The 104,711-nt window shown below is 65.8% G+C and carries 100 protein-coding genes and 1 tRNA gene (1 of these 101 only partly in view); 63 read left to right on the plus strand and 38 right to left on the minus strand.

Features of this window, described 5'->3' with window-relative positions; all coding sequences use genetic code 11:
* From G6N77_RS03810 to secG, 5 genes are all read left to right on the plus strand, one after another.
* Nucleotides 1-537, plus strand: partial view of a superoxide dismutase gene (locus G6N77_RS03810; protein ID WP_165180687.1) — the 3' portion only. It extends 87 nt beyond the left edge of the window; only the last 537 of its 624 coding nucleotides appear in the window; the start codon falls outside the window, past its left edge; its stop codon occupies nucleotides 535-537.
* A 219-nt stretch (nucleotides 538-756) separates the two neighbouring features.
* A complete protein-coding gene (gap, locus tag G6N77_RS03815; protein ID WP_165180688.1) occupies nucleotides 757-1,764 on the plus strand; it encodes a type I glyceraldehyde-3-phosphate dehydrogenase in 1,008 nt (335 codons plus the stop codon).
* 22 nt (nucleotides 1,765-1,786) lie between these two features.
* On the plus strand, nucleotides 1,787-3,025 hold the full coding sequence (locus G6N77_RS03820) for a phosphoglycerate kinase (protein WP_165180689.1): 1,239 nt from the start codon (nucleotides 1,787-1,789) through the stop codon (nucleotides 3,023-3,025).
* A 97-nt stretch (nucleotides 3,026-3,122) separates the two neighbouring features.
* Complete coding sequence (gene tpiA / locus G6N77_RS03825; protein WP_165180690.1) at nucleotides 3,123-3,938, plus strand: triose-phosphate isomerase; 816 nt, start codon at nucleotides 3,123-3,125, stop codon at nucleotides 3,936-3,938.
* Between the two features lie 35 nt (nucleotides 3,939-3,973).
* Nucleotides 3,974-4,219, plus strand: coding sequence for a preprotein translocase subunit SecG (gene secG, locus G6N77_RS03830; protein WP_165180691.1), 246 nt, complete (start codon nucleotides 3,974-3,976; stop codon nucleotides 4,217-4,219).
* Between the two features lie 84 nt (nucleotides 4,220-4,303).
* On the opposite strand, the gene pgl is transcribed toward secG, so the two are convergent.
* From pgl to tkt, 6 genes are read right to left on the minus strand one after another with little or no spacing between them, the layout of a single operon-like run.
* Nucleotides 4,304-5,110, minus strand: a complete 807-nt coding sequence (gene pgl / locus G6N77_RS03835; RefSeq protein ID WP_165180692.1) for a 6-phosphogluconolactonase — start codon at nucleotides 5,108-5,110, stop codon at nucleotides 4,304-4,306.
* On the minus strand, nucleotides 5,107-6,048 hold the full coding sequence (locus G6N77_RS03840; RefSeq protein ID WP_165180693.1) for a glucose-6-phosphate dehydrogenase assembly protein OpcA: 942 nt from the start codon (nucleotides 6,046-6,048) through the stop codon (nucleotides 5,107-5,109). Before G6N77_RS03840 ends, pgl begins: the two co-directional genes overlap by 4 nt.
* A complete protein-coding gene (zwf, locus tag G6N77_RS03845; protein ID WP_165180694.1) occupies nucleotides 6,045-7,589 on the minus strand; it encodes a glucose-6-phosphate dehydrogenase in 1,545 nt (514 codons plus the stop codon). Before zwf ends, G6N77_RS03840 begins: the two co-directional genes overlap by 4 nt.
* 16 nt (nucleotides 7,590-7,605) lie before the next feature.
* A complete protein-coding gene (locus G6N77_RS03850) occupies nucleotides 7,606-9,243 on the minus strand; it encodes a glucose-6-phosphate isomerase (protein ID WP_165180695.1) in 1,638 nt (545 codons plus the stop codon).
* Between the two features lie 2 nt (nucleotides 9,244-9,245).
* Nucleotides 9,246-10,361, minus strand: coding sequence for a transaldolase (tal, locus tag G6N77_RS03855; protein WP_165180696.1), 1,116 nt, complete (start codon nucleotides 10,359-10,361; stop codon nucleotides 9,246-9,248).
* Nucleotides 10,362-10,410: 49 nt separating this feature from the next.
* Nucleotides 10,411-12,537 (minus strand): transketolase, encoded by a 2,127-nt coding sequence (gene tkt / locus G6N77_RS03860; protein WP_306986602.1) that lies wholly within the window; start codon nucleotides 12,535-12,537, stop codon nucleotides 10,411-10,413.
* 371 nt (nucleotides 12,538-12,908) lie between these two features.
* Here tkt and G6N77_RS03865 point away from each other — a divergent pair, with 371 nt between their 5' ends.
* Nucleotides 12,909-13,886, plus strand: a complete 978-nt coding sequence (locus G6N77_RS03865; protein ID WP_370875250.1) for a heme o synthase — start codon at nucleotides 12,909-12,911, stop codon at nucleotides 13,884-13,886.
* 81 nt (nucleotides 13,887-13,967) lie between these two features.
* Here the strand turns inward: G6N77_RS03865 and G6N77_RS03870 are convergent, their stop codons facing one another.
* The 3 genes from G6N77_RS03870 to G6N77_RS03880 are packed head-to-tail and all read right to left on the minus strand — an operon-like array spanning nucleotide 13,968 to nucleotide 16,632.
* Nucleotides 13,968-14,882, minus strand: coding sequence for a COX15/CtaA family protein (locus tag G6N77_RS03870; protein ID WP_165180787.1), 915 nt, complete (start codon nucleotides 14,880-14,882; stop codon nucleotides 13,968-13,970).
* A 41-nt stretch (nucleotides 14,883-14,923) separates the two neighbouring features.
* Complete coding sequence (locus G6N77_RS03875) at nucleotides 14,924-15,694, minus strand: ABC transporter permease (protein ID WP_165180697.1); 771 nt, start codon at nucleotides 15,692-15,694, stop codon at nucleotides 14,924-14,926.
* Nucleotides 15,691-16,632, minus strand: a complete 942-nt coding sequence (locus G6N77_RS03880) for an ABC transporter ATP-binding protein (RefSeq protein WP_165180788.1) — start codon at nucleotides 16,630-16,632, stop codon at nucleotides 15,691-15,693. Before G6N77_RS03880 ends, G6N77_RS03875 begins: the two co-directional genes overlap by 4 nt.
* A 259-nt stretch (nucleotides 16,633-16,891) precedes the next feature.
* On the opposite strand from G6N77_RS03880, the gene G6N77_RS03885 reads away from it, so the two are divergent.
* Genes G6N77_RS03885 through G6N77_RS03910 form a run of 6 tightly spaced genes read left to right on the plus strand, consistent with a single transcriptional unit; the run spans nucleotide 16,892 to nucleotide 22,021 of the window.
* Entirely contained in the window at nucleotides 16,892-17,662 is a 771-nt protein-coding gene (locus G6N77_RS03885) for a helix-turn-helix transcriptional regulator (RefSeq protein ID WP_165180698.1), read from the plus strand.
* Nucleotides 17,662-19,137: a Fe-S cluster assembly protein SufB gene (gene sufB, locus G6N77_RS03890; protein ID WP_165180699.1), complete on the plus strand. Its 1,476-nt coding sequence runs from the start codon at nucleotides 17,662-17,664 to the stop codon at nucleotides 19,135-19,137. The genes G6N77_RS03885 and sufB overlap by 1 nt, the downstream gene beginning before the upstream one ends.
* Nucleotides 19,138-20,457, plus strand: coding sequence for a Fe-S cluster assembly protein SufD (gene sufD, locus G6N77_RS03895; protein WP_165180700.1), 1,320 nt, complete (start codon nucleotides 19,138-19,140; stop codon nucleotides 20,455-20,457).
* Nucleotides 20,457-20,816: a non-heme iron oxygenase ferredoxin subunit gene (locus G6N77_RS03900; protein ID WP_165180701.1), complete on the plus strand. Its 360-nt coding sequence runs from the start codon at nucleotides 20,457-20,459 to the stop codon at nucleotides 20,814-20,816. Before sufD ends, G6N77_RS03900 begins: the two co-directional genes overlap by 1 nt.
* 48 nt (nucleotides 20,817-20,864) lie before the next feature.
* A complete protein-coding gene (sufC, locus tag G6N77_RS03905; protein WP_165180702.1) occupies nucleotides 20,865-21,632 on the plus strand; it encodes a Fe-S cluster assembly ATPase SufC in 768 nt (255 codons plus the stop codon).
* A gap of 38 nt (nucleotides 21,633-21,670) precedes the next feature.
* Nucleotides 21,671-22,021, plus strand: coding sequence for a metal-sulfur cluster assembly factor (locus G6N77_RS03910; RefSeq protein ID WP_165180703.1), 351 nt, complete (start codon nucleotides 21,671-21,673; stop codon nucleotides 22,019-22,021).
* Nucleotides 22,022-22,094: 73 nt separating this feature from the next.
* Here G6N77_RS03910 and ypfJ read toward each other — a convergent pair whose 3' ends face one another.
* Nucleotides 22,095-23,000, minus strand: a complete 906-nt coding sequence (gene ypfJ / locus G6N77_RS03915; protein WP_165180704.1) for a KPN_02809 family neutral zinc metallopeptidase — start codon at nucleotides 22,998-23,000, stop codon at nucleotides 22,095-22,097.
* 53 nt (nucleotides 23,001-23,053) lie between these two features.
* Here ypfJ and G6N77_RS03920 point away from each other — a divergent pair, with 53 nt between their 5' ends.
* On the plus strand, nucleotides 23,054-24,445 hold the full coding sequence (locus G6N77_RS03920) for a class I adenylate-forming enzyme family protein (RefSeq protein WP_240901664.1): 1,392 nt from the start codon (nucleotides 23,054-23,056) through the stop codon (nucleotides 24,443-24,445).
* Complete coding sequence (locus tag G6N77_RS03925; RefSeq protein WP_165180705.1) at nucleotides 24,426-25,628, plus strand: thiolase family protein; 1,203 nt, start codon at nucleotides 24,426-24,428, stop codon at nucleotides 25,626-25,628. Before G6N77_RS03920 ends, G6N77_RS03925 begins: the two co-directional genes overlap by 20 nt.
* Before the next feature lie 177 nt (nucleotides 25,629-25,805).
* Here G6N77_RS03925 and G6N77_RS03930 read toward each other — a convergent pair whose 3' ends face one another.
* Genes G6N77_RS03930 through G6N77_RS03940 form a run of 3 tightly spaced genes read right to left on the minus strand, consistent with a single transcriptional unit; the run spans nucleotide 25,806 to nucleotide 27,842 of the window.
* Complete coding sequence (locus G6N77_RS03930; protein ID WP_165180706.1) at nucleotides 25,806-26,459, minus strand: energy-coupling factor transporter transmembrane component T family protein; 654 nt, start codon at nucleotides 26,457-26,459, stop codon at nucleotides 25,806-25,808.
* On the minus strand, nucleotides 26,459-27,160 hold the full coding sequence (locus tag G6N77_RS03935) for an energy-coupling factor ABC transporter ATP-binding protein (protein ID WP_165180707.1): 702 nt from the start codon (nucleotides 27,158-27,160) through the stop codon (nucleotides 26,459-26,461). The genes G6N77_RS03930 and G6N77_RS03935 overlap by 1 nt, the downstream gene beginning before the upstream one ends.
* Nucleotides 27,161-27,200: 40 nt before the next feature.
* A complete protein-coding gene (locus tag G6N77_RS03940) occupies nucleotides 27,201-27,842 on the minus strand; it encodes a biotin transporter BioY (RefSeq protein ID WP_165180708.1) in 642 nt (213 codons plus the stop codon).
* A gap of 145 nt (nucleotides 27,843-27,987) precedes the next feature.
* Between G6N77_RS03940 and G6N77_RS03945 the strand changes: the two genes are divergently transcribed.
* Nucleotides 27,988-29,586 (plus strand): ABC-F family ATP-binding cassette domain-containing protein, encoded by a 1,599-nt coding sequence (locus G6N77_RS03945; protein WP_165180709.1) that lies wholly within the window; start codon nucleotides 27,988-27,990, stop codon nucleotides 29,584-29,586.
* Between the two features lie 27 nt (nucleotides 29,587-29,613).
* On the opposite strand, the gene G6N77_RS03950 is transcribed toward G6N77_RS03945, so the two are convergent.
* The 4 genes from G6N77_RS03950 to G6N77_RS03965 all read right to left on the minus strand — a co-directional run bounded on the left by G6N77_RS03950 (nucleotide 29,614) and on the right by G6N77_RS03965 (nucleotide 31,796).
* A complete protein-coding gene (locus G6N77_RS03950) occupies nucleotides 29,614-30,081 on the minus strand; it encodes a YbaK/EbsC family protein (protein WP_165180790.1) in 468 nt (155 codons plus the stop codon).
* Nucleotides 30,082-30,213: 132 nt separating this feature from the next.
* Complete coding sequence (locus G6N77_RS03955) at nucleotides 30,214-31,107, minus strand: SURF1 family cytochrome oxidase biogenesis protein (RefSeq protein ID WP_165180710.1); 894 nt, start codon at nucleotides 31,105-31,107, stop codon at nucleotides 30,214-30,216.
* Nucleotides 31,108-31,110: 3 nt separating this feature from the next.
* Nucleotides 31,111-31,374 carry a hypothetical protein gene (locus G6N77_RS03960; protein WP_165180711.1) on the minus strand — a complete coding sequence of 88 codons (264 nt, stop codon included), beginning with the start codon at nucleotides 31,372-31,374 and terminating at the stop codon, nucleotides 31,111-31,113.
* Nucleotides 31,371-31,796 (minus strand): DUF3099 domain-containing protein, encoded by a 426-nt coding sequence (locus G6N77_RS03965; protein WP_165180791.1) that lies wholly within the window; start codon nucleotides 31,794-31,796, stop codon nucleotides 31,371-31,373. Before G6N77_RS03965 ends, G6N77_RS03960 begins: the two co-directional genes overlap by 4 nt.
* 139 nt (nucleotides 31,797-31,935) lie before the next feature.
* Here G6N77_RS03965 and G6N77_RS03970 point away from each other — a divergent pair, with 139 nt between their 5' ends.
* Both G6N77_RS03970 and G6N77_RS03975 read left to right on the plus strand, forming a co-directional pair.
* Entirely contained in the window at nucleotides 31,936-32,670 is a 735-nt protein-coding gene (locus tag G6N77_RS03970; protein ID WP_165180712.1) for a beta-ketoacyl-ACP reductase, read from the plus strand.
* Nucleotides 32,671-32,711: 41 nt separating this feature from the next.
* Nucleotides 32,712-33,452 (plus strand): SDR family oxidoreductase, encoded by a 741-nt coding sequence (locus G6N77_RS03975; RefSeq protein WP_165180713.1) that lies wholly within the window; start codon nucleotides 32,712-32,714, stop codon nucleotides 33,450-33,452.
* 235 nt (nucleotides 33,453-33,687) lie between these two features.
* Here G6N77_RS03975 and serB read toward each other — a convergent pair whose 3' ends face one another.
* Nucleotides 33,688-34,593 carry a phosphoserine phosphatase SerB gene (gene serB / locus G6N77_RS03980; RefSeq protein WP_165180714.1) on the minus strand — a complete coding sequence of 302 codons (906 nt, stop codon included), beginning with the start codon at nucleotides 34,591-34,593 and terminating at the stop codon, nucleotides 33,688-33,690.
* Nucleotides 34,594-34,671: 78 nt separating this feature from the next.
* On the opposite strand from serB, the gene G6N77_RS03985 reads away from it, so the two are divergent.
* The 6 genes from G6N77_RS03985 (at nucleotide 34,672) to G6N77_RS04010 (ending at nucleotide 39,460) form a co-directional block, all read left to right on the plus strand.
* Complete coding sequence (locus tag G6N77_RS03985; protein ID WP_165180715.1) at nucleotides 34,672-35,463, plus strand: ABC transporter ATP-binding protein; 792 nt, start codon at nucleotides 34,672-34,674, stop codon at nucleotides 35,461-35,463.
* A 22-nt stretch (nucleotides 35,464-35,485) separates the two neighbouring features.
* Nucleotides 35,486-36,298, plus strand: a complete 813-nt coding sequence (locus G6N77_RS03990; RefSeq protein ID WP_165180716.1) for a TrmH family RNA methyltransferase — start codon at nucleotides 35,486-35,488, stop codon at nucleotides 36,296-36,298.
* A 30-nt stretch (nucleotides 36,299-36,328) separates the two neighbouring features.
* Nucleotides 36,329-36,823 carry a peroxiredoxin gene (locus tag G6N77_RS03995; RefSeq protein WP_165180717.1) on the plus strand — a complete coding sequence of 165 codons (495 nt, stop codon included), beginning with the start codon at nucleotides 36,329-36,331 and terminating at the stop codon, nucleotides 36,821-36,823.
* A 75-nt stretch (nucleotides 36,824-36,898) separates the two neighbouring features.
* Nucleotides 36,899-37,153, plus strand: a complete 255-nt coding sequence (locus G6N77_RS04000; RefSeq protein ID WP_165180718.1) for a type B 50S ribosomal protein L31 — start codon at nucleotides 36,899-36,901, stop codon at nucleotides 37,151-37,153.
* Nucleotides 37,154-37,280: 127 nt separating this feature from the next.
* Nucleotides 37,281-38,342, plus strand: a complete 1,062-nt coding sequence (locus G6N77_RS04005; protein ID WP_165180719.1) for a lipoate-protein ligase LplAB — start codon at nucleotides 37,281-37,283, stop codon at nucleotides 38,340-38,342.
* Nucleotides 38,339-39,460 (plus strand): tellurite resistance/C4-dicarboxylate transporter family protein, encoded by a 1,122-nt coding sequence (locus tag G6N77_RS04010; protein WP_306987501.1) that lies wholly within the window; start codon nucleotides 38,339-38,341, stop codon nucleotides 39,458-39,460. Before G6N77_RS04005 ends, G6N77_RS04010 begins: the two co-directional genes overlap by 4 nt.
* A gap of 39 nt (nucleotides 39,461-39,499) precedes the next feature.
* Here the strand turns inward: G6N77_RS04010 and pepN are convergent, their stop codons facing one another.
* The 4 genes from pepN to glgC form a co-directional block, all read right to left on the minus strand.
* Complete coding sequence (gene pepN / locus G6N77_RS04015; protein WP_165180721.1) at nucleotides 39,500-42,139, minus strand: aminopeptidase N; 2,640 nt, start codon at nucleotides 42,137-42,139, stop codon at nucleotides 39,500-39,502.
* Between the two features lie 74 nt (nucleotides 42,140-42,213).
* Nucleotides 42,214-43,269 carry a YeiH family protein gene (locus tag G6N77_RS04020; protein WP_165180722.1) on the minus strand — a complete coding sequence of 352 codons (1,056 nt, stop codon included), beginning with the start codon at nucleotides 43,267-43,269 and terminating at the stop codon, nucleotides 42,214-42,216.
* Nucleotides 43,263-44,702: an SDR family NAD(P)-dependent oxidoreductase gene (locus tag G6N77_RS04025; protein ID WP_165180723.1), complete on the minus strand. Its 1,440-nt coding sequence runs from the start codon at nucleotides 44,700-44,702 to the stop codon at nucleotides 43,263-43,265. The genes G6N77_RS04020 and G6N77_RS04025 overlap by 7 nt, the downstream gene beginning before the upstream one ends.
* Nucleotides 44,699-46,129 (minus strand): glucose-1-phosphate adenylyltransferase, encoded by a 1,431-nt coding sequence (gene glgC / locus G6N77_RS04030; RefSeq protein ID WP_165180724.1) that lies wholly within the window; start codon nucleotides 46,127-46,129, stop codon nucleotides 44,699-44,701. The genes G6N77_RS04025 and glgC overlap by 4 nt, the downstream gene beginning before the upstream one ends.
* A 104-nt stretch (nucleotides 46,130-46,233) precedes the next feature.
* Between glgC and glgA the strand changes: the two genes are divergently transcribed.
* The 3 genes from glgA to G6N77_RS19750 all read left to right on the plus strand — a co-directional run bounded on the left by glgA (nucleotide 46,234) and on the right by G6N77_RS19750 (nucleotide 49,243).
* Nucleotides 46,234-47,433 (plus strand): glycogen synthase, encoded by a 1,200-nt coding sequence (glgA, locus tag G6N77_RS04035; protein ID WP_165180725.1) that lies wholly within the window; start codon nucleotides 46,234-46,236, stop codon nucleotides 47,431-47,433.
* A 182-nt stretch (nucleotides 47,434-47,615) separates the two neighbouring features.
* Complete coding sequence (locus G6N77_RS04040; protein ID WP_165180726.1) at nucleotides 47,616-48,353, plus strand: DUF6318 family protein; 738 nt, start codon at nucleotides 47,616-47,618, stop codon at nucleotides 48,351-48,353.
* A 254-nt stretch (nucleotides 48,354-48,607) separates the two neighbouring features.
* Nucleotides 48,608-49,243: a PKD domain-containing protein gene (locus G6N77_RS19750; RefSeq protein WP_240901665.1), complete on the plus strand. Its 636-nt coding sequence runs from the start codon at nucleotides 48,608-48,610 to the stop codon at nucleotides 49,241-49,243.
* A 195-nt stretch (nucleotides 49,244-49,438) separates the two neighbouring features.
* Here the strand turns inward: G6N77_RS19750 and G6N77_RS04050 are convergent, their stop codons facing one another.
* The gene (locus G6N77_RS04050) at nucleotides 49,439-51,514 is read right to left on the minus strand and encodes an acyl-CoA dehydrogenase family protein (protein ID WP_165180727.1); all 2,076 of its coding nucleotides are present in this window, start codon (nucleotides 51,512-51,514) and stop codon (nucleotides 49,439-49,441) included.
* Between the two features lie 51 nt (nucleotides 51,515-51,565).
* Nucleotides 51,566-52,276: a TetR/AcrR family transcriptional regulator gene (locus tag G6N77_RS04055; protein ID WP_262453777.1), complete on the minus strand. Its 711-nt coding sequence runs from the start codon at nucleotides 52,274-52,276 to the stop codon at nucleotides 51,566-51,568.
* A 64-nt stretch (nucleotides 52,277-52,340) separates the two neighbouring features.
* Here G6N77_RS04055 and G6N77_RS04060 point away from each other — a divergent pair, with 64 nt between their 5' ends.
* Genes G6N77_RS04060 through G6N77_RS04075 form a run of 4 tightly spaced genes read left to right on the plus strand, consistent with a single transcriptional unit; the run spans nucleotide 52,341 to nucleotide 56,689 of the window.
* Nucleotides 52,341-53,663: an acetyl-CoA C-acetyltransferase gene (locus G6N77_RS04060; RefSeq protein WP_165180729.1), complete on the plus strand. Its 1,323-nt coding sequence runs from the start codon at nucleotides 52,341-52,343 to the stop codon at nucleotides 53,661-53,663.
* Nucleotides 53,664-53,689: 26 nt separating this feature from the next.
* Nucleotides 53,690-55,072: a 3-oxoacyl-ACP reductase gene (locus tag G6N77_RS04065; protein ID WP_165180730.1), complete on the plus strand. Its 1,383-nt coding sequence runs from the start codon at nucleotides 53,690-53,692 to the stop codon at nucleotides 55,070-55,072.
* Nucleotides 55,073-55,074: 2 nt separating this feature from the next.
* The gene (locus G6N77_RS04070) at nucleotides 55,075-56,058 is read left to right on the plus strand and encodes a MaoC family dehydratase (protein ID WP_165180731.1); all 984 of its coding nucleotides are present in this window, start codon (nucleotides 55,075-55,077) and stop codon (nucleotides 56,056-56,058) included.
* Nucleotides 56,059-56,107: 49 nt separating this feature from the next.
* On the plus strand, nucleotides 56,108-56,689 hold the full coding sequence (locus tag G6N77_RS04075) for a COG4315 family predicted lipoprotein (RefSeq protein ID WP_165180732.1): 582 nt from the start codon (nucleotides 56,108-56,110) through the stop codon (nucleotides 56,687-56,689).
* A 15-nt stretch (nucleotides 56,690-56,704) separates the two neighbouring features.
* Here the strand turns inward: G6N77_RS04075 and G6N77_RS04080 are convergent, their stop codons facing one another.
* Complete coding sequence (locus tag G6N77_RS04080; protein ID WP_165180733.1) at nucleotides 56,705-57,439, minus strand: anti-sigma factor family protein; 735 nt, start codon at nucleotides 57,437-57,439, stop codon at nucleotides 56,705-56,707.
* Nucleotides 57,436-57,966 (minus strand): sigma-70 family RNA polymerase sigma factor, encoded by a 531-nt coding sequence (locus tag G6N77_RS04085; RefSeq protein WP_165180734.1) that lies wholly within the window; start codon nucleotides 57,964-57,966, stop codon nucleotides 57,436-57,438. The genes G6N77_RS04080 and G6N77_RS04085 overlap by 4 nt, the downstream gene beginning before the upstream one ends.
* A gap of 188 nt (nucleotides 57,967-58,154) precedes the next feature.
* Here G6N77_RS04085 and G6N77_RS04090 point away from each other — a divergent pair, with 188 nt between their 5' ends.
* Entirely contained in the window at nucleotides 58,155-58,640 is a 486-nt protein-coding gene (locus G6N77_RS04090) for a hypothetical protein (RefSeq protein WP_165180735.1), read from the plus strand.
* Nucleotides 58,641-58,712: 72 nt separating this feature from the next.
* Here G6N77_RS04090 and G6N77_RS04095 read toward each other — a convergent pair.
* Nucleotides 58,713-58,795: transfer RNA gene (locus G6N77_RS04095), tRNA-Leu, on the minus strand.
* A gap of 193 nt (nucleotides 58,796-58,988) precedes the next feature.
* Between G6N77_RS04095 and G6N77_RS04100 the strand changes: the two genes are divergently transcribed.
* Both G6N77_RS04100 and G6N77_RS04105 read left to right on the plus strand, forming a co-directional pair.
* On the plus strand, nucleotides 58,989-60,293 hold the full coding sequence (locus G6N77_RS04100) for a M20/M25/M40 family metallo-hydrolase (RefSeq protein ID WP_165180736.1): 1,305 nt from the start codon (nucleotides 58,989-58,991) through the stop codon (nucleotides 60,291-60,293).
* Nucleotides 60,294-60,302: 9 nt separating this feature from the next.
* Complete coding sequence (locus G6N77_RS04105) at nucleotides 60,303-61,457, plus strand: acyl-CoA dehydrogenase family protein (protein WP_165180737.1); 1,155 nt, start codon at nucleotides 60,303-60,305, stop codon at nucleotides 61,455-61,457.
* Here the strand turns inward: G6N77_RS04105 and G6N77_RS04110 are convergent.
* The gene (locus tag G6N77_RS04110) at nucleotides 61,454-61,693 is read right to left on the minus strand and encodes a DUF5703 family protein (RefSeq protein ID WP_165180738.1); all 240 of its coding nucleotides are present in this window, start codon (nucleotides 61,691-61,693) and stop codon (nucleotides 61,454-61,456) included. The genes G6N77_RS04105 and G6N77_RS04110 overlap by 4 nt on opposite strands.
* Nucleotides 61,694-61,804: 111 nt before the next feature.
* Here G6N77_RS04110 and G6N77_RS04115 point away from each other — a divergent pair, with 111 nt between their 5' ends.
* Entirely contained in the window at nucleotides 61,805-62,077 is a 273-nt protein-coding gene (locus G6N77_RS04115) for a hypothetical protein (RefSeq protein ID WP_165180739.1), read from the plus strand.
* Nucleotides 62,078-62,128: 51 nt separating this feature from the next.
* Here the strand turns inward: G6N77_RS04115 and G6N77_RS04120 are convergent, their stop codons facing one another.
* On the minus strand, nucleotides 62,129-63,061 hold the full coding sequence (locus tag G6N77_RS04120) for an aldo/keto reductase (RefSeq protein ID WP_165180740.1): 933 nt from the start codon (nucleotides 63,059-63,061) through the stop codon (nucleotides 62,129-62,131).
* An 85-nt stretch (nucleotides 63,062-63,146) separates the two neighbouring features.
* Between G6N77_RS04120 and G6N77_RS04125 the strand changes: the two genes are divergently transcribed.
* Complete coding sequence (locus G6N77_RS04125) at nucleotides 63,147-63,983, plus strand: undecaprenyl-diphosphate phosphatase (RefSeq protein ID WP_165180741.1); 837 nt, start codon at nucleotides 63,147-63,149, stop codon at nucleotides 63,981-63,983.
* 82 nt (nucleotides 63,984-64,065) lie between these two features.
* On the plus strand, nucleotides 64,066-65,361 hold the full coding sequence (mshC, locus tag G6N77_RS04130) for a cysteine--1-D-myo-inosityl 2-amino-2-deoxy-alpha-D-glucopyranoside ligase (protein ID WP_165180742.1): 1,296 nt from the start codon (nucleotides 64,066-64,068) through the stop codon (nucleotides 65,359-65,361).
* Nucleotides 65,362-65,384: 23 nt separating this feature from the next.
* Here the strand turns inward: mshC and G6N77_RS04135 are convergent, their stop codons facing one another.
* Nucleotides 65,385-66,275 (minus strand): PAC2 family protein, encoded by an 891-nt coding sequence (locus G6N77_RS04135; RefSeq protein ID WP_165180743.1) that lies wholly within the window; start codon nucleotides 66,273-66,275, stop codon nucleotides 65,385-65,387.
* A 105-nt stretch (nucleotides 66,276-66,380) separates the two neighbouring features.
* On the opposite strand from G6N77_RS04135, the gene G6N77_RS04140 reads away from it, so the two are divergent.
* From G6N77_RS04140 to G6N77_RS04225, 18 genes are all read left to right on the plus strand, one after another.
* Nucleotides 66,381-67,130 (plus strand): HAD family hydrolase, encoded by a 750-nt coding sequence (locus G6N77_RS04140; protein ID WP_165180744.1) that lies wholly within the window; start codon nucleotides 66,381-66,383, stop codon nucleotides 67,128-67,130.
* On the plus strand, nucleotides 67,127-68,275 hold the full coding sequence (locus tag G6N77_RS04145) for a site-2 protease family protein (RefSeq protein ID WP_165180745.1): 1,149 nt from the start codon (nucleotides 67,127-67,129) through the stop codon (nucleotides 68,273-68,275). The genes G6N77_RS04140 and G6N77_RS04145 overlap by 4 nt, the downstream gene beginning before the upstream one ends.
* A gap of 88 nt (nucleotides 68,276-68,363) precedes the next feature.
* On the plus strand, nucleotides 68,364-69,440 hold the full coding sequence (locus G6N77_RS04150) for a tRNA (adenine-N1)-methyltransferase (protein WP_165180746.1): 1,077 nt from the start codon (nucleotides 68,364-68,366) through the stop codon (nucleotides 69,438-69,440).
* A gap of 104 nt (nucleotides 69,441-69,544) precedes the next feature.
* Nucleotides 69,545-71,398: a proteasome ATPase gene (arc, locus tag G6N77_RS04155; protein ID WP_165180747.1), complete on the plus strand. Its 1,854-nt coding sequence runs from the start codon at nucleotides 69,545-69,547 to the stop codon at nucleotides 71,396-71,398.
* A gap of 14 nt (nucleotides 71,399-71,412) precedes the next feature.
* A complete protein-coding gene (dop, locus tag G6N77_RS04160) occupies nucleotides 71,413-72,990 on the plus strand; it encodes a depupylase/deamidase Dop (protein ID WP_165180793.1) in 1,578 nt (525 codons plus the stop codon).
* A 92-nt stretch (nucleotides 72,991-73,082) separates the two neighbouring features.
* Nucleotides 73,083-73,289 (plus strand): ubiquitin-like protein Pup, encoded by a 207-nt coding sequence (locus tag G6N77_RS04165; RefSeq protein ID WP_165180748.1) that lies wholly within the window; start codon nucleotides 73,083-73,085, stop codon nucleotides 73,287-73,289.
* A gap of 6 nt (nucleotides 73,290-73,295) precedes the next feature.
* Nucleotides 73,296-74,117: a proteasome subunit beta gene (prcB, locus tag G6N77_RS04170; protein ID WP_165180749.1), complete on the plus strand. Its 822-nt coding sequence runs from the start codon at nucleotides 73,296-73,298 to the stop codon at nucleotides 74,115-74,117.
* A 1-nt stretch (nucleotide 74,118) separates the two neighbouring features.
* Nucleotides 74,119-74,856: a proteasome subunit alpha gene (gene prcA / locus G6N77_RS04175; RefSeq protein WP_165180750.1), complete on the plus strand. Its 738-nt coding sequence runs from the start codon at nucleotides 74,119-74,121 to the stop codon at nucleotides 74,854-74,856.
* A 2-nt stretch (nucleotides 74,857-74,858) separates the two neighbouring features.
* Complete coding sequence (gene pafA / locus G6N77_RS04180; RefSeq protein WP_165180751.1) at nucleotides 74,859-76,232, plus strand: Pup--protein ligase; 1,374 nt, start codon at nucleotides 74,859-74,861, stop codon at nucleotides 76,230-76,232.
* Between the two features lie 113 nt (nucleotides 76,233-76,345).
* The gene (locus G6N77_RS20275; RefSeq protein ID WP_165180752.1) at nucleotides 76,346-77,323 is read left to right on the plus strand and encodes an FKBP-type peptidyl-prolyl cis-trans isomerase; all 978 of its coding nucleotides are present in this window, start codon (nucleotides 76,346-76,348) and stop codon (nucleotides 77,321-77,323) included.
* Nucleotides 77,324-77,349: 26 nt separating this feature from the next.
* Entirely contained in the window at nucleotides 77,350-77,745 is a 396-nt protein-coding gene (locus G6N77_RS04190) for an FKBP-type peptidyl-prolyl cis-trans isomerase (RefSeq protein ID WP_165180753.1), read from the plus strand.
* Nucleotides 77,746-77,850: 105 nt separating this feature from the next.
* Nucleotides 77,851-79,971: a helix-turn-helix transcriptional regulator gene (locus tag G6N77_RS04195; RefSeq protein WP_165180754.1), complete on the plus strand. Its 2,121-nt coding sequence runs from the start codon at nucleotides 77,851-77,853 to the stop codon at nucleotides 79,969-79,971.
* Nucleotides 79,972-79,980: 9 nt separating this feature from the next.
* On the plus strand, nucleotides 79,981-80,352 hold the full coding sequence (locus G6N77_RS04200; RefSeq protein WP_165180755.1) for a hypothetical protein: 372 nt from the start codon (nucleotides 79,981-79,983) through the stop codon (nucleotides 80,350-80,352).
* 23 nt (nucleotides 80,353-80,375) lie between these two features.
* A complete protein-coding gene (tatA, locus tag G6N77_RS04205; RefSeq protein ID WP_165180756.1) occupies nucleotides 80,376-80,660 on the plus strand; it encodes a Sec-independent protein translocase subunit TatA in 285 nt (94 codons plus the stop codon).
* 59 nt (nucleotides 80,661-80,719) lie between these two features.
* The gene (gene tatC, locus G6N77_RS04210) at nucleotides 80,720-81,514 is read left to right on the plus strand and encodes a twin-arginine translocase subunit TatC (RefSeq protein WP_165180757.1); all 795 of its coding nucleotides are present in this window, start codon (nucleotides 80,720-80,722) and stop codon (nucleotides 81,512-81,514) included.
* Nucleotides 81,515-81,579: 65 nt separating this feature from the next.
* Nucleotides 81,580-84,456, plus strand: a complete 2,877-nt coding sequence (locus tag G6N77_RS04215) for a DEAD/DEAH box helicase (RefSeq protein WP_165180758.1) — start codon at nucleotides 81,580-81,582, stop codon at nucleotides 84,454-84,456.
* 84 nt (nucleotides 84,457-84,540) lie between these two features.
* The gene (locus G6N77_RS04220; protein ID WP_165180759.1) at nucleotides 84,541-86,166 is read left to right on the plus strand and encodes an amidohydrolase; all 1,626 of its coding nucleotides are present in this window, start codon (nucleotides 84,541-84,543) and stop codon (nucleotides 86,164-86,166) included.
* A gap of 503 nt (nucleotides 86,167-86,669) precedes the next feature.
* Nucleotides 86,670-87,398, plus strand: a complete 729-nt coding sequence (locus tag G6N77_RS04225; protein ID WP_165180760.1) for a polyprenol monophosphomannose synthase — start codon at nucleotides 86,670-86,672, stop codon at nucleotides 87,396-87,398.
* Nucleotides 87,399-87,506: 108 nt separating this feature from the next.
* Here G6N77_RS04225 and G6N77_RS04230 read toward each other — a convergent pair whose 3' ends face one another.
* From G6N77_RS04230 to yczR, 4 genes are all read right to left on the minus strand, one after another.
* The gene (locus G6N77_RS04230) at nucleotides 87,507-87,848 is read right to left on the minus strand and encodes an RNA polymerase-binding protein RbpA (protein WP_165180761.1); all 342 of its coding nucleotides are present in this window, start codon (nucleotides 87,846-87,848) and stop codon (nucleotides 87,507-87,509) included.
* A gap of 292 nt (nucleotides 87,849-88,140) precedes the next feature.
* Nucleotides 88,141-89,076, minus strand: coding sequence for an SPFH domain-containing protein (locus G6N77_RS04235; protein ID WP_165180762.1), 936 nt, complete (start codon nucleotides 89,074-89,076; stop codon nucleotides 88,141-88,143).
* A gap of 90 nt (nucleotides 89,077-89,166) precedes the next feature.
* Nucleotides 89,167-89,652, minus strand: coding sequence for an NfeD family protein (locus G6N77_RS04240; protein ID WP_165180763.1), 486 nt, complete (start codon nucleotides 89,650-89,652; stop codon nucleotides 89,167-89,169).
* A gap of 62 nt (nucleotides 89,653-89,714) precedes the next feature.
* Nucleotides 89,715-91,124, minus strand: coding sequence for a MocR-like transcription factor YczR (gene yczR / locus G6N77_RS04245; RefSeq protein WP_165180764.1), 1,410 nt, complete (start codon nucleotides 91,122-91,124; stop codon nucleotides 89,715-89,717).
* A 59-nt stretch (nucleotides 91,125-91,183) separates the two neighbouring features.
* On the opposite strand from yczR, the gene yczE reads away from it, so the two are divergent.
* Nucleotides 91,184-91,846 (plus strand): membrane protein YczE, encoded by a 663-nt coding sequence (gene yczE / locus G6N77_RS04250; RefSeq protein ID WP_205677972.1) that lies wholly within the window; start codon nucleotides 91,184-91,186, stop codon nucleotides 91,844-91,846.
* 74 nt (nucleotides 91,847-91,920) lie between these two features.
* Here yczE and G6N77_RS04255 read toward each other — a convergent pair whose 3' ends face one another.
* Both G6N77_RS04255 and G6N77_RS04260 read right to left on the minus strand, forming a co-directional pair.
* Entirely contained in the window at nucleotides 91,921-92,805 is an 885-nt protein-coding gene (locus G6N77_RS04255; protein ID WP_165180765.1) for a putative RNA methyltransferase, read from the minus strand.
* A 31-nt stretch (nucleotides 92,806-92,836) separates the two neighbouring features.
* Nucleotides 92,837-93,490 (minus strand): peptide deformylase, encoded by a 654-nt coding sequence (locus tag G6N77_RS04260; RefSeq protein WP_370875200.1) that lies wholly within the window; start codon nucleotides 93,488-93,490, stop codon nucleotides 92,837-92,839.
* A gap of 216 nt (nucleotides 93,491-93,706) precedes the next feature.
* Here G6N77_RS04260 and acnA point away from each other — a divergent pair, with 216 nt between their 5' ends.
* The 5 genes from acnA (at nucleotide 93,707) to G6N77_RS04285 (ending at nucleotide 99,032) form a co-directional block, all read left to right on the plus strand.
* Nucleotides 93,707-96,517, plus strand: a complete 2,811-nt coding sequence (gene acnA / locus G6N77_RS04265) for an aconitate hydratase (protein ID WP_165180767.1) — start codon at nucleotides 93,707-93,709, stop codon at nucleotides 96,515-96,517.
* 115 nt (nucleotides 96,518-96,632) lie between these two features.
* Entirely contained in the window at nucleotides 96,633-97,175 is a 543-nt protein-coding gene (locus G6N77_RS04270; RefSeq protein WP_165180768.1) for a GNAT family N-acetyltransferase, read from the plus strand.
* A gap of 132 nt (nucleotides 97,176-97,307) precedes the next feature.
* Nucleotides 97,308-98,042, plus strand: coding sequence for an aminoglycoside phosphotransferase family protein (locus G6N77_RS04275; RefSeq protein ID WP_165180769.1), 735 nt, complete (start codon nucleotides 97,308-97,310; stop codon nucleotides 98,040-98,042).
* Nucleotides 98,039-98,473 (plus strand): GNAT family N-acetyltransferase, encoded by a 435-nt coding sequence (locus G6N77_RS04280; protein ID WP_165180770.1) that lies wholly within the window; start codon nucleotides 98,039-98,041, stop codon nucleotides 98,471-98,473. The genes G6N77_RS04275 and G6N77_RS04280 overlap by 4 nt, the downstream gene beginning before the upstream one ends.
* A 16-nt stretch (nucleotides 98,474-98,489) precedes the next feature.
* Nucleotides 98,490-99,032, plus strand: coding sequence for a GNAT family N-acetyltransferase (locus tag G6N77_RS04285; protein WP_306986629.1), 543 nt, complete (start codon nucleotides 98,490-98,492; stop codon nucleotides 99,030-99,032).
* Here the strand turns inward: G6N77_RS04285 and G6N77_RS04290 are convergent.
* Complete coding sequence (locus G6N77_RS04290; protein ID WP_165180771.1) at nucleotides 98,998-99,612, minus strand: class I SAM-dependent methyltransferase; 615 nt, start codon at nucleotides 99,610-99,612, stop codon at nucleotides 98,998-99,000. The two genes, G6N77_RS04285 and G6N77_RS04290, sit on opposite strands and share 35 nt — an antisense overlap.
* A gap of 112 nt (nucleotides 99,613-99,724) precedes the next feature.
* On the opposite strand from G6N77_RS04290, the gene G6N77_RS04295 reads away from it, so the two are divergent.
* The 3 genes from G6N77_RS04295 to G6N77_RS04310 all read left to right on the plus strand — a co-directional run bounded on the left by G6N77_RS04295 (nucleotide 99,725) and on the right by G6N77_RS04310 (nucleotide 103,500).
* Nucleotides 99,725-100,081, plus strand: coding sequence for a VOC family protein (locus G6N77_RS04295; RefSeq protein ID WP_165180772.1), 357 nt, complete (start codon nucleotides 99,725-99,727; stop codon nucleotides 100,079-100,081).
* 68 nt (nucleotides 100,082-100,149) lie between these two features.
* Entirely contained in the window at nucleotides 100,150-102,540 is a 2,391-nt protein-coding gene (locus G6N77_RS04300) for an ATP-binding cassette domain-containing protein (RefSeq protein WP_165180773.1), read from the plus strand.
* 702 nt (nucleotides 102,541-103,242) lie between these two features.
* On the plus strand, nucleotides 103,243-103,500 hold the full coding sequence (locus G6N77_RS04310; RefSeq protein WP_165180774.1) for a Txe/YoeB family addiction module toxin: 258 nt from the start codon (nucleotides 103,243-103,245) through the stop codon (nucleotides 103,498-103,500).
* A gap of 105 nt (nucleotides 103,501-103,605) precedes the next feature.
* Here the strand turns inward: G6N77_RS04310 and G6N77_RS04315 are convergent, their stop codons facing one another.
* Entirely contained in the window at nucleotides 103,606-104,187 is a 582-nt protein-coding gene (locus G6N77_RS04315) for a GNAT family N-acetyltransferase (RefSeq protein WP_165180775.1), read from the minus strand.
* Nucleotides 104,188-104,711 lie beyond the last annotated feature (524 nt).

Below are 104,711 nucleotides of genomic sequence, written 5' to 3' on the forward strand. Positions count from 1 at the left end.
AGCAAGCACCACGCGGCATACGTTGCCGGCGCCAACACCGCGCTGGACCAGCTGGCCGAAGCCCGTGACACCAACAACTTCGCCAATGTTGCCAAGTACTCCAAGGACCTGGCCTTCAACCTTGGCGGGCACACCAACCACTCCATTTTCTGGAACAACCTTTCCCCCGAAGGCGGGGACAAGCCCGAGGGCGAGCTGGCCGCAGCCATCGATGACGCCTTCGGCTCCTTCGACAACTTCCGCGCACACTTCACCGCGGCCGCCCTTGGCATCCAGGGCTCCGGCTGGGCACTGCTCTCCTTTGAAGGCCTGGGCGGCAACATCGTCATCGAACAGCTCTTCGACCAGCAGGGCAACGTTCCCGTGGCCACGACCCCGCTGCTCATGCTCGACATGTGGGAGCACGCCTTCTACCTCGACTACGTCAACGTCAAGGCAGACTACGTCAAGGCCTTCTGGAACATCGTGAACTGGGCCGACGTCGCCAAGCGCTTCGAGGCCGCCCGCAAGGGTGCCACGGCCCTGATCCTGCCGTAAGGTTCCACCCGGTCCACACAAAATTGTGACCAAAATATGGACGCCCGCCCCGTCAAATTTCCGGGGCGGGCCCCATGGAACGTAATATAGGTCACGGCGGCTGCTTGTGCAGCCCGCCGCGAAGAATCTCTGCCCAACGTCGTGCGGGAAAGCAAAGGGTTGCAGGTAACACCTCAACCGGACTACGCGTGTCCGCATGGGCACAAAGGAGAGAACTAAGTGACTACTCGCATTGGAATCAACGGGTTCGGCCGCATTGGCCGCAACTACTTCCGCGCCGCGCTGGCACAGGCCGCCGACCTTGAGATTGTTGCCGTGAACGACCTCACCAGCCCCGAAGCGCTGGCACACCTCCTCAAGTACGACTCCGTCAACGGCCGCCTGCCCGTCGCAGTGGATGTTGTGGACGGCCACCTGGTGGTGGACGGAAAGACCATCACCGTCCTGGCCGAACGCGATCCTGCCAACCTGCCGTGGGGCGAGCTCGGCGTTGACATCGTCATCGAATCCACGGGCTTCTTCACCAAGGCCTCCGACGCCCAGAAGCACATTGACGCCGGCGCCAAGAAGGTCCTCATTTCCGCCCCCGCCTCCGACGAGGACATCACCATCGTCCTGGGCGTCAACGACGGGCTGTACGACCCGGCAGCTCACCACATCATTTCCAACGCCTCCTGCACCACCAACTGCCTCGGCCCCTTGGCCAAGGTGCTCAACGACAGCTTTGGCCTGGAACGCGGCCTCATGACCACCGTCCACGCCTACACGGCAGACCAGAACCTCCAGGACGGCCCCCACAAGGACCTGCGCCGCGCCCGCGCCGCAGCCGTCAACATGATCCCCACCTCCACCGGAGCCGCCAAGGCCATCGGCCTGGTCCTGCCGGAGCTCAAGGGAAAGCTGGACGGCTACGCCATCCGCGTACCCGTGCCCACAGGCTCCGCCACGGACCTGACGGCCACGGTCAGCCGCGAGGTCACCGTCGAGGAAGTCAACGCCGCCTACAAGGCCGCCGCGGCCGAAGGCAGCCTCGCCGGCTACCTCACGTACACGGAAGACCCGATCGTCTCCTCCGACATTGTCGGGGACCCGGCGTCGTCCATCTTTGACTCCGGCCTGACCAAGGTCATCGGCAACCAGGTCAAGGTTGTCTCCTGGTACGACAACGAGTGGGGCTACTCCAACCGCCTGGTCGACCTGACCGAACTCGTTGCATCCAAGCTCTAAGGCAAGGTAAGGCAAAGCACGCATGGCACTTCACGCCCTCAGCGAACTCATCGATGAAGGTGTCCGCGGGCGGCACGTTCTCATCCGTAGTGATTTGAACGTGCCGCTCGACGGCGCTTCAGTGAGTGACGACGGCCGCATCAAGGCCTCCCTGCCCGTGATCCGGGCCCTGGCCGCCGCCGGCGCCAAGGTCCTGGTCTGCGCCCACCTGGGCCGGCCCAAGGGCAGCCCCGAGGCCAAGTATTCACTGGCACCGGCCGTGGCACGCCTGGCGGAACTGGCACCGGAGCTCAACGCAACATTGGCCGCGGACACCACCGGACCGGCCGCCCAGGCCGCCGCCGCAGCCCTGGCCGACGGCTCCGTGCTGGTCCTGGAAAACGTGCGCTTCGATGCGCGCGAAACATCCAAGGACGACGCCGACCGTGCAGCTTTCGCGGCCGAGCTCGCTTCCCTCACGGGGGGGACGGGCGCGTACGTGGATGACGCCTTTGGTGCCGTGCACCGCAAGCACGCGAGTGTCTACGACATCGCCAAGGTGCTGCCGTCCTTCCAGGGTGACCTGGTGGCGCGGGAGCTGGAGGTCCTGACGAAGCTCACCACGGACACGGTGCGCCCCTATGTGGTGGTGCTGGGGGGCTCGAAGGTCTCCGACAAGCTGTCTGTCATTGACAACCTGCTGGGCAAGGCGGACACCATCCTGGTGGGTGGCGGCATGCTGTTCACCTTCCTGGCCGCCCAGGGCCACGCGGTGGGTGCCTCCCTGCTGGAGACCGAGCAAATCCCCGTGGTGCAGGACTACCTCAAGCGGGCCGAGGCGGCAGGGACCATGTTTGTGCTGCCCACCGACATTGTGGTTGCTGCCGGCTTCTCTGCGGACGCCGCCCATGAAACCGTGCCGGCTGACGCCATTGAATCCTCCAGCTTCGGCGCCGGCGGCCTGGGCCTGGACATTGGCCCGGTCTCCGCGGCTGCCTTTGCGGACGCCATGTCAACGGCGAAGACGGTGTTTTGGAACGGCCCCATGGGCGTGTTTGAATTCCAGGCCTTTGCCGAAGGCACCAGGGCCGTTGCGGCTGCCCTGGCGGACAACTCCGCCCGCGGCGGATTCACCGTGGTGGGCGGCGGCGACTCCGCCGCCGCTGTTCGCACCCTTGGCTTTGCCGATGACGCGTTCGGCCACATCTCCACCGGCGGCGGCGCCAGCCTGGAATTCCTGGAAGGCAAGGAACTGCCCGGACTGGCGGCACTGGAGCGCTGATTGACCGGGGCGGCGGCAGGATTCCTGCCGCCGCCCCGTTGCGCCCCGGCGCACCCCATGATTTCTATTTAGAGCACTGTCAAGGAACGAGAGAGCGATGACGACTTCGACCAACGGGAAATTTGACCGCACGCCGCTGATTGCCGGCAACTGGAAGATGAACATGGACCATGTTCAAGGCATCACCCTCCTGCAAAAGCTGGCCTGGACGCTGTCCGATGCCCGCCATGACTTTGCCCGGGTTGAAGTGTCAGTGTTCCCGCCGTTCACCGACCTCCGCGGCGTCCAGACACTCGTCCAGGGCGACAAGCTCAAGCTGAGCTACGGGGCCCAGGACCTTTCCGACCAGGACGCCGGCGCCTACACCGGCGACATTTCCGGCGCGTTCCTGAACAAGCTGGGCTGCACCTACGTGCTGGTGGGCCACAGCGAACGACGCGCCATCCACCAGGAGAGTGACGAGGTGCTCAATGCCAAGGTCAAGGCTGCCTTCCGCCACGCACTCACCCCCGTGCTGTGCGCCGGAGAGGGCCTGGAAATCCGCCAGGCAGGCACACACGTGGAGCACACCCTGGCCCAGCTGCGCGCCGACGTTGCCGGCCTCACCGCCGAACAGGCAGCCCAGCTGGTGGTTGCCTACGAGCCCATCTGGGCCATCGGAACGGGCGAGGTTGCAGGGCCCGGCGACGCCCAGGAGATGTGCGCCGCCATCCGTGCCGAACTGGCTGTCCTGTTCGACGCCGAGACGGCCGCCAAGACGCGCCTGCTGTACGGCGGCTCGGTCAAGGCTTCCAACGTGGCCGCGATCATGGCCGGGCGTGACGTGGACGGTGTCCTGGTGGGCGGTGCCAGCCTCGACGCGGGTGAATTCGCCAACATTGCCCGTTTTGAAAGCCACCTCGTCACCAACTAGGATTAGACCACCTCAACCGCGCTGAAAGGCTACCAGTGGAAGCACTACAAATTGCCCTGCAGATCCTGCTGGGTATCACCAGCTTGCTGCTGACCCTCCTGATCCTGCTCCACAAGGGCCGTGGCGGCGGGTTGTCAGACATGTTTGGTGGCGGCATGAGCTCGAACCTCGGTTCCTCCGGCGTGGCCGAACGGAACCTCAACCGCTTCACCGTGGTCCTTGGCATCGTCTGGGGAGTGGTCATCATCGGCCTCGGCCTGATGATGTCCTACGGCGCCTAGCAGCCGCATAAGCCAAAAAAGGTCCCGTCCGGAATATTCCGGACGGGACCTTTTGCTGTGCTGTTCAAGCCCGCCGGGAGCTCGTCACCTGTCCCGGCGCATGAGCTGCCCGGGCACCTTGGCCGAGGCATCCTGGTCCAGCAGCCAGAGGGTCTTCGTGACGCCCCGGGCGCCGGACGCCGGAACCTGCACGGGGTTGGCCCCTGCCAGGCCCAGGCCCACGGCGGCGGCCTTGTCGGCACCGGCAGCCACGATCCAGATCTCCTGGGCGGTGTTGATGGCTTCCAGCGTCAATGACACGCGCGACGGCGGCGGCTTGGGGGAGTTGCTGACGCCCACCACGGGCACGCCGTGCGATCGGATACCGGCCATTTCCGGGAAGAGGGAGGCGATGTGTGCGTCCGGGCCCAGGCCCAGCAGCAGCACGTCGAAGCGGGGCACGGTGGGCGCCTGCTCCGAGGTGGCGTCGTCGTCGTTCTCCCATTCCAGCCGGGCAGCCGCTTCCAGCTGGGCCGTGTAGTCGGCGGCGGCGGCATCCAGGCCGTCCACCTCGTCCGACGCGGCCATCGTGTGCACCCGGGCGGGGTCGGTGCCGATGTGGTCCAGGAGCACCTCCCGGGCCTGGCGGGCGTTGCGGTCGGGGGAGTCCGCCGGCACAAACCTGTCGTCGCCGAACCAGAAGTTGACCTTGGCCCAGTCGACGGCCAGCCGGGCAGGCGACTCGGCCACGGCCTTGAGGGTGGCAATGCCCACGCTGCCGCCGGTCAGCACCACAGTGGCCTCGCCTCGTTCGCCCTGGACGTCCAGGAGGCGGGTGATGAGCCGCGCTGCCGTGGTGGCGGCCAGCACGTCAAAGGACGGGTGCAGGGTGATGCGAACGTTGCGGCTCATGCCGTCACAACCTTTTCTTCGGCAAGCAGTTTCTTTACCCCCAGCGTAACCACTTCGCCAAAGACCTCGTCGGGATCCAGGCGCCTTAGCTCTTCGGCCAGGCAGTCCTGGAGGGAGCGGCGGGGCAGGGAGATTTGCTGTTGCGGCTGGCCTGGCTGGGTCAGGATGGCCTCGAGGGTGCCGGGGCGGTGGAGCTCGACATTCCCTGTGGCCCGCTTCATGATGACGCGGCGGATCCCGGTGCCCCTGGGGTCTTCCGCAACCGTGATGGGAACGCCCAGGGCGCGGTGCAGCCACGCGGCCAGCAGCAGGGTGCTGGGGGAGTCGCTGGCCCCTTCCACGTGCAGGGCCGTGACAGGGCCGGCCGAATCCTCCTGGTCGAGGACGGCGGCCAGCTGGATGCGCCAGTTGGTCAGGCGGGTCCAGGCCAGGTCGGTGTCCCCGGCCCGGTAGGTTTCGGCGATGTGCTTCAACGCCTCGCGGGGGTCCGCCTGGTTGGCCGAGTCCGTGATGCGGCGGTGGGCAATGCGTCCCACGGGGCTTTCGCTGGCGGACTCCGGCGCCCCATTGGGCCACCAGGCCACGATGGGCGCATCGGGGAGCAGCAGTGCCGAGACGAGCGATTCACTTTCCGGGGCAAGTTCGCCGTAGCCGCGCAGCACGATGACTTCCGAGGCTCCGGCGTCGCCGCCCACCCGGATCTCCCCGTCCAGGCGGGTGGGCTCGTCGGGGGAGCCCGCGGCGAGCACGATGATGCGGCACGGGTGTTCGCGGCTGGCCAGGTTGGCTGCCGTGATGGCGTCCTCTTCGAGGCCGTTTTGGGTGATGACCACCAGGGTCAGCACGCGGCCCAGGGTGACAACGCCGCCCTGTTCGCGCATCTTGACGATCTGCTTGGTGATGTTGGAGGTGGTGGTGTCTGGCAGGTCAACTATCATGGCCGGCGCCACGTCCTTCCGTCTCGCTTTAACAGGTCATCGGCCGACGACGGCCCCCAGCTGCCTGGCTCGTAGCTTTCCGGCTGCACGCCTTCGGCCGCCCAGAATTCCTCGAACGGGTCCAGGATCTTCCAGGACAGCTCCACTTCCTGGTGGCGGGGGAACAGGGGCGGCTCGCCGAGCAGCACGTCCAGGATGAGGCGCTCGTAGGCTTCTGGGCTGGACTCCGTGAAGGCATGGCCGTAGCCAAAGTCCATGGTGACGTCGCGGACCTCCATCTGCGTGCCGGGCACCTTGGATCCGAAGCGGATGGTGACGCCCTCATCAGGCTGGACGCGGATGACCACGGCGTTTTGCCCGAAGTCGTCGGCGGCGTGGTCGGTGAACAGCAGGTTGGGTGCCCGCTTGAACACGACGGCGATCTCGGTCACCCGGCGGCCCAGCCGCTTGCCCGTGCGCAGGTAGAACGGCACGCCGGACCACCGGCGGGTGTTGATGTCCAGGCGGATGGCGGCAAAGGTTTCGGTGGTGGAATCGGCGGGGATGCCTTCCTCGTCCAGGTAGCCCAGCACCTCCTCGCCGCCCTGCCAGCCGCCGGCAAACTGGCCGCGGGCCGAATGGGTGGACAGGTCGGCCGGCAGCTTGACGGCGGCCAGCACCTTTTCCTTCTCGGCCCGCAGGTCCTCGGCGTTGAAGGAGATGGGCTCCTCCATGGCCGTCAGGGCCAGCAGCTGCAGCAGGTGGTTTTGGATCACGTCGCGGGCCGCGCCCACGCCGTCGTAGTAGCCCGCGCGTCCGCCCGTGCCAATGTCCTCGGCCATCGTGATCTGCACGTGGTCCACGTAGTTGGCGTTCCACAGGGGCTCAAAAAATTGGTTGGCAAAGCGCAGCGCCAGGATGTTCTGGACCGTTTCCTTGCCCAGGTAGTGGTCAATGCGGAAGACGGAATCCGCCGGAAAGACTGACTCCACAATGTCATTGAGGGCCCTGGCGGATTCCAGGTCGTGGCCGAACGGCTTTTCAATGACCACCCGGCGCCAGAAGTCGCCGGCCGTCTGGGCCAGGCCGTGGCTGGACAGCTGGCGGCAGACCAGTTCAAACGCCTTCGGCGGGATGGACAGGTAGAACGCGTGGTTGCCCTGCGTGCCGCGCTGTTCGTCAAGGTCCGCGAGGGTGTCCTTGAGCCGCTCAAAGGCCGCGTCGTCATCAAATTCGCCCGGGACAAAGCGGATGCCCAGGCTCAGCTGCGACCAGACGGTTTCATCAAACGGGGTGCGGCAGTGTGCCTGGACGGACGCCTTGACCTCTGCGGCGAACTCCGCATCGCTCCAGCTGCGCCGGGCAAAGCCCACCAGCGCGAAACTGGGCGGCAGCAGCCCCCGGTTGGCAAGGTCGTACACGGCCGGCATGAGCTTCTTGCGGGCCAGGTCGCCGGTGACTCCAAAGAGCACCAGCGACGACGGACCCGCCACGCGGGACAGCCGGCGGTCGCGGCTGTCCCGGAGCGGGTTTGCATGGTGTGTTGCTGCATTCGTTGGCATGTGGAAAGTGTTTGCCCTATGCGTCGGTGCGGCGGCCGGCAAGCGCGGCCACCACAGTCTTGAGTTGTTCAACGCCCGTTGCGACGTCCGTCAGGTGCAGCCGCAGCACGGGCCGGCCATGGTCGGCCAGCACCTGGGCGTCGCCCGCAGCCTGGGCGGAAATCAGCTCCCCAAACGTAAACGGACGGTCCGGAATTGCCAAATCCTCGGCGGCGGCGCCGGTCACCTGGAGGAACACGCCAATGGCGGGTCCGCCCTTGTGGAACTGCCCGGTCGAGTGCAGGAAGCGCGGGCCCCAGCCGAAGGTGACGGGACGGCCGGTGGCGGCTGCCAGCTCGTCGCGCACGCCGGCCAGCGGGGCGTTGGCCAGCCGGTCGAGGTAGGCCTGCACGCTCAGGTAGCCGTTGGCAGGCAACGTCCCCAAAAGTGCGTCCAGCGCTTCCCCGGCGGTCGACGCCCCGGCCAGCCAGCCGGCGTCGTCGTTTGCCGTGCGGACCTCAATGGCGCCGTCGGTGAAGAGGGCCGGTGTCGGGGCCGGTGTGGCGTCCAACAGCCCGCGGGCGGCCACCTTGGCGGCCTCCACGTCCGGCTGGTCAAAGGGGTTGATGCCCAGGAGGCGGCCCGCAACGGCCACGGCAAATTCCCACACCATCATCTGTGCGCCCAGGTCCCCGGCAATGCTGACTTCATTCGCCCGAAGTTCGACGTCGGCGTCCCCGGCCACCAGCCGCACCACCAACACGTCCGCGGCACCTCCCGTGACTTCGGGGGAGCCGGGGTCGGCCACCACCGGCAGCACGCCGGTGCCGAGCTTGCCCGTGGATTCGGCGATGAGCTGTTCGGCCCAGTCGGCGAAGCCCACAATGCCGGAGCCCTCATCGACGATCACGATCTTGTCCCGCAGCGGCGAGGTGCCGCCGAGGGCTGCACCAAGGCGCAGGCCGATGTTGCCGGTGTCGTCGTCACGCAGCATCTCGGCGGCTTCCTCGGCAGAGTCCAGGAGGGCCTGGGCGTCCACGCCGGCCAGGCCGGAGGGCACCAGCCCGAATGCCGTCAGTCCGGAATAGCGCCCGCCCACGTTCGGGTCCGCGTTGAACACCTTTCGGTAGCCGGCCTCGCGCGCCGACTTGTCCAGGGGCGAGCCGGGATCGGTGACAATGACGATTCTCGACTTGGCGTCGATTCCGGCAGCCGTGAACTCCTGCTCGAAGATGCGCCGCTGGGAATCGGTCTCCAGGGTGGAGCCGGACTTGGAGGAGACCACAATGGCCGTCCGGGCCAGGCGGTCCGCCACGGCGGCACGGACCTGGCCAGGCTCCGTGCTGTCCAGCACGGTCAGCTCCACGCCGGCCGTGGCCGTGATGACTTCCGGCGCCAGGGACGAGCCGCCCATGCCGCACAGCACGATGTGGCTGATGCCTTCGGCCTCGAAGGCGCTGCGCAATGCCACAATGTCGGCCACGAGGGGGGCGGACACCTGGGGTGTTTCGACCCAGCCCAGGCGGATGGCGGACTCGGATTCCGCGTCGGGGCCCCACAGGGTGGCGTCCTTGGCGAAGATCTTCGAGGCGACCTGGTCGGCGACCAGCGCCGGCAGGTGGGTTGCGCCGGCGGCCTCTGCGGCCCCTGAGGCGGAAAATGCAAGGCTGGTCATGGTTATGCTTCCTTTCCGGCGGCGTCGAGGGCGTCCTGGACGTGGTTGAGCAGGTCCTTCCAGCTGGCCACGAACTTCTCCAGGCCTTCGGTTTCCAGCAGGCCGACCACGTCGTTGTAGGAGATGCCCAGGCCCTCAAGCTCGTTCAGGAGGGCGTTGGATTCCTCGTAGCTGCCGGTGACGGTGTCGCCCGTGACCACGCCGTGGTCGAAGGTCGCGTCAAGGGTCTTTTCCGGCATGGTGTTCACCACGTCCTTGGCCACCAGGCCCGTGACGTACAGGGTGTCCGGGTAGGCCGGGTCCTTGACTCCCGTGGAGGCCCAGAGGGGGCGCTGGGGGAGGGCCCCGGCGTCGGCCAGCAGCGCCCAGCGCTCCGAGGAGAAGACTTCCTCGAAGATCTGGTAGGCCAGGCGGGCGTTGGCCAGGCCGGCCTTGCCCTTCAGGCCCAGGGCCTGCTCGGTGCCGATGGCCACCAGGCGCTTGTCGATCTCGGTGTCCACGCGGGAGACGAAGAAGGACGCCACGGAGTGGATGTCCGCCAGGTTGTGGCCGTTGGCCTTGGCTTTTTCCAGCCCGGACAGGAAGGCGTTGACCACGGCGCGGTAGCGCTCCAGTGAGAAGATCAGCGTGACGTTGACGCTGATGCCCTCGGCAAGGGTGGCCGTGATGGCTTCCAGGCCCTCCACCGTGGCGGGAATCTTGATGTAGACGTTCTTCTTGTTGACCTTGGCGTACAGGCGCTTGGCCTCGGCGATGGTCCCCTCGGTGTCCCACGCCTTGCGGGGGTCCACCTCGATGGACACGCGCCCGTCAACGCCCTTGGTGGCCTCCGCCACGGCGGCGAAGACGTCGCAGCCGTCGGCTACATCCGCCGTCGTCATTTCAAAGACGGCCTCCTCGGACTGGACGCCCTGGGCGGAGAATGCCTTGAGCTCAGCCTTGTAGGCGTCGCTCTTGGTGATGGCTGCCTCGAAGATGCTGGGGTTGGTGGTCACGCCAACCACGTTCTTCTCGGCGATGAGCTGCTTCAGGCTGCCTGTCACCAGGCGGGTGCGGGACAGGTCATCCATCCAAATGGACACGCCGGCGGCGGAAAGGTCTGCGGTGGGTGTAGTCATGTCTTTGCTTCTTCCTAAAAGTGAACTGAAGGTGAAGGGTGCGGGGCTGTCAGGCGGAGGCTGCAGCGATGGATTCCGTGGCGGCGGCCGTCACGGTTTCGGTGGTGATGCCAAACTCCTGGAACAGGCGCTTGTAGTCGGCCGAGGCGCCAAAGTGCTCCAGGGAGATGGAGCGGCCGGCGTCGCCCACAAATTCCCGCCAGCCCAGGGCCAGTCCGGCCTCGACGGAGACGCGGGCCTTGACGGCCGCGGGCAGCACGGCCTCACGGTACTCGGGTGATTGTGCGTGGAACCACTCAACGCAGGGCATAGACACCACGCGGGCTGCGACACCGCTGGCAGCTAGGGCCTCCCGCGCGTCAACGGCCAGCTGCACTTCGGAGCCCGTGGCGATCAGGATCACGTCGGGGGTGACGGCGGCGCCGTCGCGGACGGCCTCGGCCAGGACGTACCCGCCCTTGGCGACTCCCGCCGTCGAGCCGAACTCGGTGGCCGTGGCCTCCCCGGCGCCGCGGGCGTAGGTGGGGATGTTTTGGCGGGTCAGCACAATCCCGGCCGGGTGGTCGGTGGTTTCCAGGATCTTGGCCCAGGCCGCGGCGACTTCATTGGCGTCGCCGGGTCGGACCACGTCCAGGCCGGGAATGGCGCGCAGGGTGGCGAGCTGTTCCACGGGCTGGTGGGTGGGGCCGTCCTCGCCCAGGCCGATGGAGTCGTGAGTCCACACGTAAATGGACGGGACGCCCATCAGGGCGGAGAGACGGATGGCGGGGCGCTGGTAGTCGCTGAAGATCAGGAACGTGCCGGAGAACGCACGGGTGGGGCCGCCCAGGTGGATGCCGTTGACGATGGAGGCGGCGGCGTGCTCGCGGATGCCGAAGTGCAGCACGCGGCCGTAGGGGCCGCCGGACCAAGTGTCGGTCTGCTTGTCCGTGGGGACAAACGAGCCCACCCCTTCAATGGTGGTGTTGTTGGAACCGGCCAGGTCGCAGGAGCCGCCCCACAGCTCGGGAAGCACCCCGCCGATGCCGTTGAGGACCTTGCCGGATGCCACACGGGTGGAGACGTCCTTGCCGGCCTCAAACGAGGGAAGGTTTGCCTCCCACCCTGCCGGCAGCTCCTTCTTTTCAATGCGTTCCAGCAGGGCGGCGTTTTCGGGGTTGGCCGCCTTCCAGGCCTCGAAGCCGGCGTTCCATTCCTCGTGGGCCGCGGCGCCGCGGGCCTCCACCTGGCGGGCGTGGGCCAGGATGGCCGGATCCACGTCGAAGCTCTTCTCCGGGTCAAAGCCCAGTTCGGCCTTCAGCGCGGCCACTTCGGCCGCACCCAGTGCCGAGCCGTGGATGGCGCCCGTGTTCTGCTTCTTCGGCGACGGGTAGCCGATGATGGTGCGCAGCAGGATGATGGAGGGCTTGCTGGTTTCAGCCTTGGCCGTCTCCAGGGCGGCGTGGAGTTCGGCCACGTCCTCCACGTACTCGCCGGTCTTGGTCCAGTCGACGCGCTGCACGTGCCAGCCGTAGGCCTCGTAGCGCTTGAGGACGTCTTCGGAGTAGGCGATGTTGGTGTCGTCTTCAATGGAGATGTGGTTGGAATCGTAGATGACCACCATGTTGCCCAGTTCCTGGTGGCCTGCCAGCGAGGATGCCTCGCTGGTCACGCCTTCCTGGAGGTCGCCGTCGGAGGCAATGACCCACACGGTGTGGTCAAAGGGGCTGGTGCCGGGGGCGGCATCGGGGTCCATGAGCCCGCGCATGCGCCGCTGTGAGTAGGCGAAGCCGACGGCGGAGGCCAGGCCCTGGCCCAGCGGTCCGGTGGTGATTTCCACGCCCCTGGTGTGCTTGTACTCGGGGTGGCCGGGGGTCAGCGAGCCCCAGGTGCGCAACGCCTCCAGGTCTGTGAGCTCCAGGCCGTAGCCGGAGAGGAACAGTTGGATGTAAAGCGTCAGGGACGAGTGGCCGGGGGAGAGGATGAAGCGGTCGCGGCCAATCCAGTCGGGGTTCGCCGGATCAATGCGCATGACCTTTTGGAACAGCAGGTAGGCGGCCGGTGCCAGCGACATCGCGGTTCCGGGGTGGCCGTTGCCCACCTTTTCGACGGCGTCTGCGGCCAGGACACGTACCGTGTCCACGGCGCGCACGTCGTCAGCGGTCCAGGAAAATGATGCCGAATCCAGATGTGACACTTATAGGTCCCTCTCGTTGAGTGCAGGCACGAAGCACGTGCACGGCACGCGCACGGCCGGGCCAGGGACAAGTCCGTGGCTCCGCTGCCCTGCGCTGCTTCGCGTTGAAACTTATGATCTTGCTTCAGCTTAGTGCCACTGGTGCCGGTGGTGGCTAACCGCCGCCCGGGCATGAGATTCACAAAGGGACGGGGTGGCGGGCAAGTGATCAGATTTGCCGCAACTTGCCACAATTGCTTGACTTATTCACGTTCATGTCTTTTCACCCGCGGCCAGCTATGATATTTAGAGGTTTTGCCGCCCGGCTGCCGCCACCCGTGGTGGTGTGATCCGCGGCCGGGCCGCTGCTGTGAACCAACGATTAGAACATGGTGACATTACACGTGAGTGCAACGCATATCCCGATCGCCGGAACATCCCCCGAGGCACCAATGCGTGTGGGGATTTCTGCCAAGGCCAAGGGATACCTGGCCCTGACCAAGCCCCGGGTGGTGGAGCTGCTGCTGGTGACCACCCTGCCCACCATGTTCTTCGCGCAGGGCTATTCCGGCAGGGGAGGCGTCCCCAGCCTGTGGCTCATGGTGGCCACCATGGTCGGCGGCGCCCTGGCAGCCGGCGCGTCCGGTGCCTTCAACTGCTACATTGACCGCGACATTGACAAGATCATGCACCGGACGTCGAAGCGCCCCCTGGTGACCGGCGTCATCACCCCGCGCGAGGCACTCGTCTTTTCGTGGGTGCTCACAGTCCTGGCCGTTGCCCTGCTGTGGAGCATCAACCCGCTGACCGGGCTGCTCGGCGTCGGGGCAATCTTCCTGTACGTGGTGGTCTACTCGCTGATCCTCAAGCGCCGCACCACGCAAAACATCGTCTGGGGCGGGGCTGCAGGATGCATGCCGGTGCTCATCGCCTGGTCCGCCGTGACCAATTCGGTCCAGTGGCCGGCAGTGATCCTGTTCATGATCATCTTCCTGTGGACCCCGCCTCACTACTGGCCCCTGTCCATGCGCTACGGCGACGACTACAACGCCGTCAACGTCCCCATGCTCGGCGCCGTGGCCGGCTCGCGGACCGTGGCCGTGCAGGTGGTCCTGTACACGTGGGCCATGGTGGCGTGCTCGCTGCTCATGATTCCCCTGGGCGGCGCGGGCATTGTCTACACCGTGGTGGCCATTGGCGCCGGCGGCTGGTTCCTGTTCGAGGCCCACACGCTTTACAGCAATGCCAAGAAGGACCTTGTCACCAAGAAGAACGCCATGAAGGTGTTCCACGCGTCCATTTCCTACCTGACACTGGTGTTCCTCTCCCTGGCGGTGGATCCGTTTGTGGGCCAGGCCCTGATGCGCTGACCACGCAGACAAAGGAACGACGCCGGCGGCGCACCTTCCCTGTGAAGGTGCGCCGCCGTCGTCGTTCCTGTTGGCCTGGTGTCAGGAAGCGCGGACCTGGTCCCTGCCGCGGCGAAGGGCGAGGTCGACAATGTTGGTGCCGGTTGCCAGGAGCAGTGAGGAGCCCACCATGTGCAGGCCTACCAGCAGTGACGGGACGCCGGTGAAGTACTGCCAGTAGCCAATGGCCCCCTGGTAGACAACGGAGACAATGAGGAGCACCGCAGCGCTGCGCAGGAGACCGGGCGTGCGCCACAGCAGGACCAGCAGAATCACGGAAACTGCCACCAGCAGGTACACCGGCAGCACGTGGATGCGCGTGACCAGGTAGCCGTCAAGGCCCATGCGCGGTGAGGTGGAGTCGCCGGAGTGCGGGCCGGAACCCGTGACCAGGGTTCCCAGCACCACGGCCAGGTAGGTGCACACGGCCGCCACGGCGCTCAATTGGCGAATGGTCTGGCGGGGCCGCACGGCCGTGGCCGGCGCCGTGGCGCCGGTACGCCCGTAGGCCCTGTTGACCAGTAGCATGCTAAAGACCACCAGGGCGGCGGAGACCAGGAAATGCAGGCTGACCACGTACGGGTTCAGCCCGGTCAGCACGGTGATGCCGCCAATCACCGCCTGGGCGGGAATGCTGGCCAGGAGGGAGAACGTGAGCCAAAAGAGGTCCTTGCGCTCCTTCCGGAGGTTCCAGAGCATCACCAGCAGGGCCAGTGCGACGGCGGCCAGGGCAAACGTCAGTGTCCGGTTGGTGAACTCGATGACGCCGTGAATGCCCATGGCGGGGGTGTTGGTGAGGGAGCCGGGCGTGCATTGGGGCCAGGTGGGGCACCCCAGGCCTGAGCCCGTCAGGCGGACCACGCCGCCGGAGACAATGAGGACTCCCTGGCCGATCAGCAGGCCCACGGACAGGCGGCGGATGGCCGGCGTGACCGAGGTGGGCAGCTTGTCCGCCATGGATTTCAGGGTGGTTTTTTGACTCACTTCATTCACGTCTTTCAGTTCCATTTGAACCATTTGATGGCCGCCACCGAGCCGGCAGCGGTCCAGGCAAGCAGGATGACCAAGGCAAAAATATCGAGCCGGCCATCGATCAGCGACGCCCGCATCAGAGTGCCCAGCGCACCCGAGGGCAGCCAGTCGACAATCCCGGCCATGGTGTCGGAGAATTTGGCGGCCGGCAGCACAATGCCGCCCATGGCGGCCAGCAGGATCCAGCCCAGGTTGGTGATGGCCAGCGTCGCCTCCGGGCGGACGGTGCCGGCAATGAGCAGGCCCAGGGCCGTAAAGGCGGCGGCACCCAGGACCAGCAGCGGGATCCCCAGCAGCACCCCGCCCGGGGAGGGGCGCCAGCCCATGAACGCGGCGACGGTGGAAATAATGGCCACCTGGATGGCCAGCGCCACCAGCACGGCAATCACCTTGCCCGCGATGAGGCCGCCCTTGCCCAGGGGAGTGGTGGACAGGAAGCGCAGCACCCCGTACCGGCGGTCGAAGCCGGTGGCAATGCCCTGGCCGGTGAACGCCGTCGACAGTGCACACAGGGCCAGGATGCCCGGGGTTGCCATGTCAACCCGGGAGTGGCCCATGCCGTCAAGGATGGGCGTCACGGCCAGCGCGATCAGCCCCAGCAGCGGCATGACAATCATGAGCACCAGCTGTTCGCCGTTGCGCAGCATGGTCGCGGCCTCATACCTGCCGTGGTTGAGGACGCGCCTGGCCAGGGATGCGGCACCGGCGGGCGGAACGTCGGTGAAGAGGCTGCTCATGGGGTCTCCGTTTCGGCTGCAGGGACTTGCGCCTGGTGCGGGGCTGGGACTGGCGTTTTCGGGGCGGGTTCGAAGGATGCCGCGATGGCCAGGAACACGTCCTCGAGCGACTGGGAGGCAAGGTGGACCGACGTCGGCATGAGGGACAAGGACGCGCACCATTGCCCAAAGCGCCCCAGGTCCCCGGGTTCGAGGGAACCGAGGATCCGGTAGCTGCCCGGGCGGGTTTCCTCACAGGCCAGGCCGGGGCGGTGCAGCGCCGTCGTGTCCAGCCCGGGCGGGGCGTCGAAGGTCATGGTGCGCTGCGTCTGAGCGGCCGTGGAGGCGTTCAGCAAGTCCGGCACCGTGCCCTCGGTGACCGACTCCCCGTGGTTGACGATGTACACGTAGTCGGCCAGGCGCTGGGCGTCATCCAGAAGGTGCGTGGTCAGGACAATGGCCTTGCCGGCGTCGCGCAGTTCACGGATCAGCTCGAAGACCATGATGCGCGACTGCGGGTCCAGGCCTGCGCTGGGCTCGTCCAGGAAAAGGACTTCAGGGTTTCCCAGGAGGCTGGCGGCCAGGGCCACGCGCTGCTTTTGCCCCCCGGACAGCCGGCGGATGTTGGTGCTGGAAAATTCAGCGATGCCAAGCCGGTCAACCAGGGCGTCGACGCTCAGCGGGTTCCTGTAGAGCCCGGCAACGTGTCGCAGCAGGGCCACGGGGCGGGCCGCCGGCGGAAGCCCCCCATCCTGCAACATGACACCCACGCGTGAGCGGAGTTCGGCGTCGGCCGTTTCAGGGTCCTGCCCCAGGAGGGAAACGGTGCCGCCGTTGCGTCGCTGTAATCCCTGCGCGCACTCGATGGTGGTGGTCTTGCCGGCACCGTTGGCGCCCAGCAGCGCGGTGACCTGGCCAAAATGTGCCGTGAGGCTGATGTTGGAGACAATCCGCTTCATCCGGCCGTCAAGCGCCGGTACGGGACCAACATCCTTGACGAGCCCGGAAATGACCAGGGCGGCGTCCAGGGAGGGGGAGGGAGACAATGTCACGCCCACTATTCTACGTTACGTAGTATGAGGGAATGCATGGCCCGGCGCCCGGCCGCCGGCCCCCGCCGCGTGGGTAGGCTCACCTTACTGGTACGGACGGCCGAATTACGACATACTTGTGTTGTTTATTGTTGTGGTTTTTATCCATGTGGCGGAGGTGTCGAGCATGACGCAAGTCGAACTGGGGCACGTTGCCGGCCTGGAACCGGATGAACGCACCCGCGACCGGGTCCTGACAGCGGTTTTGGAGCACGGGCCCGTCAGCGCGGCGCAAATGGGGAAGATGCTCAGCCTTACCCCGGCAGCGGTCCGCCGGCACCTGGACACGCTGTCCAAACAGGGCGTCATTGAAGTCAAGCTCATCAGCAATGCCACCAGCGGGGCCGGCCGCCCCGCACGCCGCTATGTGGTGTCCAAGCAGGGGCAGGCTGAAATCGGCGACGACTACCTGGAAATAGCCCGCCTGGCACTGGCCGAGATTGCCGGCAGCCACGGTGAACAAGGCGTGGTGGATTTTGCCGAACGCCGCTTTGCCAAGATGGAGGCCAAGTACCAGCCCCTGGTGGACGCCGCCGGCCCCGACGTGGCCGCCCGTTCCCGGGCCCTCGCCGCAGCCTTGAACGAGGACCGCTTTGTGGCCACGTCCAACTCGCTGAACCCGCATTCGGCCATGGCTGCCGAGCAGCTGTGCCAGGGTCACTGCCCCATCCAGGCGCTGGCCACCACCTTTCCCCAATTTTGCGACGCCGAGACTGAAGTTTTTTCCCGCCTCCTGGGCGTCGACGTCCGCAGGCTCTCCACCATGGCAAGTGGCGGGCACGTGTGCACCACCCATGTACCAACGGGCCGGGCGGTGGTCCGCAAGCGCGTCAGCGTTCCTGCGGCCATGGCGCGCCCGTCGCAGAATATTTCCAACCATCAGCAAGAAAGGCCGTGATGACGGATCAATTAGCGCAGGACGTACGCGCGAATGGTGCGGTCGAAGACTCCACCAACCACGACATCCTCGAAAGAAACCCGGAGCTGGAGGGACTGGGCAACTACGCCTTTGGCTGGTCGGACAAAAACGAGGCCAGCGCCAACGCCCGGCGCGGCATCAATGAAGAGGTGGTCCGCGACATCTCCGCCAAGAAGGGCGAGCCCCAGTGGATGCTGGACATGCGCCTCAAGGGCCTGAAGTACTTTGACCGCAAGCCCATGCCCACCTGGGGTGCAGACCTCTCCGGCATCGATTTTGACAACATCAAGTACTTTGTCCGGTCCACGGAGGAGCAGGCGCAGACGTGGGAGGACCTCCCCGAAGACATCCGCAACACCTACGAGCGGATCGGCATCCCCGAGGCCGAGCGCAGCCGCCTGGTGGGCGGCGTCACGGCCCAGTACGAATCCGAGGTGGTGTACCACCAGATCCGCGAGGACCTGGAAGCACAGGGCGTCATCTTCACCGACACCGACACGGGCCTGCGCGAACACCCGGAAATCTTCCAGGAATACTTCGGCACCATGATCCCCGTCGGCGACAACAAGTTCGCCTCGCTGAACACGGCAGCCTGGTCCGGCGGGTCCTTCGTCTACGTGCCCCCGGGCGTCCACGTGGAGATTCCGCTGCAGGCCTACTTCCGGATCAACACCGAAAACATGGGCCAGTTTGAGCGCACGCTCATCATCGCCGACGAAGGCAGCTACGTCCACTACATTGAAGGCTGCACGGCCCCGATCTACACCTCGGACTCGCTGCACTCCGCCGTCGTCGAAATTGTGGTGAAGAAGAACGCCCGCGTCCGCTACACCACCATCCAGAACTGGTCCAACAACGTGTACAACCTGGTGACCAAGCGCGCCATTGCACACGAGGGCGCCACCATGGAATGGGTGGACGGCAACATCGGCTCCAAGGTCACCATGAAGTACCCGGCCGTCTACCTCGTGGGCGAGCACGCCAAGGGCGAGACCCTCTCCGTTGCCTTTGCCGGCGAGGGCCAGCACCAGGACACCGGGTCCAAGATGGTCCACATCGCACCGAACACGCAGTCTTCGATCATCTCCAAGTCGGTTGCGCGCGGCGGCGGCCGGTCGGCCTACCGCGGCCTGGTCCAGATCCGTGAAGGCGCCAACCACTCCGCCAACACCGTGCGCTGTGACGCACTGCTGGTTGACAACATCTCGCGTTCCGACACGTACCCGTACGTTGACGTCCGCGAAGACGATGTCTCCATGGGTCACGAGGCAACGGTGTCCAAGGTCAGCGCAGAGCAGCTGTTCTACCTGCAGTCCCGCGGCATGCCCGAGGACGAGGCCATGGCCATGATCGTGCGCGGCTTCATCGAGCCCATCGCGAAGGAACTGCCCATGGAATATGCGCTTGAACTGAACCGCCTGATCGAACTGCAGATGGAAGGGGCCGTCGGCTAAATGACCGAGCTCACCGAAGAAAAAGTAATGGACGCCCCGGACGGACAGGTCTGGTCGCAGGGCTTCATCAAGGGCATGACGGAGGAAGGCGAGCAGCTTTCCGAGATCAACCCTGCCTCAGGTCCCCTGGGAGGCTCAGCTGCCAACGCGCATTCGCACGGCGACAGCCACGGCGGCGGCGTCGGCATCCCCGACAGCTCACGTGCCGGCCGCCTCACCTCCTACAAGCTGGCCGACTTCCCCCTGATCACCGGCCGCGAGGAGGACTGGCGCTTCACCCCGCTCAAGCGCCTCCGCGGCCTGGACCGTGTGGGTGTCAAGGGCCAGGGGCTCGACGGCGACGCACCTGCTGTCGAGGTCACCAAGCCCGACGCCGTCACGGTGGAGACCGTGGGCCGCGACGACGCCCGCATCGGCACCGCGGGAATTCCCGAGGACCGTGTGGCTGCCGCCGCCTGGGAGAACTTTAAGGAGGCGACAGTCGTCACCCTGCCCGCCGAATACCAGGGCACCGTGGAGGACGTCACCACGCTGACGCTGACCGGCGCCGGCGTGACCCCGGCCGCCGCACACATCTTCGTCCACGCCAAGAAGTTCGCCTCCGGCGTGGTGGTCCTGGACCACCGTGGCACCGCGGTCCTGAGCGAGAACGTCGAAATCCTGGTCGAGGACGGTGCCAACCTCACCGTTGTCAGCATCCAGGACTGGAATGACGACACCGTCCACGCCAGCGCGCAGCACATCAAGGTGGGCCGCGACGCAAAGGTCAAGCACGTGGTCATCAACCTCGGCGGCAGCCTGCTCCGGACCACGCCGTCGGCCCGCTACGCCGGCACCGGCAGCGAAGTGGAAATGTACGGCCTGTACTTCGCCGACGCCGGGCAGCACCTGGAACAGCGCCTGTTCGTGGACCACTCCACCAACAACTGCAAGTCACGGGTCACCTACAAGGGCGCACTGCAGGGCGAGGGTGCGCACGCGGTCTGGATCGGTGACGTGCTGATCCGCAAGGAAGCCGAGGGCACCGACACCTACGAGATGAACCGGAACCTGATCCTGACCCAGGGTGCCCGCGCCGACTCCGTGCCGAACCTGGAAATTGAAACGGGCCTCATCGAGGGCGCCGGACACGCAAGTGCCACCGGACGCTTTGACGACGAGCAGCTGTTCTACCTGCAGGCCCGCGGCATCCCGGAAGATGTGGCCCGCCGACTGGTGGTGCGCGGCTTCCTCAACGAGGTCATCCAGCACATCAAGGTTCCCGCCCTTGAGGAGCGCATGCGCGATGCCGTGGAACGGGAATTGGCGGCAACGGCGTAATGAGCGATTCCTCCACGCCCGCCGGCGTCGTCGTCTGCCAGGACAGCGACGTTGAGGTAAAGTCTTCCCTCCTGGTGGAGGTGGATGACTTTCCCATTGCCATTGTCAGGGACTCGTACGGCGTATTGCACGCAATCGGCGACACGTGCTCCCATGCGGAAATCTCATTGAGCGAGGGCGACGTGGAGGACGGCACCATCGAATGCTGGGCGCACGGCAGTTCCTTTGACCTGAAAACAGGTGAACCGCTGACGCTGCCCGCCTTCGAGCCCGTGCCCGTCTTCAACCTGGAAGTCCACGACGGCGATGTTTATGTCGACGTCACCAACATTCTTAACGGCGTCAGCATCGACAACTAACGCCCTTCCCGCGCACCACACACCAATATTCTTAGGAGAAATTAGAGTATGTCTACTCTGGAAATCAAGGACCTGCACGTCAGCATCGTCACTGAGCAGGGCGTCAAGCCGATCCTCAAGGGCGTCAGCCTGACCATCAAAACCGGTGAGACCCACGCCATCATGGGACCCAACGGCTCCGGCAAGTCCACCCTGGCATCCACCATTGCCGGCCACCCGCGTTACACCGTGGACAGCGGTTCCATCACGCTCGACGGCGAAGACGTCCTCGCGATGACCGTGGACCAGCGCGCCCGCGCCGGGCTGTTCCTGGCCATGCAGTACCCCGTGGAAATCCCGGGCGTCACCATGACGAACTTCCTCCGCACGGCCAAGACGGCCATCGACGGCGAAGCACCCAAGCTGCGCACCTGGACCAAGGACGTCAAGGCGGCCATGTCCCAGCTGCGCATCGAGCCCGAATTCGCCGAGCGCAACGTCAATGAAGGCTTCTCCGGTGGTGAAAAGAAGCGCCACGAGATCCTCCAGCTTGAACTGCTCAAGCCCAAGTTCGCTGTTCTCGACGAGACCGATTCCGGCCTTGACGTCGATGCGCTGAAGGTTGTCTCCGAGGGTGTCAACCGTGCCATTGAGACCGGCGGCCTCGGCACCATCCTCATCACCCACTACACGCGGATCCTGCGTTACATCAAGCCTGACTTTGTCCACGTGTTTGTTGATGGCAACATCGCCGAGCAGGGCGGCCCGGAACTGGCCGACCGACTCGAAGAAGAAGGCTACGACCGCTACCTGGCGCAAGCCCCGGCCACGGCCTAGCCACCGCACTTTTCAGAAGGAAAAGCGAAGAAGGAATCATGACTGACATCAGCGAAACAAGTGCCCCCGTGGCAACTGCGCAGACTGACCTCGAGGACGTCGAGGAAGCGCTCAAGGACGTCATTGACCCCGAACTGGGTGTCAACGTCGTCGACCTCGGGCTCCTTTATGGCCTGCGCTACGGCGACGACGGCGCCCTGCTGCTGGACATGACGCTGACCACAGCGGCCTGCCCTCTCCAGGACGTCATTGAAGAGCAGGTCGAAAACTGCCTTGGCCCCATCGTGGACGAATGGCGGATCAACTGGGTGTGGATGCCGCCGTGGGGTCCCGAGCAGATCACCGACGACGGCCGCGACCAAATGCGGGCCCTCGGCTTCAACATTTAGTTCGCAACACAGGGAACCGCCGTCGGGCCTGGCATATCCAGGCTCGACGGCGGTTCCTGCGTTTTTGCTGTGGCTACACCTTGGGCACGGAGAACGTGTCGCAGCTGGCCAGGTCCCCGCTCTGGTAGCCGGTGGACAGCCAGTGCTGGCGCTGGGCACTGGAACCGTGTGTCCACGTTTCGGGGTTGCTGTGCCCCGTGGCCGCCTGCTGGATCCTGTCGTCGCCCACGGAGGATGCAGCGGAGAGGGCGTCGTTGAGGTCCTGCTGCTTGAGCGGGCGCAGGAACGGCGAGCTGCTGCCGGGAGCCGGCTGGGTGGAGGCGTGGCGCATCCAGATTCCGGCATAGCAGTCCGCCTGCAGCTCGGTGCGCACTGACGCCGACTGGGCGCCGCGCGGATCCTGCTGGGCTTTGCCAATGGTGCCAAGGAGGTCCTGGACGTGGTGGCCGAATTCATGGGCCACCACATACTCCTGGGCCAGCGGCCCGCCGGAGGAACCAAACTGTGTCTCCAGCTGGGAAAAGAACGCAGGGTCAAAGTAGGCCTTGTTGTCCCCGGGGCAGTAGAACGGCCCAACGTCGGTGCTGGCCGGGCCGCAGGCCGTACTCACGCTGGAGCTGAAGATGACCGTCTTGGGCACCGTGTACTTGACCTTGTACGGGGCCAGGTAGGCGGGCCAAAAGGTGTTGAGGGAATTGGCCGTGCCGAGGATCCGGCAGTCCAGCCGGGCATTCGCATCGGCGCCGCTGACACAGGAACTGATGGCCGATCCGGCCGTCTGTTCAACGGCAGGGGGCTGGCCGGTGTCGCCCACCATGCCTGCCAGCAGATCGGGATTGATGCCGAGCAGGGCTCCGATGAGCACCACCAGGCCGCCGCCCAGGCCCAGCCCCATCTTGCCGCCGCGGCCCATTCCCCCTCCGCCCCGGCGGTCCTCCACCTGCGACGGGTCCAATCGTGCGCCTTCGTTGAAAGTCATGGCTTTACAGTAGCCGCCCGGCCAAGGGGCTCCAAGGACATTCGTCCCTTACGATGAAAGCAATGCCATTCATCGACAGGGTCCACCAGTGGGCCGCCACACAACCGGGCCGTGCCGCCGTCGTCACCGGGACGGACACCCTCAGCTATGCCCAGCTCGGCGCCGCCGCTGCTGCTGCAGCACAGGGCCGGTGCTCCGCCACGGGCGGCCGACTCGCCGTGGTGGACCTGCCCACGGGAACGGCACTTGCCGGCCAGTTTTGCGCCGCAGTGGCTGCATCGGCTGTGGCCGCCGTCCTCGATTCCGGCTGGCCGGCCGAACTGCGCCAATCCATCACCCACCATGCCAGAAGCTGGGCCGGTTCGGCTGACATTCCGGCGTCCACTTTCCTGCTGGGCCTTTCCTCCGGGACCAGCGGCGTCCCCAAGGCATTCATGCGGTCGCGGGAGTCCTGGCGGGCGTCGTTTCTTGCCAGCACGCAGTACTTCGGCGTCGGCCAAGAAGACGTGACGCTGGCGCCCGGCCCCCTGGCCGCCAGCATGAACCTCTATGCCCTGGGCGAGTGCCTGTTTAGCGGGTCCACGTTTGTGGCACTGCCGGGCTTCACCCCGGACGCGGCACTCGCTTCCATCAGGGACCGCGCCGTGACCCGGCTGGTGCTGGTCCCCACCGTTTTGGGACTGATCGCCGCCCGCGGGCTGGCCACCGGGCAGGGCCCCTCGGGTGTGACTTCCATAGTGTGCGCCGGCTCCGCGCTGCCCCCCGGGCTGCTCGCCCTGGCCCGGCGCTGGGCCCCCCGAGCCCGCATTTACCAGTATTACGGTGCATCCGAACTGGGATTTGTGGCCGCCTCTGAAATTCTTGGCGGCAGGGGGACGGGCCCGGTCGGCACAGCATTTCCCGGCGTGGAACTGGCTGTTCTGGACGCCGCCGGCCGAAAGCTGCCCACAGGCGAAGTGGGAGACATCAGCGTACGCAGCCCCTATGTTTGTGACGGCTACGCCTGGGGCGACGACGGACTGGCCCTCGCCACCGTCAACGGCTGGCACACCGTCAGGGACCAAGGCTGGCTCGACAGCGACGGGGCGCTCCACGTGGCGGGCCGGGCGTCGGAGATGATCGTCACCAGCGGTGCCAACGTCTATCCGCAGCAGGTGGAGCAGTCACTCACAGGGGACGGCTTGGAGGGCGCAGTGGTGGTCACGGGCCTTGCCGACCCCGTTCGCGGCCAGCGTGTGGTGGCCGGCCTGCTGGGCCCGCCGGAGGAATTGGCTGCGCTCCTGGCCGCCTGCCGGAAGCGCTCCGCCGCCCTGCCGTCCCAGCAGCGTCCCAGCCGGTACTACGCCCTTGCGGCGAACCCGGCCACCGGCGCCGGAAAGGTCAGCCGGGCCCTGCTGGCCGAATGGATTGTGAAAGGTGACGCCCGTGCACAGCGGATTCAGTAACGTGACGGACCCGGACAGGACCGCCGTCGTCCTTGCCGCCAAGCGCCTTCCCACGGCCAAGGCGGGCGGTGCGTACCGCCACATTCCGGCGCACGATCTTGCCGCGCCGGTGATGCGCGCGGCCGTCGCTGCAGCCGGCATCGACCCGGGTGCCCTCAACGACGTGATCCTCGGAAACGCAACGGGCGGCGGCGGCAATGTGGCCCGCCTCGCCGCCCTGACGGCCGGTTTCCCCGACGTGGTGCCGGGCCTGACCGTGGACAGGCAGTGCGCCTCGGGGCTGGAAGCCATTGTCCTGGCCTGCCGCCTGGTCCAGTCGGGTGCGGGCCAGGCATACCTGGCCGGCGGGGTGGAAAGCATCAGCACGGCCCCTGCCCGGGCAAATCGCCGCCCGGACGGGACCCTGGACTTCATTGCACGCGCCCAGTTCGCGCCCCTCGACACGATAAACGGCGGCGGGGGAGACCCCGATGCCGGAGTGGCAGCCGAGAACGTCGCCACCGCCTACGGCATCACGCGCGAACGGCAGGACGCCTACGCCCTGCAAAGCCACCGGCGTGCCGTCGCAGCCGCTGCGGCAGGGGAATTCGACGCCGAACTGCTCCCCCTGACCGGCCTGGCCGCCGACCAGGGCCCGAGGCCGAAACTGACGGAGAAGCTGCTGGCCAGATTTCCCGCCGCCTTCGTGGACGGCGGCACGGTGACGGCCGGCAATTCCTGCCCCTACAGCGACGGCGCGGCCGCCGTCGTCGTCACCAGTGTCACGCTGGCGCGGAGCCTTGCCGCCCGCCCCAGCCACGGCCTCACTTTCGTCGACGCCGCAACGGCAGGCAATGAGCCGGCACTCATGGGCGTGGGCGCGGCCCACTCCACAAGCATCCTCATGCAGCGGACGGGGCTCGACGCCGGGGCCCTTGGCCGGGGTCTGGTTGAGTTCAACGAGGCGTTCGCCTCACAAGTGCTGGCCGTGGCCGATCTGCTGGGCTTGGACCCGGACAGCCTGAACCGCGACGGCGGCGCACTGGCCCTCGGCCACCCCTATGGCGCATCCGGTGCCGTCCTGGTGGTGCGGCTGCTGGCCCAGGCTGCCGCCCGCGGCATTGAGGGACTCGACGCCGTCGCCATGATCAGCGCCGCAGGGGGAATGGGCGTGTCGGCCCAGTTCCGCTGGCAGTCCCTCTAACCCGTCACCCCTCCACCGCCACACCCCGCCTCGTTGAGGTTGGAGATCACCACCTGCCGTACCGTTGAGGTTCGAGATCACCACCTATGGAATGCCTCGGAGCGGTGGTTATCTCCAACCTCGACGGGGGGGCGGGGCGGTTCTCGGACACGCGGCAGGAGCCTGTTCAGCTTTTGCTTACTGCTCGCCGGGGAGTTCGGGATCGCCGAGGCCGCGTGCCGCCAGGGCCTCGCCCGTGGCCCGGGCATAACCCACCGTGGCAATGACCACGGGCAGCGAGCGGGCCATGAGGTTTCGCTCCAGCCCGCGGGCACGGGCGGCGTCGCGCACGTCGCTGAATGCGCCAATCACGAAGGGAATGCTCCGGAGCATCAGGGCCACGGTCAGGGAAAAGCGCTCCGGGTCGGCACCAAAGCGTTCCAGCGGGCGGACCACGGCGCCCAGGCCATCCAGCAATTCGTCCACCGGTGTGGTGGCCGTCAAGATGTTGGAGGCAAGCACCGTGGCCACGATGGCCGCCACCACCTGCCAGGCCGTGGCCGGCCCGTGCTGCCACCATTGATAGGCCGCAATGAGAACCAGGAAGACCACCATGATTCGAACCGCGCGCCACAACCGGCCCCACGGCAACCCCGCGACGCCGTGCGCGGCTATCGCGGCGATAAGCACCGCCGTCGTAATAATGACACCCAACGTCACGGAAATGGCCGGGGATGCCAGGCACAGGACCGCCACGGCCAGCAACAGCACAGCCTTGCGCCACAGTGCCATGCGATGGAACGGCGAGTTCCCGGCGATGTAGCTGGCCACCAGGTGGGCATGGCCGCGCATCAGCCCACCGACTCCCGGTACCAGTCCACCGCGGCAGAGGCCGGGCCGTCGAAGGCAATGCGGGCGTCGTCAATCACCAGGCCCCGTTCGCACGCGGCCGCCAGGTCAAGGTCGTGCGTGGACATGACCACTTGCTGCGGCAGCCCGGCCAGCCGTTCATGCAGCAGCTTGGTATTGCGCAGGTCCAACAGCGTTGACGGCTCGTCGAGGACCAGGATGGACGGGTCCACGGCGAGCACGGCCGCCAGGGCGGTCAGCTGCCGCTCCCCGCCGGAAAGTTCATAGACACTGCTCTCGGCCAGGTGCGACAGACCATAGGCCGCCAGGATCGATTCGGCCCGGTCCCGGCGTTCCCTCTTGGAGAGCTTGAGCCGGCGGAGGGACAGTTCCACATCCTCCAAGGGGGTTGGCATGACCAGCTGCGACAAGGGGTCCGTGAAGACGAAGCCCACGCTGCGGCGCACGGCCGCCCCGTGGGTGCGCGTGTCCAGCCCGTTGACGCGCACGGTGCCGGCGGACGGAAGGACCAGGCCGTTGAGGAGACGGAGCATGGTGGACTTGCCCGAGCCGTTGGCCCCGATGACGGCGATCCGCTGCTCGTTGAGGGTCACGGACAGGGGGCGCAGGATGGTTTTAGCGGTCCCTGTTCCGTCCACCGGGGGAATTTCGACGCCGGCGGACTCGAGGACGATTGAATTCACGCCGCGCCCGCCTGGGCCGGCCACATGCAAAACGGGGATTTCACCGGCGGCGGCGCACCAACAGGTCCGGGAATGCGCGGTGCAGGCTCAAGGCAATGGCCACGGCCACCACATTCTTGATGATGTCCCCCGGAAGGTAGATCAGGTCTGCCCCCACTGCAGCGGGCAGTGCCATGCCCTTGAGCACAAAACCAATGATGCCGAAGGCGTGGATCACCACCGTGCCGGCCATGGCCGCGGCGAAGAGGGCGGCCGCCTTGTGCCGCCGTCGTACGGCCCAGATGGCAACCAGGCCGGTCAGGGCGGCGCCGAAGGCGAAGCCCACAATGTAGCCGGCCGACGGGCTGGCCAGGACGGCCGGACCGGCGCGGAAGCCGCTAAAGATGGGCAGGCCCACCAACCCCAACAGGACATAGAGGGCGACGGCAGCCGTGCCGCGCCCCACGCCCAGCACCAGCCCGCACAGCACCACCACCAGGGTCTGCAGCGTAATGGCCACCCCCAGCGGCCCGACGTTGATGCCGGGGACGGCAATCGAGGCGGCCAGCAGCGCGGCAAACACGGCGATCAGGGAGATGTCCATGGCACCCCAGCGGCGGCGCAACGCTGCAACGGGAGCCGCGGGGGCGGGGGCCGTGACGGGGGCGCCCTTGTGGCCCTGCGACTGTGATGATCGATTCATTCTGGTTACTTTCAGGTGGTGTGGGGCTTTGGTTGTGGTGGAACCTCGGTAGACTGGACAGGTTGTTCAACGTCAATCCATCCCCACAGGGGGAACGGCGGAGCGTTTCGCGGCACATATCCAACTTATGTGAAAGGTTACTACGTTGATTACGGTCCAAGACCTTGAGTTACGTGCCGGGGCACGGTTGCTCATGGACGAAGTGTCATTTCGGATCGACAAGGGTGACAAGATCGGGCTGGTGGGCCGCAACGGCGCCGGCAAGACAACATTGACTCGCGTCCTGGCGGGGGAGGGCCTGCCCGCAGGCGGCACTGTCACCCGTTCGGGGGACATTGGCTACCTCCCGCAGGATCCCCGCACCCCCGACATGGAACAGCTGGCACGCGACCGGATCCTGGCCGCCCGGGACCTGGACAAGGTCATCACCAAGCTCCGCGCCGCCGAGGCCGACATGGCGAGCGAGAACAATTCCGTCCGCGACAAGGCGATGCGCCGCTACGACAAGCTCGAGAACGAGTTCCTCGCAGGCGGCGGCTACGCGGCCGAGGCGGAGGCGGCGGCCATCTCCTCAAACCTGGCCCTCCCCGAGCGGATCCTCAACCAGCCCCTCAAGACGCTTTCCGGCGGACAGCGCCGCCGTGTGGAACTGGCCCGCATCCTGTTCTCCGGCGCCAAAACCATGCTCCTGGACGAACCAACCAACCACCTGGATGCCGATTCCATCGCGTGGCTGCGTGACTTCCTGAAGAACCACCAGGGCGGGCTGATTGTGATCAGCCACGACACCAGCCTGCTCGAGGCCACAGTGAACAAGGTGTTTCACCTGGACGCGAACCGGGCCACGATCGACCAGTACAACCTCGGGTGGAAGAAGTACCTGGCGCAGCGCGAAACGGACGAACGCGCCCGCCGCCGGGAACGTGCCAATGCCGAAAAGAAGGCCGGGGTCCTCATGGACCAGGCCAACAAGATGCGGGCCAAGGCCACCAAGGCCGTTGCGGCTCAAAACATGGCCAAGCGTGCCGAGCGCCTGCTGGCGGGACTGGAAGATGTCCGCGCGCAGGACCGGGTTGCCGCGCTGCGCTTCCCCGACCCCTCGCCGTGCGGAAAAACCCCGCTCATGGCGGAGGGCCTGAGCAAGTCTTACGGTTCGCTGGAGATCTTCACTGATGTCTCCCTGGCCATCGACCGGGGCTCCAAGGTGGTCATCCTTGGCCTCAACGGCGCCGGCAAGACCACCCTGCTGCGGATGCTGGCCGGCGTGTCCAAGCCGGATACCGGAACGATCACCCCCGGCCATGGACTGAAGATCGGCTACTACGCCCAGGAGCACGACACGCTGGACGTGACGCGCACGGTCCTGGAAAACATGCGGTCCTCCGCGGGCGACATGAACGACGCCGAGGTGCGCGGCATCCTGGGGTCCTTCCTGTTTTCCGGCGACGACGTGAACAAGCCTGCGGGAGTGCTCTCCGGCGGTGAAAAGACCCGCCTGGCGCTGGCGACCATCGTGGCATCTTCCGCCAACGTCCTGTTGCTGGATGAGCCCACCAACAACCTGGACCCGGCCAGCCGCGCTGAAATCCTGGGTGCGCTGAAGAACTACACCGGCGCCGTGGTGCTGGTCAGCCACGACGAGGGGGCGGTGGCTGCTCTGGACCCTGACCGCGTGGTGCTGCTGCCCGACGGCGACGAGGACCTCTGGAGCCAGGACTACCTGGACCTGATCACCCTGGCCTGACAACGGCGCCGGGAACCCCTGCGGCGGTCAGCGGACCGCGGCCGGCTCGGCACCGGTTACCCGGGCCAGCTCGGCGTAGCTCAGTGACAGCATGGCGCGGTGGCTGCCGGCACCCGCCCAGAGCACTGGGTACCGGGCCAGCTCAGTGTCGAGAATGGTGCGCAGGGGAACCGGGTGTCCCAGCGGCGCCACGCCGCCCACGGGCTGGCCCGCGTGCTGCAGGACAAATTCCGGGGTGGCCCGCTTGATCTTGGGCAGCCCGAGTTCACGGGCCACCAGCTTCACGTCCACCTTTGCCGCGCCGCTGGCCAGAATCAGCAGGGGCTCGCCGCCGCACTCAAAAATGAGGCTGTTGGCAATGGCGCCCACCTCGCAACCCAGCACCGCCGCCGCCGTCGCTGCCGTGGCCACACTGTCGTCAACCACGATGACGGTGTCCGGCAGGCCGGCAGCCAGCAGGGCATCCCGTACGTGTTCGACGACGGCGTCCCTCACCTCGGGTGCCGGGGCACCGCCCCCGCTGCCGGGTCCATTGCTGGTGATTTCGGTGCTGTTAATGCCGGTGTTGTTCAGATCTGCGCTCACAGGCCACAGTCTACGGCGGAATCAACCACACACCCTGCCGGCTTAGTATCCCTGCGAGTCCAGGAGCGCGTCCTCTTCCTCCTCGGCCGTGGCCCGGGCACCGGGTTTGCGGACCTTCTTGACCGGGCGCGGATGGAAGGCCGAACCCCGGCCGTAGAGTTCCTCCACGGGGACGCCGGACTCGGCAGCCTCCTGGGCGTCGAAGTCATCGTTGCGGCGCTGCAGGCGCGCCGCATAGCCGAATCCGACAAAAGCCAGCACGCCGAAGCAGATCCACTGGAGTGCGTAGCTCAGGTGTGATCCTTCGTCGATGGACGGTGCCGGGAAGCCCACCGGGTTGCTTGACGCTGCAGGGGATTCCGAGGCCAGCTGTACATACGCGCCGGTCTTGATGGGGTAGGACAATTCCTTGGCGTAGGCGGCCAGGTCGATGGAGGCGATCTGGCCGGCGGGGGCCCCGCGGTCCACCTGCGGCTCCGGCGGCCTGATCCTGGCCACCACGGTGACGGTGCCGGACACCGGCTGCGGCACTACATCGGGGTACCCGGCCTCCTTGTTGCCAATGGGCAGCCAGCCGCGGTCCACGATGACGGTGTCGCCGGTTTCCAGTTTCAGCGGGACCAGCACCTCATATCCCGGGGAGCCGTTGAGGGGGCGATTTCGCACCACCCGCTGGTCTGCCGTGACGTAACTGCCCTTAAGGGTGACCTGGGTCCATTCCTTGGCGGGATTCAGCTGGTCAAAGTCCGTCGCCACGGCTGCATAGTCAACCGGAGTGGCGGAATAGTTCGCCGTGATCTTGGCAATGTTTGCCACCACCTCGTTGCGCCGGTTCATTTGCCAGTTCCCCAGGGCCACGCAGGCTATGGCAAAAACCAGGGCAAGGACAAAATAGCCTGCCCATTTGCTGGAAAACAGGAATCTGTAGGTCTTCATGAATCAGGCGGGCCCCTCGGGTGTCAGCGGCCGCGTTTCCTTCCACAGGGAACGGCCCTTCAAGTAATCTTCCAGCCACGCAGCATGATCGTCGCAGCCCAGCCAGATCTTACGCCGCTCCGGTGTGTGGATCTTGGGATTGTTCCACAGCAGCTGGGTGGTGGCCGGCTTGCGGCAGCCCTTGCGGGAGCAAATGGCCTCGGCAGCACCCCGTTCCGCGGGCGTGTCCGGCTGTCCGTCCGGGGAGAGCATGTCAAGAATGTTCATTGTTGGCCTTCCTCACCATTGTTCCTCGGGGGCTCCGGAACGTCCTCCGGCACCACCTCACCGCGGATGACTTCATCCGCCGCGGCGCTGCTGTCGTCGGGGGCAGTCAGTTCCATCGGCGGGACATGGTCCACCAGGGCCGTGGCCTCCATGTGTGAGGTGTCCGCACCGCCGTTGGCGATGACCACCGCAACCCACGGGAGCAGCACCGCGCCCACCACGGGAACCAGCTTGAACCAGCCGTCAAACACAAAAATCAAGGCTATGCAGACCATGCGGATCCCCATGGCCGTGGCGTATTTCACGAGGCGTCCGTGCATTTCAATGCTGTGTGCCTCGGCGGCATTCGTAATGGAAGGTACCTCGGGGGAACCTGTGGCCCGGCGGTATCGTTTCCGCCGACCGGCACCGGATGCCGGCATTGCTGTCTGGTCTCTCATCACACTCCAAAGTACGTCCCCATTCTCCCACCGCGCGGGAATACCTCCAAAAGCGCAAGTGTGTGCACCCCTGCCTTTCACCGTAGGATTCAATGCGAGCACCACGAGAAAAGAGGATTACATGAGTGCACCCGAGACTGCACCCGCACAGGGCCGCAGCGTGCTGGTTACCGGTGGAAACCGCGGCATCGGCCTGGCCATCGCCCAGGCTTTTTTGGCCAATGGGGACAAGGTTGCCGTCACGTTCCGCAGCCCGTCCGAGCTTCCCGAAGGAATCCTCGGCGTCCAGGCCGACGTCACCGACTCCGCCTCCGTTGATGCAGCGTTCAGCGAAGTGGAGGCCGCCCACGGCCCCGTTGAGGTGTTGGTGGCCAATGCCGGCATCACCAAGGACACGCTGCTGCTGCGCATGAGCGAGGACGACTTCACATCCGTGGTGGACACCAACCTGACCGGCGCATTCCGTGTCATCAAGCGTGCATCCAAGGGCATGATCCGTTTGCGCAAGGGCCGTGTGGTGCTCATTTCCTCCGTGGTTGGCCTCTACGGCTCCGCCGGGCAGGTCAACTACGCCGCCTCCAAGGCAGGCCTGGTGGGCATTGCCCGCTCCCTGACCCGCGAGCTGGGCTCCCGAAACATCACAGCCAATGTCGTGGCTCCCGGATTTATCAGCACCGACATGACTGCTGCACTGCCGGAAGAGACGCAAAAGCAGTACCTCGCCAGCATCCCGGCTGCCCGCTTTGCCTCCGCCGAGGAAGTGGCCAACGTGGTCCGCTGGGTCTCCAGTGACGAGGCCGCCTACATTTCGGGCGCCGTGATCCCTGTTGACGGCGGACTTGGCATGGGCCACTAGGCCCCTCCACACCAACCTTATTGACGAACAAAGGACGTTTCATGGGAAAGCTTGACGGAAAAACAGCGATTGTTACGGGCTCTTCGCGCGGCGTGGGCGCCGATGTGGCCAAATTCCTGGCCGCCGAAGGCGCGGCAGTCGTGGTCAACTACCGGCAGAAGGCGCCGCGGGCCAACAAAGTGGTGGCCCAGATTGCTGAAGCCGGCGGGCGCGCTGTCGCCGTCGGCGCTGATCTCACCACACAGGACGGCGTGCAGGCCCTGGTTAGCGCAGCCATGGAGAACTTTGGCTCCCTGGACCTGGTGGTGCTCAACGCCTCCGGTGGCATGGAAAGCGGCATGGCCGAAAACTACGCCCTCCAGCTCAACCGGGACGCCCAGGTCAACCTGCTCAACGCAGCACTGCCCGTCATGACGCCCGGGTCCCGCGTGGTCTTCGTCACCAGCCACCAGGCACACTTCATTGAAACCGTGCCCACCATGCCCGAATACGAACCCGTTGCCAAGAGCAAGCGCGCGGGCGAGGACGCCCTTCGCGCCCTCATCCCCAACCTTGCAGCCGAGGACATCTCGCTTGTGGTGGTCTCCGGCGACATGATCGAGGGCACCGTCACGGCAACCCTGCTGGACCGCGCCAACCCTGGCGCCATCGAGGCCCGCCGCGCCGAGGCCGGCAAGCTTTACACCGTGGCCGAATTCGCCGCTGAAATCGCCAAAATGGCCACCGCCGACGTCGAAACCGGCCACACTGAATACGTGGGCGGCGCCGACTACTTCAAGTAGGCCGGCGCAAGCTTACGGGCGGAGCCCCCGCAAGCAGGCGGAGCCGGTATTTTTTGTAGGCGACGTAAAAGGAGACCGTAAGGCCGCCCGCGGCCGTCGGTCGGATAGTCGCCGGAAAAATGCCGGGCCGCCTGCGACGGTCACCCAGCCCGCCGGCTCCGCCACCTCGTGGTTTGGTCGCCGGCTCCGCCTCCTCGTGGTTTGGTCGCCGGCGCCGCCACCTCGGGGGCCTTGGCTACTCGCAGGGGATGCCGGCGAGGGCCAGGGCCACATCCAGGTTGGGCAGGTTGATCTGTGCGTCCGCGGCGGCCCGGACGGCTGGTTTGGCGTTAAAGGCCACGCCGAGCGCCGCCGCGGCCATCATGTCGAGGTCGTTGGCGCCGTCGCCGATCGCCATGCTGGCGTCGAGGCCAATCCCGGCCTCGGCGCTCCACGCGCGCAGCGACACTGCCTTGGCCGCCCTGTCCACCACGGGGCCGGACACCTTGCCGGTGAGCCTGCCGTCAATGATTTCCAATTCGTTGGCGAGGTAAAAATCGAGGCCAAGGTGCGCTGCCAGGGGCGCCAGGATCTGCGAAAAGCCGCCTGACACGGCGGCAACGGTGTGCCCTGCGGCCTTGGCAGCCGCCACCAGGCGTTCCGCCCCGACCGACAGCTGGATCTTGGCGCCGACGTCGGCCAGCACTGACTCCGGCAGGCCCGCCAGCGTTGCCAAGCGGTGGTGCAGGCTCTGGGCGAAGTCCAGCTCACCGCGCATGGCAGCTGCGGTCACCTTCGCAACCTCGGCCTCCGTGCCTGCGTGCGAGGCCAGCAGCTCAATGACCTCCTGCCGGATTAGGGTGGAATCCACATCCATGATGATGAACTTGCGCCCGGCACCCCTCAGCGACTCGGGTACGACGGCGGTGTCCACGCCGGTAACCGGGGCAGCAGCAATGGCGGTGCGCAATTCCCGGACGGCTTGGTCCGCGGCGTCAAGGGGAGAGCGGAGCGAAAACACGGCCACATCAAAGCCCGGGTGCTTTTCCAGCGACTCCTGTTCAATGTGGCTGCCGTTGGCCGCAATCAGGCGGCGGAGCTGGTCGAGGGAGTCCGTGGGCAGCGAACGGCCATAACTGACTGCGGTAAGTGTGGAGGGCATGGTTCGATTCTAGCGTTCGATCAGCCCCGGCCCGTGGTTCGCCGGGGAGGCCCGCGGTTTCTAGTAGGCTCATTGTTCATGAGTGAAGTTTTGGGTTTGGCCGGTGTCAGCGTGGTCCGCGGCACCAGGACATTGTTGGATTCCATTGACTGGCGCGTGGCCGAAGGGGAGCGCTGGGTGGTGCTGGGACCCAACGGCGCCGGCAAGAGCACCCTCCTTCAAATCGCGGGTGCGAGGATGCACCCCACCCGCGGGGTGGCGGGCATCCTGGACGAGGTCCTCGGCGCCGTCGATGTCTTTGAACTCCGCCCGCGGATTGGCCTGGCCTCCTCCGCCCTGGCCAACCAGATTCCGGAGCACGAAAAGGTTCTCAACGTGGTGGTGACGGCCGCCTACGGCGTCACCGGCCGCTGGCGCGAGGCTTACGAGCGCGACGACGAACGGCGCGCCTTCCGCCTGCTCGAGGACTGGGGCATGTCCACCTTCCTGAACCGCCCCTTCGCGTCACTGAGCGAGGGGGAGCGGAAGCGTGTGCAGATTGCCCGGGCACTCATGAGCGATCCTGAACTCCTCCTGCTCGACGAGCCGGGCGCAGGCCTGGACCTCGCCGGGCGCGAGGACCTGGTGCAGCGCCTGAGCCAGTTGGCTGCGGACCCGCTTGCGCCGTCCACCGTACTGGTCACGCACCACCTTGAAGAGGTTCCCCCGGGCTTCACCCACGCACTTCTGCTGCGCGACGGCGGCGTGGTGGTACAGGGCCCCATCGGCGACGTGCTGACGGAGGAAAACCTCAGCGCCACGTTCGGGCTGCCGCTGAGTGTCACCACCAACGGCGGCCGCTTCGCCGCCACGGCGCGCCACCAGCCGTGAACCGTTCGGCGGCGCGCAAGGCATGATCATCCAGCTTACCGACCCGGCGGATCCGCGGGTCAGTGACTACACATCCCTGACGGATGTGCAGCTGCGCAAGCTGCGCGAACCCGATGAAGGCATGTACATTGCCGAGAGTTCGCGCGTGCTCCGAAGGGCGCTCGACGCCGGTCACCAGCCACGGTCGTTCTTCATGGCCGAAAAGTGGCTGCCGGAGCTCTCCGACGTCATCGCAGCCCACCCCGAGGTTCCGGTTTTTGTCGGCACCGCGCAAATGCTTGAGGACATCACCGGCTTCCACCTGCACCGCGGTGCCATGGCGGCCATGCACCGCCCGGCCCCGGCGAACATCCCGGCACTGCTGGCCGGCGCGCGCCGGGTGGCCGTGCTGGAGGACATCGTTGACCACACCAATATCGGCGCCATTTTCCGTTCCGCCGCCGCGCTGGGGGTCGACGCCGTCCTGGTCAGCCCCCGCTGCGGCGACCCCCTGTACCGCCGCAGCATCCGGGTCAGCATGGGCACCGTTTTCCAGGTTCCCTGGGCTCGCCTGCCCGAGTGGCCGGAGGGCATGTCACTGTTGCGCGAGGCCGGATTTACGACGGCGGCGCTTGCGCTGGAGCCTGACTCGCTCACCATCAGGGAACTTGCCAGCCGCCAGTACGGCAGGCTGGCACTGATCCTTGGCACTGAAGGGGACGGCCTTAGCCACGCCACGCTGGCCCAGGCCGACCACTCCGTGATGATCCCCATGTACGCCGGGGTAGACTCCCTCAACGTTGCATCCGCCAGCGCTGTCGCCTTCTTTGCCACCCAGCCGGGTGCCGCGGGGTAGCACCCGACGAACCGCAGGTAGGCTGAAACCATGAAAATTGGTGACGTCGCGGCCGACTTTGAATTGCCTGACCAGCACGGAATTCCGCGCAGGCTCTCCGAACTCTCTGCCGGCGGGCTGCTGGTGCTCTTCTTTTACCCGCGCGCCGGGAGCGGCGGCTGCACCAGGGAAGCCTGCCACTTCCGCGACCTGGAGCGGGATTTTGCCAGGGTAGGGGCAGCCGTTGCGGGCATCAGCAACGACGCCCCTGCCAAGCAGCGCGAATTCGCCACGGAAAACCACTTCAGCTATCCGCTGCTCAGCGACGCCGCAGGCGAGGTGGCGGACCAGTTTGGCGTCCGGCGTCGTTTGTTGGCGCGAAACCTGCCCACCAAACGGACCACCTTCGTCCTTGACGCGCAGCTGACCGTCAAGTTCGCGGTGTCCAGCGAAACCGACATGTTCGTGCATGCGGACCAGGCGCTGGCTGCCATCCGGTCGTGGAATCCGCCGCCCAGCTTGGAGAATGGGCCCGGGGACCGGTAAAGTGTGTAGCTGGCCCCCGGGCCATAACATTCATCAGTCTGGCAAAAACCAGGCGATTACCTTTTGAGGCTGACAGTGAAGCAGAATACCCACCCCAAGTACGAAGCAATCGTTTTCAACGACCTGGCTTCGGGCACCCAGTTCCTGACGCGTTCCACCGCAACGTCGAGCAAGACCATCGAATGGGAAGATGGCAACACCTACCCCGTCATCGACGTTGAAATCTCCTCGGAGTCGCACCCGTTCTACACGGGCAAGCAGCGCATCATGGACAGCGCCGGCCGCGTGGAGCGCTTCAACGCCCGCTTCGCCAACTTCGGCAAGAAGTAAGCCTTCCTCACCGAAGCACAGCATGGCAGGCACGTTCCTGCAGGGCCCGCACCGGATGGTGCGGGCCCTTTTGCGCTGTTGTGCCCCTGTTTTGCACTCGCGCCCCATTAGTTGGGAAACTAAGGCCATGGCTCCTGAACTGCATGGCGAATACAAGGTCCACGGCGGCAAGCTGGTGGTGGTCGATCTGGACGTGGCGGCCGGGTTGCTGGCGAATGTCTCGGTCAGCGGCGACTTCTTCCTGGAACCCGACGAGGCCCTCGATGACATCAACGCGGCCCTGTCGGGACTACCCGCCGACCTCCCCGCCACAGCGCTGGCCGAGGCCATCACGGCGGCGCTGCCGGCCGGCGTCGTGCTCTTTGGCTTTTCCGCCCAGGCTGTCTCAGTGGCTGTCCGGCGGGCGCTGGCGAAGGCCAGCAGCTGGCTGGACCACGACTGGGACATCATTGCCCCGACCGTGCTGCCCACGGCCGTCAACGTGGCCCTTGACGAAGTCCTCACGAGGGAGGTGGGCGCCGGGCGGCGCAACCCCACCCTGCGCTTTTGGGACTGGAACGAACCCTCCGTGGTGATTGGCAGTTTCCAGTCGGTCCGCAACGAACTGGACCCGGGGGGCGTCGGAAAGTACGGGATCAACGTGGTGCGGCGGATCAGTGGCGGCGGCGCCATGTTCATGGAGGCGGGCAACTGCATCACCTACTCCCTGTACCTGCCGCAGAGCCTGGTGGACGGACTCAGCTTTGAGGATTCCTACAAGTTCCTGGATGCGTGGGTCATGGCCGCGCTGGAGTCGGTCGGCATCACGGCGTACTACGTGCCGCTGAACGACATTGCCACGGACCAGGGCAAAATTGGCGGGGCCGCGCAAAAGCGGCTAGGCAACGGCGCCATGGTGCACCATGTCACCATGAGCTATGACATTGACGCGGACAAGATGGTGGAAGTGCTGCGGATCGGCAAGGAAAAACTCTCCGACAAGGGAACCCGCTCCGCCAAGAAACGCGTGGACCCGCTGCGGCGCCAGACCGGCCTGCCTCGTGCCGAGATTGTTGCCCGCATGATGGAGACGTTCCGGGAGCGCTACAACGCCCAGGCGTCCGTGCTCACGCCCGCCGAGCTGGAGGAGGCGAAACGGCTGGTGGACAGCAAGTTTGGCACCGACGCGTGGCTGAACAGGATCCCGTGACGGGCCCGGAGGCAGGTGCTCTACCGCATCATCCGGGGCCGTCCCGCGCGCCGTCTGCCAGGACGCTGCTGCGGCATTGGCTACGGCACCAGCCACCGGCGGCGTTTGCCTTTGTCATGGCCACCGGAATTGTCGCCCAGGCGCTCAGTGACGCAGGGTGGGTGCCGCTTTCCCGTGCCCTGCTGTGGCTGGCGGCCGCCGCCCTGGCGGTGCTGGCAGTGGGGCTGGTGGGCCGGCTCGCCACCAACCGGGCAGGGGCTGTGGCGGACTTCCGCGACCCGCACGTGGGCTTTGGCTACCTCACCATGGTGGCGGCCTGCAATGTGGTCGGCACCGGTTTCCACGCAACCCTGCCGGGCGTGACCTGGGCGCTGGCACTGGCCAGCATCCCCCTGTGGCTGTTCCTCGCCTATGGCATCCCGTTGTCCATGATGCTGCGGACCGAGATGGGGGAGGGCGGGGGCGGTGCGGGGCTGCTGCCACGGCTGCTGCCCGTGGACGGCACATGGTTCCTGTGGGTCGTGGCCACGCAGTCGCTTTCCGTTGTCGCGGCCACCCTGGCCGTGGACAACTCCTCGATCCGGCTGCTCAGCGACGCCGCCGTCGCCTTTTGGGGCATCGGCATCATGCTTTACCTGACGCTGACCACCCTGGTGATGCTGCGTCTGCTCACGGGCGGCGAGAACCACGGCGGCATTGTGCCGGCCAACTGGATCTTCATGGGCGCCACGGCCATTTCTGTCCTGGCCGGCTCCATGATTCTCAACCTGCCCGCGGGCGTGCCCGTGCTTGACCTGGCCGCAGCCACGGTGGGGGGCATCAGCTACCTGCTGTGGGCCTTCGGGCTGTGGTGGGTTCCCCTGCTGGTCGCATTTGGCATATGGCGCCACCTGGTTCGGCGGGAGCCCCTGCAGTATGTCACGGCGCTGTGGTCGATCGTCTTCCCGCTGGGCATGTTCTCCGTGGCCACGTTCCACTTTGGCCACGAAAACCGCATGCCCCTGGTGGCCACGCTGGGTCAGTGGGCCGACTGGATTGCCGTGGCGGCCTGGACGCTGGCCGCCCTGGGAATGGCCGTGGCCGGCATCCGCTTCATCCGCAGGGGCGCACTGCCGTAGCGCCGTATTCGGCCGGCATTGCCCCCGGCTGCCGGGCCCCTATTCGGAAACCGCCTGGGCCGACAACGCACGGACCAGGTGGTCGCGCTGCTCCACCACCAGCCGGCGCAGGCCGGTTGCCGCATCGCCATTGGCGGCCAGCCACAGGTCGGTGCGGGCCACCACGGGATGGTCCGTGGGGGCCGTGCCCGGCGCGAGGTCCTGGTGGGCGGGGAACAGCCCGCGCACCAGCCGCCCGGCAATTTCTATGCTGCGTTCCGCCCAGAACCCGTTGAGCGCGGCAAAGTACGGTTCAATGTAGGGCTGAAGCAGGCTGTGCCCGCCCACCATGAAGCCCTCCAGCGTGGCGCTGAGCAGTTCGTTGGTCAGTTCACTGCCGTCCACTGCACTGCGCCACGCCTCGGCCTTGACGGCGGCGTCGGGGAAGCTGGCCCAGGCCGTCAGCCGGCCCACGCGCGTCTCGGCGGTGGTTTCCTTGGCCAGCTCGGCGTCCAGCTGGCCGGTGGTGGCCTGCCCGCGGGCCGCGAGGGCCTGCCACAGCAGCCAGCGCAGTTCGCTGTCCACGTTGAGCCCTGTCGGCACCTTCACCCCGTCCAGCAGCTCGCGGATTCTCCCGGTGGCGGCATCGGCACCGCGCCCCAGCGCGGCCAGGGTGCGGGCCCACACCAGTTGCTCGTCGCCGCCGGCCTCCGCCGCTTCCAGGTGATGGACGACGACGGCCAGCAGCCCCGCGCGGGCCTCGCCGCGGGTGCCCGGCTGGCAGTAGTTGGCCACAGCAAACCGGGCGTTGTCCACCAGCGACTGCAGAAGCGAAATGTCCGGCTCTCCCGCCGCATGCCGGCTGACCGCGTCCACGTAGCTCCGGGCAGGCACCAGCCCGTCCCGGACGGCGTTCCACAGGGATGACCAGACCAGGCTGCGGGCCAGGGGATCCGCCACGGCACCGAGGGATTCCAGGGCTGTGGCATGGGATGCTGGGTCGAGTCGCACCTTGGCGTAGCTGAGGTCCTGGTCGTTGACCACCAGCAGGGCGGGCGCGGGGAAGCCGGAAAGTTCAGGCACTTCCGTCTCCGGGCCGGCCACGTCGATCGTCACCGAGTGGGTCCGGGCCAGCCGGCCGTCGTCGTCCCAGCCAAACAGCCCCACCGCGAGCCGGTGCGTTCGAAGCGCCGGAAGGCCCGTCACCGGGTCCGTGGCTTCCTGTTCCACCACCACGGAGCTGATCTTGCCGTCGGCAAGCTCAATGCGAGGCGTCAGGGTGGAGATGCCGGCGGTTTGCAACCAGTCGCCGGCCCAGGTGGACAGGTCACGCCCGGATGCCGCTCCGAGGGGGGCCAGGAGGTCCTTCAATGAGGTGTTGCCGTACTCGTGGGCGCTGAAATACCCGCGGGAGCCTTCCATGAACGCTTCCCGCCCCACGTAGGCCACGAGCTGCTTGAGCACCGAGGCACCCTTGGCATAGGTGATGCCGTCGAAGTTTTGCTTGGCCGCCTCGAGGTGGGGGATGTCGGCCACTATGGGGTGGGTCGTGGGGAGCTGGTCCTGGACATAGGCCCACGCCTTGCGGCGGCTGGCGAACATGGTCCAGGACTTCTCGCCCCAGGGGGTTGCCTCCGCCACGGCCAGGTGCCCCATGAAATCGGCAAAGGATTCCTTGAGCCAGAGATCGTCCCACCAGCTCATGGTCACCAGGTCCCCGAACCACATGTGTGCCATTTCGTGCATGATGGTGTTGGCCCGCTGCTGGTACTGCGTGTCCGTGGCGCGGGAGGTGTGGATGTAGGACTCCGTGAAGGTGACCAGGCCCGGGTTTTCCATGGCGCCAAGGTTGTATTCGGGCACAAAGGCCTGGTCATACTTCCCAAACGGGTAGGGGTAGTCAAAGGCCTCGTTGAAGAATTGCAGCCCGGCCTTCGTCACGGCAAAGATCGGGTCCGTGTCAAAATTGGCCGCCAGCGAGTTGCGGCAATAGGCCGTCAAGGGGATTTCCAGTTCGCTGCCGGCGTGGGCGCTCTCGGGCCCGAAGACCATGCTGAACTGGTCGGAAACCTTGAAGTACGGCCCGGCCAGGATGGTGGTGATGTAGGTGGAAATGGGGAGCGTGGGGGCAAAGTCCCAGGTCCCTGTTACTGTAGTGCCGCCGTCGTCCATGGCCGTGTCCGCGTAGCCGGTGACGGACTGGTTGGAGGCCACCTCCCAGTGCGCCGGGGCCGTGACGTGGAAGGTGAAGGGGGCCTTCAGATCGGGCTGCTCAAAGTTGGCGAAAACGCGGCGGGCATCCGCCGGCTCATACTGCGTGTAGGTGTAGACCAGGCCGTCGGCGGGATCCTCGAAGCGGTGCAGGCCCTCGCCTGAGCGGGAATACGCTGCGGTTGCCGTGACAGTCACTTCATTGTCCAGGGCCAGGCCCGGGAGGTGGATCCGGGCTCCGTCCACAGCCTTGTCCAGCTCCAGGGACAGCCCGTTCAGGACCACGGATTCAACGCCCAGGCCGATGAAGTCAAGGAAGGTTTCGGCGCCGGCCCGCGCCGCGCTGAAGGCGATGGTGCTCCTGGTCCGAAAGCCCGGCTCGGCAAGGCGTGTCGCGTTGCCGATGTCCACGCAGACATCATAGTGGTGGACGGTCAGAAGGGCTTTGCGCGTGGCTGCCTCGGCACGGCTTAGATTTGAATTCAACACCGTTTCATTCAACCACGCCTCCGGCGGGACGCCGGGCCGGCGCCGGCCCGGCGCCGGCCCGCAGGCTGCCCCGCCTACGCCCCCATGAGGTGGACGGCGCCAAAGGCAAGTGCAGCTATCAGCGCCCAGGAGCAGAGCGCCATGACGGTGGCCCGGGCTCCCGTGTGCAGCAGCTGGCGAACCCGCACGGATGCCCCCAGCCCGAACAGGGCCGCACCGAGGGCCACGTCCTGCGCAACGGAGCCGGCCTCAATGGCAGCGTGGGGCAACAGCCCGGTGGTGCGCAGCACGATCATCGCCAAGAACCCGATCACGAACAGCGGAACCACGGGTGGGAAGCGCGGCCTTTCGGCGCCGTCGTCCGGGGCGCCCGCGGCCAGCGCAAGGCGGGTGTGCCGGCGTCGTTCCAGGCCGCCCACCACACCGACAATTGGCGCCAGCAGCACCACGCGGGTCAGCTTGACCACGATGGCGGCGCTCAAGGCCACCGTCCCCGCCGTCTGTGCCGTGGCAACCACCTGGCCGACGTCGTGCACGCCGGCGCCCACCCACTGGCCGAACTGGAGCGCGGTCAGGCCCAGCGGGTGCATGAGCAGTGGCAGCACGCCGATGGCCAGCGTGCCACACAGCGTGACAAGGGCCACGGGCAGCACGGTGTCGCTGTGTTTGGTCCCCTTGACTGCGGCCATGGCGCCAATGGCGGACGCCCCGCAGATGGAGAAGCCCGTGGCAATCAGGAGCGGGGTGTCGCCGTCGAGCCTGAACAGCTTGCCCAGCGCGAAGGTGCCGGCGAAGCTCAGGAGCACCACGCCCACAATCAGCGCCACGCTCACCCAGCCCAGCGCCGCAATGTCCCCGAGGCTGAGCTTGAGCCCCAGAAAAATGATCCCAACGCGCATGAGGTGCTTGCCGGCGAAGTTCAGCCCCTTCCTCAGGGGCCCCTCGCACAGCGATGCGGTCCCCGGCAGGTTGACCGCGGCAATTCCCAGCACGACGGCGATGGTCATGGCCGGCAGCATCGGCACCACCTGGTGGACTGCCAAGGCGACGCCGACGGCAGCCAGTGCCGCCGCCAGGCCTGGAAGCAGCCGGGCTGTGTTTGCCCGCCAGCCGTCCGCGGCTGTTACCACGGGCTCTGCCGATAGTCCTTGAGGAAGACCCCAAACTGGTCTTCGCCGGATTCTCCCATGACGATGGGATCGTAGACCCGGGCGGCGCCATCCACCAGGTCAAGGGGGGCGTGGAAGCCCTCCTCGGCGAGGCGCACCTTGGTGTAGTGGGGGCGCTCGTCAGTGATCCACCCGGTGTCGACGGCCGTCATGAGTATGCCGTCGGCGTCAAACATTTCCTGGGCGCTGGTGCGGGTGAGCATGTTAAGGGCCGCCTTGGCCATGTTGGTGTGGGGGTGGCCGGGCCCCTTGTAGGCGCGGGAGAACTGGCCCTCCATGGCGGAAACGTTCACGATGTATTTGCGGCGGGCGGGGGAGGCTGCCATGGCCGGGCGGAGGCGCGAGACCAGCAGGAACGGGGCCGTGACGTTGCACAGCTGGACCTCGAGCATTTCCAGCGGATCAACCTGGTCCACCACCTGGGTCCAGCTGTTGATTGCGGCCACGTCGGGGACCAGGCCGCCGGCGTCGATGGCTGTGCCGGCTGCAACCCGTTCAAGCGACGCCGATCCCATGGACAGGGCGAGGGCGGCAATTTCGTCCCCTCCCATCCGGGGCAGCTCGGACATTTGGCTGGCCAGGGCCAGGGGGTGCTTGTCGTGGGCGTGGCCAAAGGTGACCAGCTCCGGCATGGGGGTGTCCGTGGGCAGCGGCTCCAGCTCGGCGTCGACCAGTGGCTTGTAGGCGTTGCCGGAGCGCCTGACGGTTTGCGCGGCGTTGTTGATGATGATGTCCAGCGGCCCTGCCTCGGCCAGGGAATCCGTCAGTGCCATGACCTGGGAGGGGTCCCTGAGGTCAATGCCCACTATGCGCAGGCGGTGGAGCCATTCTGCGCTGTCTTCCATGGCAGCGTAGCGGCGGGCCGCGTCCTTCGGGAAGCGGGTGGTGATGGTGGTGTGCGCCCCGTCGCGGAGCAGCCGCAGGGCAATGTACATGCCAATTTTGGCCCGGCCCCCCGTCAGCAGGGCGCGCTTGCCGCTGAGGTCGGTCCGCGCGTCGCGCTTGGAGTGGTTAAAGGCGGCACAGTCAGGGCAGAGCTGGTGGTAAAAGGCGTCAACCTCTGTGTAGTGCTGCTTGCAGATGTAGCAGGGGCGGGAACGCAGAAGCGTCCCCGCCGTCCCGCCTGTTGCCGAGGGCTTGAGTTTATTGCCCCGGGTTTCATCATCAATTCGGTCCGGTGCTGCCGTGGCCGTTTTGGCAATTACCGCCCGGTCCGCATCATTGACGGCATCCCTTTTAACATTTCTGCGATATCGCTTGACAGCCTTGAACATTTTTCCCGTGGCACGGCGAATACGTATATAGTCCGGATTTTCTTCGTCGTAAACATGAATATTCTCCAAAACCTTGATGCAATTTTGGATTTCCTCGGGTGTCAGTTCAGCGGCAGTCACTCCGCAATTTTAGCCGGTTCACCGCCAGATTCCGATTCAGCCGCTTCCAGCTGGTTGCCGGCCACCTTGTCCATGGTTGCCTCGAGGGCGGCGTCGTCGCGGATCGCCAGCTTCAGTGCCGCCGGAAGCTCGGCGGCCGCCGCCTTGGCCAGCGCCAGTTCGGCAGCGTCCGGCGGGGAGACCACCTGCCCCTTGGACAACACCGTCAGCCCGGATTCGGTGATGGTGAATCCGCGTGCGCGGTCCAGCTCATGGTCCACGCCGATGGTGGCGCCTGCCGGGATCTTCACGTTCTTGTCAATGATGGCCCGGCGCACCACAGCCCCGCGGCCCACCATGACCTTGTCCATGAGCACGGAGTCCTGGACGCGGGCTCCGGTGCCCACGAACACGTCGTTGGAGAGGACTGAATTTTCCACGACTCCTCCGGACACCACCACGCCGGGGGCCACGATTGAATCCAGCGCGGTGCCGATGGAGTTGTGCTCGCCATGGACGAACTTTGCCGGCGGCGACACGGTGTTCCGGGTGAAGATGGGCCAGGCCCGGTTGTACAGGTTGAATATGGGCAGCGGCGAGATCAGGTCCATGTGGGCCTCGTAGTAGGAGTCGATGGTGCCCACATCACGCCAGTAGTTGCGGTCCCGGTCGGTTGCATCCGGGATGTCGTTGGTGCTGAAGTCGTAGACGAATGCCTCGTCGCGATCCACGAAGTAGGGGATGATGTCCCCGCCCATGTCGTTCTTGGTGTCTGCCTTCGCGGCGTCCTGTTCGAGGGCCTCCACCAGGGCATCGGTGTCAAACACGTAGTTACCCATCGATGCCAGGAACTGGTCCGGCGCCTCGGGGAGTCCGGGCGTGGATTCCGGCTTTTCCACGAAGGCGGAGATCTTGTGTGCCCCGACCACGCCGGTGTCGAAGGAGGTGTCCACTTCGATGACGCCGAACTGGTTGGCCATTTCAAGGGGCTGGCGCACGGCTGCCACGGTGGCGCGGGCCCCGGACTTGATGTGGTTTTGCACCATCTGTTCAAAGTCCATCCGGTACACGTGGTCGGCCCCGACCACCACCACAATGTCCGGCTCCGCATCCCCGATGAGGTTCATCGACTGGTAGATGGCATTGGCACTGCCCAGGAACCAGCTCTTGCCGCGCCGCTGCTGTGCCGGCACGGACGCCACATAATTGCCCAATTGCGTGGACATGCGCCACGTTTCGGAGATGTGGCGGTCCAGGCTGTGCGACTTATATTGCGTCAACACCACAATTCTGAAGTACCCGGAATTAGCAAGATTTGACAAGGCGAAATCGACCAGCCGGAATCCCGCAAAGGGGACTGCAGGCTTGGCGCGGTCTGCTGTCAAGGGCATCAACCTCTTGCCCTCACCGCCCGCCAAAACTATCGCCAGAACTTTCTTGACCGACATGTGACAACCTCCGACAGCTTGAATGTTGCAAGGAAATGCGCCCCGTGGACGGGTGGAACACCTTCACACTAGAACAACGTCTCCGAAGACACTACATTGGGAGGGTGCGTATCGATATTGTGACAAAAGAATTTCCCCCGGAGATTTACGGCGGCGCCGGAGTCCACGTAGCCGAGCTCAGCCGCGTGCTGGCGTCAAAGGTTGAGCTGCGGGTCCATGCCTTCGGCGCGGACCGCCCGGCAGACTTCCATGGCGCCACGGTTTCCTCGTATGGAAACCTGCCTCAGCTGGCCTCCGCCAACCCCGCAATGCAGACGTTGGGGGTGGATCTGCAGATCGTCCCCGACATTGCCGGTGCCGATCTGGTGCACTCACACACCTGGTACGCGAACATGGCTGGCCACCTGGCTTCGCTGCTTCATGGCATCCCGCACGTGCTCAGCGCCCACAGCCTGGAGCCGTTGCGCCCGTGGAAGGCGGAGCAGCTTGGCGGAGGCTACGCGTTGTCGTCCTGGGTGGAGAAGACCGCCTATGAGGCGGCCGCCGCGATCATTGCCGTGTCCGACGGCATGCGCCAGGACATCCTGCGCAGCTATCCGGACGTGGACCCGGACAAGGTCAAGGTCATCCACAATGGCATCGACGTCGCCGCCTGGCAGCGCGATGAGAAGGACGACGTCGTCCGTTCCCTTGGGATTGACCCGTCCCGTCCCAGCGTGGTGTGGGTGGGGCGTGTTACGCGTCAAAAGGGGGTGCCGTACCTTTTGAAGGCGGCCGCCGCCCTGCCACCGGAAGTGCAGCTGGTGCTGTGCGCCGGGGCCGCGGACACCCCGGAGCTTGGCGCGGAAGTCAACGCACTCATTGAGGGGCTGAAAGCCGCGCGCGACGGCGTCGTCGTCATAGAACGCATGCTGCCGCGCAACGAGCTCATCCAGGTCCTGAGCCACGCCACCGTTTTCGCCTGCCCGTCCATTTATGAACCCCTGGGGATTGTCAACCTTGAGGCCATGGCGTGCGGGGCCGCCGTGGTGGCCAGTGCCACGGGGGGAATCCCCGAGGTGGTGGCCCACGGAGAAACCGGGCTTTTGGTTCCCCTGGAGCAGTTGTCGGACGGAAGCGGCACCCCGCTTGACCCGGACAAGTTCGTGGCCGACTTTGCCTCAGCGCTGATCGAAGTCCTCAAGGACCCGGCCCGTGCGCGGGCCATGGGGGAGAAGGGTCGCGTACGCGCGCAGGACCACTTTTCTTGGGAATCCATTGTGGAACAAACGCTGGACGTCTACCGGAGCGTGCTGCCCAAATAGGCCAGGAGCCTCGTTGCTGTCATTCATTCAGGCTGGCGTCCACGGGAGATGGTCAATCAGGGTTGCCCAATATTGCCTGTGGATAAGCTGTGGCGGGCCTGCGCCAATTCGGCTAGCTTGGTAGATAGCTAGGCCGGGGGACCGCGAGGAGGCGGCCTCGGGGGACTGGGGCGGGGGCTCTTATGACAACGGACTTGCTCACCATTGGGCGCACCATTCATATCTGGGCGGGGCGTGCGGGCCGGGGCCAGGCCGAAGCCAACCCGCCGCGTTCCCGTGTCTTGCATTCCCGTTTCCTGGCCACGGTTCTGGGTGCCGTGTTGCTGGCGGGCTGCTCATCCGCCGCCCCGCCGGTAGCTGGCAGCGGGTCGCCGGGACACCCACCCACAACAGCAGCGGCCACCGCCGCCGCAACTGCCGCGCCGACCAATCCGCCGACGCCGGCCTACAAGCCGGCCACGGCGGCCGGCCCGGCACAGAACGTGCCCGTACCCGTGCTGCCTGCCAAGGCCAAGGAATTCTCCAAGGAAGGCCTGGAAGCCTTCGCCGCCTACTGGTACTCCACCCTCGGCTACGCATATGAGACCGGAAATGTGGCGCCGATGGTCGCCGTGACTGATCCGTCGTGCAAGTCGTGTGCCGGGGCACAGGAGTCAATCTCGGCCCGGTATGGCGACGGTGGATGGCTGGTGGGAGGGCAAATGGTGGTGCACTCGTCCACCAGCACTTTCCATGTAACTCCAGAGAGCACTTATCAAGCGATCCTGCTCATTCACCAACAGCGAGTGATCTCTTACAACGCGGACAAGACGGTCGACGTCGACATCCCTGCCATGACGCCGCGTGCGGACATAGTCGTTGCTTCGTACCATGACGGACACTGGACTGCTCAAAAGGCCGAACACCTGACCAAGGACTAACGATGACAACGCGTCGGTGGGGCTTAGCCGTATTTTGCACCTTGGTGCTCATAAGTGTCGGCCAAAACTCTTGCACAGCAGGCGTCGGGACAAATTTCATAGGTTGGCAGGACCAAGGCGTCCAAACGGACACTTGGAATCGGACGCCTGACGGGATGTACAGCAACCTGCCGAATCTTGGTCCGAATGATCCCTATTTGTACAAGTATTCGGCGGCGTGCGCGGCCGTAAACAACTTGGAGCCCACAAGTTGCATGGACGGCCGGGCGGCATGTACGCAAGCCAAGGGCGGACGGCTGGTCGACTGGTACCGGTCCCTCAAGCCACCAAGCCCAGTTGAATGGACGCTGATTGCACGCGCAACTTGCATCTATGCGGAGAAGCCAGTCAGCGTCCTTGATCAAATCGCCGGGAGGATCGAGCACGAGTTCAAGCAACTCCCCGTCGCCCCCGCCACCATCGGCTCCCAGCCCGGACCCCACACCCTGCGCGGGAACAACACCAACTTCTACGCCAACGCGACCGAACAAACCTTCAACATCACCCTTCTGGCCCAAGAAGTCCACATCACCGCCACCCCCACCGCCTACACCTGGAAGTACGGCGACGGCACCACCCTAGGACCCACCCCCAGCCACGGCGCCCCACTGCCCCAGGACCGCATCGGCGAACCAACCAAAACCAGCCACGCCTACACCACCACCGGCAAATACACCATCACCCTCACCACCCACTACACCGGCACCTACACCGTCAACAACGGCCCCACCCTCCCCATCCCCGGCCAAGGAAACATCCCCTCCCCACCCCTGCACCTCACCGTCTGGCGCGCCATCACCCGCAACTACGCCGACAACTGCAACCAAAACCCCACCGGCACCGGCTGCTAAACCACCCCACGCACCAACAACCGAGACAACCACGTGGTTATCTCCAACCTCAACGACCGGGCACGTGGTGATCTCCAACCTCAACGATCGGGGAGGTGGTGATCTCCAACCTCAACGACCGGGCACGTGGTGATCTCCAACCTCAACGATCGGGGAGGTGGTTATCTCCAACCTCAACGAAGGCTTTGACGCGACTTAGCGGCGGGCGGCAGCCTTCGCCTTGTGGATCAACACCTTTTCGTCCACGGGTGCGTCCTTGCTGGCCCGCAGGGTGCGGAAGTAATCGCGGGCCTCGTCCTGGCGTTCGCGCTCAATGCCGCTGGCAATGGTGGCGCGCAGGTGTTCGGGGCCGTAACCAAAGGCGTCCACCAGCTCCAGGGCGTGGGGGCGCAGCTTGGCCAGCACGCGGTTGACATAGGGTGAAAGTGCCCGGGCCCGCTGCATGGAAATCCGCCCGTTCATCAGGTACCAGTCCAAGTGCTTTTCCATGAGTGTCAGGCCAAAGAGATCACGCAGCCGCGTGAGCACCTTCCGGGTGCCGGCGTCGTCAATGGTGTGCAAGGCCTCCGTGAACGCCTCCCACTGCAGCAGCTCGGCGTGGGCGCGCGCTGCCTCGATCAATTCATTCTGGTGTTCGTTGAAGATTTCCGCGCCCCGCTCCTTCGGCAGTTTGGCAGCCTCCTTCAGGGAAGCGGCCACGGCGGCAACCATGGTCTGCACCCGGTCCGCCAGCATGTCGTGCTGGGTGCCTTCGTCCTTCAATGCCTTCGCCGACTTTTGGGCTGACCCGGAGTCGGCAACGAACTGGGCCACCTGCCGCAGCCCCGTCTTGTTCAGCGTCAGGTCTGCGGCCTGCCCCACGACGAAGCGCGCCAGGACGCCGAAGTCGAGATTGCGGAACTCCTTGGAGTAGTCGGCCAGCAGCCTCTTGGCCACCAATTGCAGGAGCACCGTGTTGTCGCCCTCAAACGTGGCGTACACGTCAAGGTCGGCACGCAGCGACGTGAAGCGGTTTTCCACCATGAATCCGGCCCCGCCGCAGGCCTCGCGGCATTCCTGCAGCGTGTCGAGGGCATGCCAGGTGGACAGTGACTTCAGCGCTGCCGCCAACGTTTCCAGGTCCTGGCGGTCCTCATCCGTGTCATGCGCGCCGGAGAACACGTCGTCGAACTTGACCAGCAGCTGCTCGTGGGCGAAGGCCGCGGCGTACGTGGTGGCCAGGCGGGGGAGCAGCCGCCGCTGGTGCCGCTGGTAGTCCAGCAACACCACTTCCTCCGTGTCCGACGCCGCATTGAACTGCCGGCGCTCCGTGGCGTACTTGACGGCAATGGTGAGCCCGACCTTGGCCGCAGCCACTGCGGCGCCATCCAGCGACACCCGGCCCTGGACCAGGGTGCCCAGCATGGTGAAGAAACGCCGTCCGGGGCTGGCTATGGGCGAGGAATATGTGCCGTCAACGGCAACATCGCCGTAGCGGTTCAGCAAGTTGGTGCGCGGGATGCGCACGTTGCTGAAATGCAGCCGCCCGTTGTCGATGCCGTTCAGGCCGCCCTTGATGTTGTCGTCAATGCCGCCCACTCCCGGCAGGAATTCCTTCGTGGCAGGATCGCGCAGCTCAACGTAGAAGGCGTGCACGCCGTGGTTCACGCCGCGGGTGACCAGCTGGGCAAAAACGACGGCGGCCAGCCCGTCAACGGCCGCATTGCCGATGAATTCCTTCCACGCCGCGCGGAATGGCGTGTTGATGGTGAACTCTTCCGTGGCCGGGTCATAAGTGGCAGTGGTCGCAATCGAGGCAACGTCGGAGCCGTGGCCAATCTCCGTCATGGCAAAGCAGCCCGGAGTCTCCAGTGACATGATGCCGGGCAGCCACTTGTCCTGGTGGGCCGCCGTGCCAAGGTGCAGCACTGCGGAACCAAACAGGCCCCACTGGACGCCGCCCTTGATCTGCAAGGATGGGTCGGCGATGACCAGTTCCTCGAAACCTGCCACATTGCCGCCGTGGTCGTTCTCGCCGCCCAGCCGTTCGGGGAATGCGCGATGGACGCCGTTTTGCTCCACCAGGATGCCCATCTGGCCAAACACTCGCTTGCGGTGTTCCACATGGCCCAGGCCCTCCACTTTGTGCAGTTCGGGCATGCCGGCCAGTGCACGTGCCTGCAGGCGGACCTCGGCCCACCTGCCCAGGAGCGCCCTGCCGAGGACTTCGACGTCAACCGCGGCGCCGTCGTCGTGGGCTGGCTTGGCCGAGGGTGTCAGTACGTCAGTCATGAAAATCCTTTTGCTTGAAATTGTTGGACGGGGAGGAATTGAAGATGGGGGCTACGGGACCGGCGAAGCCGCAGGGGCGACCTGGCGCCACACTCCGTCGAAGAGCCAGGCGGCCATCTGTTCAGCCATGGCGGCGTGTCCGGGCCTGGCCGGGGAGGGCGGAGTGTTGAGCCACAGCTCGCCCGCCGTCCGGACCAGGCCAATGGCGGCCGTGGGCCAGTAGCCCAGGAGCGGCGAGTTGGAGTCGCCGAGGATGTCGCGGAGGGGCTCGGAAATCATGGCCGTGACGGCGTCAAAGAAGCCGCTGAGTTCCCCCGCCTCCAAGGTGCCGCCACCTGTTGGCGCCGGAACGGGGGCCGTGACAAAAGCATAAACATTGGGTGACGTCTCAGCCATCTGCAAGTAGGCCTCAACCATGTTGACAAGCCCTTCCCGCGGCGTGCGGGCAGTCTTTCCCGCCGCCACGATGGTTTCGCGCATCTGTCCGATCACCACCTTGCCCACCGCCAGCTGAAGCCCGGCCTTGTCGCCAAAGTAGCGGTAAAACACCGACTTTGAGGTTCCGGCGTTGACGGCAATGTCCTCCATGGAGGCATCGGAACCAAGGTGGTGGATGGCCCGCCGGGTGGCCCTGATGAGCTCACGACGGCGTTCCTCGCGGTGCGCTTCCCACCTCACTGAACGCCCGTCCACCGTGGGGCCGGGCGCGGCAAGGTGAGGGGCAGGGGAAAGGGTGGCCTGTCCGTTCTGTACCGTGTTCACGATACCCAGCGTATCAGGTACGCTGGGTATCAGTAACCGCAGGCCATCCCTAGGAGAATGCTCCATGAATGCAACAACCACACCCGCATCCGGCGTCCGCAAGGCGGTCGTTGTCGGCGGCAACCGCATACCGTTCGCACGGGCAGGGGGCGCCTACGCGCACTCGTCAAACCAGGACATGCTCACGGCCGCCCTCGACGGACTCGTGGCCCGCTTCGGCCTGCAGGACGAAACCATTGGGGAAGTGGCTGCCGGCGCCGTGCTCAAGCACTCCCGCGACTTCAACCTCACCCGCGAAGCAGTGCTGGGTTCGGCCCTTTCGGCGACCACCCCGGCATACGACCTTCAACAGGCCTGCGCCACCGGCATGGAGGCCGTTATCGGGCTCTCCAACAAGATCAAGCTGGGCCAGCTGGACTCAGCCATTGCAGGAGGCGTTGATTCAGCCTCCGATGCACCCATCGCCGTCAGCGAGGGCTTGCGCGCCATCCTCCTGGACCTCAACCGGGCCAAGACAACCGTGGACAAGGTGCGGATCCTCGCCCGCATCCGCCCCAAGGACCTCTCCCCGGACGCCCCGTCAACCGGGGAACCCCGCACCGGCCTGTCCATGGGCGAACACCAGGCCCTGACCACGGCGCAGTGGAAAATCAGCCGCCTCGCCCAGGACGAACTGGCCCTGGCCAGCCACAAGAACCTTGCCGCCGCCTATGACCGCCACTTCTTTGATGACCTGATCACGCCCTACCGCGGCCTGAGCCGGGATTCCAACCTGCGCGCCGATTCCACCATGGAGAAGCTCTCCACCCTCAAGCCTGTCTTTGGGCGCAACCTGGGCGAGGCCGCCACGATGACGGCGGGCAACTCCACCCCGCTGACGGACGGAGCATCCACCGTGCTCCTGGCCTCGGAAGACTGGGCAGCTGCCCACGAACTGCCCATGCTGGCCAATGTGGTGGACGGCGAGGCGGGCGCCGTCGACTTTGTCCACGGCAAGGATGGACTGCTCATGGCGCCGGCGTTTGCCGTGCCGCGCCTGCTGGCCCGCAACGGCCTGACGCTGGCGGACATCGACTACTTTGAAATCCACGAGGCCTTTGCCGGCACCGTCCTGAGCACCCTGGCTGCCTGGGAGGACGAAGACTTCGGCAAGACCCGGCTTGGCCTCGATGGCGCATTCGGTTCCGTGGACCGCGACAAGCTCAATGTCAACGGCTCCTCCCTGGCGGCAGGCCACCCCTTTGCCGCCACTGGAGGACGGCTGGTGGCCACACTGGCCAAGATGCTCCACGAACGAGGCCACGTCGACGGGCGCCCGGCGCGCGGACTGATTTCAGTCTGCGCCGCAGGCGGCCAGGGCGTGGTGGCGCTGCTGGAGGCCAGGTAACCATTATGGGAGACGGCACACGCGCCATGAAGGTGCAATCAGACAAGTACACGGAATTCGTCAGCCGCGGCTTGGGCAAGGACCTGGCCAAACGCCTGGGCCTGCCCCAGCCGGCCGTCCTGCGGCGCTATGAACCGGGGGCGCCTCTGGTGCAAGGCCCGGTCCTGGTGCTCGGACATTCCGAGGGTGCCGACGCCGTTGCCGCCGTGCTGCTCGGATGGGACCAGGACGTGCGGCGCCACGCAACGCCCAAAGAGAGGCTCGGCGCGGTGGTGCTGGTGCTGGACGAGCTGGCACATCCGGACCAGCTTTCGGCTCCGCTGCGCGAGGCAGGATCCTCGCTGCGGGACCTGGCCCGCAATGCCCGGGTGGTCAGCATTTCCCGCCCCGCGCTGGCCGAGGACTCGCCGGAAGTTGCCGCCGCACGCCAGGGCATCGACGGGATCATGCGCTCCCTCGCCAAGGAACTGCGCGGCGGGTCCACAGCCAACGGGGTCCTGCTGGCCAATGACATCGCCGCCGACTCGCCCAGCGCCATGTCCGCCCTGCGCTTTTTCCTCTCCGCCCGCTCAGCCTTTGTGGACGGGCAATTCCTCACGGCCTACGCAACCGGCGAACCAGTTGGTCAAGGCACCGCAGAATCCCGGGAAGCCGCCGAAGCGGACTGGGGGCAACCGCTTAACGGCAGGGTCGCCGTCGTGACCGGGGCCGCACGCGGGATTGGGGCAGCCATTGCCCGCACCCTGGCCCGGGACGGGGCAAAGGTGATTGCCGTGGACGTGCCCGCTGCCGGGGACCACCTGGCCCAGGTGGCCAACGAAGTCCGCGGCACCGCCCTGCAATTGGATGTCACGGCCACCGAGGCGGGTGGGCGCATCCTGGACCACGCAGCCCAGCGGCACGGCCGGCTTGACATTGTGGTGCACAACGCCGGCATCACCCGGGACAAGCTGCTGGCAAACATGGACAGCGGCCGGTGGGACTCGGTGGTGGCAGTCAACATTGCCTCCCAACTGCGCATGAACCAGGCCTTTTTGGCCAGCAGCCACTTTGCTTCCCATCCGCGCATCATCAGCGTGGCCTCCACCAGCGGCATTGCCGGCAACCGCGGCCAGACCAACTATGCGGCGTCCAAGGCGGGCGTCATCGGCATGGTCCGGGCCACGGCGCCGCTGCTGTCCGGGCGGGGCGGCACGGTGAACGCCGTGGCGCCCGGCTTCATTGAAACGGACATGACGGCCAAGATTCCGTTTGCCACCAGGGAAGTTGCCCGGAGGCTCAACAGCCTGCAGCAGGGCGGAAAGCCTGAGGACGTGGCCGAGGCAGTGGCCTACTTTGCCCAGGCGGCCGCCGCCGGCGTCACGGCCAACATCCTGCGGGTGTGCGGGCAAAACCTGGTGGGCCAGTAGCCATGGACCAGCAACTCACGGAGATGCCTCTGCTTTCCAAGCTGTATCTCAATGCGGCGGCCACGGCGGCAAAGCAGCGGCTTTTGCGCACCACGCCTGTGGCGGCCCTGCCGGCCCGCGCCGTGGAAGTCCGGGGCGTGCAGGCCGACCTGGCCAAGCTCACCGCATTCCAGCACCTCATGGGCAAACCGGCCCGGGATGTCCTGCCGTCCGGCTACATCCATGCGCTGGCCTTTCCCGTGGCCATGAGCGTCATGGTGCAGGACGACTTCCCGCTGCCGCTGCTGGGCATGGTCCACCTCGACAACGCTGTGGAGCACCTGGCCCCCGTCCGGTTTACCGATGTCCTGTCCATCCGCGCCTGGGCTCGCGAGCTCAAGGGGCACCGGAGCGGCACCCAGGTCCAGCTGGTGGCGGAGGTTCGCAGCGACGACGGCCTGAGCCTGTTGTGGCGCGGGGTTTCCACCTACTTGGCCAAGGGCATCTACCTGCCGGGTTTGGACAAGCCGGGCAAGGGTCCCGCCCCGGGGGACAGGGCCATTTTCGCCCCACCGCAGCCCACGGCCCGGTGGCAGCTCGGCGTGGACACCGGCCGTGCCTATGCGGCGGTGTCCGGCGATTTCAATCCCATCCACCTCAGCGTCCTTTCCGCCAGGGCGCTGGGCCTGCGCCGCTCCATCGCCCACGGCATGTACGCTGCGGCGCGGGTGCTGGCTGACATCGGCTCGCCCAAACCTGACCACTTCAGCTGGAACATCTCCTTTGAATCACCCATCTTCCTTCCGGCCCAGGTGTCGCTTCACATCGCCGACACTTTCGCCGACGACGGCGGTTGGCAGGGTTCGGAGTTCACCGCCTGGAACGCACACAGCGCCAGGGTGCATTTCCGGGGGAGTGTGGTGGCGGGTGCCGCTGTTCCACGAACCACGGTTGGGCAGCCAATTCCCGTGACCGGAGCTGAACCCGGGGCCGCGCCGCTGCGTTGAACGGGTGTGGCAGCTCCCTGCTGCCACACAGCGCAAGGGAGTGGTCATCATGAATTGGCAATGCGGAAAACTGGCAGCCGCTGCCGCCGCAGGAATGCTGATGCTGGCAGGGTGTTCAGGCAACGCTGCCGGCCCGGCCGCCGGCGACAGCCATTCGAGCCCGGCCAACCCGGTGCAGGGCATGAGAAGCCAGCCCAGTCCCAGTTTTCCCAGTCCGGGCCGGGCGGCCGCCGCGCTAAGGAGGGGGCAGACGTCCCTGGGAACGGTGGTGGTCAACGGGCAGGGCATGACGGTGTACGTATTCGACAAGGATGCCGCCAATTCCGGCACCAGTGCGTGCACCGGACCCTGCCTGACATTCTGGCCCCCCGTCAAGGCCACGGCGGGGACGCCGCAGGCCACCGGCGTCACCGGCACGGTAGGCACCATCACGCTGCCCAACGGCACCCGGCAGCTCACCCTCAACGGGCTGCCGCTGTACACCTATGCGGCTGACGCCAAGACCGGCGACACCTCCGGGCAGGGGAACCAGGGATTCGGCGCCGCCTGGTGGGTTGTTGGGCCCGACGGGCGCAAGGTGTCCTCCTCACAGTCCCCAAGTCCCAGCCCCTATACCGGGCAAGGCTACTAAAGCCGGGAACGGCTGCTAAAGACCGGCACGCAGCAATGGTGCCGGTGATGCCTGGTCCCGAATCAACACCTCCCTGATCGAGCCAACCGGGATGGTGGTGGTTGCCACGGGCGAGACAACGCTGCCCGGACCTGCCTTCCATGTCGCCACGGAGACCTGCTCGCCAGCCGTCGTCACAACGACAAGTTCATAGACCCCGGGAGCAGCCGTGTTGCCGTAGGCAGTGCCATCGGCTTCGGCACCCGCGGCACTGTAGCTGCAGGTCCACTCCAACAGGGTGCCCCAGGGTTCGGGCGTCACCTGGCCGCGGGCCGCCAGGAGCTGCTGCCCGGTGCTGCTGAAGGCCAGCTGCACTGCGGCCCTGTCCGGTGTGGTGGTCGCCTGTGCAGCTGGCGGCGCTTCAGCGGGCTGGAGGCTGGCGGTCACGGCGGCCGTGCCGCCCACCAAGGCAAGCACGGCGGCAGCTGCCGCCACCGCCTGGCCGGCCCGCCGGCGTCGTGCCTTGCGGGCGAAAACGGCGTAGGGTGCAGGGTTCGGCAGGGCCGGGCGGCCGTCGGGGTCCAGGGTGTCCGGTCCCACCAGGGCCAGCAAGCCGGGGAGGCCGCACAGTTCAGCCAAGCGGTCGCGGCAGCGCCGGCACGCCGCCACATGCTGTTCGTAGTCGTGCCGCTCCGACGCCGGCAGGGAACCGAGCACATAGGCGGCATCCCAGGAGGCGTACGGGTCAAGCTCCGAAGGCGTGGTGTTCACCGGCTGCTCACCCCTCTCTCTTCCAACGCGAGCCGCAGGGCACGCAGGCCATAGTGAAGCCGTGACTTGACAGTGCCGTCCGGCAGGCCGAGGGCGTCAGCGATGGTGCGGGTGTCCTGTCCGTCAAAGTAGGCAAGGCGGATCACCTGCCGGTGTTCGGGGGTCAGGGTGAGCAGGGCATCCTCCACCAGCCAGGCATCCAAAATCCTGTCGGTCTGATCCGGCCCGGGCTGTTCCGGCAGCTGGTCCGTGCCAATCTCCCGGCGGTGCCGCGCACTGCGCCAATCATCAATCACCAGGCGGCGGGCCACGGTGAACAACCAGGCACGGAGGGCCGGTTCGCTGCGCTGCAGCACCTCCGGGTGCTCCCAGGCCCGCAACAGCGTTTCCGCAACCACGTCCTGGGCCACCGTCCCTTCCCTGGTCAGCCGCTGGACGAAGCGCGTCAGCTGCGGGGCGAAGTCATGGTGGAGCGCACGCATCGCCTCCTCGCGTGCCGGGGTCCCGGTGCGCGCTTGCTGGTCCATGTCAACACCTTTCAGGCCCGGAAACCGGGCCGCAGCTCCACTCCACCCCTTAGACGAAACAGCACCCTTCCTGGTTCATTTTAATTCCGTCCGGTGAACCTTGTGCGGCCGCAGTGCGTCATTTGTTTGTGGGTTCCATGCAGAGGGACCCATGCGACCCAAACCCAATCACTGCCCGGGGCGATCCCATGAACTATGAATTCGACGGCCTTCCACTGCACATCCTCCTGGTCCACGCCGTGGTGGTGATGCTTCCGCTGGCTGCCCTGTGCACCGCAGCAACAATGACGTGGCCATGGGCCCGGCGCCGGCTGGGGCTGGCCACGCCGGTGTTGGGCCTGCTCACGCCTGCCCTGGTCATTCTTACCCAGCGCGCAGGGGAGTGGCTGCTGGTGCGGGTGGCGAACACTCCCGCCATCGTGGCCCACGCCAACGACGGCCGGACACTGCTGCCGTGGGCCTGGGCTCTCTGCGGGGCATCAGTCGCGGCATGGCTCTGGCACCGCCTGTCGGTGCCGCAACTTCTGGCCCGGAAGATCGGCCGGCGCTTGGGCTGGGCCGCAACCTTCGTGCTGGCGGCAGCTGTGCTCTTCGCCTGCGCCGGCGTGCTCGCGGACGTGGCCATCATCGGGGAGGCCGGCTCCCGCGCTGTCTGGGGAGGGGTGCTCGGCTGAGGCGCAGCGCCGGGCAGTTCCAGGCAGCAAAAAGGCCCGGAAGATCAGTTGTGATCTTCCGGGCCTTGTTTGTGCGCGGAGGGGGACTTGAACCCCCACCCCGTTTCCAGGACTAGCACCTCAAGCTAGCGCGTCTGCCATTCCGCCACCCGCGCAGGTGATTGCGGGAGCACTCTTCTTCCTTTCGGAGGAATCGTTGGCTCCCGAAGCAGCGAGAAATACGATAGCACAGCTTTTACGGGAAACAACAATCGGGTAATTCACGGCCGGCGAAGGGTGCGGCCACTGCTCGCTTCGCGCTGCGGCGGTAGGCTGGGATGGACGCCAAAATCCATAAGGAGCCAATCCGTGAACACCCTCCGGGCCGAAGACGAAGTCGTCGGCATCTGCCAGGATCTCATCCGCTTTGACACCACCAACTTTGGCACGAATGAGGGGCCGGGGGAGCGGGCCGCCGCCGAACACGTGGCCGCCCTCATCTCCGAGGTGGGGCTGTCCGCAGACCTCTACGAGTCGGCACCTGGCCGGGCCAACGTGGTGACGCGCCTGGAAGGCAGCGACCCGTCGCTGCCTTCCCTCGTGGTGCATGGGCACCTTGACGTGGTCCCCGCACTGGCCCACGAGTGGAGCGTCGATCCGTTCGGGGCCGAGGAGAAGGACGGCCTGATCTGGGGCCGCGGAGCCGTGGACATGAAGGACATGGATGCCATGATCCTTTCAGTCATGCGGTCGATGGCCCGGGACGGCCGCAAGCCCCGGCGTGACATCATCTTCGCGTTCTTCGCCGACGAAGAGGCGGGCGGCACCTACGGCGCCCGCTGGTCGGTGGACAACCGCAGGGACCTCTTCGACGGCGCCACCGAGGCAATTTCGGAGGTTGGCGGCTTCTCCGCCGACATCGGCGGCAAGCGGGCCTACCTGCTCCAAACCGCGGAAAAGGGCCTGGCCTGGCTCCGCCTCACCGCCCACGGACGCGCCGGGCATGGCTCCCAAATCAACACAGACAACGCCGTGACCCGCCTCGCCCAGGCAGTTACACGGATCGGCGGCCACCAGTGGCCCATCGAGTACACGGCCACCACCCGCCAGTTCCTGGAAGGCGTCTCGGAACTGACCGGCGTCGAATTTGATGAAGGGAACCCGCAGGCTTTGCTGGACCAGTTGGGCACCGTAGCCCGGTTTGTGGGCGCCACACTGCAAAACACGGCGAACCCCACGCTGCTCTCCGGTGGCTACAAGGCCAACGTGATTCCGGGCACAGCGGAGGCGCTCATCGACGTGCGCACGCTCCCCGGCCGCCACGAGGAAGTCCTGGAACTGGTCCGCGAGCTCGCCGGCACCGGAGTTGCTGTGACTGTCGAACATGACGACGTGGCCCTCGAAACGGCGTTTGCCGGCAACCTGGTGGATGCCATGGTGGACGCCCTGAACGCGGAGGATCCGGGCGCCAAGGTCCTGCCGTACACGCTCTCCGGCGGCACCGACAACAAGTCCCTCTCCCGTCTGGGCATCACCGGCTACGGCTTTGCCCCGCTGCAGCTGCCACCGGAGCTCGACTTCACCGGCATGTTCCACGGCGTGGACGAGCGCGTGCCCACCGAGTCGCTGAAATTTGGCGCGCGCGTGCTGGACAGGCTCCTCACCAACTACTAAGGAACGGCCATGACCGAGCTCAATGAACTGCTGCCCGACGCGCTGCTCGAGCGCTTCCGCGACCGCGCGAAGGGCTATGACGAGCGCAACGAGTTTTTCCACGAGGACCTGGCCGAGCTGAAGGCCCGGGGCTACCTGGGCATGTTTGCCTCCGAGGACGACGGCGGACTCGGGTTTGGACTGGAACAGGCGGCCCGGGCGCAACGCCGGCTGGCGACGGCAGCGCCCGCCACGGCCCTGGCAGTCAACATGCACCTGGTGTGGACCGGCGTCGCGCATCTTTTGCATGAACGCGGCGATGATTCCCTGCAGTATGTTCTGGCAGAGGCAGTGGCAGGGGAAGTGTTTGCCTTTGGCAACTCCGAGGCAGGCAACGACTCGGTGCTCTTCGACTCGAACACCGAGGCCCGCCCGCTGCCCTGCGGCGCATATTCCTTCACGGGCACCAAGATCTTCACCTCGCTGTCGCCGGCCTGGACCAGGCTGGGCATCTTCGGCAAGGACACGACGGGGGAGGCGCCGGAACTAGTCCACGCCTTCATCACCCGGGAAACGCCCGGCTACACCATCAAGGACGACTGGAACACGCTGGGCATGCGCGCCAGCCAGTCCAACACCACCGTGCTCGACGGCGTTGTGGCCCCGGCAGAGCGGGTTTTCCGCAAGCTTCCCGTGGGACCCAATGCCGACCCGCTGATCTTTGCCATTTTTGCCTGCTTTGAAACGCTCCTGGCGGCCGTTTACACGGGCATTGGTGAACGGGCCCTGCAGATCGGCGTGGACACCGTGCAGCTGCGGAGGTCCAAGAAGACGGGAAAGGCCTACTCCCAGGACCCGGACATTCGCTGGCGGATTGCCGATGCCGCCATCGCGATGGACGGGCTCTACCCGCAGCTCGACGCCGTGGCCAGGGACATTGACGCCCTGGCCAACCACGGCGCGCAGTGGTTCCCGCAAATGGTCGGGCTCAAGATTCGCGCCACGGAAACCGCGAGGACAGTCGTGGACCTCATGATCCGCGTCTCCGGAGGCGGCAGCTACTTTGCCGGGAATGAACTGGGGCGGCTGTACCGCGATGTGCTGGCCGGGATTTTCCATCCCTCGGACGACGAGTCCGCGCACGGAACCGTGGCCAACGCGTGGCTGGGACCGGTCGAGGACTAAAAGACGTCCAGCGTGCGCTCCACGCGAAACACCCTGCGGCGCAGCCAGTATTGCCGGCTGCCCCCGATGTAGAGCCGGGTCCGTTCCAGTTCCCACTTGCCGTACTCGGCGTGTTCACGCAGACGCTGGTAGGCCACCGGTACGGGCTCGTCCGGGCGCACGGACAGGATCAGGTACTCGTACTGCCGGTGTGGTGCTCCCGCGCCGGTGCGCGCGGGCCTGAGAACTTCCTTCATGGCCCTCCATTCCGCCCTGTTTGGGCTGAAGCTGTTCCCACCATTAAAGCTACCCCCGGAACGGTCGAAAAGGTCTTTCAAGTTGGGGGACACACTGGTAGCGTCAAACGCATGAGCATTGATCCCCGCGCAGCATTGAATGCCCTGACCACCGCCCTGGAGGAACACCTCGTGGCAGCCTCCGCGCGCCGGGGTGACGAAGATCCCATCGTGGAAGCAACATTCCTGGGCATCATCGACGCCTTTGAAGTGTATGAAGAAGCCCTCTTCGACGCCTTTGAGGAAGTGACCCCTTTGGTCATATATGGCGAGGATGAGGAGTTTGGCGATGACGACGATTCGGACGAGGACGTCGATGACGACCTCGACCCGATTGACGGCTGAAAGCTGACGGCTGTGGGGTCCTGGCAGGCCCCGGACGCCCCATGGACAGTTTTACGGGTGCGAGACCTCATCCAGGACTGCTGAGATTTGTTCCGGCAGCGGCTCCAGTGACGACGCCAGGATGCTCTCAAGCTGGGCAGGTGTGCGCGGTCCCACCACGGCCCCTGCCACGCCCTGCTGGTCCAGCACCCAACTCAATGCCACGTCCAAAGGGGCGCGGCCCAGCCCCTTGGCGGCAGTCACCAACGCCTCCGTGATGCGGCTGGGGCGGCCCTTGAGGTACGGCTCCACGTAGCTGCCCATGGCTTCGCTGGCGCCGCGGGAATCTGCAGGAATCTGCCCCCGGTACTTCCCCGTGAGCACGCCGCGGCCCAGGGGCGCCCAGCACATCACGCCGCTTCCCACATGTTCCGCTGCGGGAAGCACCTCGCGCTCAATTCCCCGGGACAACAGTGAGTATTCCACCTGGTTTGCCACCAGGGCCGTGTCGGACAGGGTCGCGGCCCGGGCCAATTGCCAGCCGCTGTAGTTGGATACGCCCGCGTACCTGGCCCGGCCTGTGGAGACAGCCAGGTCCAAGGCGCTCAAGGTTTCCTCCAAGGGAACATTCTCATCCCAAATGTGCGCGAGCCACAGGTCCAGGTGGTCGGTGCCAAGCCTGGCCAGGGTGGCGTCCAGGCTGGCAAGCATTGCGCGGCGGGAGGTGTCCACCATGCGCTTGCCGTTGCGGTGGCTGACCCCGGCCTTGGAAACCAGCACCACGTCGCTGCGCGGCACCACGTCCCCAAGCAGTTCACCCAGGATCGCCTCGCTGCGCCCCTCAACGTAACTCACCGCCGTATCAACAGTGGTTCCGCCGGCTTCCATGAAGGTGCACAGCTGCTCCTTGGCGGCCTCTTCGTCGGTTTCCCTGCCCCAGGTCATGGTTCCCAAGGCCAGTGCCGAAACCCGCAGTCCGCTGGTGCCCACGAATCGTTGTTCCATAACTGCAAGCTTACGGGGCCGCGGGAGGTGCATTTTTCGGCGTGGCCGACGTTGGCCGCAGCGATCATGCCATAGGCTAAGCCCCGTGAACTGGTTCGAAGCGGCCTTCCTGGGCCTCATCCAAGGCTTGACAGAATTCCTCCCCATCTCCTCCAGCGCCCACCTTTTTGTGGTGGGCAAGTTCCTGCCGTCCGGCGAGGACCCCGGTGCTGCATTCACTGCCGTGAGCCAGCTGGGCACGGAGGCCGCCGTCGTCGTCTTTTTCTGGCGTGACATTGTCCGGATCATCGGGGCCTGGTACCAATCCCTCCGGGGCAAGGTGCCCCGGAATGACCCGGACGCCCGCATGGGCTGGCTGGTCATCATTGGCAGCGTGCCGATAGCACTCCTCGGCGTGGTGTTCCAGCACTACATCGAAACCTCGCTGCGAAACCTGTGGATTGTGGCCACAACGCTCATTGTGTTTGGCCTGATCCTGGCCGTGGCTGACGCCGTTGCCCCCCAGCAGCGGGAGCTCAAAGACCTGACATACAAGCACGGCATCCTGTATGGCCTGGCCCAGGCCCTGGCCCTCATTCCGGGCGTCTCCCGCTCCGGCGGCACCATCACGGCCGGCCTGCTCATGGGATATACCCGTGAAGCCGCCGCCCGCTATTCGTTCCTGCTGGCCATCCCGGCAGTGTTTGGCAGCGGCTTCTATGAGCTGTACAAGATTTTCGGCAAGCACGAAGGCTCCCAGGGGCCGTTTGGGCTCGGGCAGACAGCCCTGGCCACCGTCATCGCATTTGTTGTGGGATATCTCATCATCGGCTGGTTCCTGAAGTTCATCTCCACCAAGAGCTTCCGCCCGTTCGTCTGGTACCGCATCGCCTTGGGACTGGCCCTCTACATGCTGCTCGGCTTCGGGATCATCACGGCATAAGGCAAGGAGGACGCTAGCGCCTAACGCCCTCCCCAAGCTCGCTGCGCTCGCTTGGGGCCCCTCGGGCGTTAGGCTTAGTCCCGTGAAAACTTGGAAGTCCCGCCCTGTTCCTGAACTCCCCGGCACCATGCCGGCAATGTTCCTGCATGAAACCACCCAGAACCGTGTCACAGCGCTGCCTGACGCAGAGTCGGCCAGTCTCTATGTATGCGGCATCACCCCCTACGACGCCACCCACATGGGCCACGCGGCCACCTATGTGGCCTTTGACCTGCTGAACCGGGCCTGGCGCGACGCCGGGCGCACGGTGGCCTACGTCCAGAACGTAACGGACGTGGACGATCCCCTGCTGGAGCGCGCCATTCGCGACGGCGTCGACTGGCGTGAACTGGCGGCTCAGCAAACAGCTTTGTTCCAGGCGGACATGGAAGCGCTCAATGTCATTGCGCCCGACCAGTACATTGGCGCCGTCGAGGCCATCGGGTGGATTGTGCCGCAGATCCAGTCATTGGTGGATGCGGGCCTGGCCTACAGCGTTCCCGGCACCGGCGGCGAGCCCGACGGCGACATCTACTTCTCCGTCGACGCTGCCTCGGCGGCACCCCACGGCGACAGCATCGACGGCCCGTGGTGGCTGGGCCAGGTCTCCGGACTCACGGCGGAAGAGATGCTTCCCGTCTTTGCAGAGCGCGGCGGAGACCCGGACCGCCCCGGCAAGCGCAACCCGCTCGACGCCCTGCTGTGGCGCGTGGCCCGCGACGGCGAGCCGCACTGGGACGGGGCGGCCCTGGGCCAAGGCCGCCCCGGATGGCACATTGAATGCACCGTCATCGCCCAGCGCTTCCTGCCGGAGCCCTTCACCGTACAGGGCGGCGGCTCAGACCTGATCTTCCCCCACCATGAAATGGGTGCCGGACACGCCTTCGCGCTCAGCCACGTCCAAATGGCCCAGCACTACGCACACACGGGCATGGTGGGCCTGGACGGGGAAAAGATGAGCAAGTCGCTCGGCAACCTGGTCCTGGTCTCCAAGCTCAGGGCCGACGGCGTGGAACCGGCGGCCATCCGCCTGGCCATCCTCGCCAACCACTACCGCTCCGACTGGAGCTGGACGGATTCGCTGCTCAGCAACGCCCAGCACCAGCTCTCGCTGTGGCGCAAGGCCGTGGGCCAGGCACCCGAAGGCAGCGCCACCGCGCTGCTGGCCGAGGTACGGGCCGCGCTGGCAGCCGACCTTGACGCACCCAGGGCGCTGGCCGCCGTCGACCATTGGGCACAGCAGGCCCTCTCAGCAGCTCCGGGGGCGCCGGAACCGTCGGGGCGTGACGAGGCGCTGGTTTCTGATGCAGTTGAGGCCCTCCTCGGCGTGGAGCTGTAGCCCCACTACGGCCGCGCAGCTGCCTAGGGCTGTTCGCGGCCGCGCCGGCGCAGGTACCGCTCAAATTCCTTGGCGATTGACTCGCCGGTGGCTTCGGGCAGGTCCTCGGTGTCCTTCGCCTCTTCCAGCTGGCGGACGTAGGCGGCAATTTCCGGGTCACCCGCCGCCAGCTCGTTGACACCGCGCTCCCACGCGAGGGCGTCGTCGGCCAGTTCTCCCGTGGGCAGGGAAACCTGCAGGAAATCCTCAATGCGATTCAGCAGGGCCAACTCCGCCTTGGGGGATGGCGCCTGGGCCACGTAGTGGGGCACGGCCGCCCAGAGCGACACCGTGGGCAGCCCGGCCAGCAATGCCAGCTCGTTCAGCACTCCCACAATGCCGATGGGGCCTTCATACTCCGAGGCTTCCAGCTCCAAGCGCTCGCGCAGCTCGGCATCGTCGCAGGTGGCTGTGACGGGGATGGGCCGGGAGTGGGGCACGTCCGCCAGCAAGGCGCCCACCAGCAGGACGTAGTTGACATCAAGTGCGGCTGCACGGGCCAGGAGTTCGGCCGTGTACGCCCGCCAGCGGTAGGAGGGCTCCACGCCGTGGACAAAGATGACATCAACGGCGGTGCCGGGAATGGTGGCCTTGGCGATCTTCGTCACAGGCCACTTGATCTTGCGGGCGCCTGTGGGAGTTTGGCGCACTTCGGGGCGGGTGAACTGGAAGTCGTAGTAATCGTCAGGCTCGATGACGGCCACCCGCTTGGCGCCCCAGAGCCGGTGCAGGTACTTCAGCGCATCGCTGGCCGCCTCCCCGGCGTCGTTCCAGCCCTCGAAGGCCGCCAGCAGCACCGTGACACGCTCGTCCCCGGCCGCCGGCTCCAGCAGGTGCCGGCTCTCGCTTGCTTTCCCATCGTTGTCACTGCTCACGGCTCAAGCCTACGTCGGGCCGCGAGGTGCGCCACAGCACCGCGGAAAATTCACCCGGACCGTGGCGCAAAAGTTACGTACAGGCTTCCCCCGTAGACTGGGGGCATGCATTCACCGTCTGCTTCCGCCCTGCAATCAAGCCCCCTTGCAGCCGCCAGCACGCTGCCCGAACTCAAAGCCGCCCTGTGGGACATGGACGGCACCCTTGTTGACACCGAACCGTATTGGATTGCGGCGGAAATCGAATTGGTGACCGCCCACGGGGGGTCCTGGAACCTTGAACAGTCCAGCAAGCTGGTGGGCAACGCCTTGGAAACGACGGCGAAAATCCTCCAGCGCGAAGGGGTGGACCTCCCCGTCCGCGCCATCGTGGACACGCTGTCCAACGCCGTCATCGACAAGATTCGCCACCAGCTGCCCTGGCGTCCCGGCGCCTTGGAACTGCTGGCCGAACTCCACTCGCGGGGTGTGCGTTGCGTGCTGGTCACCATGAGCGAGCTCAATCTTGCCGGCGAGGTGGCGCGGGCGCTGCCCGGGCCGTACCTGGAATTTCTCGTCACGGGTGACCAGGTGGCCAACGGCAAGCCGCACCCGGAACCGTACCTCGCCGCCGTCGAACGCCTCCGCCAGGCGGACCCGTCCCTGACCGGCGCCAACTGCGTGGCCTTTGAGGACTCCATCCCCGGCGTCACCTCCGCACTGGCCGCCAACCTGGCCACAATCGCCATCCCGCACGTAGTCCCCCTGCCCGAGGACGCACGCCGCACCACCTGGGACACGCTGGACGGCAAGACGTACGACGACGTTGCCCGGGCGCTCGCTGCCCGCAGCACCATGAACGGGGCCGCCCTGTGAGCGCCGCCCCCGGAACGCGGCCCCGCCGCGAAGGCCTGGTGCTTGGTTCCGTCCGCGGGACACCCATCATTCTCGCCAATTCCTGGTACCTGATTGCCGGGTTCACCGTGCTGGTCTTTGGCCCGCAACTCCAGAACGGCTATCCGGGCCTGGGTGCGGGAGCCTACCTGGTGGCCTTCGCGTACGCCGTCCTGCTGCTGTTCTCCGTGCTGGTCCATGAACTGGCGCATGCGCTGGCCGCCAAGATGTATGGTTGGCCCACGCACAAAATTGTGCTCAACCTCTGGGGCGGGCACACGGAATTTGATTTCAGCACGGCCACGCCCGGACGCGCGCTGGTGGTTGCCTTTGCCGGTCCCGTGGGCAACTTTGTGCTCGCTGCGGCCGCCTATCCGCTCATGCTGTCCCTCCAGATGCCCACCTCACGGGCCGGCGCCATTGCCTTGCTCCTGACAAACATCTTCCTGTGGGCCAACGTGCTCATTGGCGCGTTCAACGTACTTCCCGGGCTGCCCCTGGACGGCGGGCGCCTGGTGGAGTCCATTGTCTGGAAGGCCACCGGCAACCAGGAAAAAGGCACCGTGGCGGCGGGCTGGGCCGGCCGGGTCATCGTGGTCCTCCTGGTGGTGGGTGCCCTGGGTCTGCCATACCTTCAGGGGTCCCAGCCCGACCTCACCAACACGTTCATTGTTGTGCTGCTGGCCGGCTTCCTGTGGATGGGGGCCTCAGCCTCCATCAAGGGCGCCGCCATCCGCCTCAGGCTGCCTGCCATCACGGCCAGCCGGCTTGCCGCCCCCGCCGTGAGCGCCTCGATCGACTGCAGCGTGGCCCAGTTGTGGTCGTTGCGGGGACAGTATCCGGGCGTGCCCATCGTCCTGTGCTCCGCCGACGGCCGGCCCGCCGCCGTCGTGGATGAACACGCCCTGGCGAACGTGCCGCCCAACCTTGCCGGCCACACGCTGGCTCCTGCCGTGGCACGTTCCCTGACCTCCGGGGCCCATGTTCCCGAAACGGCGTCCGGGGCCGAACTGGTCCAATACCTTTCCCAATTGCCGGACAAGGACTACGCCGTGGTCAATGACCAGGGCAGGGTCACGGGCCTGCTCAGCCAGGCCAGGGTAGTCGCGGCCATCACCGGCAAATGACCATGCCGTCCCCGTCCAGGCCGGTCCACAAACCTGACAGCACCTCCATCACTTTTCACGCACCTCTTCGCCCGTTAGGACACCACGCATGAGCCAGACCGAACCCACCAGCACCCTCCAGGAAGACGCCGGAACCACCCTGCCGCATGGTGCCGCCGCCCGCCGCGGCCCGTTCCGCGCCGGCGAAAGGGTCCAGCTGACGGACGAGCGCGGCCGCATGAACACCATCACGCTCACTCCCGGCACGGCGTACCACACACACAAGGGATTCCTCAACCACGACTCCCTCATCGGCCAGGCCGAGGGTTCCATGGTGGAAAACAACGTGGGCCAGCTCTACCAGGCGCTGCGACCGCTTTTGTCGGACTTTGTGCTGTCCATGCCGCGCGGGGCCGCAGTGGTTTATCCGAAGGACGCCGGCCAGATCATCACCATGGCGGACATTTACCCCGGTGCGCGCGTGGTCGAGGCCGGAGTCGGCTCCGGCGCGCTTTCCATCTCCCTGCTGCGCGCGGTGGGCGACTCGGGCTACCTGCACTCCTTTGAACGCCGGGAGGAATTTGCCGACATCGCGCGCGGCAATGTGGAGACCATCTTTGGCGGACCGCACCCGGCATGGCGGATTTCGCTGGGTTCCTTCCAGGATGAAGTGGTGGCCCAGGAAGCTCCGGGCAGCGTGGACCGCGTGGTCCTGGACATGCTTGCCCCTTGGGAATGCCTGGACGCCGTGGCCACCGTGTTGGCCCCCGGGGGAGTGTGGATCAACTATGTTGCCACCGTCACCCAGCTCTCCCGCACGGCGGAAGCCATTCGCGCCGACGGCCGCTTCACTGAACCGGATGCCTGGGAGTCCATGGTGCGGGGCTGGCACCTGGAGGGGCTGGCCGTCCGCCCGGACCACCGGATGGTGGCCCACACCGGCTTCCTGATGGTCACCCGGCGCCTGGCCGACGGCGTAACAGGGCTTAACCTGAAAAAGAAGGCCAAGGCTGAATTCACCGAGGAAGACCTCAGCGCCTGGACACCCGAGGCCGTGGGGGAGCGCGCTGTTTCGGACCGCAAGCTGCGCCGGGCAGCCCGCGATGCTGCGTCCACAGTACAAACCAGGGGCACCAAGAGCAAGATCACCGACGCCGAAACCGGCGGTGGCGCCCCGGGGCACTAAGGTCGATAGTAGGAGCAGCTGGCCACGAAACGGCCAACTGCACAGGGCGGTGGTGCACCCGTCCCTCGATGCACCACCCGTTCCTTGCGGAAGGACACAACATCATGGGCGATGCGATCAACAACCTGCCGGATGCCGGGGCCTCAGGCCCCTCCGAAGGCCGCGGCACTGCGGCACACCCCACCGGTGCTGAGCCGGTGCCGCCGGCGGCGCCGCAGTACTCGGCGCCCTACGCGGCCGGGCCCGGCCAGCTTGCCGTGCTGGAGCGCCAGCTCAACGTGCTCCGGGACAAGGCCCGCAACCTGGACCGGCAGCTGTCCTCGGCCACCCAAAACAACTCCCGGCTGACCACCATGCTGGAAACGGCCAAGACGGAAATCCTCAAACTCCGCGCCGCGCTCGAGAATGACGGCCAGCCGCCGTACGGATTCGGCACCGTCCTGGCGCTCAACCCCCGCAAGCCCTCAACGCCTGCCGCCAGGTCTGGCGCAGCGGGTGGCGCCGCCGTGACGGAGGAAAGCGTTGACGTCTACGCGTCGGGGCGGAAGATGCGCGTGGGCCTGAGCCCGCTGCTGCGGATCGGGGAACTCGGGGTGGGGCAGGAAGTGCTGCTCAACGAAGCCTTCATCATCATTGCCGGCCTGGGATATGAGCGGGTTGGCGAACTCGTCACCGTCAAGGAGCTTATGGGCAGCGACCGTGTCCTGGTGGTGGGCCGCGCCGACGAGGAACGCGTGGTGAGGCTCTCCGGCGCCCTGATGGCCGGAAAGCTGCGCGTGGGCGATGCCCTGACCATTGACGGGAAAACTGGCTATGCCCTGGAGAAGGTTCCGCGCTCCGAAGTGGAGAACCTGATCCTGGAGGAAGTGCCGGACATTTCCTATTCGGACATCGGCGGGCTGGCGTCTCAGATCGAACAGATCCGCGACGCCGTCGAACTTCCCTTCCTGCACCCGGACCTCTACCGCGAGCACGGGCTCAAGGCGCCCAAGGGGATCCTGCTGTACGGCCCTCCGGGCTGCGGCAAGACACTTATTGCCAAGGCGGTGGCCAACTCGCTGGCCAAGCGGGCCCGGGAGCGCTCCGGCGTCAAGGACCAAAAGAGCTACTTCCTGAACATCAAGGGCCCGGAACTGCTCGACAAATACGTCGGGGAGACCGAGCGCCAGATCCGGCTGATCTTCAGCCGCGCCCGCGAAAAGGCCTCCGACGGCAGCGCCGTGGTGGTCTTCTTCGACGAAATGGACTCGCTGTTCCGCACCCGCGGCACGGGCGTGTCCTCCGATGTCGAAACCACCATCGTGCCCCAGCTGCTCAGCGAGATCGACGGCGTGGAGCGGCTGGACAACGTCATTGTCATTGGCGCCTCCAACCGGGAGGACATGATTGACCCGGCCATCCTGCGCCCCGGCCGGCTGGATGTGAAGGTCAAGATCAACCGGCCCGACGCCGAGGCCGCTGCAGACATCTTCGCCAAGTACGTCACCACCGAGCTGCCCTTCCACCACTTTGACGTGCAGGCCAACAACGGCAGCCTGGCGGAAACGGTGGCGGCCATGATCCAGCGCACCGTGGAGGCCATGTACGCCACGGACAAGTCCAATGAATTCCTGGAGGTCACCTACGCCAACGGCGACACCGAAATGCTCTACTTCAAGGACTTCAACTCCGGCGCCGTCATTCAAAACGTGGTGGACCGGGCCAAGAAGTATGCCATCAAGGACCTGCTGCTCAGCGGTGAGAAGGGCATCCGCATTGAGCACATGCTCCGGGCCGTGGTGGATGAATTCCGCGAACACGAGGACATGCCGAACACCACCAACCCGGACGACTGGGCAAGGATTTCGGGCAAGAAGGGCGAAAGGATCACCTACATCCGCACCATTGTCCAAAGCAAGGAAGGCCAGCTGCCGGGTCGGACCCTGGAGACGGTCAGGAACACGGGACAGTACCTGTGAGCGCTGTCCGCGTCATGGGGGCGGAGACCGAGTATGGGATCCACACTCCCGGCAACAGTTCCTTCAACGCCACCTGGCTGTCCACCCAGGTGGTCCATGCCTACTCCAAGGAGACGGGGCACCGGGCAGCGGCCGGCGGGGAAACGCGGTGGGACTACACGGATGAGGACCCCCTGGCCGACGCCCGCGGCTGGGTCCTGCCCAGGCAGGAGGCGGACCCCTCCCAGCTCACTGATTCCGAACCAGAGCTGACGGCCGCCCAGATTGCCCTGGAAGGCGGTGTTGCCCTGGACCACAGCGGGCCACTGATGATGAACATGGTGCTGGGGAACGGCGCGCGCCTCTATGTGGACCACGCCCATCCCGAATATTCCTCCCCGGAAGTGACCAACCCGCTCGACGCCGTCCGCTGGGACGCTGCCGGGGACGTGGTGGCGCTGGCCGCCATCCGCCGCATTGCCGCGACGCAGGGACTGCCGCCCATCAACCTGTACAAGAACAACACGGACAACAAGTCAGTTTCCTACGGCAGCCACGAAAACTACCTGGTGCCCAGGCACGTCCCGTTCAACAGCATCGTCACGGGGCTCACGCCGTTCTTCGTGACCCGCCAGCTCATGTGCGGTGCGGGCAGGGTGGGGCTGGGCCAGGACGGCTCCGGCCACGGCTTCCAGCTCAGCCAGCGTGCGGACTTCTTTGAGGCGGAAGTCGGCCTGGAAACCACCATCCGCCGCCCCATTATCAACACCCGGGATGAGCCGCACTCCGTGGTGGACAAGTACCGGCGGCTGCACGTCATCATTGGCGATGCGAACCTCAGCCAGGTGTCCAACTACCTCAAGTTCGGCACCACGGCCATAGTGCTGGACATGATTGAGCAGGGCACCGCCCCCGTGCTCGCATTTGCCGACCCCGTGGCAACGCTCAAGGACGTCAGCCATGACTGGCAGCTCCGGGCCAAGCACCTGCTCCGTGACGGGCAGAGGGTCACGGCCCTTGAGGTCCAGCGGCTCTACCTTGAGGCCGCCAAGGAACACTGTGCAGCAAACGGCTCCTCACATCCGGACACGGGGGACGGGCACACGGCCGCCGTCCTGGCCAGGTGGGAGGACGTCCTCACGGCCCTGGCCGCCGATCCCATGACGCTGGCGAACCAGCTGGACTGGGTGGCCAAACTGAGCCTGCTGCAGCAGTACCGGGCCCGCGACAACATGGCCTGGAATGATCCACGCCTGGCCCTGATCGACCTGCAGTGGGCCGACATCCGCCCGGAAAAGGGACTGTACTACAAGCTGCTGCAACTGGGCCGCATGGAACGGCTGGTCACTGACCAGTCCATTGCCCACGCCGCGGAACAGCCGCCCGTGGACACACGCGCCTATTTCCGCGGGCAGTGCATCCAGCGATACGGCGAAAGCGTAGTGGGCGCCAGCTGGGACTCCGTCATCTTCGAGCTGCCCCACCAGCGCCGGCTGCAGCGTGTGCCCACCAAGGAGCCGCTGCGCGGCACGCGTGAACTTACGGGGGAGCTGTTTGAGACCAGCCCGGACGCCGAAACGTTCCTGGGCAGGCTGCTCGCCGGCGCTCCCTGAACCGTCCCCCGGACACACTTGGGGAGCATGGGCCAAACAGTGCGCAGCCGTGGCAGGATGGAAGTGAAGGATCCATCCTGAAAGGACACATCATGGCTTCGCAGGAACAAAAGAACGTTTCCTCCCGGACTGAGGAGGAACAAGTCGACGAGGCCCCGCTGCCCACACCGGCCCCGGACTCCGGAGCCGCCCAGGCTGCCACCTCGGGCGTGGATGACCTGCTGGATGAAATTGACGGCGTGCTTGAATCAAACGCCGAGGAATTTGTCCGCGGATTCGTCCAAAAAGGCGGCCAGTAGCCCACCATGGATGCCCACCAAAGGAACGTCATCCCGTCGCTGGAAACCGCAGGCTCGTCGTCGTCGTTCCTTGATTTTGTCACGCAAAACAACCCGGGCCTGCTGCCCTTTGGCCGCCCCCTGCCAGCCGGCCAGCTGCCCCCCGTGCCCCACGGCACCACCATCGTGGCGCTAACCTTCGCCGGCGGCGTGGTGATGGCGGGGGACCGGCGCGCCACCATGGGCACCATGATCGCCAACCGCCACATTGAGAAAGTGTTCCCGGCCGACAGGTACTCGGTGCTGGGCATCGCGGGAACGGCCGGAATTGCCATCGACATTGTCAGGCTCTTCCAGGTGGAACTGGAGCACTACGAAAAGATTGAGGGCACGCTCCTCAGCCTGGAGGGCAAGGCCAACCGCCTCGGCGCCATGATCCGGGCCAACCTGCCCATGGCCCTCCAGGGCCTCTCCGTGGTGCCGCTTTTCGCCGGGGTGGAAACAGCCAGCAGGGAAGGCAGACTGTTTTCCTACGACGTCACCGGCGGCAGGTACATCGAGCTGGAACACCACAGTGTGGGATCCGGTTCCGTGTTTGCCCGCGGCGCCTTGAAAAAGTTGTGGCGCCCGGACATGGACGCCGCCACCGCCGTGGCCGTTGCGGTGGAGTCCCTGGTGGATGCCGCCGATGACGATTCCGCCACGGGCGGGCCGGACCTGGTCCGCAAGCTCTGGCCGGTGGTCTATGTGGTGACGGACGACGGCGCCACCCGGGTTTCCGAGGAGGCGCTGGCTGCCGCGGTGCAACAGATTGTTGACCGGCGCATGGTTGAAGGAAGGGAGGCCTGAGATGTCCCAGCAATTTTATGTGTCCCCCGAACAGGTCATGAAGGACCGCGCCGATTTTGCCCGCAAGGGCATCGCGCGCGGGCGTTCGGTGGTGGTGCTCGGCTATGGGGGCGGCGTTGCCCTGGTGGCCGAAAACCCTTCACCGACGCTGCACAAAATCGGGGAGATCTACGACCGGATCGGCTTTGCCGCGGTGGGCAAGTACAACGAATTTGAGAGCCTCCGCCAGGCCGGCGTGCGCTATGCCGATGTGCGCGGCTACTCCTACGACAGGTCGGACGTGAGCGCACGCGGCCTGGCCAGCGTGTACGCCCAAAGCCTGGGCACCGTGTTCACTGCCGAACAAAAACCGTTTGAAGTGGAGCTGGCAGTGGCGGAAGTGGGCGCCACCCAGGCCGAGGACCACATCTTCCGGCTCACCTTTGACGGTTCCATCGCCGACGAGTCCGGCTACCTGGCAATGGGCGGGAAGGCGGAGATCGTCCAGCAAAAGCTCGCCGACACCTGGGAGCCGGGGGCAACCCTCGCCCAGGTCCTCAAGTGGGCCGTTGACGCACTCCAGGCCCCGCACCAGGACGGCTCGGACAGCAGCAACGGGGCCGAATCCCTGGGGGCCGCCAATCTCGAAATGGCTGTCCTGGAACGCAATGTTGTCGAGGTCAGGGGCACCCACCGCGCCTTCCGCCGGCTGGGTCCGGACGCCGTGCAGCAGATGCTCGCATCCGGGGGAGGGGACTAGCCATGGACAGGCGCATCTTCGGCATAGAAACGGAATTCGGCATTGCCTATTCGGCTCCGGGGCAGCGGCCCCTGACGCCCGAGGAAGTGGCCCGCTACCTGTTCCGCAAGGTGGTGAGCTGGGGCCGGTCCTCCAATGTGTTCCTGCCCAACGGCTCCCGCCTGTACCTGGATGTAGGCTCCCACCCCGAATATGCCACAGCCGAATGTGACAGTGTGGAACAGCTCATTGCGCATGACCGTGCCGGGGAGCTGATTCTCCATGACCTGGTCACGGAGGCGCAGTCCCGGCTTGCCCTTGAGGGCCACTCCGGGAAAATCTTCCTCTTCAAGAACAATGTCGACTCCGCCGGCAATTCCTACGGCAGCCACGAAAATTACCTCATCACCCGGCGGGGCGAGTTCAACCGGCTGGCCGACATCCTCATTCCCTTCCTGGTGACCCGCCAGCTCATTGCCGGTGCGGGCAAGGTGCTGGGCCCCCAGCAGGGCGGCCATTTCGCCTTTTCCCAGCGGGCCGACCACATTTGGGAAGGTGTCTCTTCGGCAACCACCCGCTCCCGGCCCATCATCAACACCCGCGATGAACCGCACGCCGACGCCGAACTGTACCGGCGCTTGCACGTGATCGTCGGGGACTCCACCATGTCCGAGACCACCACCATGCTCAAGGTTGGCACGGTGGACCTGATCCTGCGCATGGTGGAGGCCGGGACCATCATGACGGACATGCGCATGGAAAACCCCATCCGCAGCATCCGGGAAATCTCCCACGACCTGACGGGCAAGCACGCTGTGAAGATGGCTGACGGGCGCACCATGACGGCCATCGACATCCAGCGCCACTATCTGGGAAGGGTGGGCGCCTTTGTCCGCTCCCACGGCGCCCACAACGCCCTGGTGCCGCGCATCCTTGACCTGTGGGAGAGGACCCTGGACGCCATCGAGACGCAAAACTATTCGGGCATCGACACCGAAATCGACTGGGCCATCAAGCGCAAGCTGCTTCAGGCCTATGCAACCCGGCACGACGTGGACCTTGGCTCGGCCAGCGTGGCCCAGCTGGATTTGCGCTACCACGACATTTCCCCCGAACGCGGCCTGTTCAACGTCCTGGAACGCCGCGGCGCTGCCGCCCGGGTCACCACCGACGCAGCCATCGAGGACGCCAGGGAGACGCCGCCCGCCACCACGCGGGCCAGCCTGCGCGGGCGCTTTGTGTCCGCGGCCCGGGAATCCGGCCGCGACTACACGGTCGACTGGGTGCACCTGAAACTCAATGACCGTTCGCACCAGACCATCCTGTGCAAGGACCCGTTCAAGAACAGCGACGAACGCGTGGACGCCCTGATCGACTCACTGCGCCCTGACGCCTAGCAGCGGACAGGCAACATCCAGACTTGGCGGCTAAGCTGGACGCGCCCGCAATTGCAGCAACGAGCGGGCAGCAACGCAAAAACTTCACCCGTCCTGCCATCGAAAGTGTCTCTGTGCGTCGAATTCTTGCACTCCTCCTGCCCTTGCTCCTGCTCGTGACAGCGTGTTCATCCGGAAACTCCTCCTCGCCGTCCTCGGCGTCAGCAACCGGCAGCCCCGTTGCCGTGCCGGCGTCGAACGCGGCAGCCCTGGCCTCCGTCAAGGTGGTGGACCAAGGCAAGCTCAAGGCACCGAAGGTCACCTTCACCATGCCGCTGGCCGTCAGCGCCGAATCCATGAAGGTGGTCCAGGACGGCACGGGTGCCAAGGTCGCCGACGGCCAGGTCATGGAGTTCCACGAGATCGCCCTTGACACCAAGACCGGCAAGACCCTCGGGGAGAACTTCAGCAAGGCTGCCGGCAGCAGCCTCACACTGTCCCCGACCTTCAAGGCGCAGTACCCGCTGGTTTACACCACCTTTGCCAGCGTCAAGGTCGGTGCCTTCATTGCCTATGCAACCCCCGCCACGCCGGCCGTCCCTGCCACGGCGTCCGCACCCGCCCAGGCTGCACAGCCGGCCTCGCTGAGCGTCTTCCAGGTCACTGCCACGAAGGACCCCGCCAAGCTCATGAGCGCCGCGGATGTCGCCGCCCTGGCCAAGGCCGGCGGCCTGCCCACGGCAAAGTTTGACGCCAAGGGCATCCCGAGCATCACCATTCCGAAGAAGTCCGCCCCGGAAAACCTGGCCGTCCAGGTCCTGACCGAGGGCACGGGCGAGGTCATCAAGGCCACCGACTCCATCTCCGCCAGCTACACCGGCTGGGCCTGGTCCGACAGCAAGAAGTTTGACTCCAGCTTTGACAAGGGCGCCCCCGTCACGTTCAGCCTGGCGCAGGTCATCCCCGGCTGGACCATGGGCCTGGCAGGCCAGAAGGTGGGCTCCACCGTCATGCTGAGCATCCCCTCCACCCTGGCCTACGGCGACAACCCCTCCCAGGGCCAGCCCGCCGGAGCCCTGGTGTTTGTTGTTAAGATTGACGCGAAGAAGTAATCACCCCCAACTACGCAAGGAGCACCATGTCCTTTGGTACCCGCGACTACGACCGCACCAAGCCTGAAATAGACTTCCCGGACCACGCCGTCCCCACTGAACTGGTGATTGAGGACCTCATTGAGGGCACCGGCACCGAAGTGGTTCCCGGCAGCACCGTCTCCACCCACTACGTCGGCGTGGCCTTCTCCACCGGCGAGGAATTCGACTCCTCGTGGGGCCGCGGCACGCCGCTGGACTTCCGCGCAGGCGTTGGCCAGGTCATCCAGGGCTGGGACCAGGGCCTGATTGGCATGAAGGTGGGCGGGCGCCGCCGCCTCGAAATCCCCTCCGAGCTGGCGTACGGCTCCCGCGGGGCCGGCGGGGCCATTGGCCCGAATGAGGCCCTGATCTTCGTTGTGGACCTGGTGGCTGTCCGCTAGCTTCCACCCAGCAGCTTTGCTGCCGGGCACCGCGCCGGCCCCCAAGTTCCGCTTGGGGGCCGGCCTTTTGCGTCCTGCCGACACTGCGCCCAGTAGGCTGGTGCTGTGTCAAGCAAAATCTCAGCGACGGAACGCATGCTCAACCTGGTCATTGCCCTGCTGGGCACCAGCCGCGGGCGCAGCCGGCACTTCATCCGGGAGAATGTCAACGGCTATGCACGCACCGCCGCCACGGCTGCGCTGGAGGCAACGGCCGGGCCGGCCTTCGAGCGCATGTTTGAACGCGACAAGGACACCCTGCGCGAGGTGGGCATTCCCATCACCACCACCACCAGTTTTGACGAGGAGGACCAGGAACAGGTCCTGTACCGGATCAAGCCGGCGGACTACCGAGTTCCCGAGGTCAGGCTGAGCGAAGATGCCATGACAATGCTGGCCGTCGCCGCCAACTTGTGGTCCGAAGCGGCGTTTAGCGCCGCCGCGCAGTCCGCCCTGCGCAAGGTCGCCACCCGGGCGGGCCTGGGCTGGTACGACGACGAAGCCACCGTCCAGTCCAGGGTGCGCACCCTTGAGCCGGCATTCGAACCACTCTGGACAGCCCTGCGTGAAAGCTCGGAGGTCACCTTTGACTACCGCCCGGCCGGTGCGGCGACAACCACTTCACGTGCTGTCCAGCCGTGGGGATTGGGCAGCAAGTACGGCGAGTGGTACCTCTCCGGTTTCGACACGGCCCGGGGTGCTCAGCGCAATTTCCGTCTTTCCCGAATCACCTCGTCCGTGGTTCCGGGGCCTGCCGGCTCCTTTGAACGTCCGGAGGGCTTCTCCATCGCCTCCGTGCTGGACGCCCTCGGCTCAGGCACGGTGCACACCGCACGCATCAGCGTGCCCGCAGGGACCGTCCACGAGCTGCGGACCAGGGAGGGTGCCACAGTCGAAACCGACGGCGCCGTCCCCGGTAGGGACATATTGACCGTCGCCTACCGCGAGCCCGAACTCATGGCAGCTGACCTCGCCTCGCTTGGAGCGGGAGCCGCTGTCATTGAGCCGGGCACACTCCGCCAGGCCGTGGCCGGAAGCCTGCAGGCCGCCCTGGCAGCCGCCGAAGAGCCAACGCCGCTGCCGGCCGGCACAATTGCCGCGGGGACCTCCGGCGCCCTTCCGCCCCTTGGCCCGGCACTGCCGCGCACCCCCGCCAAGCGGAACACGACACGCGACAGGCTGGTCAGGCTGCTGTCCATGGTGCCGTTCATGGTGGCCAACCCAGGCATTCCCGAGGAGGAACTCTGCTCCGAATTCGGCATTTCCGGACGGGAGCTGGAGGCTGACCTGGGCACCCTCATGGTCAGCGGCCTGCCCGGCTATCTTCATGGTGACCTGATGGATGTCACGACGGAACACGGGCAGGTATTCATCCGTGACGCCGAAACGCTCGCCAGCCCGCTGCGCCTGACCCAGGAAGAGGCATGCGCCCTGCTGGTGGGGCTGGACGCGCTCAAGGCAGTGCCGGGCACCGACAAGGCCGATGCCCTGCAAGAGGCCATCACCCAAGTCAAGAGGGTGGCGGGGCCGGATGCCTGGCTGGCCGACGCCGTCGCACTTCAGCTGCTTACCGGCACCCAGGCGGAGACGATTTCCGTGCTTCAGGGACTCATCCGGGACGGGCAGGCGTGCCATGCCGGCTACCTGGTGCGCAGCCGCGACGAGCTCACGCAGCGCACCATCGAACCGCGGCGCATCTACTCCATCGACTCCACCTGGTACGTGCGCGCCTGGTGCCGGACTGCCGGCGCCCTGCGCAGCTTCAGGGTGGATTTGCTCAGCAATCTCACCCCTGCCGGCCCGCAGCTCAATCCCGCCCCGGACACCGCTGTGGATGGGGGAAGCGACGGTGCCCCCTACACACCGGGCGACCACGACCATGAAGTACTGCTGCTTGCCGAGAGTTCCACTGCCGGGCGGCTTGCCCCGGCCTACAACGCCACCCTGCACCGCCTCGTCGGGGCAGCCGGCGGGGAGATGGCCGTTCGCATGCTGGTGGGGGAGCCCGCGACCATTCCGCCGCTGCTGGCCCGCCTGGCAGGGCATGCCAGGGTGGTGCACCCGCCGGAATTGCGCGAAAGCGCCAGGGCATGGCTTGCGGCAGCTGCCGCCAGCTATGCCGGGGAAGGCAGTGCGCATCACGCTGTGGGCGAAAGCTCACCGGCAACACCCGGACTGGACGGATAGAATCGGCCCATGCCTTGGTGGTTTTGGATAGTCCTGTGGATTGCGCTGACGGCGCTGTCGCTCCTTTTTGTCGCCGCGCTGGGGTTCAAGGTGTGGCGTGATGCCACCAAAACCATGCATGCGGCCACTGCCATGGGCGACGCCCTCAACGCGCACTGGGACGATCGCAGCCGGAAGCTGAAGGCAGTGCACGTCACAGAGCCGCGAACCACCGTTCCGGGCGCGGCGGTTTTTGCAACGCCTGAACAAATGAAGGATGATTACCTAGCCGCCAAGGAAGAACGGCAACTTGCCCGGCTCCAACGGCGCGTCGCCCGCAGGAAAGAACGCGGACAGCTCCAATCCTTGCGCGACATCAAAGCTTTGGAAGACGTAGGATGAACCAAAAGGAAAGGCGTTAAACCGTGGGAAGACTTTTTGAGAGCCCTTGGGCGATCACCATCATCATCATCGTAGTTTTGTTGCTGTTCGCAGCACCCAAGCTGCCGGGCATGGCACGCAGCCTTGGCCAGTCCATGCGGATCATCAAGTCCGAGGTCAAGGAAATGAAGAACGACGGCAAGGACGAGAAGCCCTCCGCCGCGCCGGGCACGGATGCGCCGATGGAAGGCAAGATCGTCAACAACCCGGCGCAGCCTGACAGCAACACGGGCGACGGTACCGGAACCGGTACCGGCGCTCAGTCATAGATACCGCCACAGCACCGGTGAACGGGCACAAGGGCCGGAAAGCCAATCCGGAAGGGCGGATGCCGCTCAAGGCGCACTTGATCGAAGCCCGCAACCGGCTTTTCAAGAGTGCCCTGGCGATGCTGCCGGGCGTGGTCATCGGGTGGATCCTTTACGATCCGATGATGGAGGCCATCACCCAGCCGTTGCGGGACATCAGCACTGAGCGCCACATTGTGGCGTCGCTGAACTTTGAGGGCGTCACCACCTCCTTTGACCTGAAGATCCAGATCTCGCTGATTTTGGGCCTGATCATCGCCTCTCCCGTGTGGATTTACCAGCTGTGGGCCTTCATCACCCCCGGGCTGACCAAAAAGGAACGCCGTTACACGCTGTCCTACATGGCGGCTTCGGTTCCGCTGTTTCTGGCCGGCATCTTTGTGGGCTGGATCATCTGGCCCAACATTGTCCGCGCGCTGACGTCCTTCACCCCGCCCGGGGGCACCAACATCATGAAGGCCATCGACTTCCTGCAATTCGCCCTGCAGCTGATGCTGTTCATGGGCGTGGCCTTCCTGGTCCCCGTGCTGTTGTTTGCCCTCAACGCCATTGGCCTGGTCCGGGGCACCACCTACCTCAAGGCGTGGCGCTTCACCATCCTCGGCGTCACCATCGTCTCCGCCATGGCCGCCCCGGGCTCCGACGTCATGTCCATGTTCTTCCTGGCCGCCCCCTTGCTGGTCCTGTACTTTGGCGCGATCGGGCTGTGCATCCTCAATGACAAACGCCGCGACCGCCGGGCTGCAAAGCGGGCCAATGAGACGGACGCCACGGCTGACATTGCCACGCCGCTGACGGACCTCGAGGAACTGTAGGAAGCGTGAGGCCCGGCGGTCCGCCGTCGTCCTTTGGGCGGCGGGTCCTGACGTAGGCTGGAAGCATGCCAATGCCTGACCTCCCCACACCTGCCGAGCGTTACGCGGCTTCCCGGGACGCCTCCGCGGACTCGGGAACCCTGCTGGGAAGCTTCAAGCAGACCTTTGACTTTGACCTTGACGACTTCCAACTCACCGCGTGCCGTGCCATGGTGGCAGGCCGCGGTGTTTTGCTGGCAGCGCCCACCGGGGCCGGCAAGACCATTGTGGGCGAGTTTGCCGTCTATCTGGCCCTTGCCGGCGGCAACAAGGCCTTCTACACCACCCCCATCAAGGCCCTGAGCAACCAGAAATACCAGGAACTGGCCCGCAAGTACGGACCCGAGAATGTGGGCCTGCTGACGGGGGACACAAGCATCAACTCCGAGGCGCCCGTGGTGGTCATGACCACCGAGGTGCTGCGCAACATGCTCTACGCTGACTCGGACACCCTCTCCGGGCTGGCGTACGTGGTCATGGATGAGGTCCACTACCTGGCGGACAGGTTCCGCGGGGCCGTCTGGGAAGAAGTGATCATCCACCTGCCCAGCGAGGTTTCAGTGGTCTCCCTGAGCGCGACAGTGTCCAACGCGGAGGAGTTTGGGGCGTGGCTGGGCACCGTCCGGGGAGACACGGCCGTGGTGGTCTCCGAGCACCGGCCCGTTCCGCTGTGGCAGCATGTGATGGTCCAGCGCGACATCGTGGACCTGTTTGCCACCAACCAATCCTTCGACGAGGCGGCTGCGGAAATTGCGGCCAGCCCGGATGCCACGGCCGCAACCGCCGTGCCGCCGCGCTTCAAGGTCAATCCTGAACTGCTCAAGCTGGCCCGGAGCGAATCCGGCGGCTCGCACCGCAGCCGGCAGTCCTACGGTGCCAGGGCCGGGCGCCGGGAACGCAGGGACCGCTACGGTTCCGACCACTCCTCCGCGGGCACGGGGATGGTCAAGCGGGCCAGCCGGCCCCAAGTGATCAGGGCGCTGGAAAGCCGGGACCTGCTGCCGGCCATCACCTTCATTTTTTCAAGGGCAGCCTGCGACGCCGCCGTGCAACAGTGCGCGGCCGCCGGCCTGTGGCTGACCACCCCGGCCGAACGCAGTGAAATTGCCGACCGCGTTGATGCCGCCACCGCCCAGCTGCCCGATTCCGACAAGGAAGTGCTGGGCTACTGGGCGTGGCGCGACGGGCTGCTGCGCGGCCTGGCCGCCCACCATGCCGGCATGCTGCCCAGCTTCAAGGAAGTGGTGGAGGGGCTGTTTGCCGACGGACTGATCCGCGCCGTGTTTGCCACCGAAACGCTGGCCCTGGGCATCAACATGCCTGCCCGCACCGTGGTGCTGGAGAAGCTGGAGAAGTTCAACGGAGAGGCCCATGTGGGCATCACCGCGGGCGAATACACACAGCTGACGGGCCGGGCGGGCCGGCGGGGGATCGACGTCGAAGGGCACGCAGTGGTGCTGTGGCAGCCGGGCACCGACCCGACCGCCGTGGCCGGGCTGGCCTCGCGGCGCACCTATCCGCTCAATTCCAGCTTCCGCCCCACCTACAACATGAGCATCAACCTCATGGCGCAATTTGGCCGCCAACGGACCCGCGACATCCTTGAATCGTCCTTCGCGCAGTTCCAGGCAGACCGCTCCGTGGTCGACCTGGCCCGGCAGGTCCGCTCCCGCGAGGAATCCCTGGCCGGGTACGAGAAGTCCATGAGCTGCAGCCGCGGCGACTTCACCGAATATGCCAGGCTCCGCCGTGAGCTCTCCGACCTGGAATCCGGTGCTTCCAAAAACCAGGCCCGGCAGCGCAAGGCCCTGGTGGCCGAGTCGATGGCCCGGCTTCGTCCCGGGGACGTGATCATGGTGCCGGCAGGGCGCAACCCGGGCCACGCCGTCGTGCTGGTGGCTGATCCGCAGTCCCGCGAGCCGCGCCCCGGCGTTCTTTCGGAGAACCGCGAAGTCCGCCGCCTGGGCATCCACGAACTCCACGGCCCGGCCGGGGTGCTGGCCCATGTGCGCATTGGCAAGGGTTTCAATGCCAAGCTCCCCAAGGACAAGCGCAATCTGCTGGCCGCCGTGCAGGATGCGCTCGCGCAGGCTGCCACACAGCCCCCGGACCGCCAGGCGGCCTTCGCGATGTCCGGCACTGCCCGTGGCCAGGAGGATGCCATCGACACCCTGCGCCGGGCGCTGCAGGCCCACCCGTGCCATGGCTGCCCGGACCGCGAGGACCATGCGAGGTGGTCCGAACGGTGGTGGAAGCTGCGCCGGGAGACGGACGGGGTGGTCCGGGCCATCCAGGCACGCACCAACACGATCGCCAAGACCTTCGACCGGGTCAGCGAACTACTGGCCGCCTACGGCTTCGTCGAGACGGACGACGGCGGCAACCTGCGCCCCAGCGCGGACGGCCAGCGGCTGCGGCGCGTCTATGGCGAAAAAGACCTCCTGATCGCCCTGGCCCTGCGTGAAGGCGCCTTCGACGACCTGGACGCGGCCGAGCTGGCGGCCTTTGCCAGTGCACTGGTTTTCCAGGCCAAGAGGGACGACGGCGGCATGCGGCCCAGGATGCCCAGCATCAGCCTGGAGACTGCCGTGGATGCCGTGGTGCGGCTCTGGTCGGTGCTGGAGGATGCCGAGGAATCGCACCGGCTGCCCTTGACGGGGGAGCCGGAGCTGGGGCTTGTCTGGCCCATGTTCAAGTGGGCCAAGGGGCGCACGCTGCAGGACTCGCTCAAGGGTACGGACCTGGCTGCCGGCGACTTTGTCCGGTGGACCAAGCAGGTCATTGACCTGCTGGACCAGCTGGCCACGGTGCCGGGAATGCAGGGGGAATTCCCCCGGTTGTGCATTTCGGCCATCGAGCTGGTGCGTCGCGGAGTGGTGGCCTACACCACCGTCGTGGAGTAGGCCACCAGGGCAGCCTTCATCGGCCCACGCCCCGCTGCCGGGCAATGGATTAATCGAAAAGTTCCTGAAAGGACCCACCCAGCCATGTCACTCACCATGTACCGCAACGGTTCCGTCTACAGCGCAGGGGACCCGTTTGCCACGGCCATGCTGGTGGACGGCGACACCGTGGCGTGGGTAGGTTCCGAACATGCCGCAACCTCGCTGCTGGATTCGCGCATGCACGTCATCGACCTGGGCGGTTCACTCATCACCCCGGGGTTTGTGGACTCCCACGTCCATGTCACGGAGACAGGCCTGGCGCTGGACTCGATTGACCTCTCCGGGGCACGCTCCGCCCAGGACGCCCTGGAGCTGGTGGCACAGGCAGCTGCCGCCACCACCGGCATTGTGCTGGGGCACGGCTGGGACGACTCGTCCTGGCCCGCCGGCGTCCGCCTCGGCGCCGCGGAACTGGACAGGGCAACGGGCGGCCGTGAGGTGTACCTGGCCCGCATTGACGTCCACTCGGGCATTGTTTCGGCAGCCCTGGCCGCACGGCTGGGCCTGGCCGGACTCCCCGGATGGGACGGGGCCGGCCTTGTCTCCGGCGCCGCGCATGCGGCCGCCCGCGATGCAGCACGCCAGCTTGCCCCCGCCGACCGCCGCCGGGTCCAGGAACGTGCACTCCGCCACGCGGCTTCCAGGGGCTACGTGGCCCTGGCGGAGATGGCGGCGCCCCACGTCGGCTCGGCGGCAGACCTGGCCCAGCTGGCCAGCCTGACGGCCTTTGATGCCACGGACGCCTTCCCCGAAGTACTGCCCTATTGGGGGCAGGCGGTCTCGAACGCCGGGGAGGCCAGGGAACTGCTGGCGTCGCTCGGAACGCCCGTGCTCGGCCTGGCGGGGGACCTGAACATTGACGGCTCCCTCGGCTCACATTCGGCCTTCCTGCGCGAGCCGTATGCGGACGCCGCCGACGGCCGCGGACAGGCGCACCTCACCGTCGAGGAGGTGGCCGCCCACCTGGCCGCCACCTCGGAACTGGGCATCCAGGGCGGCTTCCACATCATCGGGGACGGCGCCATGGAGATCGCCGTCCAAGGGCTGGCGCTGGCTGCCCAGCGCGTGGGCATTGAGAAGGTGCGGGCTGCCGGCCACCGCTTTGAGCACGCTGAAATGGTCGACGACGGCGCCATGGCGGCACTGGCCCACCACGCCGTCACGGTTTCCGTCCAGCCCGCCTTTGACGCCCAGTGGGGCGGTGAGGACGGGCTGTACGCCCGGCGCCTGGGGTCCGGCCGGGCAGCCACCATGAACCCGCTGGCCCGCTTCTACGCCGCCGGGGTGCCCATCTGCTTCGGCTCGGACGCCCCCGTCACACCACTGAGCCCGTGGGACAGCGTCCGGGCTGCGCTGAACCACCACCAGCCCGGACAGCGGATCTCGGCCCGTGCCGCGTTCATTGGCCACACCAGGGCGGGGTGGCGTGCGGCCCGTGGCACCAACCCCCTCCTGGGCCAGTTGGGGCCCGGTGCGCCTGCCAGTTTCGCCGTGTGGGAAATTGAGGAACTGATGGTCCAGGTTGCCGACGAACGCGTGCAGTCCTGGTCCACGGACCCGCGGGCGCGCACGCCGCTGCTGCCCGCTCTCGACACGGAAAACGACCCACGCTGCCTGCAAACGGTCCACCGCGGCCGGGAACTCTTCGCCGCAACCGACTTCGCCTAGCTCCACAGCTGTCCGGGCGACACGCCGGGGCCGACACGCCCGCCGAAGCAAGTTTTTGCAGACGCCAAATGTGCCCCTGAACTGCGGCGATGCACATCGGCGCAGGTCACGTCCGCATTGACAGCAGGCCTGGGGACAATTAGTTTTTATTGAAGCGGACACCCCGAACGGGGCTCCCAAGCCGGTCAGGGGAAACCGCGGGCCGGTGCTTTGGGAATGGGTTCACGCGCCAGTAGAAAACAAACAAGGACTCCGGCCCGCCGCCGGACCCTGCTTGGCCCGAAGGCGCGTGGGCCCATTCCTTTCCCGCAGCCCCGCCTTGGCCGTGCGCGCTGCCACGCCCGTCCTCCCGCCCTTCGCTCCCATGAGCGTCCCCTATACTGGGGACGTGGCGCCTCACTGCTGCCGCACGGACTTTTCAAGTCCCCTGCAGCCCAGGCCGGCAAGCACCTTTCGGTTTGGCGCCCCTTTTTTTGCTACCCACACGGAAAGGCACCATTCTGTTGCGTGTCCTGACAATCATCCCCACCTACAACGAGCTCGAGTCACTGCCGAAGACCCTCGCCCGGCTCCGTGCGGCCGCGCCCCAGGTCGACGTGCTGATAGCCGATGACAACAGCCCGGACGGGACAGGCGCGCTGGCGGATGAGTTGGCCTCAGCAGACCCCCAGGTGCACGTGCTGCACCGCGCGGGCAAGGAAGGACTCGGCGCGGCGTACCTGGCCGGCTTCACGTGGGGCCTGGACGCAGGCTATGACGTCCTGGTGGAAATGGATGCCGACGGCTCGCACCAGCCCGAACAGCTTCCGCTGCTGCTCGACGCCGTCGAACAGGGCGCTGACCTGGTGCTGGGCTCCCGGTGGGTTCCGGGCGGAAAGGTGGTCAACTGGCCCCTGCACCGCAAGCTCATTTCCACGTGCGGCAGCCTGTACTCCCGCATCCTGCTAGGAATCTCCGTCCGTGACATCACCGGCGGCTACCGGGCATTTCGCCGCACCACCCTGGAAGCCCTCAACTTCGACGAGGTGGAGTCGGTGGGCTACGGCTTCCAGGTGGACATGCTGTGGCGGGTGTGCCAGCTGGGCATGAAGGTGGTGGAGGTACCCATTACGTTTGTGGAACGTGAATTCGGCGCCTCAAAGATGAGCGGCAACATTGTCCAGGAGGCCATGCTCAATGTCACCAAATGGGGCCTGGCCGCCCGGTGGAAGAAGTTGACCGGCCGCAAGTAGGCCAGGCCCGCGGTCCGGGCACACAAAAAATGGCGGACGGTCCCGAAAAGGGACCGTCCGCCATTTTTGTGAGCTATTCCCTGACGATTTGCTGGCCAAGGCCGGGCGTCAGACCTTTTCGCCGCGACGCTCCCGGAGGATGGTGAGGCGGTCGGCAAGGATGGTCTCCAGCTCGGGCAGCGAGCGGCGCTCCAGCAGCATGTCCCAGTGGGTGCGGACAGGCTTGTCATTGGAGCGGTCGGGTGCTTCCCCGTTGACCAGGAGGGCTTCCTTGCCGGTCTTGGACACCCAGGTTGCCGGAATTTCAGCTTCGGAAGAGAATGTCACGAACACCTGCTCGCCGTCGGCGCAGCGGTATTCCACACGCTGCCGAGGTGCCGGCTCAACGCCCGACTCCGTCTCCATGCTTTGCGCACCCAGGCGCATGCCCCGCAAGCTACGATCGCTCATGATTTCTCCCTAATGTTGTTGCCCGCCCCTGTGGGGGAGCCGGCGTCCTGGCCCGCGCCGTGGCGTTCAACGCCCCGGCACGCACCCACGTTCCTCTTAGATTCAACGCACGGTCAGCCGCCGTTGTTCCAACGGCGCTTCCCCCGGCAAAGACAGTGCAGAAGCAGTTCCCAGGAACTGCCCCGCGGCGGCCTGAAAGTTGGCAGGCTGCGCAAAAACGCCGCGCGGCCAAGCACCCATTATACGTGCTTGGCCGCGCGGCCGGGTCCGCCTCAGGGGCGGCTGCCCGTGATTACGGCAGCTGGTCGCGGGCGACGTCCGCGGAATCGTCCGAGTCGCCGTTGGTGGAACCGAGCACGTTGCCGATGCCCTTCAGGGCCTCGCCCACTTCGCTGGGAATGATCCAGAGCTTGTTGGACGAGCCGGAGGCGATCTTTGGCAGCGTCTGCAGGTACTGGTACGCCAGCAGCTTCTGCGTCGGGTTCCCCTTGTGGATGGCGTCAAACACCTTTTGAATGGCCTGGGATTCGCCGTCTGCGCGGAGGATGGCCGCCTTGGCGTCACCTTCCGCCTTCAGGATGGAGGACTGCCGCTCACCCTCGGCCGTCAGAATGGCCGACTGCTTGGTGCCCTCGGCGGTCAGGATCGCAGCGCGGCGGTCACGCTCTGCGCGCATCTGCTTTTCCATGGAGTCCTGGATGGACAATGGCGGATCAATGGCCTTGAGCTCAACACGGCTGACACGGATGCCCCAGCGGCCGGTGGCCTCGTCCAGGACGCCGCGCAGCTGGCCATTGATCTGGTCACGGGAGGTCAGCGCCTCCTCCAGGTTCAGTCCGCCCACCACGTTGCGCAAGGTGGTGGTGGTCAGCTGCTCAACAGCCTGGATGTAGTTGGCAATTTCATAGGTGGCTGCACGCGGGTCCGTGACCTGGAAATACACCACGGTGTCAATGGAGACCACCAGGTTGTCTTCCGTGATGACCGGCTGCGGCGGGAAGGAAACCACTTGTTCGCGAAGGTCCAGCAGCGGAAGCAGCCGGTCCACAAACGGGATAAGGACCGTCAGCCCGGGATTGAGCGTGCGCTGGTACTTGCCGAGCCGTTCAACCACCCCGGCGCGTGCCTGCGGAATGATCCGCACCGAACGCACCAGGACAATGACAACGAATATCAGCAGGACTATTACTACAAAAAGCCAAACTACTGCTCCGGCTCCATCTGGCATGAAATCCCCTCTTTTCTTGTTTCATGGAAAGCTTGTTCCGTGCGCCTTTTGGCACAGGAAATTTCGTGCAGCCGCCCGGCAGCGAGGCGCTCAGGCGGTTGTTGCGGCTGTTCCCGTCGGCCGGTGCGCGCCGGGGGAGCTGATGATGGCCGTGGCGCCGTCAATCGCGGACACTTCCACCCCTGCCCCTACGGGGATTTCCGCCCCGCCGCGTATGCGCGCCGTCCAGACATCCCCGCCGATCTTGACCAGGCCGGAGTTGGTGCTGACTGCTTCAAGCACCACGGCCGGGTGGCCAATCAGGCGGTCCACATTGGAAAGCTGGTCCGCCGGCCCGCGGCGCAGGTGCGCCAGCGCGAGCGGCCTGATCAGCACGGTGGTGGCCAGCGCCACGACGCAGAAGATGACAATTTGCAGCCATAGCGGGGCATGGAACAGGAAGGCCACCAGTGCCGCCAGTGCACCAACGGACATCAGGATGAAGTAGAGGTTCAGCGTCAGCATTTCGGCAACTGCGAGCAGCAGGAACACGGTCAGCCAGATGATCCAGCCGAAGTCATTAATCCATTCGAGCATCGAGTCCCCCTTGGTGACTTAACGTACAAATGAGCCTACTACGTAAAGGTGTGAATAGCCCGTTAGATAACCGCCTGCAGGGGGATGCGCAAGGGCTCGGCGCCCACACTGGAGCTGATGCGGGCGAGGATGTCAACGCCGTCGCGCAGTTCGGCGTCACCGTAGCTGAAGGGCAGCCGCAGGAATCTCTCAAACGCCCCGTCCAGGCCAAAGCGCGGCCCGGGCACCAGGCCCAGCCCCTCGCTGCGGGCGGCCAGCGACAACGCCGAAGTGGAGATCGAACCGGTGTTGATCCACAGCGACATGCCGCCGTCGGGCACGGCCACGTCCCACTCTGGAAGCTGTTCCGCCAGCAGCCCCACCAGCAGGTCCCGGCCATGCCGCAGGGCCTTGCTGCGGCTGGCGGCCAGGAGGGGCAGGTCCCGCAAAAGCTGGGTGGCCACCAGTTGTTCAAACAAGGGCGTTCCCAAGTCCGACGACGGCCGGTTGCGCAGGAGCCTGGCGAGGACTTCGCGGCTGGCCCGGATCCAGCCGATGCGGAGACCGCCCCAGGCCAGCTTGCCCAGCGAACCGAGCGTCACCACGTGGGGGCTGAAACTGGCCATGGCGGGCATGGGGCCGCGGTCGATGTCAAGCGGTGCCGTTGTCTCATCGACCACCAGCACCGTCCCTTCGCGCTGGGCCGCGGCGGCCAGGTACTCACGTTCGTGGGCGGGCATGCTCATGCCCGTGGGATTGTGGAAGTCGGGCATCAGGAACGCCATGCTGGGGGCCGTCCTGCGGATTTGCAGCAGCGCCTCCGGCAGGTCCCAGCCGCCGTCCTGCCGGACAGGGAAGGCAACGATCCGGGCACCGAGCGAATTGAAGGTGTCCAGGGCATGGGGGTAGGTGGGCTGTTCCACCATGATCCGCTCACCGGGGGAGTACAGCGTCCGGGCGACCAGGTTCAGTGCATGCTGGGCGCCAATCGTCACCAGGACCTGGTCGGCGGAGGTGGGAACGCCGCGGTCCCGGTAGCTTTGCGCGATGGCCTCACGCAGGTCGGGGAGACCCACCATGTCGAAGCCGTCGTGGCTGAGATAGGCGGGAATTTCCTCTGCGGCTGCAGTGAAGGCGGCAGCCAGCCCGGGCCAGGCGGGTGCCGTGGCCTTCGTGAAGTCCAGCGGCAGCCCACTGTTGAGGGCGTGCTCGCCGCGTTGGCGGCCGGGCAGGATCAGGGTGCTGCCGGAGCCGCGGACACTGGCGAGGTATCCGTCGTCGCGCAGTTTTGAGTACGCGGCAGCCACAGTGGTGCGGCTGAGGGCCAGGGCGTTGCTGAGTTCACGTTCAGCCGGCAGCCTGGCCCCGCTGGAAAGCCGGCCGTCCATGAGCAGTACGCGGATCCTGTCAGCCAGGGCCCGGTAGGCCGGCCCCGCCTGCCGCCATTCACCCAGTTCGCGGGCCAGTCGCCGTCCGGTGACGAAAGTGTTCATAAAGCCACCTTAGACGAATTGGCACTACTGCATAAGGCCAGTTTCCCTAGACTTGACTCATGCACCGTTTCTTCACGACCCAATTTCTTCCCGTCCGCCTACTGAGGCTGCTGGTGGGCCTGGCCCTCTATGGCACGGCCATGGCGCTCATGATCCGCGGCAACATCGGGGCCTCGCCGTGGGACGTGTTTGCCCAGGGGGCGTCGCGCACCACAGGGATCTCATTTGGCTGGTGCACCATCATCATCAGTGGAATCGTGCTTTTGTTTTGGATTCCCCTCAAGCAAATGCCGGGCTTCGGCACCATTGCCAATGCCATCCTCATTGGCATCTTTGCCGACATGGGGCTGGCTGTCATTCCCCAGGCAGACCACCTGGTCCTCCAGGCCGGCCTGTTCATTGCCGGGCTATTCATCCTGGCGTTTGCCACAGCCCTTTACATTGGTGCCGGACTGGGCCCCGGCCCTCGCGACGGCCTCATGACCGGGCTGGTCCGCGTGTCAGGCAAGCCCGTGTGGATGATCCGCACCAGCCTGGAACTGTCAGTGGTGGTGGTTGGCTTCTTCATGGGCGGCGTGGTCGGTGCGGGCACGGCGGCGTTTGCCCTGTTCGTGGGTCCCCTCACACAGCTGACCCTGAGGTGGCTGCACGTGGATCTGCACAGCCGGAACTTGAAGGCAGGCGCGTCCGACCAGGCCGCCACCCACGCCCCCACCCGTTGAGGTTGGAGATAACCACGCCCCCACCCGTTGAGGTTGGAGATAACCACGCCTAGGATCGGTGGTTATCTCCAACCTCAACGGGGGCGGAAGGTGGAGATGGTGAATTCGGCGGTGGCCCGGGTGGACTCAGGCAGTCCCGCCAGTGTGCCGGCCAGCTCTCGGGCAGCGGCATGATGCCCGGCCGGTCCCATCAGGGCCACGTTGCGGACATCCGCAGGAGCCAGCAGGAGCGGGATGGTCACGGGCGTGGCGGACTCCAGGGCAAAGTATCCGGCCAGTGATTCAACCAGGTTGGCCTCTTTTTCCGCTTGGATCCCCAGCATCCCGGCCTCCTGCGCAATCTCGAAAAGGTGCCCCGGCCTGGGTGTCACCACCACCAGGCGCCCCTCCGGACGGAGAACGCGGGCAAATTCAGACGCGTTGCGGGGGGCGAAGACAACCAACACGGCGTCCGCCCGCCCCGCCTCCACCGGCAGCGGCTGCCACAGGTCCCAGACCAAGTTGGCGGCTTCCGGGTTGCGCCGGGCCGCGCGGCGCAAGGCAAACTTTGAGATGTCCAGGCCGACGGCGGCAAAAGTGTCCGCGCCCTGTACCGGAATAGATTCCCGGACTTGCTGCAGGTACCATCCCGTTCCGGTGCCGGCGTCCAGCAGCAAGGGGGTCGTTCCGGGGGAGTGCGCGGCACTGGCCGCGAGCGCGCTGCCCACGATGGCTGCAAGTACTTCCGCCAGCGGCCGGTAGTGGCCGGCGTCAAGGAAGGCATCCCGGGCGGCCACCATGTCCGCGGTGTCTTGGGAGAACTTGGTGCCGTTCCCGGTGAGCAGGTTGACGTAGCCTTGGCGTGCGATGTCAAAGCTGTGGCCATCAATGCATTTGAGGGCAGTTTCCCCGGGCAGGGGTTCCATGAATTCGAGCCCACACACGGGGCAGAGCAGGGCGTCGACGGCGCTGGGTTCCATGCCTCCATCCTAGGCGGGGCGGAACCGAGGGCTAAAAGTTCAACACCGCCTGCGCCTCCGCAATTCCGGGGCGTGCCCAGTACGCGGCGTATTCGGCGTCGGAGGCCAGGGAGCGGGTGTGGGCCTTGTCCAGGTACACCGTGCCGGAGAGGTGGTCGGTTTCGTGCTGGGCTATTCTTGCCTGCCACCCGCCCAAGCGGCGCGTGCGCGCGGAGCCGGTCTCGTCGTCGAACGCCAGGTCAATGGTCGCCGCCCGGTCCACCACGGCCTGCCAGCCCCGCACCGAGAGGCAGCCTTCGTAGTGGGAGGCCGTCTCCGCCCCGACGGGTGTGTAGTGCGGGTTGAGGATGGCGAAAAATTCCATGGGTTCACGGCTGCGGGCGGCGGCGTTTTCGGCCGGGACATCGTACAGGTCCTCGAGCACGGCCAGCTGGAGGGGGATGCCGATCTGTGGCGCCGCCAGCCCTACGCCTGGGGCGGCGTGCATGGTGGCGCGCATAAGTTCGATGAGCCGGGCCAGGTCTGCGTCGACAATCTGGCCGGTGAACGGCACAGCCTGGGCGCGCAGGACGGGGTGACCGGCCTGCACGATGGGCGGCAGGGACTCCGATTCAAGGACCGCGGCCACCATTTCCCTCACGTGCGTGTCGGTAAACAGGACCTTGCCCGCTGCGGGGCTACCCACGGGAAGTCCCCGGCTGCAGCCTGGCGTGTGGGCGGCCCTTCCATTCATCCCGTATGCGGTCCATGTCCATGGGTTGCCCTCCGTTGTTCGAGTATTTGCACCCATTGTGCCAAGGGCCCGCGGGCATTGCGTACTTAGGGGACCCTGCCACGCCCTTGCCAAACATTTTGTTCTGGCTAGTGTGGGCTAAAAGGGCAGCTGAGAAAAGGGACCGACATGTCTTCCAACAGTTTCGATGCACGTAGTGAACTCACCGTCGACGGCCAGGCTTATGAAATCTTCCGGCTGGATGCCGTTGAAGGTTCGGCCCGGCTGCCCTACAGCCTGAAGGTCCTGTTGGAAAACCTGCTCCGCAATGAGGACGGAAGGCTGGTCACCGCCGAGCAGGTCCGCGCTGTGGGCAGCTGGGACCCGGCTGCGGAGGCCAATGCGGAAATCCAGTACACCCCGGCGCGGGTGCTCATGCAGGACTTCACCGGCGTCCCATGCGTGGTGGACCTGGTGGCCATGCGGGACGCCATGTCGGAGCTGGGCGGCGACCCGAAGAAGATCAATCCGCTGATTCCGGGCGAGCTGGTCATTGACCACTCCGTCATTGCCGACGTGTTCAACGTCCCTGGCGCATTTTCCATCAACTCCGAGTTTGAGTTCCAGCGCAACCAGGAGCGCTACCAGTTGCTGCGGTGGGCGCAGCAGTCGTTCAACGATTTCCTGGTGGTGCCGCCGGATACGGGGATCTGCCACCAGGTCAATCTCGAATACCTGGCCCGGGTGGTCTTCACCCGCGAGCACGACGGCGTCGTGCAGGCCTATCCGGACACCCTGGTGGGCACGGACTCGCACACGCCCATGGTCAACGGCCTGGGCGTGCTGGGCTGGGGCGTGGGCGGCATCGAGGCGGAGGCCGCCATGCTGGGCCAGCCCATGAGCATGCTGGTCCCCCAAGTGGTGGGTTTCAAGCTGACCGGCGAGCTGCCCGAGGGCACCACCGCCACCGACCTGGTGCTCACCGTGGCGGAACTGCTCCGCAAAACCCGTGTCGTGGGCAAGTTCGTTGACTTCTTTGGCCCGGGCGTGGCAAACGTGCCCCTCGCCAACCGCGCCACCCTGGGCAACATGAGCCCGGAGTACGGCTCCACCTGCGCCATCTTCCCCATCGATGCCGAGACCTTGGACTACCTGCGGCTGACAGGGCGCAGCGAGCACCAGATCAAGCTCGTTGAGGCATACGCGAAGGAACAAGGAATGTGGCACGATCCGAACCACACGCCGGATTACAGCCAGGTGGTGGAATTGGACCTGGCCACCGTGGAAACCTCCATCGCCGGCCCCAAGCGCCCCCAGGACAGGATTCCGCTGCGCAGCGCCAAGCGGGCCGTTCGCGGGCTGTTGGCCGGAGAATCCCAGGAGGTTGCCGTGCTGGCCGGAGGCCTGGACGACGCCGGCGATGAGTCGTTCCCTGCGAGCGACCCGGTGGCCATCAGCTCCCGGATTCCCCGCGACGAGCCGCCGCGCACCTTCCAGGACTCAGCCGGGGACGACGGCGTCGAACTTGAATGGCCCAGCAATCCAGCCCAAGTGATGCTGGACGGGCAATCCGTCACCATGGACCATGGCGACGTGGTCATTGCCGCCATCACCTCCTGCACCAACACCTCCAATCCGTCAGTCATGATCGGGGCCGGGCTGCTGGCCAAGAAGGCCGTGGAGCGCGGGCTCTCCAGCAAGCCCTGGGTCAAGACCACCCTGGCGCCGGGCTCCCGCGTCGTCACCGACTATTTTGACCGCGCCGGGCTCACCCCGTACCTGGAAAAGCTCGGTTTCGACCTGGTGGGCTACGGCTGCACCACCTGCATCGGCAACTCCGGCCCACTCATCCCCGCGATCAGCCAGGCCGTCACCGCAAACGACCTCAACGTCTCGGCGGTCCTCTCCGGAAACCGCAACTTTGAAGGGCGCATCCACCCCGAAGTGAAAATGAACTTCCTTGCCTCCCCGCCCCTGGTCATTGCCTACGCCCTGGCCGGCAGCATGCACGTGGACCTGCTGAAGGACCCGCTGGGCACCGACTCGGACGGCCAGCCTGTCTACCTCAAGGACATCTGGCCGACGACGGCGGAAATCAAGGCAGTGGTCAACGCCAGCCTCGAGGCGCAAATGTTCACGGACGGATACGCGGACGTCTATCACGGCGACGACAATTGGCGCGGCATGCACGTGCCGGAGGGGGACATGTTTGCCTGGTCCGAGGAGTCCAGCTATGTCCGCAAGCCCCCGTACTTCGATGGCATGGCCCGTGAATCGGAACCCGTACAGGACATTGTGGGCGCCCGGGTGCTGGCCCTGCTGGGGGATTCCGTGACAACCGACCACATTTCCCCGGCCGGCAGCATCAAGAAGTCCTCACCTGCCGGTGCCTACCTGCTCGAAATTGGGGTGGCGCAGGCCGACTTCAACTCCTACGGCTCCCGGCGCGGCAACCACAATGTGATGATCCGCGGCACCTTCGCCAACATCCGGCTGCGCAACTTGCTGGTGCCCGGCGTCGAGGGCGGCTTCACCAGGCGCTCCGCCGACGGCCCGGTGGAGACCATCTTCGACGCCTCCAACGCCTACCAGGCCGAGGGCACGCCCCTGGTGGTCATCGCCGGGACGGACTACGGTTCAGGGTCCTCCCGCGACTGGGCCGCGAAGGGAACCATGCTGCTGGGTGTCAAGGCCGTCATCGCAGCGTCCTTCGAGCGCATCCACAGGTCCAACCTGATCGGCATGGGTGTCCTGCCCCTCCAGTTCAAGGACGGGGACACGGCCGAATCGCTGGGACTGACCGGCATGGAAAGCTACTCGGTGGTCGGGCTGGCAGGCACCAGCCCGCTGCCGCGCGAGGTCACGGTCCGCATCGAGTCCGACGGCGGCACGCGGGACATTGCCACCACCCTGCGGATCGACACCCCAGCGGAGGAGGCGTACTACACCAACGGGGGAATCCTGCAGTACGTGCTGCGCCAGCTTTTGGACGCCCAATAGGGTGCCAGCCGCGGCGTGGAATTCCCGCGGCCAATGGTTGCCCCGGAACACTTTGTTATGCAAACGGAAGCTGGAACACAAGCTGGAAGGGGTGCACACCGTGCATGATGGATAGATGGAGAACATAACTACGGAACGACTTTTACTGCGTCCATGGCACGACTCTGACGTTGATTTTGTCTATGACCTGTACTCCCGCTGGGTGGTGCAGCGCTTCATCGGCAACGAGCCGAGGGTCATGGAAAGCCGCAGCGAGGCGGAGGAACGCCTGGCTCGATTCCAGGCCATCGACCACCCCGTGCACGGCATCTGGGCCGTCACCCGGAAGGAGGACGGCGCGCCGGTGGGAACATTGCTCCTCAAGCCGATCCCGGCCTCAGGCGACGAACCGCTCAAGCCGTCCGGCGACGTCGAAATCGGCTGGCACCTGCACCCCGACTACTGGGGGAGCGGCTTCGCTTCCGAGGCTGCCGAGGCTGTGCTGGAGCACGCCTTCGCCCACGGGCTGGAGCGGGTGGTGGCTGTCACCAATCCCGCCAATGAAGCATCCCAAAATGTGTGCCTTCGCATCGGCATGAAGGCCAAGGGCTTGTCCAAGAAGTACTACAACGCCACCTGCGAACTGTTTGTAGCCAAAAACCCGGCCGCGGATTCATAGCCCGGGAGGGCCAGTCAGCACTGCCGGGCGAGCCTGTCCGGGCGCAGGATGCCGAAACGGCCTTTGGAGGTCGATATATCGGGATCCATAGTCCATCTCGCCATCCGCCATAAATCTGAACCAGGGGCCAGCATGACTGAACTGCTGCCGGGCGGCAACATGAACGCCGTGGAGCGCGACGGCGACACCGTGACCCGGCATGCCGGGCCATGGACGCCCACGGTGCACCGCTATTTGCGTTACCTTGTCCGGGCCGGCGTGGACTGGATCCCTCAGCCGCTCGGCATTGAAGGCACGCGGGAGCGCCTGACCTTCGTGGGGGGAGAGGTGCCGCTGTATCCGCTTCCGGACTGGGTGTGGGAGGAGCACGTGCTGGCCGACGGCGCCCGCCGGCTCCGTGAGCTGCACGACGCCAGTGTTGGCTTCGGCCTGGACAACGCGGTGTGGCAGTCGCCGGCGAAGGTGCCGGCTGAAGTCATCTGCCACAACGACTTTGCCCCGCACAACCTGGCCTTCGCCAATGGTCGGGTGGTGGGCGCCATCGATTTTGACATGTGTTCCCCCGGCCCGCGTCTGTGGGACCTGGCCTATTTCGCCACCCGCGCCGTGCCATTGACGCAGGAGCCCATGCCCGGAGCGCCCGGGATGGGCCAGGCCCGGAAGCGTGTCCAGGTCATGTTGGATGCCTACGGCTCCGACGCCACCTGGGACGACGTGCTCCGCCTGGCAGTCATCAGGTTGTGGGACCTGGCGGACCTGTCGCGCGAGAAGGCCCTTGAGCTCGGCAAGCCGGAACTGGACGACGACGCCGACGTGTACGTTCGCGACGCCCGGTTCCTGGCTGCATTAAGGATGGATGAGAAATGAAGGAGGACGTGCCCGCTCTCGCATATGACTCTGGGGCAACGCCTGACTTGGCGGAGTTGCTGGAGCTGTACGGCTCGGTCGGCTGGTCGGCTTATACGAAAGAGCCACAGACGCTGGTAGCGGCACTCCGCGGCTCGACCACCGTCGTTTTGGCCAGGGCGGCTGGCCGCCTGGTGGGCCTCGCCCGTGTCATCTCCGACGGTGCCACCATATGCTACCTGCAGGACGTGCTTATTCACCCCGATTATCAGCGGCTCGGCATTGGCCGCGAATTGGTGGCCCGCGCACTCCAACCGTATCGGCAGGTTCGCCAAAAGGTGTTGCTGACTGACGACGGGCCAGGTCAGAAATCCTTCTATGAGGCGCTGGGCTATCGGGACACGGGCGACTTCCGAGGGGGTACGGTGAGGACTTTTGTGCGCTTCGACTAAAAATAGTTTCGAGGGCGTGCCGGCACGGGAGAGCCGGTCCTTTGCCGAATTTGCCCCCGAGGCTGGGGGAGTGGCGCCCCTGCGCGTGACGGTCCGTCCGGCGTCGGACGCGGACATCCCAGGCATCCTGAACATCAACAACCAGGCGGGACGGCCCGCCAACACCGCGGATTCTCTCGCTTTCGCCATATCGGATCCCGGGCGCTTGGTAGTGGTTGCAACCATGGCCGGGGAAATGTCCGGCTGGGCCAAGACGCACCATTGGGGCTACCCGGACGGCGAAGCTCCTGCCGGCCACTACCTCGGCGGCGTGACAGTGCTCCCGGAGGTTCGACGGCGGGGCGTGGCCGCTGCGCTCACGGACGCCCGGCTCGACTGGATCTGGCAGCGCAGTGAAACCGCCTGGTATGTGGTCAATGCAGACAACCTCGCGTCCATCGCGCTGCACAGGCGGTGGGGCTTTGCCGAGGCGGCACGGGCGCCCTCCTTCCACACCGCCCAATTCTCCGGTGGTGTAGGACTACTCATGAGAGCCGTGCGCCCGCCAACTTGGCGATGATCACGGCGTGCGGCCGGTTTCCGTCTCCGGGCCGGGTCGCCCGCCGGGCCTCCTCGAAACCAGCTTCAGCCAATTGTGCCGCCATAGAGTCGACGGGCCATCGATATGCCGTGGCCACCTTGTGGTCGAACGGTTCAACGGCGTCCGCATCGAAGAAGCCCAGCAGCATGCTGCCGCCGGGGGCCAGCAACCGCCGGAACTCCGCTAGAACAGCCGGCAGCTCGCCAGGTGAGAGGTGAATCAGCGAGTACCACGCCAGGATTCCGGCCAAGGACGCATCCGGCCGGCCTGTTGACGCCAACGATCCGACAGTAAAGGGGACGTCCGGGAAAGTGTGCTGCGCGTGCTCAATGAATTCCGGCACCAGGTCCAATCCGGACACTTCCACGCCCATGGCATGAAGATGGCCGGCCCAGTGTCCCGGTCCGCAGCCCGCGTCCAGCACCGGACCCCGGAGCTCACGGGCCCAGTGGGAAACGAGGGCGAGGTCATCCGGGTGGACGGCACGGATGGAGCCGAAGAGGCCAATGTAATCAAGGGCGCGTCTGGCGTAGGAATCCAACAGCTGAAGATCGTTCACGGCCCCAGTTTAGGTCGAGCAGGATTCAAGAAGCTCCCCGGCAGCGGCGCGCCTAAAGTTGGAGCCATCAACAAGTCCGGGGCCGCGCAGGCCCCCAAACCAAGGAGTCATCATGGCCGCTTCACCGACCGAAGGAATCAAGATTGTGCTGCACCCCGTCAGCGACCTCGAGGCCGCCAAGAAGGTCTATTCAGCCCTGCTGGGCATGGAACCGCAGGCGGACTCGCCCTACTACGTCGGCTTTGACGCGGCGGGCCAGCAGATGGGGCTGGTGCCCAACGGCGGCCCGCAGGCCATGAAGTCGCCCGTCGCCTACTGGCAGGTGGCGGACATCGAGGCCAAGCTGGCCGAGCTGACCGCCGCAGGGGCCACCGTGACCGAGCCGGCACACAACGTCGGCGGCACCCGCTGGGTGGCCGGCGTCACGGACCTGGACGGAAATGTCCTGGGCGTGGTGGAGGACCGGTGAGCGCCGCCGTCGTCCATTATCGCGGATAAGGTAGACAGCAAGCAACGGGCCAAGAGAATCGAGCCAGGATGAGCACGGACACGACCACCGGCGGGCAGCCGGCGGCGCTGCGGATCGCGGACAGCCACGAGACCATCCGCGTGCAGGGCGCACGGGTAAACAACCTCAAGGACGTCAGCGTCGAGATCCCCAAGCGGCGCCTGACGGTGTTCACCGGCGTGTCCGGCTCGGGCAAGAGTTCCCTGGTGTTCGGCACCATCGCCGCCGAATCCCAGCGCATGATCAACGAAACATACAGCACCTTCGTCCAGGGATTCATGCCCACCCTGGCACGCCCCGATGTGGACGTACTGGAAGGGCTGACGACGGCGATACTGGTGGACCAGGAGCGCATGGGGGCCAATTCCCGGTCCACGGTGGGGACCGCCACGGATGCCAACGCCATGCTCCGGATAGTCTTCAGCCGTCTGGGGCAGCCGCACATCGGCTCCCCGCAGGCTTACTCCTTCAACGTTCCCTCGGTCAGCGGGGCGGGCGCGGTCACTTTGGAGAAGGGCGGCCAGACGGTCAAGGAGCGTCGCACCTTCAGCATCACCGGCGGCATGTGCCCGCGCTGCGAGGGGCGCGGCGCCGTCAGCGACTTTGACCTGACCGCCCTGTTCGACGCCGGGAAGTCCCTTTCCGAGGGCGCCCTCACCATTCCCGGCTACAGCATGGACGGCTGGTACGGGCGGATTTTTGCCGGCTCCGGCTTTTTCGACATGGACAAGAAGCTGGGCAAGTTCACCAAGAAGGAACTCAACGACCTTCTCCACAAGGAACCGACGAAGATCAAGGTCGAGGGCATCAACCTGACGTACGAGGGCCTGATCCCGAAGATCCAGAAGTCCATGCTGTCCAAGGACCGCGACGCCATGCAGCCGCACATCCGGGCGTTCGTGGACCGCGCCGTGGTGTTCCAGACCTGCCCGGAGTGTGACGGCACCCGGCTGGCGGCACCGGCGCGGTCGTCGAAGATCAACGGCAAGAACATCGCGGACGTGTGTGCCATGCAGATCAGCGACCTGGCTGCCTGGGTGCGCGGCCTGGATGAGCCGTCCGTGGCGCCGTTGCTGGGCTCGCTGGCGGACACGCTGGATTCGTTCGTGGACATCGGGCTGGGGTACCTCAGCCTTGACCGCCCTGCCGGCACGCTCTCCGGCGGTGAGGCGCAAAGGACCAAGATGATCCGCCACCTGGGCTCCTCGCTGACGGACATCACCTACGTGTTTGACGAGCCCACCATCGGCCTTCACCCGCACGACATTGCCCGGATGAACAAGCTCCTGCTGCAGCTGCGCGACAAGGGCAACACCGTCCTGGTGGTGGAGCACAAGCCGGAGGCCATTGCCGTCGCGGACCACGTCATCGACCTGGGCCCGCTGGCCGGCACCCGGGGCGGGGAGGTCATGTTCGAGGGTACCGTGGAGGGCCTGCGTGCAAGCGGAACCCTGACGGGCCGGCACCTGGACGACCGTGCGTCGCTGAAGAAGGCGCCCCGGAAGTCCACCGGGGCCCTGGAGGTCCGCGGCGCCACGGCCAACAACCTCAGGGACGTCAGCGTTGACATCCCGCTGGGCGTGCTGACGGTTGTCACGGGCGTGGCCGGCTCCGGCAAGAGCTCCCTGATCCACGGCTCCGTGTCCGGCCGCGAGGGCGTCATCACCATCGACCAGGCCGGCATCAAGGGCTCGCGGCGGAGCAATCCCGCCACGTACACGGGACTGCTGGAACCGATCCGCAAGGCGTTTGCCAAGGCCAACGGCGTCAAGCCCGCACTCTTCAGCGCCAATTCCGAGGGCGCCTGCCCCGTCTGCAACGGCGCGGGGGTCATTTACACCGAGCTGGGCTTCATGGACACCGTCTCGACGCCCTGCGAGGAATGCGGTGGAAAGCGTTTTCAGGCAGCGGTTTTGGACTACAAGCTCGGCGGCAGGGACATCAGCGAGGTCCTTGCCATGTCCGTGGCCGAGGCGGAGGAGTTTTTCAGCACGGGGGAGTCCCGCATACCCGCCGCCCACAAAATCCTGGGCCACCTGTCCGACGTCGGGCTTGGGTACCTCAGCCTGGGCCAGCCGCTGACCACGCTGTCCGGCGGCGAACGCCAGCGCATCAAGCTGGCAACGCACCTGGGGGAGAAGGGCGGCGTGTACATCCTCGACGAACCAACCACCGGCCTGCACCTGGCCGACGTCGAGAACCTCCTGGGCCTGCTGGACCGGCTGGTTGAATCCGGCAAGTCGGTGATTGTCATTGAGCACCACCAGGCGGTCATGGCCCATGCCGACTGGATCATCGACCTGGGCCCCGGCGCCGGGCACGACGGCGGCCGGATAGTTTTCGAGGGAACGCCGGCCCAGCTGGTGGCTGGCCGGGAGACGCTGACGGGGGAGCACCTGGCAGCGTACGTGGGGGCATGAACGGCAACGTGAACCCTTGGAAGAATGATCGTGTTGGTTCTGCCATAGCGGGGGAGGACCCTACGGTGATGGCCCGGATGGAGTCCGGGGTGCGGTGATTGGCGACGTTCAGTGGCCGCCTGGATATTCGGTGGTTATCACGGATATCCCCGGAGTTGAGCGGCTGTCGGACTTGCCCAAGCGTGAGCGGGCAGCGTTTCTGGCGAGCGTGGACATCTTGGCCGAGGCTGTCGAAATTGCATGTTCACATCTGGATCCAGACTTTCTTCGGGTGAATATTGAGATCCTGGGCAACACTGACACCTTCCTGCACGCCCACATCTGGCCACGTTATCAATGGGAGGAACCAGGGCTCCGTGTCAAGCCTGTATGGCTGTATCCGGGGACCAATTGGACAGATCCGGTCATGGCCCCGAACTTATCGCACGATCCGCTGAGACTCGCAATTTCCACGCAAATCCACCGTTTGAGCTCCCAACTCCGGATCGGCCTCGGCAATCGAATGGTTATCTGTCAGAATCGCTGGTGGATTCTGTCAGATAACTGCATAACTTTCAGTAGACGATTCTGATCGCGACAGACATTGGGCTGCAAGATATTCATGCCGCCATTCAACGTCGAAACGCAGCACCCAGAACTGAAACCCTGGATGAGCCTCCAGCAGGCAAGTGCCGGGAATTTCCATGAACATGACCTTGCCGAATGAGGCTCGAATTTACGCCACATGCCTGGGATGACTATGAGTATAGGCGTGGCGCTGACAGGACGATGCTCAAGAGAATCAACTGCTTGATCAACGACGCCTTGCGTGATCCCGCAACCGGCATCGGCAAGCCGGAACCGTTGCGCTACATGTTTGCCGGAGCTTGGTCACGGCGCATGGCGGAAGAACCCCGTCTTGTCTGCCTGGTTGACGGCGACGACCTGATCATCTTGCAGGCTCGATTCGACTATGAGTAGACGGCAACCAGGTGGTTTTCAGCAGGACGCAGATTGCGCCGATAATCTACATTATGTCAACTTGAAGTTAGTTGATGCGCCACAGACGCACAGGTAATTAGATGCCTACGCGCGGATGCTTCCGCTGCGGCTTGATTCTTCGCCTTCTTGATCGCAGGGGTAGCCCGACAGGTCGATCCAGTACCTGCGCTTGACGCCTATTTCGGTACTGCGTACATCTTCAAGGACGCCGCCGTTTTTCTCTATTGTTCGGGCAGATGGCAGGTTCTGTTCATCAAAGGTAAGCAGTACCCGTGTCAGTCCAATGCTGCGGGCGTGAGGAAGGATAGCTTTGAGGGCCCAGGAAGCGATGCCACGTCCGCGAGCTGTTGGCCGAATGCTATAGCCAATGTGGCCGACCGCTTCGAGCATGAAAGGCGTTAGAACGTGCCTGAGTTCGATCGCTCCGAGGTAGGTTTCGTGCTCTACTATCCAGAACCTGCTCGTATCAACTTGCACCCCGCTGAACAACATCGCGGGATCCTCAGGAATAGTCAGGCGTTCTATCCAGGCCTCGAACTCCTCAGTCGTCTCGAACCGGTCGCCAAGGCGGATGCCCGAGCCGTCCTGGTGGCCGTCGGGCCATTCCGTTTTTGCTTCTATCCATGACTTGTGAAACGTGGCGGCCGGGTCTGCGAGTTTGAGCATGGAACGCAGCTTAGCAAGGTTCCCGCATTTACCCATTGACATCATTGATGCAAGCCAGCCCGCTCACGCCGGCGAATTGCGAGGGATCGGATAACGCTTTTCCCCATCAACCTGAAAGTAACTCACCCGAACCGCGTATCGGGGCCCAGTATTCTGCCTCATCTAAAGTGACGCAATCTCAAAGTCGTTGAAGCGTCGGCTAGGTTCGTTTCAAGTTGGCTGACTCACCAGATGTGTGGCCCGACTCAAGGACCTCTGGTGGAGCCGACAAATCAACGCCACATCAGACTTGATTCCTGATGTTTACCGGAATACCTACTGTCGCTGGATTTTGGCCCGGATGTCACCGGCATCTCATCGCAGCCGTTCAGGACCACTTGGACTGCACCACTCCCCCACCATTCCTACCTCCCGGACTTCTCGATCCGCCACACCGATGAGCCCAGTTCCTCCCGGAGCTTGTGTTTGCCCCGAAACCAGATCCGGGACATACCCGGACGTGCCGCCCACCTGACCCTTATTTG

Source organism: Arthrobacter silviterrae, from assembly GCF_011045165.1.
GTDB classification, from domain to species: domain Bacteria; phylum Actinomycetota; class Actinomycetes; order Actinomycetales; family Micrococcaceae; genus Specibacter; species Specibacter silviterrae.

Bases quoted from the DNA above. Each gene is read 5' to 3' on its own strand.
- G6N77_RS03820 (WP_165180689.1), top strand. From the start codon at position 1,787: ATGGCACTTCACGCCCTCAGCGAACTCATCGATGAAGGTGTCCGCGGG.
- tpiA (WP_165180690.1), top strand. From the start codon at position 3,123: ATGACGACTTCGACCAACGGGAAATTTGACCGCACGCCGCTGATTGCC.
- pgl (WP_165180692.1), bottom strand. From the start codon at position 5,110: ATGAGCCGCAACGTTCGCATCACCCTGCACCCGTCCTTTGACGTGCTG.
- G6N77_RS03840 (WP_165180693.1), bottom strand. From the start codon at position 6,048: ATGATAGTTGACCTGCCAGACACCACCACCTCCAACATCACCAAGCAG.
- zwf (WP_165180694.1), bottom strand. From the start codon at position 7,589: ATGCCAACGAATGCAGCAACACACCATGCAAACCCGCTCCGGGACAGC.
- G6N77_RS03850 (WP_165180695.1), bottom strand. From the start codon at position 9,243: ATGACCAGCCTTGCATTTTCCGCCTCAGGGGCCGCAGAGGCCGCCGGC.
- tal (WP_165180696.1), bottom strand. From the start codon at position 10,361: ATGACTACACCCACCGCAGACCTTTCCGCCGCCGGCGTGTCCATTTGG.
- G6N77_RS03870 (WP_165180787.1), bottom strand. From the start codon at position 14,882: ATGGCGGACAAGCTGCCCACCTCGGTCACGCCGGCCATCCGCCGCCTG.
- G6N77_RS03875 (WP_165180697.1), bottom strand. From the start codon at position 15,694: ATGAGCAGCCTCTTCACCGACGTTCCGCCCGCCGGTGCCGCATCCCTG.
- G6N77_RS03880 (WP_165180788.1), bottom strand. From the start codon at position 16,632: ATGAAGCGGATTGTCTCCAACATCAGCCTCACGGCACATTTTGGCCAG.
- G6N77_RS03885 (WP_165180698.1), top strand. From the start codon at position 16,892: ATGACGCAAGTCGAACTGGGGCACGTTGCCGGCCTGGAACCGGATGAA.
- sufB (WP_165180699.1), top strand. From the start codon at position 17,662: ATGACGGATCAATTAGCGCAGGACGTACGCGCGAATGGTGCGGTCGAA.
- sufD (WP_165180700.1), top strand. From the start codon at position 19,138: ATGACCGAGCTCACCGAAGAAAAAGTAATGGACGCCCCGGACGGACAG.
- G6N77_RS03900 (WP_165180701.1), top strand. From the start codon at position 20,457: ATGAGCGATTCCTCCACGCCCGCCGGCGTCGTCGTCTGCCAGGACAGC.
- sufC (WP_165180702.1), top strand. From the start codon at position 20,865: ATGTCTACTCTGGAAATCAAGGACCTGCACGTCAGCATCGTCACTGAG.
- G6N77_RS03910 (WP_165180703.1), top strand. From the start codon at position 21,671: ATGACTGACATCAGCGAAACAAGTGCCCCCGTGGCAACTGCGCAGACT.
- ypfJ (WP_165180704.1), bottom strand. From the start codon at position 23,000: ATGACTTTCAACGAAGGCGCACGATTGGACCCGTCGCAGGTGGAGGAC.
- G6N77_RS03920 (WP_240901664.1), top strand. From the start codon at position 23,054: ATGAAAGCAATGCCATTCATCGACAGGGTCCACCAGTGGGCCGCCACA.
- G6N77_RS03930 (WP_165180706.1), bottom strand. From the start codon at position 26,459: ATGCGCGGCCATGCCCACCTGGTGGCCAGCTACATCGCCGGGAACTCG.
- G6N77_RS03940 (WP_165180708.1), bottom strand. From the start codon at position 27,842: ATGAATCGATCATCACAGTCGCAGGGCCACAAGGGCGCCCCCGTCACG.
- G6N77_RS03955 (WP_165180710.1), bottom strand. From the start codon at position 31,107: ATGAAGACCTACAGATTCCTGTTTTCCAGCAAATGGGCAGGCTATTTT.
- G6N77_RS03960 (WP_165180711.1), bottom strand. From the start codon at position 31,374: ATGAACATTCTTGACATGCTCTCCCCGGACGGACAGCCGGACACGCCC.
- G6N77_RS03965 (WP_165180791.1), bottom strand. From the start codon at position 31,796: ATGCCGGCATCCGGTGCCGGTCGGCGGAAACGATACCGCCGGGCCACA.
- G6N77_RS03970 (WP_165180712.1), top strand. From the start codon at position 31,936: ATGAGTGCACCCGAGACTGCACCCGCACAGGGCCGCAGCGTGCTGGTT.
- G6N77_RS03975 (WP_165180713.1), top strand. From the start codon at position 32,712: ATGGGAAAGCTTGACGGAAAAACAGCGATTGTTACGGGCTCTTCGCGC.
- serB (WP_165180714.1), bottom strand. From the start codon at position 34,593: ATGCCCTCCACACTTACCGCAGTCAGTTATGGCCGTTCGCTGCCCACG.
- G6N77_RS03985 (WP_165180715.1), top strand. From the start codon at position 34,672: ATGAGTGAAGTTTTGGGTTTGGCCGGTGTCAGCGTGGTCCGCGGCACC.
- G6N77_RS03990 (WP_165180716.1), top strand. From the start codon at position 35,486: ATGATCATCCAGCTTACCGACCCGGCGGATCCGCGGGTCAGTGACTAC.
- G6N77_RS03995 (WP_165180717.1), top strand. From the start codon at position 36,329: ATGAAAATTGGTGACGTCGCGGCCGACTTTGAATTGCCTGACCAGCAC.
- G6N77_RS04005 (WP_165180719.1), top strand. From the start codon at position 37,281: ATGGCTCCTGAACTGCATGGCGAATACAAGGTCCACGGCGGCAAGCTG.
- glgC (WP_165180724.1), bottom strand. From the start codon at position 46,129: ATGTCGGTCAAGAAAGTTCTGGCGATAGTTTTGGCGGGCGGTGAGGGC.
- G6N77_RS04040 (WP_165180726.1), top strand. From the start codon at position 47,616: ATGACAACGGACTTGCTCACCATTGGGCGCACCATTCATATCTGGGCG.
- G6N77_RS19750 (WP_240901665.1), top strand. From the start codon at position 48,608: ATGGACGGCCGGGCGGCATGTACGCAAGCCAAGGGCGGACGGCTGGTC.
- G6N77_RS04050 (WP_165180727.1), bottom strand. From the start codon at position 51,514: ATGACTGACGTACTGACACCCTCGGCCAAGCCAGCCCACGACGACGGC.
- G6N77_RS04060 (WP_165180729.1), top strand. From the start codon at position 52,341: ATGAATGCAACAACCACACCCGCATCCGGCGTCCGCAAGGCGGTCGTT.
- G6N77_RS04065 (WP_165180730.1), top strand. From the start codon at position 53,690: ATGAAGGTGCAATCAGACAAGTACACGGAATTCGTCAGCCGCGGCTTG.
- G6N77_RS04070 (WP_165180731.1), top strand. From the start codon at position 55,075: ATGGACCAGCAACTCACGGAGATGCCTCTGCTTTCCAAGCTGTATCTC.
- G6N77_RS04075 (WP_165180732.1), top strand. From the start codon at position 56,108: ATGAATTGGCAATGCGGAAAACTGGCAGCCGCTGCCGCCGCAGGAATG.
- G6N77_RS04085 (WP_165180734.1), bottom strand. From the start codon at position 57,966: ATGGACCAGCAAGCGCGCACCGGGACCCCGGCACGCGAGGAGGCGATG.
- G6N77_RS04090 (WP_165180735.1), top strand. From the start codon at position 58,155: ATGAACTATGAATTCGACGGCCTTCCACTGCACATCCTCCTGGTCCAC.
- G6N77_RS04105 (WP_165180737.1), top strand. From the start codon at position 60,303: ATGACCGAGCTCAATGAACTGCTGCCCGACGCGCTGCTCGAGCGCTTC.
- G6N77_RS04110 (WP_165180738.1), bottom strand. From the start codon at position 61,693: ATGAAGGAAGTTCTCAGGCCCGCGCGCACCGGCGCGGGAGCACCACAC.
- G6N77_RS04115 (WP_165180739.1), top strand. From the start codon at position 61,805: ATGAGCATTGATCCCCGCGCAGCATTGAATGCCCTGACCACCGCCCTG.
- G6N77_RS04120 (WP_165180740.1), bottom strand. From the start codon at position 63,061: ATGGAACAACGATTCGTGGGCACCAGCGGACTGCGGGTTTCGGCACTG.
- G6N77_RS04140 (WP_165180744.1), top strand. From the start codon at position 66,381: ATGCATTCACCGTCTGCTTCCGCCCTGCAATCAAGCCCCCTTGCAGCC.
- G6N77_RS04150 (WP_165180746.1), top strand. From the start codon at position 68,364: ATGAGCCAGACCGAACCCACCAGCACCCTCCAGGAAGACGCCGGAACC.
- arc (WP_165180747.1), top strand. From the start codon at position 69,545: ATGGGCGATGCGATCAACAACCTGCCGGATGCCGGGGCCTCAGGCCCC.
- dop (WP_165180793.1), top strand. From the start codon at position 71,413: ATGGGGGCGGAGACCGAGTATGGGATCCACACTCCCGGCAACAGTTCC.
- G6N77_RS04165 (WP_165180748.1), top strand. From the start codon at position 73,083: ATGGCTTCGCAGGAACAAAAGAACGTTTCCTCCCGGACTGAGGAGGAA.
- prcB (WP_165180749.1), top strand. From the start codon at position 73,296: ATGGATGCCCACCAAAGGAACGTCATCCCGTCGCTGGAAACCGCAGGC.
- prcA (WP_165180750.1), top strand. From the start codon at position 74,119: ATGTCCCAGCAATTTTATGTGTCCCCCGAACAGGTCATGAAGGACCGC.
- pafA (WP_165180751.1), top strand. From the start codon at position 74,859: ATGGACAGGCGCATCTTCGGCATAGAAACGGAATTCGGCATTGCCTAT.
- G6N77_RS04190 (WP_165180753.1), top strand. From the start codon at position 77,350: ATGTCCTTTGGTACCCGCGACTACGACCGCACCAAGCCTGAAATAGAC.
- G6N77_RS04200 (WP_165180755.1), top strand. From the start codon at position 79,981: ATGCCTTGGTGGTTTTGGATAGTCCTGTGGATTGCGCTGACGGCGCTG.
- tatC (WP_165180757.1), top strand. From the start codon at position 80,720: ATGCCGCTCAAGGCGCACTTGATCGAAGCCCGCAACCGGCTTTTCAAG.
- G6N77_RS04215 (WP_165180758.1), top strand. From the start codon at position 81,580: ATGCCAATGCCTGACCTCCCCACACCTGCCGAGCGTTACGCGGCTTCC.
- G6N77_RS04220 (WP_165180759.1), top strand. From the start codon at position 84,541: ATGTCACTCACCATGTACCGCAACGGTTCCGTCTACAGCGCAGGGGAC.
- G6N77_RS04230 (WP_165180761.1), bottom strand. From the start codon at position 87,848: ATGAGCGATCGTAGCTTGCGGGGCATGCGCCTGGGTGCGCAAAGCATG.
- G6N77_RS04235 (WP_165180762.1), bottom strand. From the start codon at position 89,076: ATGCCAGATGGAGCCGGAGCAGTAGTTTGGCTTTTTGTAGTAATAGTC.
- G6N77_RS04240 (WP_165180763.1), bottom strand. From the start codon at position 89,652: ATGCTCGAATGGATTAATGACTTCGGCTGGATCATCTGGCTGACCGTG.
- yczR (WP_165180764.1), bottom strand. From the start codon at position 91,124: ATGAACACTTTCGTCACCGGACGGCGACTGGCCCGCGAACTGGGTGAA.
- yczE (WP_205677972.1), top strand. From the start codon at position 91,184: ATGCACCGTTTCTTCACGACCCAATTTCTTCCCGTCCGCCTACTGAGG.
- G6N77_RS04255 (WP_165180765.1), bottom strand. From the start codon at position 92,805: ATGGAACCCAGCGCCGTCGACGCCCTGCTCTGCCCCGTGTGTGGGCTC.
- acnA (WP_165180767.1), top strand. From the start codon at position 93,707: ATGTCTTCCAACAGTTTCGATGCACGTAGTGAACTCACCGTCGACGGC.
- G6N77_RS04270 (WP_165180768.1), top strand. From the start codon at position 96,633: ATGGAGAACATAACTACGGAACGACTTTTACTGCGTCCATGGCACGAC.
- G6N77_RS04275 (WP_165180769.1), top strand. From the start codon at position 97,308: ATGACTGAACTGCTGCCGGGCGGCAACATGAACGCCGTGGAGCGCGAC.
- G6N77_RS04280 (WP_165180770.1), top strand. From the start codon at position 98,039: ATGAAGGAGGACGTGCCCGCTCTCGCATATGACTCTGGGGCAACGCCT.
- G6N77_RS04295 (WP_165180772.1), top strand. From the start codon at position 99,725: ATGGCCGCTTCACCGACCGAAGGAATCAAGATTGTGCTGCACCCCGTC.
- G6N77_RS04300 (WP_165180773.1), top strand. From the start codon at position 100,150: ATGAGCACGGACACGACCACCGGCGGGCAGCCGGCGGCGCTGCGGATC.
- G6N77_RS04310 (WP_165180774.1), top strand. From the start codon at position 103,243: ATGAGGCTCGAATTTACGCCACATGCCTGGGATGACTATGAGTATAGG.
- G6N77_RS04315 (WP_165180775.1), bottom strand. From the start codon at position 104,187: ATGCTCAAACTCGCAGACCCGGCCGCCACGTTTCACAAGTCATGGATA.